This window comes from Streptomyces sp. A012304 (assembly GCF_026008495.1).
Lineage (GTDB): Bacteria > Actinomycetota > Actinomycetes > Streptomycetales > Streptomycetaceae > Streptomyces.
Genome location: NZ_BQUN01000003.1, coordinates 1 through 115,343, shown reverse-complemented (window position 1 = coordinate 115,343; position 115,343 = coordinate 1). Strand labels below are relative to the sequence as shown.

90 protein-coding genes, 2 tRNA genes, 3 pseudogenes and 1 riboswitch (1 of these 96 running past the window's edge) are annotated in these 115,343 nt (G+C 71.4%); of the genes and pseudogenes, 40 read left to right on the top strand and 55 right to left on the bottom strand.

Translation table 11 applies throughout. From position 1 onward, the window contains the following. The 4 genes from ALMP_RS01505 to ALMP_RS01490 all read left to right on the top strand — a co-directional run. Window positions 1–162: the 3' portion of a TIGR03089 family protein gene (locus tag ALMP_RS01505; protein WP_264924059.1), read on the top strand. 597 nt of this gene lie to the left of the window's left edge; 162 of the gene's 759 nt are visible here — the last part of the coding sequence; its start codon lies beyond the left edge, outside the window; it ends in the stop codon at window positions 160–162. 542 nt (window positions 163–704) lie between these two features. Next, entirely contained in the window at window positions 705–1,907 is a 1,203-nt protein-coding gene (locus ALMP_RS01500; protein ID WP_264924057.1) for an LCP family protein, read from the top strand. Window positions 1,908–2,194: 287 nt separating this feature from the next. Next, entirely contained in the window at window positions 2,195–3,946 is a 1,752-nt protein-coding gene (locus ALMP_RS01495; RefSeq protein WP_264924056.1) for an LCP family protein, read from the top strand. Between the two features lie 95 nt (window positions 3,947–4,041). Continuing rightward, window positions 4,042–5,958: an LCP family protein gene (locus ALMP_RS01490; protein ID WP_375803409.1), complete on the top strand. Its 1,917-nt coding sequence runs from the start codon at window positions 4,042–4,044 to the stop codon at window positions 5,956–5,958. Between the two features lie 53 nt (window positions 5,959–6,011). Here ALMP_RS01490 and ALMP_RS01485 read toward each other — a convergent pair whose 3' ends face one another. Further along, window positions 6,012–7,046, bottom strand: coding sequence for a glycosyltransferase family 2 protein (locus ALMP_RS01485; protein ID WP_264924055.1), 1,035 nt, complete (start codon window positions 7,044–7,046; stop codon window positions 6,012–6,014). 132 nt (window positions 7,047–7,178) lie between these two features. Here ALMP_RS01485 and ALMP_RS01480 point away from each other — a divergent pair, with 132 nt between their 5' ends. After that, a complete protein-coding gene (locus ALMP_RS01480; RefSeq protein WP_264924054.1) occupies window positions 7,179–8,642 on the top strand; it encodes an LCP family protein in 1,464 nt (487 codons plus the stop codon). A 72-nt stretch (window positions 8,643–8,714) separates the two neighbouring features. On the opposite strand, the gene ALMP_RS01475 is transcribed toward ALMP_RS01480, so the two are convergent. Beyond that, window positions 8,715–9,272: an acyl-CoA thioesterase gene (locus ALMP_RS01475; protein ID WP_264924053.1), complete on the bottom strand. Its 558-nt coding sequence runs from the start codon at window positions 9,270–9,272 to the stop codon at window positions 8,715–8,717. Between the two features lie 120 nt (window positions 9,273–9,392). On the opposite strand from ALMP_RS01475, the gene ALMP_RS01470 reads away from it, so the two are divergent. Together ALMP_RS01470 and ALMP_RS01465 are read left to right on the top strand one after the other, a co-directional pair. Further along, a complete protein-coding gene (locus ALMP_RS01470; protein WP_264924052.1) occupies window positions 9,393–10,661 on the top strand; it encodes an LCP family protein in 1,269 nt (422 codons plus the stop codon). After that, the gene (locus tag ALMP_RS01465; protein ID WP_264924051.1) at window positions 10,654–11,283 is read left to right on the top strand and encodes an HAD family phosphatase; all 630 of its coding nucleotides are present in this window, start codon (window positions 10,654–10,656) and stop codon (window positions 11,281–11,283) included. Before ALMP_RS01470 ends, ALMP_RS01465 begins: the two co-directional genes overlap by 8 nt. 65 nt (window positions 11,284–11,348) lie before the next feature. On the opposite strand, the gene ALMP_RS01460 is transcribed toward ALMP_RS01465, so the two are convergent. After that, window positions 11,349–12,506, bottom strand: a complete 1,158-nt coding sequence (locus ALMP_RS01460) for an acyl-CoA dehydrogenase (protein WP_264924050.1) — start codon at window positions 12,504–12,506, stop codon at window positions 11,349–11,351. 213 nt (window positions 12,507–12,719) lie between these two features. On the opposite strand from ALMP_RS01460, the gene ALMP_RS01455 reads away from it, so the two are divergent. Together ALMP_RS01455 and ALMP_RS01450 are read left to right on the top strand one after the other, a co-directional pair. Next, on the top strand, window positions 12,720–14,063 hold the full coding sequence (locus ALMP_RS01455) for a UDP-glucose/GDP-mannose dehydrogenase family protein (RefSeq protein ID WP_264924049.1): 1,344 nt from the start codon (window positions 12,720–12,722) through the stop codon (window positions 14,061–14,063). Between the two features lie 163 nt (window positions 14,064–14,226). Next, the gene (locus ALMP_RS01450; RefSeq protein WP_264924048.1) at window positions 14,227–14,616 is read left to right on the top strand and encodes a VOC family protein; all 390 of its coding nucleotides are present in this window, start codon (window positions 14,227–14,229) and stop codon (window positions 14,614–14,616) included. Between the two features lie 6 nt (window positions 14,617–14,622). Here ALMP_RS01450 and ALMP_RS01445 read toward each other — a convergent pair whose 3' ends face one another. From ALMP_RS01445 to ALMP_RS01430, 4 genes are read right to left on the bottom strand one after another with little or no spacing between them, the layout of a single operon-like run. Beyond that, window positions 14,623–14,886, bottom strand: a complete 264-nt coding sequence (locus ALMP_RS01445) for a membrane dipeptidase (protein WP_375803408.1) — start codon at window positions 14,884–14,886, stop codon at window positions 14,623–14,625. A gap of 27 nt (window positions 14,887–14,913) precedes the next feature. Then, window positions 14,914–16,092 carry a dipeptidase gene (locus tag ALMP_RS01440; RefSeq protein WP_264924046.1) on the bottom strand — a complete coding sequence of 393 codons (1,179 nt, stop codon included), beginning with the start codon at window positions 16,090–16,092 and terminating at the stop codon, window positions 14,914–14,916. A 5-nt stretch (window positions 16,093–16,097) separates the two neighbouring features. Then, window positions 16,098–16,622: a 5-(carboxyamino)imidazole ribonucleotide mutase gene (gene purE, locus ALMP_RS01435; RefSeq protein ID WP_264924044.1), complete on the bottom strand. Its 525-nt coding sequence runs from the start codon at window positions 16,620–16,622 to the stop codon at window positions 16,098–16,100. Continuing rightward, entirely contained in the window at window positions 16,619–17,761 is a 1,143-nt protein-coding gene (locus ALMP_RS01430) for a 5-(carboxyamino)imidazole ribonucleotide synthase (RefSeq protein ID WP_264924043.1), read from the bottom strand. Before ALMP_RS01430 ends, purE begins: the two co-directional genes overlap by 4 nt. Window positions 17,762–17,972: 211 nt before the next feature. Between ALMP_RS01430 and ALMP_RS01425 the strand changes: the two genes are divergently transcribed. Further along, complete coding sequence (locus ALMP_RS01425) at window positions 17,973–18,485, top strand: GtrA family protein (protein ID WP_264924042.1); 513 nt, start codon at window positions 17,973–17,975, stop codon at window positions 18,483–18,485. A 42-nt stretch (window positions 18,486–18,527) separates the two neighbouring features. On the opposite strand, the gene ALMP_RS01420 is transcribed toward ALMP_RS01425, so the two are convergent. Both ALMP_RS01420 and ALMP_RS01415 read right to left on the bottom strand, forming a co-directional pair. After that, window positions 18,528–19,802: an ATP-binding protein gene (locus ALMP_RS01420; protein ID WP_264924040.1), complete on the bottom strand. Its 1,275-nt coding sequence runs from the start codon at window positions 19,800–19,802 to the stop codon at window positions 18,528–18,530. A gap of 130 nt (window positions 19,803–19,932) precedes the next feature. Next, window positions 19,933–20,610 (bottom strand): response regulator transcription factor, encoded by a 678-nt coding sequence (locus tag ALMP_RS01415; RefSeq protein ID WP_264924039.1) that lies wholly within the window; start codon window positions 20,608–20,610, stop codon window positions 19,933–19,935. A 348-nt stretch (window positions 20,611–20,958) separates the two neighbouring features. Between ALMP_RS01415 and ALMP_RS01410 the strand changes: the two genes are divergently transcribed. Then, window positions 20,959–22,455, top strand: a complete 1,497-nt coding sequence (locus tag ALMP_RS01410; protein ID WP_264924038.1) for an oligopeptide:H+ symporter — start codon at window positions 20,959–20,961, stop codon at window positions 22,453–22,455. 127 nt (window positions 22,456–22,582) lie between these two features. Here ALMP_RS01410 and ALMP_RS01405 read toward each other — a convergent pair whose 3' ends face one another. The 6 genes from ALMP_RS01405 to ALMP_RS01380 all read right to left on the bottom strand — a co-directional run bounded on the left by ALMP_RS01405 (window position 22,583) and on the right by ALMP_RS01380 (window position 29,141). Then, the gene (locus tag ALMP_RS01405) at window positions 22,583–23,866 is read right to left on the bottom strand and encodes a hypothetical protein (RefSeq protein ID WP_264924114.1); all 1,284 of its coding nucleotides are present in this window, start codon (window positions 23,864–23,866) and stop codon (window positions 22,583–22,585) included. 71 nt (window positions 23,867–23,937) lie between these two features. Continuing rightward, a complete protein-coding gene (locus ALMP_RS01400) occupies window positions 23,938–25,041 on the bottom strand; it encodes a hypothetical protein (protein WP_264924113.1) in 1,104 nt (367 codons plus the stop codon). 75 nt (window positions 25,042–25,116) lie between these two features. Next, window positions 25,117–25,800, bottom strand: coding sequence for an LPXTG cell wall anchor domain-containing protein (locus ALMP_RS01395; protein WP_264924036.1), 684 nt, complete (start codon window positions 25,798–25,800; stop codon window positions 25,117–25,119). Between the two features lie 149 nt (window positions 25,801–25,949). Next, entirely contained in the window at window positions 25,950–27,383 is a 1,434-nt protein-coding gene (gene serS, locus ALMP_RS01390) for a serine--tRNA ligase (protein ID WP_264924035.1), read from the bottom strand. A gap of 453 nt (window positions 27,384–27,836) precedes the next feature. Continuing rightward, the gene (locus ALMP_RS01385; RefSeq protein ID WP_264924034.1) at window positions 27,837–28,319 is read right to left on the bottom strand and encodes an ATP-binding protein; all 483 of its coding nucleotides are present in this window, start codon (window positions 28,317–28,319) and stop codon (window positions 27,837–27,839) included. A gap of 432 nt (window positions 28,320–28,751) precedes the next feature. After that, entirely contained in the window at window positions 28,752–29,141 is a 390-nt protein-coding gene (locus tag ALMP_RS01380) for an STAS domain-containing protein (protein ID WP_264924033.1), read from the bottom strand. A 239-nt stretch (window positions 29,142–29,380) separates the two neighbouring features. Between ALMP_RS01380 and ALMP_RS01375 the strand changes: the two genes are divergently transcribed. Together ALMP_RS01375 and ALMP_RS01370 are read left to right on the top strand one after the other, a co-directional pair. Then, on the top strand, window positions 29,381–30,322 hold the full coding sequence (locus tag ALMP_RS01375; RefSeq protein WP_264924032.1) for an RNA polymerase sigma factor SigF: 942 nt from the start codon (window positions 29,381–29,383) through the stop codon (window positions 30,320–30,322). A gap of 212 nt (window positions 30,323–30,534) precedes the next feature. Next, window positions 30,535–31,428: pseudogene (locus ALMP_RS01370) on the top strand (DMT family transporter); the annotation flags it as partial. Between the two features lie 149 nt (window positions 31,429–31,577). Here ALMP_RS01370 and hutI read toward each other — a convergent pair. The 4 genes from hutI to hutU all read right to left on the bottom strand — a co-directional run bounded on the left by hutI (window position 31,578) and on the right by hutU (window position 37,070). After that, complete coding sequence (gene hutI / locus ALMP_RS01365; protein ID WP_264924030.1) at window positions 31,578–32,750, bottom strand: imidazolonepropionase; 1,173 nt, start codon at window positions 32,748–32,750, stop codon at window positions 31,578–31,580. Window positions 32,751–32,821: 71 nt separating this feature from the next. After that, a complete protein-coding gene (locus ALMP_RS01360; protein ID WP_264924028.1) occupies window positions 32,822–34,195 on the bottom strand; it encodes a formimidoylglutamate deiminase in 1,374 nt (457 codons plus the stop codon). Further along, window positions 34,192–35,409 (bottom strand): allantoate amidohydrolase, encoded by a 1,218-nt coding sequence (locus ALMP_RS01355; protein ID WP_264924027.1) that lies wholly within the window; start codon window positions 35,407–35,409, stop codon window positions 34,192–34,194. Before ALMP_RS01355 ends, ALMP_RS01360 begins: the two co-directional genes overlap by 4 nt. Further along, complete coding sequence (gene hutU, locus ALMP_RS01350; protein ID WP_264924026.1) at window positions 35,406–37,070, bottom strand: urocanate hydratase; 1,665 nt, start codon at window positions 37,068–37,070, stop codon at window positions 35,406–35,408. The genes ALMP_RS01355 and hutU overlap by 4 nt, the downstream gene beginning before the upstream one ends. A gap of 445 nt (window positions 37,071–37,515) precedes the next feature. On the opposite strand from hutU, the gene ALMP_RS01345 reads away from it, so the two are divergent. From ALMP_RS01345 to ALMP_RS01330, 4 genes are read left to right on the top strand one after another with little or no spacing between them, the layout of a single operon-like run. Continuing rightward, a complete protein-coding gene (locus tag ALMP_RS01345) occupies window positions 37,516–37,920 on the top strand; it encodes a hypothetical protein (protein WP_264924024.1) in 405 nt (134 codons plus the stop codon). Beyond that, on the top strand, window positions 37,917–38,741 hold the full coding sequence (locus ALMP_RS01340; RefSeq protein WP_264924023.1) for a transcriptional regulator: 825 nt from the start codon (window positions 37,917–37,919) through the stop codon (window positions 38,739–38,741). Before ALMP_RS01345 ends, ALMP_RS01340 begins: the two co-directional genes overlap by 4 nt. A gap of 34 nt (window positions 38,742–38,775) precedes the next feature. Next, a complete protein-coding gene (locus ALMP_RS01335) occupies window positions 38,776–39,267 on the top strand; it encodes a roadblock/LC7 domain-containing protein (protein ID WP_264924022.1) in 492 nt (163 codons plus the stop codon). Window positions 39,268–39,282: 15 nt separating this feature from the next. After that, a complete protein-coding gene (locus tag ALMP_RS01330) occupies window positions 39,283–39,657 on the top strand; it encodes a hypothetical protein (protein ID WP_264924021.1) in 375 nt (124 codons plus the stop codon). Window positions 39,658–39,779: 122 nt separating this feature from the next. Here the strand turns inward: ALMP_RS01330 and ALMP_RS01325 are convergent, their stop codons facing one another. After that, the gene (locus ALMP_RS01325; protein ID WP_264924020.1) at window positions 39,780–40,364 is read right to left on the bottom strand and encodes a hypothetical protein; all 585 of its coding nucleotides are present in this window, start codon (window positions 40,362–40,364) and stop codon (window positions 39,780–39,782) included. A gap of 180 nt (window positions 40,365–40,544) precedes the next feature. Next, window positions 40,545–41,411 carry a MurR/RpiR family transcriptional regulator gene (locus ALMP_RS01320; RefSeq protein ID WP_264924019.1) on the bottom strand — a complete coding sequence of 289 codons (867 nt, stop codon included), beginning with the start codon at window positions 41,409–41,411 and terminating at the stop codon, window positions 40,545–40,547. A gap of 188 nt (window positions 41,412–41,599) precedes the next feature. Here ALMP_RS01320 and ALMP_RS01315 point away from each other — a divergent pair, with 188 nt between their 5' ends. Further along, window positions 41,600–42,037: a hypothetical protein gene (locus ALMP_RS01315; RefSeq protein ID WP_264924018.1), complete on the top strand. Its 438-nt coding sequence runs from the start codon at window positions 41,600–41,602 to the stop codon at window positions 42,035–42,037. Window positions 42,038–42,107: 70 nt separating this feature from the next. Here ALMP_RS01315 and ALMP_RS01310 read toward each other — a convergent pair whose 3' ends face one another. Together ALMP_RS01310 and ALMP_RS01305 are read right to left on the bottom strand one after the other, a co-directional pair. Further along, on the bottom strand, window positions 42,108–42,512 hold the full coding sequence (locus ALMP_RS01310) for a DUF6924 domain-containing protein (protein ID WP_264924016.1): 405 nt from the start codon (window positions 42,510–42,512) through the stop codon (window positions 42,108–42,110). A 381-nt stretch (window positions 42,513–42,893) separates the two neighbouring features. Further along, on the bottom strand, window positions 42,894–44,282 hold the full coding sequence (locus ALMP_RS01305) for a cystathionine beta-synthase (RefSeq protein ID WP_264924014.1): 1,389 nt from the start codon (window positions 44,280–44,282) through the stop codon (window positions 42,894–42,896). A 148-nt stretch (window positions 44,283–44,430) separates the two neighbouring features. On the opposite strand from ALMP_RS01305, the gene ALMP_RS01300 reads away from it, so the two are divergent. From ALMP_RS01300 to ALMP_RS01290, 3 genes are all read left to right on the top strand, one after another. Then, entirely contained in the window at window positions 44,431–45,462 is a 1,032-nt protein-coding gene (locus ALMP_RS01300) for an SGNH/GDSL hydrolase family protein (protein WP_264924013.1), read from the top strand. 225 nt (window positions 45,463–45,687) lie between these two features. Continuing rightward, window positions 45,688–46,905 (top strand): acetyl-CoA C-acetyltransferase, encoded by a 1,218-nt coding sequence (locus tag ALMP_RS01295; RefSeq protein WP_264924012.1) that lies wholly within the window; start codon window positions 45,688–45,690, stop codon window positions 46,903–46,905. A 278-nt stretch (window positions 46,906–47,183) separates the two neighbouring features. Next, window positions 47,184–47,975 carry a hypothetical protein gene (locus tag ALMP_RS01290; RefSeq protein WP_264924011.1) on the top strand — a complete coding sequence of 264 codons (792 nt, stop codon included), beginning with the start codon at window positions 47,184–47,186 and terminating at the stop codon, window positions 47,973–47,975. 37 nt (window positions 47,976–48,012) lie between these two features. On the opposite strand, the gene ALMP_RS01285 is transcribed toward ALMP_RS01290, so the two are convergent. After that, window positions 48,013–48,324 (bottom strand): hypothetical protein, encoded by a 312-nt coding sequence (locus ALMP_RS01285; protein WP_264924010.1) that lies wholly within the window; start codon window positions 48,322–48,324, stop codon window positions 48,013–48,015. 103 nt (window positions 48,325–48,427) lie between these two features. Here ALMP_RS01285 and ALMP_RS01280 point away from each other — a divergent pair, with 103 nt between their 5' ends. Then, entirely contained in the window at window positions 48,428–48,655 is a 228-nt protein-coding gene (locus ALMP_RS01280; RefSeq protein WP_264924009.1) for a DUF4287 domain-containing protein, read from the top strand. Between the two features lie 100 nt (window positions 48,656–48,755). Here the strand turns inward: ALMP_RS01280 and ALMP_RS01275 are convergent, their stop codons facing one another. The 3 genes from ALMP_RS01275 to ALMP_RS01265 all read right to left on the bottom strand — a co-directional run bounded on the left by ALMP_RS01275 (window position 48,756) and on the right by ALMP_RS01265 (window position 51,320). Further along, window positions 48,756–49,637, bottom strand: a complete 882-nt coding sequence (locus tag ALMP_RS01275) for a Bax inhibitor-1/YccA family protein (protein ID WP_264924007.1) — start codon at window positions 49,635–49,637, stop codon at window positions 48,756–48,758. A gap of 214 nt (window positions 49,638–49,851) precedes the next feature. Continuing rightward, window positions 49,852–51,036: a 4-hydroxybenzoate 3-monooxygenase gene (locus ALMP_RS01270; protein WP_264924006.1), complete on the bottom strand. Its 1,185-nt coding sequence runs from the start codon at window positions 51,034–51,036 to the stop codon at window positions 49,852–49,854. Between the two features lie 201 nt (window positions 51,037–51,237). Beyond that, a tRNA-Leu gene (locus ALMP_RS01265) sits at window positions 51,238–51,320 on the bottom strand. 395 nt (window positions 51,321–51,715) lie between these two features. Between ALMP_RS01265 and ALMP_RS01260 the strand changes: the two genes are divergently transcribed. After that, entirely contained in the window at window positions 51,716–52,486 is a 771-nt protein-coding gene (locus ALMP_RS01260; RefSeq protein WP_264924005.1) for an ABC transporter ATP-binding protein, read from the top strand. A gap of 45 nt (window positions 52,487–52,531) precedes the next feature. Continuing rightward, window positions 52,532–55,060 (top strand): ABC transporter permease, encoded by a 2,529-nt coding sequence (locus ALMP_RS01255; protein ID WP_264924004.1) that lies wholly within the window; start codon window positions 52,532–52,534, stop codon window positions 55,058–55,060. Between the two features lie 71 nt (window positions 55,061–55,131). Here the strand turns inward: ALMP_RS01255 and ALMP_RS01250 are convergent, their stop codons facing one another. From ALMP_RS01250 to ALMP_RS01190, 13 genes are all read right to left on the bottom strand, one after another. Next, window positions 55,132–56,421, bottom strand: a complete 1,290-nt coding sequence (locus ALMP_RS01250) for a class I SAM-dependent methyltransferase (RefSeq protein ID WP_264924003.1) — start codon at window positions 56,419–56,421, stop codon at window positions 55,132–55,134. A gap of 284 nt (window positions 56,422–56,705) precedes the next feature. Next, a complete protein-coding gene (locus ALMP_RS01245) occupies window positions 56,706–58,091 on the bottom strand; it encodes an NAD(P)/FAD-dependent oxidoreductase (protein ID WP_264924002.1) in 1,386 nt (461 codons plus the stop codon). 443 nt (window positions 58,092–58,534) lie between these two features. Beyond that, window positions 58,535–59,476 (bottom strand): Ppx/GppA phosphatase family protein, encoded by a 942-nt coding sequence (locus tag ALMP_RS01240; protein ID WP_264924001.1) that lies wholly within the window; start codon window positions 59,474–59,476, stop codon window positions 58,535–58,537. A 120-nt stretch (window positions 59,477–59,596) separates the two neighbouring features. Continuing rightward, window positions 59,597–60,121 carry a DUF501 domain-containing protein gene (locus ALMP_RS01235; protein ID WP_264924000.1) on the bottom strand — a complete coding sequence of 175 codons (525 nt, stop codon included), beginning with the start codon at window positions 60,119–60,121 and terminating at the stop codon, window positions 59,597–59,599. A 26-nt stretch (window positions 60,122–60,147) separates the two neighbouring features. Further along, complete coding sequence (locus ALMP_RS01230) at window positions 60,148–60,624, bottom strand: septum formation initiator family protein (protein WP_264923999.1); 477 nt, start codon at window positions 60,622–60,624, stop codon at window positions 60,148–60,150. A 116-nt stretch (window positions 60,625–60,740) separates the two neighbouring features. Continuing rightward, the gene (gene eno / locus ALMP_RS01225) at window positions 60,741–62,021 is read right to left on the bottom strand and encodes a phosphopyruvate hydratase (RefSeq protein ID WP_189782754.1); all 1,281 of its coding nucleotides are present in this window, start codon (window positions 62,019–62,021) and stop codon (window positions 60,741–60,743) included. A 395-nt stretch (window positions 62,022–62,416) separates the two neighbouring features. After that, window positions 62,417–63,097: a LysM peptidoglycan-binding domain-containing protein gene (locus ALMP_RS01220; RefSeq protein ID WP_264923996.1), complete on the bottom strand. Its 681-nt coding sequence runs from the start codon at window positions 63,095–63,097 to the stop codon at window positions 62,417–62,419. Window positions 63,098–63,101: 4 nt separating this feature from the next. Further along, window positions 63,102–63,272: riboswitch (cyclic di-AMP (ydaO/yuaA leader) on the bottom strand. A 216-nt stretch (window positions 63,273–63,488) separates the two neighbouring features. After that, window positions 63,489–64,565 (bottom strand): LysM peptidoglycan-binding domain-containing protein, encoded by a 1,077-nt coding sequence (locus tag ALMP_RS01215; RefSeq protein ID WP_264923995.1) that lies wholly within the window; start codon window positions 64,563–64,565, stop codon window positions 63,489–63,491. Between the two features lie 145 nt (window positions 64,566–64,710). After that, entirely contained in the window at window positions 64,711–66,018 is a 1,308-nt protein-coding gene (locus tag ALMP_RS01210; RefSeq protein ID WP_264923994.1) for a cytochrome P450, read from the bottom strand. 87 nt (window positions 66,019–66,105) lie between these two features. Then, on the bottom strand, window positions 66,106–67,083 hold the full coding sequence (locus ALMP_RS01205) for a nucleoside triphosphate pyrophosphohydrolase (RefSeq protein ID WP_264923993.1): 978 nt from the start codon (window positions 67,081–67,083) through the stop codon (window positions 66,106–66,108). A gap of 135 nt (window positions 67,084–67,218) precedes the next feature. Beyond that, window positions 67,219–67,863, bottom strand: coding sequence for a SurA N-terminal domain-containing protein (locus ALMP_RS01200; RefSeq protein ID WP_264923992.1), 645 nt, complete (start codon window positions 67,861–67,863; stop codon window positions 67,219–67,221). Window positions 67,864–67,997: 134 nt separating this feature from the next. Further along, complete coding sequence (locus ALMP_RS01195; protein WP_264923991.1) at window positions 67,998–68,594, bottom strand: hypothetical protein; 597 nt, start codon at window positions 68,592–68,594, stop codon at window positions 67,998–68,000. A 63-nt stretch (window positions 68,595–68,657) separates the two neighbouring features. Beyond that, window positions 68,658–69,485 (bottom strand): glycoside hydrolase domain-containing protein, encoded by an 828-nt coding sequence (locus ALMP_RS01190; RefSeq protein ID WP_264923990.1) that lies wholly within the window; start codon window positions 69,483–69,485, stop codon window positions 68,658–68,660. A gap of 201 nt (window positions 69,486–69,686) precedes the next feature. Here ALMP_RS01190 and ALMP_RS01185 point away from each other — a divergent pair, with 201 nt between their 5' ends. Next, the gene (locus tag ALMP_RS01185) at window positions 69,687–70,070 is read left to right on the top strand and encodes a hypothetical protein (RefSeq protein WP_264923989.1); all 384 of its coding nucleotides are present in this window, start codon (window positions 69,687–69,689) and stop codon (window positions 70,068–70,070) included. Between the two features lie 6 nt (window positions 70,071–70,076). Here the strand turns inward: ALMP_RS01185 and ALMP_RS01180 are convergent, their stop codons facing one another. From ALMP_RS01180 to tnpA, 6 genes and pseudogenes are all read right to left on the bottom strand, one after another. Continuing rightward, a complete protein-coding gene (locus ALMP_RS01180; protein WP_264923988.1) occupies window positions 70,077–70,556 on the bottom strand; it encodes a hypothetical protein in 480 nt (159 codons plus the stop codon). 36 nt (window positions 70,557–70,592) lie between these two features. Next, on the bottom strand, window positions 70,593–81,635 hold the full coding sequence (locus ALMP_RS01175; RefSeq protein ID WP_264923987.1) for a LamG-like jellyroll fold domain-containing protein: 11,043 nt from the start codon (window positions 81,633–81,635) through the stop codon (window positions 70,593–70,595). 328 nt (window positions 81,636–81,963) lie between these two features. Beyond that, window positions 81,964–82,707 (bottom strand): N-acetyltransferase, encoded by a 744-nt coding sequence (locus ALMP_RS01170; protein WP_264923985.1) that lies wholly within the window; start codon window positions 82,705–82,707, stop codon window positions 81,964–81,966. Between the two features lie 117 nt (window positions 82,708–82,824). Next, window positions 82,825–83,802 (bottom strand): ArsR family transcriptional regulator, encoded by a 978-nt coding sequence (locus ALMP_RS01165; protein ID WP_264923984.1) that lies wholly within the window; start codon window positions 83,800–83,802, stop codon window positions 82,825–82,827. Window positions 83,803–83,919: 117 nt separating this feature from the next. Continuing rightward, window positions 83,920–85,128, bottom strand: a complete 1,209-nt coding sequence (locus ALMP_RS01160) for a transposase (RefSeq protein WP_264923983.1) — start codon at window positions 85,126–85,128, stop codon at window positions 83,920–83,922. After that, a pseudogene (gene tnpA, locus ALMP_RS01155) lies at window positions 85,125–85,546 on the bottom strand (IS200/IS605 family transposase). Before tnpA ends, ALMP_RS01160 begins: the two are co-directional and overlap by 4 nt. A gap of 351 nt (window positions 85,547–85,897) precedes the next feature. Here tnpA and ALMP_RS01150 point away from each other — a divergent pair. Next, window positions 85,898–87,136: an MFS transporter gene (locus ALMP_RS01150; RefSeq protein ID WP_264923982.1), complete on the top strand. Its 1,239-nt coding sequence runs from the start codon at window positions 85,898–85,900 to the stop codon at window positions 87,134–87,136. A gap of 10 nt (window positions 87,137–87,146) precedes the next feature. On the opposite strand, the gene ALMP_RS01145 is transcribed toward ALMP_RS01150, so the two are convergent. Next, window positions 87,147–87,857: an HNH endonuclease family protein gene (locus tag ALMP_RS01145; protein ID WP_264923981.1), complete on the bottom strand. Its 711-nt coding sequence runs from the start codon at window positions 87,855–87,857 to the stop codon at window positions 87,147–87,149. Window positions 87,858–88,154: 297 nt separating this feature from the next. Here ALMP_RS01145 and ALMP_RS01140 point away from each other — a divergent pair, with 297 nt between their 5' ends. Next, window positions 88,155–88,340, top strand: coding sequence for an antitoxin (locus ALMP_RS01140; RefSeq protein ID WP_264923980.1), 186 nt, complete (start codon window positions 88,155–88,157; stop codon window positions 88,338–88,340). 128 nt (window positions 88,341–88,468) lie between these two features. On the opposite strand, the gene ALMP_RS01135 is transcribed toward ALMP_RS01140, so the two are convergent. Further along, on the bottom strand, window positions 88,469–89,329 hold the full coding sequence (locus tag ALMP_RS01135; protein ID WP_264924112.1) for a hypothetical protein: 861 nt from the start codon (window positions 89,327–89,329) through the stop codon (window positions 88,469–88,471). A gap of 212 nt (window positions 89,330–89,541) precedes the next feature. Here ALMP_RS01135 and ALMP_RS01130 point away from each other — a divergent pair, with 212 nt between their 5' ends. Beyond that, the gene (locus ALMP_RS01130; RefSeq protein ID WP_264923979.1) at window positions 89,542–90,105 is read left to right on the top strand and encodes a TetR/AcrR family transcriptional regulator; all 564 of its coding nucleotides are present in this window, start codon (window positions 89,542–89,544) and stop codon (window positions 90,103–90,105) included. Window positions 90,106–90,345: 240 nt separating this feature from the next. Here the strand turns inward: ALMP_RS01130 and mfd are convergent, their stop codons facing one another. The 3 genes from mfd to ALMP_RS01115 form a co-directional block, all read right to left on the bottom strand. Further along, on the bottom strand, window positions 90,346–93,879 hold the full coding sequence (mfd, locus tag ALMP_RS01125) for a transcription-repair coupling factor (RefSeq protein ID WP_264923978.1): 3,534 nt from the start codon (window positions 93,877–93,879) through the stop codon (window positions 90,346–90,348). Window positions 93,880–94,421: 542 nt separating this feature from the next. Continuing rightward, on the bottom strand, window positions 94,422–97,001 hold the full coding sequence (locus ALMP_RS01120) for an ABC transporter permease (protein ID WP_264923977.1): 2,580 nt from the start codon (window positions 96,999–97,001) through the stop codon (window positions 94,422–94,424). Continuing rightward, window positions 96,998–97,786, bottom strand: coding sequence for an ABC transporter ATP-binding protein (locus tag ALMP_RS01115; RefSeq protein WP_264923976.1), 789 nt, complete (start codon window positions 97,784–97,786; stop codon window positions 96,998–97,000). Before ALMP_RS01115 ends, ALMP_RS01120 begins: the two co-directional genes overlap by 4 nt. A 424-nt stretch (window positions 97,787–98,210) precedes the next feature. On the opposite strand from ALMP_RS01115, the gene ALMP_RS01110 reads away from it, so the two are divergent. The 3 genes from ALMP_RS01110 to ALMP_RS01100 all read left to right on the top strand — a co-directional run bounded on the left by ALMP_RS01110 (window position 98,211) and on the right by ALMP_RS01100 (window position 102,059). Then, window positions 98,211–99,704, top strand: coding sequence for an MFS transporter (locus tag ALMP_RS01110; RefSeq protein ID WP_264923975.1), 1,494 nt, complete (start codon window positions 98,211–98,213; stop codon window positions 99,702–99,704). Between the two features lie 274 nt (window positions 99,705–99,978). Then, the gene (locus tag ALMP_RS01105) at window positions 99,979–100,413 is read left to right on the top strand and encodes a DUF485 domain-containing protein (RefSeq protein WP_264923973.1); all 435 of its coding nucleotides are present in this window, start codon (window positions 99,979–99,981) and stop codon (window positions 100,411–100,413) included. Continuing rightward, on the top strand, window positions 100,410–102,059 hold the full coding sequence (locus tag ALMP_RS01100; RefSeq protein WP_264923971.1) for a cation acetate symporter: 1,650 nt from the start codon (window positions 100,410–100,412) through the stop codon (window positions 102,057–102,059). Before ALMP_RS01105 ends, ALMP_RS01100 begins: the two co-directional genes overlap by 4 nt. Window positions 102,060–102,092: 33 nt before the next feature. Here ALMP_RS01100 and ALMP_RS01095 read toward each other — a convergent pair whose 3' ends face one another. The 3 genes from ALMP_RS01095 to ALMP_RS01085 form a co-directional block, all read right to left on the bottom strand. Further along, window positions 102,093–102,980 carry a cellulose-binding protein gene (locus tag ALMP_RS01095; RefSeq protein ID WP_264923970.1) on the bottom strand — a complete coding sequence of 296 codons (888 nt, stop codon included), beginning with the start codon at window positions 102,978–102,980 and terminating at the stop codon, window positions 102,093–102,095. Between the two features lie 229 nt (window positions 102,981–103,209). Then, on the bottom strand, window positions 103,210–105,996 hold the full coding sequence (locus ALMP_RS01090; RefSeq protein ID WP_264923969.1) for an SUKH-4 family immunity protein: 2,787 nt from the start codon (window positions 105,994–105,996) through the stop codon (window positions 103,210–103,212). Window positions 105,997–106,003: 7 nt separating this feature from the next. Next, entirely contained in the window at window positions 106,004–107,011 is a 1,008-nt protein-coding gene (locus ALMP_RS01085; RefSeq protein ID WP_264923967.1) for an SMI1/KNR4 family protein, read from the bottom strand. A gap of 307 nt (window positions 107,012–107,318) precedes the next feature. On the opposite strand from ALMP_RS01085, the gene ALMP_RS01080 reads away from it, so the two are divergent. Then, window positions 107,319–107,834, top strand: coding sequence for a YwqJ-related putative deaminase (locus ALMP_RS01080; protein WP_264923965.1), 516 nt, complete (start codon window positions 107,319–107,321; stop codon window positions 107,832–107,834). A 78-nt stretch (window positions 107,835–107,912) separates the two neighbouring features. After that, a complete protein-coding gene (locus ALMP_RS01075) occupies window positions 107,913–108,407 on the top strand; it encodes an SUKH-3 domain-containing protein (RefSeq protein WP_264923964.1) in 495 nt (164 codons plus the stop codon). A gap of 59 nt (window positions 108,408–108,466) precedes the next feature. Here ALMP_RS01075 and ALMP_RS01070 read toward each other — a convergent pair whose 3' ends face one another. Then, window positions 108,467–109,744, bottom strand: a complete 1,278-nt coding sequence (locus ALMP_RS01070; RefSeq protein WP_264923963.1) for a sensor histidine kinase — start codon at window positions 109,742–109,744, stop codon at window positions 108,467–108,469. A 155-nt stretch (window positions 109,745–109,899) separates the two neighbouring features. Here ALMP_RS01070 and ALMP_RS01065 point away from each other — a divergent pair, with 155 nt between their 5' ends. The 7 genes and pseudogenes from ALMP_RS01065 to ALMP_RS01035 form a co-directional block, all read left to right on the top strand. Continuing rightward, a complete protein-coding gene (locus ALMP_RS01065) occupies window positions 109,900–110,760 on the top strand; it encodes a helix-turn-helix domain-containing protein (protein ID WP_264923962.1) in 861 nt (286 codons plus the stop codon). 23 nt (window positions 110,761–110,783) lie between these two features. Beyond that, window positions 110,784–110,854: transfer RNA gene (locus ALMP_RS01060), tRNA-Gln, on the top strand. Window positions 110,855–110,981: 127 nt separating this feature from the next. Further along, window positions 110,982–112,430 carry a bifunctional UDP-N-acetylglucosamine diphosphorylase/glucosamine-1-phosphate N-acetyltransferase GlmU gene (glmU, locus tag ALMP_RS01055; protein WP_264923961.1) on the top strand — a complete coding sequence of 483 codons (1,449 nt, stop codon included), beginning with the start codon at window positions 110,982–110,984 and terminating at the stop codon, window positions 112,428–112,430. Between the two features lie 136 nt (window positions 112,431–112,566). Continuing rightward, a complete protein-coding gene (locus ALMP_RS01050; RefSeq protein ID WP_264923959.1) occupies window positions 112,567–113,541 on the top strand; it encodes a ribose-phosphate diphosphokinase in 975 nt (324 codons plus the stop codon). A 187-nt stretch (window positions 113,542–113,728) separates the two neighbouring features. Next, window positions 113,729–114,325 (top strand): 50S ribosomal protein L25/general stress protein Ctc, encoded by a 597-nt coding sequence (locus ALMP_RS01045; protein ID WP_264923958.1) that lies wholly within the window; start codon window positions 113,729–113,731, stop codon window positions 114,323–114,325. Window positions 114,326–114,412: 87 nt separating this feature from the next. Next, entirely contained in the window at window positions 114,413–115,009 is a 597-nt protein-coding gene (gene pth, locus ALMP_RS01040; protein ID WP_264923956.1) for an aminoacyl-tRNA hydrolase, read from the top strand. A gap of 31 nt (window positions 115,010–115,040) precedes the next feature. Next, window positions 115,041–115,343: pseudogene (locus tag ALMP_RS01035) on the top strand (hypothetical protein); the annotation flags it as partial.

Below are 115,343 nucleotides of genomic sequence, written 5' to 3'. Positions count from 1 at the left end.
TCGGGCCTGCCGTACGACACCTGGGAAGGGCTGAGCGCCGGCCTGTACGCGCCGCTGGCCAGCGGCGGCTCCGTGGTCCTGTGCCGGAACCTGGACCAGGCGTCCGAGGAGACCCTCGACAAGCGCATCGAAAGCGAGCGCGTGACGGCCACGGCCCGCTAGGCCCTGTCGTTCGGATCATCCCGGCGCCGCAGGGCCTAGGCCGGACGACCGGGGCCGGGGTGCCTTTTCGGGTGCCGGCCCCGCGCACGGCTGTCGCGACCCGGGCTTCAAGGCCCGGGCCGCCGGTCCGGGTCCTGGGGCGTCGACCACGCCGCCGGGGTGAGCTGCGGCAGCCCTGCTGACGCTGGAGCCCCGGCACCCACCCCCTCGCCGCGCTGAGATCCACCGCCGCCGCCACCCCCTCACCGCGCTGAGATCCACCGCCGCCACCCCCTCACCACGCCAAGCCCCACCGCCCACACCCCCTCAGCGCGCCAAGGCCCACCGCCGCCACCCCCTCGCCACGCCAAGCCCCACCGCCCACACCCCCTCATCGCGCCGAGGCCCACCGCCGCCACCCCCGCACCGCCGGGGTCCGCCGTCGTCCCGTCACCCGTTCGGCCTACCTCCACCCCCACCCCGCCCCCCACTCGGGCCATCGTCGTAGGAGCGGCAGGTGAGTGGTGCCGTGGCTCCTACGGTGGGCAGGAGGGGTGGTGGGCGTGGGCGGTAGCGCGGGCACGGCCAAGGGGCCCCTCGGGCCGGAGGTGGGGGCCTCGGCGTTCGGGGTGGGGCTCATACGCCGGCGTCGGCGCCGGTGGCTGCGGTGCGCGGCGGGCGCGGTCGCCGTTCTCGTCGTCGGCACCGGGGTGGCCGCGTGGGCGGTGTACGCGAAGCTCGACGGGAACATCACGCCCGACGAGGCCGCCGCGGCGGAGCTGGAGCGGTACGCGAAGGAGCGGCCGACCTCGCTGGTGAAGGACGCGCGGAACATCCTGCTGATCGGGTCGGACACGCGCGCGGGCGCCGGCAACCGACAGTACGGGCGGGACTCGGGGACCGAGCGGTCGGACACGACGATCCTGCTGCACCTGTCCGCCGGGCGGCGCAGCGCCACCGCCGTCTCCCTGCCCCGTGACCTGATGGTGGACGTGCCGAGCTGCCGGCGGCCGGACGGGACCCGGACCGAACCGATGTTCGCGATGTTCAACTACGCCTTTCAGACCGGCGGCTCGGCCTGCACGATCCGCACGGTCGAGAAGCTGACCGGCATCCGCGTCGACCACCACGTCGTCGTCGACTTCCGCGGCTTCAAGAAGATGGTCGACGCCGTCGAAGGGGTGGAGGTGTGCTTGAAGGAGCCGATCCGCGACAAGGACGCCAAGCTGCGGCTGCCCGCGGGGCGGGTGACGCTCGACGGCGAGCAGGCCCTCGGTTACGTCCGCGCCCGCAAGTCCCTCGGCAACGGCAGCGACACCGACCGGATGGACCGCCAGCAGCGGTTCCTCGCGGCGCTCGTCAACAAGGTGCGGAGCAATGACGTCCTGCTGAATCCGGTGAAGCTGTATCCGGTGCTGGACGCCGCCACGTCCTCTCTCACCACCGACCCGGATCTGGCGAGTCTGCGCGGGCTCTACGACCTTGTGCGCGGATTGCGCGACATTCCCACCGAACAGGTGCGATTCCTGACCGTTCCGCGGGAGTCGTACGTCTACAACGCCAATCGCGACCAACTCGTGGAGCCCGAGGCGGAGAAACTCTTCGAACTGTTGCGCACCGATGCACCCGTTCCGATCGAACCGAAGAAGAGGACCGCGAAGGGCGCCGAGCGTCCTGCCTCCGCGCGGTCGCGCGGTCACACCGGGTACGAATCCCCGCCGCCCGCGTTCCGCGGCACCACGGCCGCCGAGGACACGTGCGGGTAAAGCGCTTGCCAAGCCTGGCCCGCCCGAGCCCCTTCCAAACGTCTTCCGACGCACACGAACGAACTTAAGTTCAAGGAAATGGGACGGATTGCCCGGTTGTAGGGAAGTGGAATTTGTCACCGTCGTCGCTCCACGCTGAACTGGGCGGATAGTGTGAGCGATCCGGTGCACCCGGCCGCGAGGTCCGTCCTGGGGTCGTGCACTGAGCGACTGAGTGACCGAGACGACCCGAGCGCCTTCTGAGGGGGAAAGGCGCCGCGTGGCCCCGACGGAGGATTCGGACAACCGTGGACGCGCAAGGCCGTGGGCGGGCGGACAACATCGACCCCGCAGACCAGTGGGTGCTCAATCCGGACACCGGCGAATACGAACTGCGACTGACCCCTTCCGCACCGCAACCGGCGGTCCCGGCGCCCCGCAGGGGCGCCTCCCGCGCGGGACGCGCCCGGACGGCGGGACAGGAGAGCCGTACGGCGGCCCCCGGCCGGGAGACCGCGGAGGTGCCGGGGCAGCGGCGCCGCCGGGCCGCGCCGGAGGAACCGCTTCCGGGCCGGCGCGGGCGTCGGCAGCCGGTGAAGAAGAAGTCGAAGGCGAAGAAGGTCCTGCTGTGGACCGGCGGCGTCATGGCCTTCGTCCTGGTGGGCACGGCCGGTGCGGCCTACCTCTACCTGGAGCACCTCAACGACAACATCAACTCGCTCTCCGACGACGGCGCGAGCACGGGCGGCTTCAGCAAGGACAAGGCGATCAACCTGCTGCTGATCGGCACCGACAAGCGCACCGGCTCGGGCAACGAGGGCTACGGCGACTCCGGCAGCGTGGGCCACGCCGACACCACGATCCTGCTGCACGTCTCCAAGGACCGTACGAACGCGACCGCGCTGAGCATCCCGCGCGACCTGCTGGTGGACATCCCGGACTGCGAGACCACGCAGGAGGACGGCTCCAAGAAGGTCATCCCGGGCTCGGACAACGTCCGCTTCAACACGAGCCTCGGCCAGGACGGCCGTACGCCCAGCTGCACCATGCGCACGGTCACCGAGCTGACCGGGATCACCCCGGACAACTTCATGGTGGCCGACTTCAACGCGGTGAAGACGCTGACGACGGCGGTCGGCGGGGTCGAGGTGTGCCTGGCCAAGGACATCGACGACCCGGACTCGCACCTGAAGCTGTCGAAGGGCACACACACCATCGAGGGCGAGCAGGCGCTGGCGTTCGTACGGACCCGGCACTCGGTGGGCTTCGGCGGCGACCTGAGCCGGATCGGGATCCAGCAGCAGTTCCTCAGCTCGCTGATGCGCAAGCTGAAGTCGAACGACACCCTCACCAGCCCCAGCAAGATGATCAAGCTGGCGGAGGCGGGCACCAAGGCGCTGACCGTCGACTCCCAGCTGGACAGCATCGGCAAGCTGAAGGACCTGGGTCTGGAGCTGGGCAAGCTCAACACCAAGAACCTGACCTTCACGACCGTGCCGGTGGTCGACAACCCGGCGGAGAAGGTGAAGGCGACGGTCGTCCTCAACCAGTCGACCGCGCCGACCGTCTTCCAGATGATCCGGGACGACGTGTCCTTCACCGAGGTGAAGGAGAAGGCGCAGGCGTCGAAGAGCGCGGCGGCCGCGGCCGCGGCGGCCCGCCTCAAGGGCACCCAGTCCGCCGCCTCCGAGGTGCGGGTGCGGGTGATGAACGGCGGCGCCCCCGCCGGCAGCGCCCAGGAGACCCTCAGCTGGCTGCAGAACGAGGAGGGCGTGACGAAGTCCGAGAACGCGGGCAACGCGCCGCGGGAACTGAGCAATACGACGCTCGAGTACGCGCCGGAGCAGGCCGCCCAGGCGCGCAAGCTCGCCGCCGTCATGGGACTGCCGGGGACCGCGCTCAAGCCGGGCGAGAGCGTCGAGAACGCCCAGGGGCTGCCGACGATGACGCTGACGCTGGGCAAGGATTTCAAGGGTGCGGGCGTCTCGCTCACCGCTCCGACGAAGGTGCCGGCCACCGTCGACAAGTCCACGGCGGACAAGGTCGAGTGCGCCAAGTAATCACCAAGTAGGTAACCCTGCGGGCCCGTCGTGCGTCTGACGTGACGCGGGACGGGCCCGTGTCAGGCAGGCGCAGGGCGGGGAGGGCAGGGGAAGTGGCGCGGAGCAGTGTGCGGGGGGAGGCTCCCGGGACCGAGGACACGACATCCACGGCGGTCCGGGACCAGGAACAGGACCAGGGCCAGGGCCAGGGCCGGAGCACGGACCACGGGCAGGACCGGAGCACGACGGACGACACGCGGCACCGGGACACGGCCGACGACGGGCGGAGATCCCCCGCCGACGACGCCGACGCCACCGCCGACGACGCCGCGGACGCCACCGCTGAGGACCCCGCCGACGCGAAGGACGCCGGGACCACGGACGACGCCTCCGACGCCGGTGAAGCCACCGACGCCGAGGACTCCGGCGGTACGGGCGACTCCGGTGGTGCGGGCGACGGGCACAGACCCGGCCGCAGACGGCGCAGACGGCGCGTGCTGCGCTGGTCGGCGACGGTGCTGGCGCTGGTCATACTCGGCGGGGCGGGCGCCGGCTACCTCTACTACGAGCGGCTCAACGCCAACATCAAGAGCGACGACCTGAACCTGGGTGACGCCAAGGACCGGGCGGCCGACACCAAGGCCAACGCGGCCGGCCAGAAGGCGCTGAACATCCTGCTGATCGGTTCCGACGCCCGGGACAGCGAGGAGAACCAGAAGCTCGGCGGCGCCCGGGACACCTTCAACGGTCCCCCGCTCGCCGATGTGCAGATGCTGCTGCACGTCTCGGCGGACCGCAGCAACATGTCGGTGGTGAGCATGCCCCGCGACACCCTGCTGTCCATCCCCAAGTGCACGGACCCCGACGACGGGCACGTGTACAAGGCGCTGGAGCGGGCGATGACCAACAGCTCGCTCAGCCGCGGCGGTCCGGGCTGCACGGTGGCCACGTGGGAGAAGCTCACCGACATCCACATCGACCACTTCATGATGATCGACTTCGCGGGTGTGGTGTCGATGGCGGACGCGATCGGCGGCGTACCGGTGTGCGTGGACGCCAACGTGTACTCGCACACCCGCGACGGCAAGGGCTCCGGTCTGAAGCTGGCCAAGGGCACCCACGACATCAAGGGCAAGCAGGCCCTGCAGTGGCTGCGCACCCGCTACGGCTTCGAGGACGACACCGACCTGGCCCGGGCCAAGGCGCAGCACATGTACATGAACTCGATGGTCCGTCAGCTGCGCTCCGAGGCCAGGCTGTCCAACCCGAACGCGCTGCGCAGGCTCGCCGAGGCGGCCACCGAGGCGATCACCGTCGACGACGGCCTGGACAGCATCAAGAAGATGTACGACCTGGCGACCGAGCTGCAGAAGGTGCCCACCGAGCGCATCACCATGACGACGATGCCCAACCGCTATGTCGGCAGCCGGGTGGAGCCCACCGAGGACGCGCAGCAGTTGTTCCGGCTGGTGCGCGAGGACATCGCCCTGGACGGCAAGGACGCCAAGGGCACCGAGGACGCCGCTCAGCCCACGGCCGGCGCCACCCCGGCCGCGGGTGCCACCCCGACCGCCGGCGCCACCCCGACCGCCTCGCCCTCCCCCGGCGACCAGGCCGCCGCCGACGGTGAGATCGCGGTGCAGGTCCGCAACAGCACCTACACCGACGAGCTGGGCTCGGCCCGCGGGCGGGCGAACACGGTGGCGAGGCTGCTGGTCGACCAGGGCTTCACCGAGGCCGTGGCGGACAACACGCCGGCCACCGCGGAGAAGACGACGGTGGTCCGCTACCCGAGCGCCGACCTCCAGGGCGACGCCGAGCGGGTGGCGAAGGCGCTGGGCATCCCGGCGAGCGCGGTGAAGAAGTCCACCGACGTCTCCGGCGTCACGCTGTTCGTGGGCGCCGACTGGCGGACGGGGACGACGTACGAGGCGCCCGCGCAGGACGACACGACCCCGGAGTCGGCGCGGGCGATGAACGCCTCCGACACCAGCCAGTGCATGCACGTGGACCCGGACTACACCTGGTAGTCCGGGTCCGGTGACAGCCTTCTGCGTGCTGCGTCCTGCGTCTCCCGGGGCTCTCAGCGCGTCTCGGCGCTGAGGACCGCGGGACGGCGGGAGGCGATGACCTTCCTGGCCAGCGACTTCGGGCTGGTCAGGAAGCCCCAGCCCCACGACATGTGCATGGTGGCGAGGGCCACGGGGATCCGCAGGCGCGCCTTCAGCGGCAGGCCCTTGCCGGCCGGAACCGACCCGGCGACGATCGCCGCGAGGTAGCCGCCGGGCACGACGAAACCGAGCGGGGTGACGGCCGCGCCCACGACCAGGCCCGCCGCTATCGCGCACACGGCGGTCGGCGGGGCGAGGTAGCGCAGGTTGATGGAGCCCTCGTGGTAGCGGGCGACGACGTGCCGCCAGCGGCCGTAGTCCTTGTACTGCTTGGCGAGCGCCTTGACGCTGGGCCGCGGCCGGTACGACACCTTCAGCTCGGGCGAGAACCAGATCAGCCCGCCCGCCTCGCGGATGCGGAAGTTCAGCTCCCAGTCCTGGGCGCGGATGAACTCCTCGTTGTAGCCGCCCTGCTGTTCCAGCGCCTCACGCCGGAAGACACCGAGGTACACCGTCTCGGCCGGGCCCGCCTGACCGCCCGTGTGGAAGGCGGCGTTGCCGACGCCGATCTTCGAGGTCATGGCGGCGGCGACGGCGTGCTCCCAGTCGTTCTCGCCCTCGGCGTGCATGATGCCGCCGACGTTCTGCGCGCCGGTCTCCTCCAGGAGCCGTACGGCGGTGGCGATGTAGTTCGGCGAGAGCATGCCGTGCCCGTCGACGCGGACGACGACCGGGTGGCGCGAGGCCTTGATCGCGGCGTTCAGCGCGGCGGGCGTACGGCCCGTCGGGTTGGGGACCGTGTGCACGCGCGGGTCTTCGGCGACGAGCTCGGCGGCGATCTCGTCCGTGCGGTCCGTGGACGGACCGAGGGCGATCACGACCTCCATCTCGCCGGCGTACTCCTGCGCGAGGATCGCTTGGACGGCTCCGCGCAGATGCCGCTCCTCGTTGAGGACGGGCATGATGACGGACACGGCGGGGAGCTGCACGTCGGACTTGGCGTTCATAGGGGGCTCACGTTACCGCGAACGGGGGACACCGGTGCGCCCCGCCGGGTCCGCTGCGCCGGGCGACAGATCGTATCGGCCTACTGTGCTCACGGCTCCCCCTCGTACGGCCGTCGCCCGGAGGTGACCCGCATGCCCCCCACCCCGCCCCGGTCCTCCGCCGCCTCCCGGCCCCCACGCCGCCCGCCGCTGCGGCCGCCCGTCCGCAGGAGACGTCCCCGCTGGGCCATGCGGGCGACGATGACGCTGTCGGTGGTGATCATGGCCTCCGCGGGCATCGGCCACTCGGTGGTCAGCAGCCTGGACTCGAACATCGCCCGGGTCGACGCCTTCAAGGACATGAAGAACCGTCCGCGGGCCGGGCACGGGATGAACGTGCTGCTCGTCGGCACCGACGGCCGCGAGCGGATCACGCCGGAGGAGCGGCGGCGCTACCGGCTGGGCGGCGCGCCCTGCCACTGCACGGACACGCTGATGATCGTGCACATCTCGGAGGACCGGGAGCGGGCCAGCGTGGTGAGCCTGCCGCGCGACTCGTACGCGCAGACGCCCCCGCACACCGACGGCACCACCGGGGAGACGCACGCCGGGCACCCCATCAAGATCAACGCGGCGTACGCGGAGGGCGGGCCGCAGCTGACCGTGCGGACGGTGGAGCACATGACCCATGTGAAGATCGACCACTATCTGGAGGTCGACTTCACCAGCTTCATGAAGACCGTCGACGTCCTCGGCGGCGTGAAGGTCTGCACCGCCGAGCCGCTGAAGGACACCTACACGGGCCTCGACCTGCCACCCGGCACGCACACGCTGAAGGGCGGCGCGGCGTTGCAGTACGTGCGCTCCCGGCACGCCGACGCCTCCTCGGACCTCGGGCGGATGAAGCGTCAGCAGCGGTTCATGGCCGCGCTGATCGACCGGGCGACCTCGTCCGGGATCCTGCTGAACCCGCTGCGGTTCCGGGACGTGACGCGGGCGGTGCTCGGCTCGGTCCGCGCCGACCGTGGCTTCGGCACGGACGAGTTGCTCGACCTCGGCCGGGCGATGCGCACCTTCTCCCCGTCCTCCTCGGAGTTCACGACCGTCCCCATCATGCGGATGGAATACGCCGTGAAGGGCATCGGCTCGACCGTGAAGTGGGACCCGGTCAAGTCGGAGCGGCTCTTCAAGTCCCTGCGCGAGGACAAGCCGCTGGCCGTGGAGCGGTCCCGGGTGCGCGACGTCACACCGCGGGTGGAGGTGGAACCGCGGCGGATCCGGGTGCACGTCGAGAACGGCACCCGCACGCCCGGCCTCGCCAAGCGGATGGACGCGGCGCTCGCCGCCGTCGGTTTCTCCACCACCGGCCGGCCGAGCACCGCCGCGGACCGCACGGCGCGGCGCACGGTCATCAGCTACGACCCCCGCTGGGACCGCTCCGCCAAGTCCCTGGCCGCAGCCCTCCCCGGCAGCGAACTGCGTCCCGTGAAGTCCCTGGGCCCGACCCTGAAGGTGACCGTGGGAACGGCCTCGAGCCCGGTGCGCAAGGTGAAACCCCATAACCCGGTCCTCGAGGCACAGGGCGTGGTGCGGGGGGACGAGGTGGGGTGCCGTTAGGCCCTGTCGTCTGGATCGTCCCGGCATCGCGGGGCCCGGGCCGAGCCGCCGGGCGGCGCGCGACGGCGGGGGTCAGCCGTCGAGGCCCTCGGCCGCTCGCTGTTCGCGCAGGGCCATGATGGCCTGGCGGCGGGCCAGGCGGTGGGTGCGGCGGATCTGGGCTTCCTGGTGGCGGCGGCGGTCGCGGTCGGTCTCCGGGAGGACCGGGGGGACGCGGCGGGGCTTGCCGTCGGCGTCGACCGCGGCGAAGACGAGGTAGGCGGAGCCGACGTGGGTGGGCGGCGCGGACTCGTTCCAGCGCTCCGCGAGGACCCGTACGCCGACCTCCATGGAGGTGCGGCCGGTCCAGTTGACCTGGGCCTTCACATGGACGAGGTCACCGACGCGGACCGGCTCCAGGAACGCCATCTCGTCCATGGACGCGGTGACGGCGGGCCCGCCGGAGTGCCGGCCGGCGACGGCGCCCGCCGCGTCGTCGACGAGCTTCATGATCACCCCGCCGTGCACCGTGCCCAGGAGGTTGGTGTCGCTGTGGGTCATGATGTGGCTCAGGGTGGTACGGGACGCGGACGTGGGCTTGCCCGGTATGTCCGAGGTGCCCGACTCCGCTGCGGTGACCTGGTCTGTCATGTCCTCCACCTTATGCCGAGGGGGACAAGGCGGGATTTTGTGTCAGCTTGGCAACAGCGGCGCTCTTATTTTCCGACGACCCTTGTAAGGCATACAGCCTGGACCGGCACACTAAGGCGCATGAACGATTGGCCCGAGCGATGGTCCGACGACAACCGCGGCAGCCGGTACGGCGGCGGCAGCGCGAGCGCACAGCCGGAGAGCGCGCGCGTGATGCGCCAGGTCCGTCGCGGGCCGGCCGCCCCGCCGCACGGCGGCGTCCCGCAGCAGCCGTCGTACGTCGACGGCCAGGGACACGGTGACTTCACGAACGCCCGGAACACCGGGTACGACAGCGGCTACAACACGGGCCAGGTCTACGGTGGGCCCGGCGGCGGAGGCGGGGCGGGTGGCGGGGGTCCGCGTCCCGCGCCGAACTGGCGGCGCCGCATCAAGTGGACGGCGATCACCGTCACGACCGTGCTGGTGGTGACGACCGTCTCGACGTACTTCTGGGCCGACTCCAAGCTCAAGCGGGAGGTCGACCTGTCGAAGGTCATCGACCGGCCCGAGGAGGGCAAGGGCACCAACTACCTGATCGTCGGCTCCGACAGCCGTGAGGGCATGTCCGCCGAGGAGAAGAAGGAACTGCACACCGGGTCCGCCGACGGCAAGCGCACGGACTCGATGATGATCCTGCACGTCGGCGACAACGGCGACACGCTGATCTCCCTGCCCCGCGACTCCGACGTGGAGATCCCGAGCTTCGTCGGCTCGGAGTCCGGCAAGCGGTACGAGGGCACGGGCCGGCACACCAAGCTGAACTCCGCCTACGCCGAGGACGGGCCCGAACTGCTCGTGCGGACCGTCGAGTTCAACACCGGTCTGCGCATCGACCACTACGTCGAGATCGGCTTCGCCGGCTTCGCGAACATCGTGGACGCGGTCGGCGGCGTCGAGATGGACATCCCGCAGGACATCAAGGACACCAAGTCCGGCGCGGACCTCAAGAAGGGCAAGCAGACCCTGAACGGCGAGCAGGCCCTCGCCTTCGTCCGCACCCGGTACGCGCTCGCGGGCTCCGACCTGGACCGCACGAAGAACCAGCAGAAGTTCCTCTCCGCCCTCGCCAACCAGGTGGCCACCCCGGGCACGATCCTGAACCCGTTCAAGCTCTACCCGACCATGGGCGCGGGCCTGGACTCGCTGATCGTCGACAAGGACATGGGCCTGTACGACCTGGCGTCGATGTTCTGGGCGATGAAGGGCGTCAGCGGCGGCGACGGCAAGTCGATGAACATGCCGATCTCCGGTTCCTCCGGCGGCAACCTGGTCTGGGACAAGGCGAAGGTGAAGCAGTTGGTCACAGAGCTGAGGAACGACGAGAAGGTCACGGTGTCGAGTGAGTGACCAGCCCGGCGGCAGACCGCCGTTCGGCGCCGTCCTGTGCGACGTCGACAACGTCATACGGCACTTCGACTCCACGCATCTGGAGGCGCTGGAACGCGCCGCCGGGCTGACCGAGGGCACCACCAAGAAGGTGGCGTTCTCCCCGGAGGTCGACGGTCCGCTGCTGCTCGGCCGGATCACCGAGCAGGAGTGGGTGGCGGCCATCGCCGCCGGACTGGCCGGCCTGGTGGACGAGGAGACGGGCTGGGCGCTGGGCACGGCCCTGCTGGAGTCGCCCTTCCACGCCGACGAGGCCGTGGTGACCCTGTTGCGCCGGGCGCAGATCCGGGTGCCGCTGGTCCTGCTCTCCAACGCCACGCTCGGCCTGGAACGGGACCTGGACGCGCTCGGCCTGACCGAACTCGCCGACCATGTCGTCAACAGCGCCCGGGTCGGCCTCGCCAAGCCCGACCCGCGCATCTTCGAACTCGCCGCGGCCCGGGCGGGCGTACGGCCCGAGCGCTGCCTGTTCGTGGACGACACCCTGGAGAACGTCGAGGCGGCGGCCGCGCTGGGGATGACGGCCGTGCACTTCCGCGAGGCGGCCGATCTGGAGCAGGCGCTCGCGCCGCTGTTCGTCTGAGCGTACGGACGCCCCCGCCCGGCAGCGGGCGGGGGCGTCCCCGTCGTCGACCGCGACAGGGGCGGTTACGGCAGGTTGCGCGCCATGACGATGCGCTGGACCTGGTTCGTGCCCTCATAAATCTGGGTGATCTTGGCGTCGCGCATCATGCGCTCGACCGGGTAGTCGCGGGTGTAGCCGTAGCCGCCGAGGAGCTGGACGGCGTCCGTGGTGACCTCCATGGCCACGTCGGAGGCGAAGCACTTGGCGGCGGCGCCCTGGAAGGTCAGGTCGCTGTCGCCGCGCTCGGACTTGGCCGCGGCGGCGTAGGTCAGCTGGCGGGCGGCCTCGATCTTCATCGCCATGTCGGCCAGCATGAACTGGATGCCCTGGAAGTCCGCGATCGGCTTGCCGAACTGCTTGCGCTCCTGGACATAGCCCTTGGCGTAGTCGAAGGCGCCCTGGGCGACGCCGAGCGCCTGGGCGGCGATGGTGATGCGGGTGTGGTCGAGGGTCTTCATCGCCGTCGCGAAGCCGGTGCCCTCCTCGCCGATCATGCGGTCGGCGGGGATGCGGACGTTGTCGAAGTAGACCTCGCGGGTCGGGGAGCCCTTGATGCCGAGCTTCTTCTCCGGGGCGCCGAAGGAGACACCCGGGTCGGACTTCTCCACGACGAAGGCGGAGATGCCCCGGGAGCGCTTCTCGGGGTCCGTCACGGCCATCACCGTGTAGTACTCGGAGACGCCCGCGTTGGTGATCCAGCGCTTCACGCCGTTGAGGATCCAGTGGTCGCCGTCGCGGACCGCCTTGGTCTTCATGCCGGCCGCGTCCGAGCCCGCCTCCGGCTCGGAGAGGCAGTACGAGAACATCGCGTCACCCTTGGCCAGCGGGGCCAGGTACTTCTTCTTCAGGTCCTGCGAGCCGGAGAGGATCACGGGCAGCGAGCCGAGCTTGTTCACCGCGGGGATCAAGGAGGAGGACACGCAGGCGCGGGACACCTCCTCGATCACGATGACCGTGGCGAGCGCGTCGGCGCCCGCGCCGCCGTACTCCTCGGGTACGTGCACGGCGTGCAGGTCGTTGGCGACCAGCGCGTCGAGGGCCTCCTGCGGGAAGCGGGCCTCCTCGTCCACCGCGGCGGCGTACGGCGCGATCTTCGCCTCGGCCAGCGCGCGGACGGCGTCCCGGAGCATGTCGTGCTCCTCGGACGGGCGGTACAGGTCGAAGTCAGCCGATCCGGCCAAGGTTTCTCACGCTCCAAAACACTGGGGTGATCTCGCGGGACGATCTCGCTAATTACCGTTAAGTAACTCAAATTTTAGGGCCCTGCCCACGGGAGTGATACGTGAGCTTGGCGACAGGACGAATCGCAAGGGAGAACTGCCCGGTGAGGGGCGGGCGTACGCCCCGACTATGCTCATGCGCGTCCGGCCTCCGTCCAGCCCAGGAGCAGCTTCATGGCCCTCAAGATCACCGTGATCGGTACCGGTTATCTCGGTGCCACGCACGCCGCGGCCATGGCCGAGCTGGGCTTCGAGGTGCTCGCCCTCGACATCGTGCGCGAGAAGATCGAGAAGCTGGAGCGGGGCGAGACCCCGATGTACGAGCCGGGTCTCGAGGAGCTGCTGCGCCGGCATGTGCCGGGGTTCGAGGGATCCACCGGGCGGCTGCGCTTCACCCAGGACTGGGCGGAGCTGGGCGCCTTCGGCGACGTCCACTTCGTCTGTGTGAACACCCCGCAGAAGCACGGCGAGTACGCCTGCGACATGTCGTACGTCGAGTCGGCGATCGCCTCGCTGGCGCCGCATCTGCACGGGCCCGCCCTGGTCGTCGGCAAGTCGACCGTGCCGGTGGGCTCCGCGGACCGGCTGGCCCGGACGATCGCCTCGCTGGCGCCGGCCGGTGAGGACGCCGAGCTGGCGTGGAACCCGGAGTTCCTGCGGGAGGGGTTCGCCGTCGAGGACACGCTGCACCCCGACCGGATCGTCGTCGGCGTGCGCGGCGAGCGGGCCGAGAAGCTGCTGCGCGAGGTGTACGCGACGCCGATCGCGGAGGGTTCGCCGTTCGTCGTCACCGACTTCCCGACCGCCGAGCTGGTGAAGACCGCCGCGAACTCCTTCCTCGCCACGAAGATCTCCTTCATCAACGCGATGGCGGAGGTGTGCGAGGCGGCCGGCGGTGACGTCGCCAAGCTGGCGGAGGCCATCGGGTACGACGACCGGATCGGCAGGAAGTTCCTGCGGGCGGGGATCGGCTTCGGCGGCGGGTGCCTGCCGAAGGACATCCGGGCGTTCATGGCCCGGGCCGGTGAGCTGGGCGCCGACCAGGCGCTGACCTTCCTGCGCGAGATCGACTCCATCAACATGCGCCAGCGCGGGCAGATGGTGGAGCTGGCGCGGCAGGCGCTCGGGGGCGGGCCCTTCCTGGGCAAGCGGGTCGCGGTGCTGGGCGCCACTTTCAAGCCGGACTCCGACGACGTCCGCGACTCCCCGGCGCTGAACGTCGCCGGGCAGATCCACCTCCAGGGCGGCCAGGTGACCGTCTACGACCCGAAGGGCATGGACAACGCCCGCCGTGTCTTCCCGACGCTGGGCTACGCCGACTCGGCGCTGGAGGCCGTACGCGGGGCCGACGTCGTCCTGCACCTCACCGAGTGGCGGGAGTTCCGCGACCTGGACCCGGCCGCCCTCGGGGAGGTCGCCGCGGCCCGCGTCCTGCTGGACGGCCGCAACGCCCTCGACCCCGAACTCTGGCGCAAGGCCGGCTGGACGTACCGGGCGATGGGCCGGCCGACGGCCTGAGAGCGACGGATTCCGCGTCCCGGGCGACACCGGTTCGGCCGAGGCTCAGTCGGCCGAACCGGTGTCTGGATGCATTCTGCCGTACGGGCGCGGGCGGTGGGCGGGGTTACCGCGGGGGCGCGGCCGGGCACTCGTTCTGGCCCCGAGGACGAGGAGGTCGGGCATGGCACCCGTCATCCCTGTGCGTTCCGTGGTGATCGACTGCCCCGATCCCCACGCCCTGGCCGAGTTCTACGCGGCCGTCGCGGGCGGCACTCCCGAGGCCGACAACGAGTGGGTCGTCCTGCGTGTCCCCGACGGGCCGCAGCTCGCCTTCCAGCGGGCGGAGGGCTTCACCCCGCCCGAGTGGCCGCGGGCCGACCGGAACTCCCAGCAGTTCCACCTGGACTTCGACGCGGGCGCCACCTGGGAGGAGGTCGACGCGGCCCATCGGCGCGTGCTGGCGCTGGGCGCGCGTCCGCTGGACCTGGAGGACCGGGAGAAGAAGGACTTCCTGGTGTACGCCGATCCGGCCGGGCATCCGTTCTGTCTGTGCCGGATCGAACGCCCGTGAGCCGCGTCAGCCGTCGAGTTCCGCGATCATCGCCGTCGACGGCTGCCGGCGTTCCCCGGCCGCCCCTGCGACGAACTCCGCGCTGCGCAGGACGCGTTGTATGTTGCCCCAGGTCAGCAGGGTGATGTCGGCGTCCGGCCAACCCCGGCGCGGGAGTTCGGCGATGAGGTGCGGGTAGCCGGAGACGTCGGTGAGGTCCTGCGGGTGGCGCGCCGCTGAACCCCTGCGGGACCGGTACCTGATGGATGTGGGCGGGGCGACCGGATGCACCGACCACCCCGCCCTGGGTGAGGACGATCAGCCGTCCAGTGCCTCGATCGTCGCGTTCGACGGCGGCCGGGTCTGCTGAAGGCCGCGCGCCACGTCCTCGGCGGCGCCCAGTACCCGTACCGCGTTCTGCCAGGTCAGCTTGGCGAGGTCGGTCTTCGACCAGCCCCGGTCGAGGAGTTCGGCGATGAGGTTGGGGTAGCCGGAGACGTCGTCGAGGCCCTGCGGGGTGAAGGCCGTGCCGTCGTAGTCGCCGCCGATGCCGAGGTGGTCGATGCCGGCCACCTCACGCATGTGGTCCAGGTGGTCGGCGACGCTCGCGACGGTGGCCACGGGGCGGGGGTGGGCCTCCTGGAAGGCCTGGTGGACCCGCATCGCCTCGGGGGTGGTGTCGAGGTGGTGGAAGCCGTGGGCGCGCATGTTCCTCTCGGCGGCGGCCGTCCAGTCCACGGCCGCCTGGAGCACGAACTTCGGCACGAACGTCACCATCGCCAGCCCGCCGTTGCCGGGCAGCCGTTCCAGTACGTCGTCCGGGATGTTGCGCGGGTGGTCGCAGACGGCCCGCGCGGAGGAGTGGGAGAAGATCACCGGCGCGGTGGAGGTGTCCAGCGCGTCGCGCATGGTGGTGGCCGCCACATGGGAGAGGTCCACCAGCATGCCGAGCCGGTTCATCTCCCGGACCACCTCACGGCCGAACGCCGACAGGCCGCCGGTCCTCGGCACGTCGGTCGCGGAGTCCGCCCAGTCCACGTTGTCGTTGTGGGTGAGCGTCAGGTAGCGCACGCCGAGCGCGTACAGCCCGCGCAGGGTGCCCAGGGAGTTGGCGATGGAGTGCCCGCCCTCGGCGCCCATCAGCGAGGCGATACGGCCCTCGGCGCGCGCCGCCTCCAGGTCGGCGGCGGTCAGCGCGGCGCGCAGCTCACCGGGGTGGCGGTCGATGAGCCGCCGTACGCAGTCGATCTGCTCCAGTGTGGCCGGGACCGCGTCGGGCAGGTCCGCGCGTACGTACACCGACCAGTACTGCGCGCCGACCCCGCCCGCGCGCAGGCGGGGCAGGTCGGTGTGCAGGTGGGCCGTCTGGTCGGTGGTGAGGTCACGGGCGTCGAGGTCGTAGCGGACCTGCTCGCGCAGCGCCCAGGGCAGGTCGTTGTGCCCGTCGACGACCGGGAACTCCCGCAGCAGTTCCCGGGCCTCCTCCAGCCGGGTCATCGGCGTCACTTCCCGAAGCCGAAGCCGTTCGCGGACCCCTCGACCTTGGCGCGCAGCCGCTTGCCCTTCTCGCTGGCCTGGTCGTTGAGGTCCTGCTGGAAGTCCCGCATGCGGGAGAGCAGGTCCTCGTCGTGGGTGGCGAGGATACGGGCGGCGAGCAGACCGGCGTTGCGGGCGCCGCCGACGGAGACGGTCGCGACGGGCACACCGGCCGGCATCTGCACGATCGACAGCAGGGAGTCCATGCCGTCGAGGTACTTCAGCGGCACGGGCACGCCGATGACCGGCAGCGGGGTGACGGAGGCGAGCATGCCCGGCAGGTGGGCCGCTCCCCCGGCGCCGGCGATGATCACCTTCAGGCCGCGGTCGGCGGCCTGCTCGCCGTAGGCGACCATCTCGCGCGGCATGCGGTGCGCGGAGACGACGTCGACCTCGTAGTCGATCTCGAACTCGTCGAGGGCCTTGGCGGCGGCCTCCATGACGGGCCAGTCGGAGTCCGACCCCATGACGATGCCTACAACCGGGCTCATTCGGTGATCGTGCCTCTCAGGTAGCCGGCAGCGTGACGGGCGCGCTCCAGCACGTCGTCCAGGTCGTCGCCGTAGGTGTTGACGTGGCCGACCTTGCGGCCGGGCTTCACGTCCTTGCCGTACATGTGGATCTTCAGCTGGGGGTCGCGGGCCATGCAGTGCAGGTACGCGGGGTACATGTCCGGGTAGTCGCCGCCCAGCACGTTCACCATGACCGTCCACTTCGCGCGCGGACGCGGGTCGCCCAGCGGCAGGTCGAGGACCGCGCGGACGTGGTTGGCGAACTGGCTGGTGATCGCGCCGTCCATGGACCAGTGGCCGGAGTTGTGCGGGCGCATCGCCAGCTCGTTGACGAGGATGCGGCCGTCGCGGGTCTGGAACAGCTCGACGGCGAGGTGGCCGACGACGTCCAGCTCCTTGGCGATGGTCAGGGCCATCTCCTCGGCCTTCAGCGCCAGGGCGGCCTCCAGGTCGGGCGCCGGGGCGATCACGGTGTCGCAGACGCCGTCGACCTGCCGGGACTCGACCACCGGGTAGGCGACCGCCTGGCCGTGCGGCGACCGTACGACGTTGGCGGCCAGCTCACGGACGTAGTCGACCTTCTCCTCGGCGAGGACGGGGACACCCGCGCGGAAGGGCTCCGCGGCCTCCTCGACGGAGTCGACGACCCATACGCCCTTGCCGTCGTAGCCGCCGCGGACGGTCTTGAGGACGACGGGGAAGCCTCCCCCGCCCTCCGCCGCGAAGGCGGCCACGTCCTGCGGGTCGGTCACGATGCGGTGCCGCGGGCACGGCACACCGATCTCGGTGAGCCTGGCCCGCATCACGCCCTTGTCCTGGGCGTGCACGAGCGCGTCCGGGCCCGGGCGGACGGGGATGCCGTCCGCCTCCAGCGCCCTGAGGTGCTCGGTGGGCACGTGCTCGTGATCGAAGGTGATCACGTCACAGCCGCGCGCGAACTCGCGCAGCGTGTCGAGGTCGCGGTAGTCGCCGACGACGACATCACCGACGACCTGCGCCGCGGAATCCTGAGGAGTGTCACTGAGGAGCTTGAACCTGATGCCCAGCGGGATGCCCGCCTCGTGTGTCATACGAGCGAGCTGGCCACCGCCGACCATGCCGACTACCGGGAACGTCACGCCCCTAGGGTATCGGCCACGCCGGACCGGCCGGATTCCGCGGCTCTCACCCGCCTCTTTCCAGCCTCATACCTGGCCTTTTCCGCCATCTTCCCGGCGTTCTTCACCTTCCGGTCGCGACCCGTGAATCCCACCACAGGAAACCTGGAAGAGGGGTGGTTAGCATGGCTGAGTTGACGAAACCGACACCCGGACGGGGGCCTGTACGACCATGGGACATGGTTCCTCGGGGGACGGAAGGCTGCGGAGACTCGCCCGCGAGGTCGCCAAGTTCGGCGCGGTCGGCGGCGTGGGGCTCCTGGTCAACCTGGGTGTGTTCAACCTCGTGCGGCACGTCACCGACCTCCAGGTGGTGCGGGCCAGCGTCATCGCGACGGTCGTCGCCATCGCCTTCAACTACGTCGGCTTCCGGTACTTCGCCTACCGCGACCGGGACAAGACCCGGCGCACCCGTGAGATGACCCTGTTCCTGCTGTTCAGCGCGGTGGGGCTGGTCATCGAGAACGGGCTGCTGTTCCTCGCGACGTACGGCTTCGGCTGGGACAGCCCCTTGCAGAGCAACGTCTTCAAGTTCCTCGGGATCGGGATCGCGACGCTGTTCCGGTTCTGGTCGTACCGCACCTGGGTGTTCCGGGCGCTGCCCCTTCGGGAGGCCGTGGCGGGGGCCGAGTCGATGCTCGCGGCGGAGTCGCGCAGGCAGAAGCCCAGGCAGCGGGTCAGCTGAGCCGGCTCGTCCGGCCGGGGGTTTATCGGTGGAGGACCCGGCTCATCTGACCGTGGGCTCATCGCCCTGCGCGGCCTTCTTCTCCGGTGGGGTCCTGGACAGGAACAGGCCGAACACCGGCGGCTGGGCCTGGAGCATCTCCAGCCGGCCGCCGTCGGCCTCCGCCAGGTCCCGGGCGACCGCGAGCCCGATGCCCGTGGAGTTGCGGCCGCTGATCGCGCGCTCGAAGATACGGGCGCCCAGGTCGGCGGGGACGCCGGGGCCCTCGTCGGTGACCTCGATGACCGCCTGGTTGCCGGTGACCCGGGTGCGCAGCGCGACCGTGCCACCGCCGTGCATGAGGGAGTTCTCGATCAGGGCCGCCAGCACCTGCGCGACCGCGCCCGGGGTGCCGACCGCCTGGAGGTGCCGCTTGCCGGAGCTGACGATCGCGCGGCCCACACCGCGGTAGGCCGGGCGCCACTCGGCGAGCTGCTGCTGGATCACCTCGTCGAGGTCGAAGGTGACGGCGGAGCCGGTGCGGGGGTCGCGGGAGTTCGTCAGCAGCCGCTCCACGACGTCCGTGAGGCGTTCCACCTGCGTCAGCGCGATCGTCGCCTCCTCCTTCACCGTCTCAGGGTCGTCGGTGACGGTGATCTCCTCCAGCCGCATCGACAGCGCGGTCAGCGGGGTGCGCAGCTGGTGGGAGGCGTCGGCGGCCAGGCGGCGCTCGGCGGTGAGCATGCGGGCGATGCGTTCGGCGGAGGAGTCCAGCACGTCCGCGACCCGGTCCAGCTCGGGGACGCCGTAACGCTTGTGCCGGGGGCGGGGGTCGCCCGAGCCGAGGCGTTCGGCGGTCTCGGCGAGGTCGGTGAGCGGGGAGGCGAGCCGGTTGGCCTGGCGGATGGCCAGCAGGACCGCGGCGACCACCGCGAGCAGCGCCACCAGCGCGATGATCAGCAGGGTCCGGCCGACCTCCCGGGTCACCGAGGAACGCGGCTCCTCGATGACGACGGTCTCGCCCTCCTCGCCCCGCGCCTCGCCCCGGATGACGTCGCCCGCGGGCTTGGTGCCGACCTCGATGGCCCGCTGACCGGGGATACGGATCACGGCGTAACGGTCCTGCGTGACCTGGTCGCGCAGGACCTCCGCGTCGACGGCGCCCGCGCCCAGCAGCCGGCTGTCCACGATGCTCGCCAGCCGCGCCGCCTCCAGGTCCACCCGCTCCTGCGCGCTGTTGCTGATCGTCCGCGTCTCGACGATGACGAGCGACACCCCGAACACGGCGATCACGACGAGCACGACGGCGAGGGTGGACTGGATGAGACGGCGACGCACGGTGCCCTCCGGGCGGTGACTTCTGGGACGGGCGGGGGGACGACCCCTCGAGGGAGACCCCCTTAGGGAGACCCCCCTGGGCGACCCGCCCACGGAGACCTCCTAGGGCGACCCGCCCAGGGGGTGGCGCTCAGCTCTTCTCGAACCGGAACCCGACTCCCCGCACGGTGGCGATGTAACGAGGGTTCGCCGCGTCGTCACCCAACTTCTTCCGCAGCCAGGAGATGTGCATGTCGAGCGTCTTGGTCGAGGACCACCATGTGGTGTCCCACACCTCACGCATCAGCTGGTCCCGTGTGACGACCCGTCCCGCGTCCCGCACGAGCACCCGCAGCAGGTCGAACTCCTTGGCCGTGAGCTGGAGCTCCTCGTCGCCCATCCAGGCCCGGTGCGACTCGACGTCGATGCGCACGCCGTGGGTGGCCGGCGGCTGGGCCGGCTCCGCGGAGCCGCGCCGAAGCAGGGCCCGGACCCGGGCGAGCAGTTCGGCGAGGCGGAAGGGCTTGGTGACGTAGTCGTCGGCGCCCGCGTCCAGACCGACGACGGTGTCCACCTCGTCGGCGCGCGCGGTCAGGATCAGGATGGGCACGGCGTGGCCCTCGGCGCGCAGTCGACGGGCGACCTCCAGGCCGTCCATGCCGGGCAGGCCGAGGTCCAGCACGACCAGGTCGACGCCGCCCTGGATTCCGGCGTCGAGCGCGGACGGTCCGTCCTCACGTACCTCGACCTCGTACCCTTCCCGGCGCAGTGCGCGGGCCAGCGGCTCCGAGATGGACGCGTCGTCCTCGGCGAGCAGTACACGGGTCATGAGCCGATGGTAGTCCGGTCGGGGCGCGCCCAGAGGTGTGACGACGACCGCTGTTTCTTACCTGTGGACATGCCGGACAAGCCGATCGCCGACGTCCGGCCGTACTGGTACGGACCTGGGGTCCGGAGATGTCATCCTGGTATGGACCTTGGAAACCGCGCCCCTGGCTCCATGATCACCTGTGATACCTGTCTCATGTCCTTCCATTTCCGGCGCTGTCCTGCCGTATGGTGAAAGACGCATGTAGCACACAACGACCTTCGGCCGTTCGACGCTGGAGGTCTTCTTTGTGTGCGGGCCGACATCCGCCGGTTCCGCACCGTGCGTCCCGACCAGCAAGGAACGACCATGGCGTCCAGCCTGACGAAGGACTCGGCCCGTCCGGGCACCCCCGGCTCCGGGAAGACCTTCTTCGGCCACCCCCGCGGACTGGCCACTCTCTTCATGACCGAGATGTGGGAGCGGTTCTCCTACTACGGCATGAAGGCTCTGCTCCCGCTGTACCTGGTGGCACCGGGCGGCCTGCACCTGAGCGCGGCCACCGCGACCGCGATCTACTCGGTGTACCTGTCCCTCGTGTACCTGCTCGCCCTCCCGGGCGGCTGGTTCGCGGACCGTGTCCTGGGCCCCCGCAAGACGGTCGCCGTCGCGGGCGCGGTCATCATGCTGGGCCACCTCACCCTCGCCCTGCCGGCCACCGGCACCTTCTACGCCGGCCTCGGCCTGGTCGCGATCGGTTCCGGTCTGCTGAAGGCCAACATCTCCACGATGGTCGGCCACCTCTACGACGGCCCGGACGACCCGCGCCGCGACGGCGGCTTCACCGTCTTCTACATCGGCATCAACCTCGGCGCCTTCGCCGCCCCGCTGGTCATCGGCACCATCGGCGAGAACGTCAACTGGCACCTGGGCTTCGCGCTCGCCGCGCTCGGCATGGCGCTGGGCCTCGCCCAGTTCCTGATCGGCGGCCGCCACCTCAGCTCCCGCTCGGACGTCGTCCCCACGCCGATGACCGCCGCGGAGAAGACGGCCACGCTGCGCAAGGCGGCGCTGTGGGCGGCCGTCGCGGCCGTCTTCTACGCGATCGTCGGCTTCTCCGGCCACTACACGCTGAACTGGCTGCTGGTCCCGATCACCGTCGCCGGTCTCGTCATCCCGGTCATGGTCATCACCCGCATCAAGCGGGACAAGGAGCTGGACCGCGCCGAGCAGTCGAAGATGTCCGCGTACATCTGGTTCTTCGTCGCCGCGGCCGTGTTCTGGATGATCTACGACCAGGGTGGCTCGACCGTCTCCCTGTTCGCCGAGGCCTCGGCCGACAACAGCGTCTTCGGCTGGGAGTTCCCGGTCTCCTGGTACCAGTCGGTCAACCCGGTCATGATCATGGCGCTGGCTCCGGTCTTCGCCTGGGCGTGGCTGGCGCTGGCGCGGCGCGGCAAGGAACCGAGCACCGCGGTGAAGTTCGCGATGGGCCTGGTCCTGATCGGCGCGTCCTTCTTCCTGTTCCTCGCCCCGCTGTCGATCGCCGAGGGCGGTCACAAGGCGGCGGCGATGTGGCTGGTCGGCATCTACTTCGTGCAGACCGTCGGTGAGCTGACGCTCTCCCCGGTCGGCCTGTCGGTCACCACGAAGATGGCGCCCGCGAAGTACGCCTCGCAGATGATGGGCGTGTGGTTCCTGGCGGTCACCGCCGGTGACGCCACGACCGGTCTGCTCTCCATCGCCGGCGTCGACCTGAACCGGACGGGCGTCGTGGCCCTGGAGGCCGTGCTCGCCGTGATCGCCGGTACGGCGGTGTGGATGTACCGCAAGCGCGTCAAGGAGCTCATGGGCGACGTCAACTGACGTCGGCCCGCCGGCAGGGCCGCCGTGACTTCGGTCGCGGCGGCCCTGCCGTGTTTTCCGCGGTTCCGTGTGACTGCGGTTTCTGTGTGGCTGCGGTTCTGCGGGCTTGCGGTTCTGCCCGGGTCGTTCAGCGGGCGTCGCGTCGGCCCGGCATGAAGGTGAACACCGCCCCGCCGAGCAGGATCGCCGTCCCGGCGACCAGGCCGAGGGCCTTCAGGGTGCCGTGGTCGCCGCCGCCGGTCTCCGCGAGGCCGCCGCTGGTGGACGTACCGCCCGCGGCGGAGGAGGAACCGCCCGCGCCGCCGTTGCCGCCGCCGGAGGCGCCGCTGGCCTGTTCGGTGGTGTCGAGGGTGAGGGAGACGGCCGTCCGGTCGGGGGTGCAGGTGGTGGTCGTACCGAGCGCCTCCACGGTCAGGACGCCGGGCGAGAGCGTCGACTCACCCGTCGCACCGGGCTTGTACGTGCCGGTCAGGTCGGGGATCTCGATCGGGGCTCCCGACTTGATCGCGGCGGCGTTGGTCGGGCCCTCCACCCGCACCGAGCCCCGGTCCGAGCCGCCCAGCACGATCTGCATCGACGGCTTGACGGCGTTCGCGGGGATGTCGATCGGGCTGTCCATCACCGATTTCTTGAACTGCACGGTGAGGTCGTAGCTCCCGCCGTTCCTACGGGCGTTGATCTGCACGGGCGAGGTCGCCTTCTTCTCGCCGATCGGCGAGGCGCAGGTGTAGGGGATGTCGACGACCTTGCCCGTGAAGTCGGTCTGACCGCCGCCGCTGCCGGAAGGGGACGGGGAGGGGGCCGGGGACTGGCTCGGCGAGGCCGACGGGGACGGCGACTGCGACGGTGACGGGGACTGGCTCGGGGACGGCGACGGGGAGGGGGACGGGGAGCCGCTCGACGGGCCGCCCCCCGCCGTCACGGTGATGGTCGCCGCCGGCTGCACCGGCTCCGTCGGCGCGCACCTGGTGTCCGTCGACAGGGCGTTGACGACGTACGCGTCCGGTGTCAGCGTCACCTGTCCGGCCGCCGTCAGCTTCAGGGTGCCCTTCATCTCGGAGAGGGTCATGGCGCCGCCCTTGGGGATCGGCGGGTTCTCGCGCGGGCCCCGCATCGCGACGGCGGCGGTCTGCGCGCCGGCCGCCTTGAGCGTGCCGGAGGGCTGCACCGAATCGGCGGGCAGATCGATGATGTCGGGGTTCTTGGAGGCGGCCTGGGTGAACTTCCAGACGATCTCCACGGTGTCGCCGACCTTCGCCGTGGCCGGGGCGGTGATCTCCACCTTGGTGGTGCCGTTGACCTCGGGCAGGCCGATGCCGGCGGGCGGGACGCAGCGGGTGGCGTAGGACACCTCGGCGGCCTGGGCCTGCGGGACGGCCACGCCCAGCAGGAGGGCGGCCCCGCAGGCCAGGACGGTGACGGCCGCGGTGGCGGCCGGCCGCCGTCCTCGGGATACGGATGTCTCGGCTCTCGCGCGCTTGCTCACGGGGCTGCCTTCCTGCCGGGTGTCGTGGGAGTGGTCGGAGGGGCGTCGTGCGGTGCGGAGAGCCGGCCCGCGGTGCCCGGACCGGAGTCGGGGGCGAACCACGGCAAGGTCGAGGCCCGAGCCGGCGCGGGGGCCCGGCCGGGGGCGGGGGCCCGTTCCGGGGCAGCGGTCCGGCGCCACGGGAGGACGCCGGCCCGGCTCCGGGACGCGCGGGTGGCGGACGGGGCCGGACGCACCCGGTCCACCACCGCCATCCCGACGCGGAACACGGCCGCCGGGACCACCAGGCACAGCAGGACCCAGAACAGGGTCACGCCCCACGGCCGGGCGACGCCCCACGGCTGCTCGGCGAGGACCTTCCCGCCGTACCTCAGGGAGACGGTGTAGTCGCCGTGGGCGCCGGCGGCGAGTTCGACGGGCAGTTCGACGCGGGCCTTCTCACCGGGGGCGATGCTGCCGCGCCACTGCCGTTCGTCCCATTGCGGGGCGAACACCCCGTGGGCGGTTCCCACCTGGAAGACGGGGTCGCGCACGGCCCCGGTGCCGAGGTTGCCGACGGTGAGGACCAGGGTGCGGGCGGGCGGGGCCCCGAACCAGGTGAGGAATCCGTCGGAGCCCTCCAGGCGGGGGCTGGTGAGCACCGACAGGCGTCCCCCGGCCCGCTCGGCGGGCAGCGGCCGGACGGGGTGCCCGGCCACCTGGAACACCGCGTCGGCCTGTGCCTTCGGCCCGGTCGCGGTGGCCACGTGCACCACGCAGGGACACGGCACCGGCGGGTCGGCCACCGGCAGGGCGCGGCTGAAACGGCCGTCGGCGTCGGTGGTGACGGCCCGGCCGTCCGCGTTGGCACAGGAGTTGGTGCCGCCGACGATCCCCCTGGCCGACTCGGCCTGCCCGCAGATCAGCAGCATCAGCAGCGCCCTCGGCCGCCAGCCGCTGCCGCTGACGGTGATCGAACCGCCCGTCCCCGCCTGGGCCGTGGACAGGCGGACGGTCGGGGTGTCCGCCGCGGTGGCCGGCCCCGCCGCCCAGGGCAGCAGGACCAGCGCCAGCGCGACCGCCGTCGCCCGGAGGACGGCGGCGTACGACGTCGGCGGCATCGGTGACCTCTGCGATCTCTGCGACATCGGCGGCTCCAGCGGCTCGGCTCCAGGCCTTCAGGGCGGAGCGGGTGGTCAGCGCGTCCGGGGGCGGCGGGTCAGCCAGAGGGTGCCCGCGGCGCCGACGAGCAGGACCGTTCCGCCGAAGGTGGCGAGGGCGATCGCGGAGTCCTCGGGGCCGGTCTGCGGAAGCGTGCCGCCGTCGCCGTCACCGCCGTTGCCGTCCTTGCCCCCGCTTCCGCCTCCCGTGGCGGCCGTCACGTCGAGGGTCAGCGAGGGTCCGGCACTGCCGGTGGGCGTGCAGGTGGTGGTCGTACCGAGCGCCTTGATGGTGAGCACACCGGCCGTGAAGGTGACCTTGCCGGTCTTCCTCGGGGTGTAGGTGCCGCTCAGGTCGCTGATCTTGATGGGCGTGTCGGCCGGGATGGCGGTCTGGTTGGCGGGGCCCGTCACGGTGAGGGTGCCGCTGTCCGCACCGCCCAGCTCGATCGTGGCGCTCGGTTTCATGGAGCCCTTGCCGAGCTCCACCGGGCTGGAGGAGACGCCCTTCTGCCAGGACATGGTGATCCTGTAGCCGTCGCCGCTCCTCACGCCCTTGATGTCGATGGGCGAGACGGCGCTCTTGTCACCGATGGGCGTCTTGCAGGAGTAGCTGACGTCGACGACCTGGGCCACGGCCGCGGGGGCGGCCGTCCATACCGCCGCGCCGGCCAGGGCCGCGGCAGTCGCGAGCGCGGCGGTTCGCTTCCGGTAGGACACGGTCCCCTCATTCCTGACTGTGCTGACATCCCGACTGTTACTGACGTTTCATCAGATCGAGCCGTCAAGGTACGCCCGGGGCCGTGAGGAAGGAAGAGACGTGGTGCGCCGGAGTTGTGACGATCCGGCGCACCGGACGGGCGGGGCCGTCAGGGGGCGGTGAGGACGTCGGGGAGGCCCCAGCGCCGCAGCACCTCCGGCACGGCCACCGTCCCGTCGGCCCGCTGGTGCTGCTCCAGCAGTGCGGGCAGCAGCCGGCTGGTCGCCAGGCCCGAGGCGTTGAGGGTGTGCAGGTACCGCGCCCGGCCGCCCTCCGCCGGCCGGTAGCGCATACCGCCGCGCCGGGCCTGGTAGGCACGGGCGTTCGACACCGAGCTGACCTCCGCGTACGCCCCGAGGCTGGGCAGCCACACCTCGACGTCGTACGTCTTCGCCTGCGCCGGGCTCGTGTCCCCCGCGGCGAGCTTGGTGACGCGGTGGTGCAGGCCGAGCCCCGTGACCAGCTCCTCGGCGCGGGCGAGGAGTTCCCGCTGGGCCTGCTCCGAGTCCTCGGGCCGTACGAACTGCACGAGTTCCACCTTGTTGAACTGGTGCCCGCGCAGCGTGCCGCGCTCCGCCGTCCGGTGGGCGCCCGCCTCCCTGCGGTAGCACGGTGTGTACGACACGTACTTGAGCGGCAGGTCGCGGTCGTCGAGGGTCTCGCCGCGGTGCAGGTTGACCAGCGCGGTCTCCGCGGTGGGCAGGAGGAAGCGGGCGGGCCGGCCGTCCTCGCCCCGCTCGGTGACGAAGACCTCGTCGGCGAACTTGGGGAACTGGCCGGCCGTGTACCCGGCCTCGTAGGTCAGCAGATGCGGCGGCAGCACGAACTCGTATCCGGCCAGGCGGTGCGTGTCGAGGAAGTGGTTGAGCAGCGCCCACTCCAGGGCGGCGCCCTGCCCCCGGTAGACCCAGTGCCCGCGGCCGGCGAGCGCCGCGCCGCGCCGGTGGTCGACCAGGCCGAGGTCCTCCGCGAGGCGGACGTGGTCCTTGGCCGCGAAGCCGAACTCCGGCCGCCGCCCGCCGACCCGCACCACCTGATTGGCCTCCTTCCCGCCCGCGGGCACGTCGTCGTCGGGGAGGTTGGGCAGAGCGTCGAGAAACGCCTGATGGCGGGCGGCCAACCGGGCGAGTTCCGCTTCGGCGTCGGCCAGGCGCACACCGAGAGCGGCGGCCGCGCGGCGGAGGGCCTGGGGGTCGGCCGTGGTTCGGTGTGCGGGGCCGTGCTCGGCTGTGTGCTCTTCTGTTGGGTCGGTTCGGTGCTCGGCTGTGTGCTCTCCTGTGCGATCCGTTCCGTGCTCGGCTGTGTGCTCGGCCGCGGGTGCGGTCGCGGTGTCGGGGTCGATGGCGATGGCGGCGCGGTGGTGGGCCGCGATGCGGGCCGTGAGGCGGTTGCGTTCGGCGCGCAGGTGCTCCACCGCCGTGCGGGCCTCGCGGTACGCGGTGTCCAGGGCCAGGAAGGCCGGGACGTCGAGATCCACGGCGCGTTTGCGCAGGGCCTCGCGGACCTGGTCGGGCCGGGTGCGGATGAGGGTGACGTCGAGCATGGCAGGCGCTCCGTCCGATCGGCCGGGACGGACGCGGGCCGCCCCGGGGTGGTCCCTCGGGGCGTGGGCGAGAGGGTGCTCGCGGTGCCACCACGCCTTCACCGCCGTATCCGCGTGCCCACTCTGCTGCACGGCCGTACGGCGGTCTCGTTCGGGCCCGGTGACGGGGGCCGGCCGGCGGGGCATTGCCTCCCCGCACTCGGGAGGGGATTCACCTCGGGGCGCGAGGCCGCCTTCTCAGCTTCCGGCGGCTCTCTGCACTCGCGGGACCCGGGCTACTTGTCTCCGTCAGCGCGTTGCAGGTGAGGGTAGGCGGCCGGGGCGGACGGGGAGAAACGAATTTCCGGAGGTTCATCGGCGTGACCGGCATCCGGCCCGATGCGACGGCTTCACGTGGGGGTGGGCTCACACGGGGGCGGCTTCACGCGGGGGCGGGCTCACGCGGGGGCGGCCTCACGCGGGGGCGCCCAGTTCCGCCCAGACCGTCTTGCCCGCGACGCCCGGGTTGCGTACGACCCCCCAGTCCAGGCAGAGCCGCTGCACGATGAACATGCCGTGGCCGCCGGGACGGCCCGCGCGGTGCGGGGTGCGCGGGGCCGGCTGGCCCGTGCCGCGGTCGGAGACCTCGACGCGGATGACCTTGTTGTCGCAGCCGAGGACGAGCTGGTCCGGGCCCTCGGCGTGCAGGCAGGCGTTGGTGACCAGTTCGGAGACGACGAGCAGTACGTCCTCGGCGGCGGCCCGCTGCTCGGCGCCGGCGGCGGGCAGCCAGCCCCACGCGTACAGCGCCTGACGGGCGAAGTCGCGGGCGAGTGGAACGACCCCGCTGGCGCCGTCGAAGCTCAGCCTGCGGACCTGACGACCCGCGGACGCTCCGGAAGCGCCGCTGGGCTCCGGGCCGCGCTCGCCCGGCGAGTAAGGCCGGGTGGTGCTCATCAGCGCTTCACCTCACCGATTCACCAGTTCACGATGGAGACGGTGGACGGGATGTCCACAGAAGTCAGTACACACGGTCCGCGGCCGTCGCACGGTCGGTCTGCGCATCCCGCCCTCTCTCGGTACTCGTGGTACTCGTGCCACCGACATGTTCAGGATGTTCTCCTGCCCGACGGGCCCGGCGGAACACCCCCCGTTCGCCCGGATGTGACCCGCCCTGTCCGGACCCGGGAACCGTGGCCCGCGGAAGACCCGGGATTCCCTAATCACATGGTGAACACGGCGGGCACGGTGAACACGGCAGAGACGGGAGGGACGCGGAGCGGCTGCCGAGGCCGACGGGACGGCGGCGTGGGCACGACAGGCCGAGGCGGGGGCAGGACAGGTCGACCGGGGCAGGGCAGGTTCGCGGGACGCCGGGCGTGGCACCGGTCAGCCGTCCCCGTCCCCGCCGCTGTCCGCGAGGGCCGAGGCGAGCGTGTCGTGCACGGAGAAGACGGCGTCCGCCCCGGTGATCTCGAAGACCCGCGCCACCACCGGCTGCATCCCGGCCAGATACACCCCGCCACCGGCCGCCTCCGCCTTCAGGCGGGCGCCGAGCAGCACGTTCAGGCCCGTGGAGTCGCAGAACTCCAGCCGGGTGCAGTCGATGACCAGTCGGCTCAGCCCCTTGGAGAGGCACTCCTCGAGAGGCTCGCGCAACAGATCGGCCGTATGGTGATCCAACTCACCGGCGGGGGTCACGACGGCACTGGAGCCCTCTTCCCGCACCTCCACCAGAAGCCGGCCAGACTGTGCGCTGCCGACCGTCCCGCGGTCCATGCCGTCTCTTCTCCCGAGGCTCGTGACTGCTACCTGACGCCCCCGAACACTACGCCTTCGGTGCGTGCTTCAACAGCCGAACAACCACCCACAAACGGACATAACCGAACAAAATGCACTTGCGATCGGTCGAGTAAAGCAGGTAGGGCTAGATGGAACACGTAACCGACACGGCCGGCTTTGGAGGCGCCGCACACCGTAGTGCACGCACTGGCTTCGGCAGCCATATGCCGAGAACGATGGAGGACATCATGTCATCCCGGCTCGACGCCCCGCATACCCACACAGCGACGTCGACACCCCCTCCGGACCCCCTGGATCCCCTCGGGACCCCCGCCGAGCGGGGCAGTGATCCCGCCGACGACGCCACGGACGTACTCGCCGGGCTCCCGGAGATCCCCCCGTACGACGAGGTCGGTCCCGTCGACGCGCGGGCCCTGTCCAAGACCCTCTTCGAGCGGCTGGAGTCGCTGGAGGAAGGCACGTACGAGTACTCGTACGTTCGCAACACGCTCGTCGAACTGAACCTCGCCCTGGTCAAGTTCGCCGCCTCCCGCTTCCGCTCCCGCAGCGAGCCCATGGAGGACATCATCCAGGTCGGCACGATCGGTCTGATCAAGGCGATCGACCGCTTCGAGCTCAGCCGGGGTGTGGAGTTCCCCACCTTCGCGATGCCAACCATCATCGGCGAGATCAAGCGGTTCTTCCGTGACACCTCCTGGTCGGTGCGCGTTCCGCGCCGGCTCCAGGAGCTCCGGCTCGACCTCGCCAAGGCCGGTGACGAACTGGCCCAGAAGCTCGACCGCGCGCCCACCGTCGCGGAGCTGGCCGAGCGCCTCGGCATCTCCAACGAGGAGGTCGTCGAGGGCATGGCCGCGTCGAACGCCTACACCGCCTCCTCGCTGGACGCGCAGCCCGAGGACGACGACGCCGAGGGCGCCCTCGCCGACCGCATCGGCTACGAGGACCACGGGCTCGAAGGCATCGAGTACGTCGAGTCGTTGAAGCCGCTGATCGCCGAACTGCCTTCCCGGGACCGGCAGATCCTCTCCCTCCGTTTCGTCGCCGGCATGACCCAGTCGGAGATCGGCGAGGAACTCGGCATCTCGCAGATGCACGTCTCGCGCCTGCTGTCGCGGACCCTGGTGCGGCTGCGCAAGGGGCTGACGCTGGAGGAGTGAGGCAGCGGCCCCTCAGCGGGCCTCCCCCGAAGACCAGTGCGGACCGCCCGCCCCTGCCGTCGGGGCGGGCGTCCTCGTGCGGTGTCCGTGATGTGACGTCCTCGTCGTGAGAAAAGGTGCTGACCTCAGGCCGTGCCGGCGTTTACGCTGTGCCGGCCCTCTGACCAGCAGAGCCGCTGGGCCAGCCCCGCCCTCTGCTCGTGAGGAGCCCGATGTCCGTCACCCCCGCGCGTCTCGGTCGGCTCGCCGACCTGCCCGTCCTGCTGGTCGCCGTCGTCTGGGGGTCCAGCTACCTCGCCGCGAAGGGTGTCACCACCGCGGACACGGTCCTGGCGGTGCTGGTGCTGCGTTTCGCCGTCGTCCTGCCCGTGCTGGTGGTGGCGGGGTGGCGGCGGCTGCGCGCGCTCGACGGACGGCAGCTGCGCGGGGCGGGGCTGCTCGGCGTGCTCCTCGCCGGGATCTTCCTGCTGGAGACGTACGGAGTCGTGCACACCTCGGCGACGAACGCCGGGCTGATCATCAGCCTGACCATGGTGTTCACGCCGCTCGCGGAGAGCCGGGCGCGTGGGGTGCGGCTGCCGGGGCCGTTCCTGGCGGCGGCCGGTCTGTCGGTGCTGGGCGTGGCGCTGCTGACGCAGGGCGCCGGTTTCACGGCTCCCTCGGGGGGCGATCTGCTGATGCTGGGAGCCGCGGTGGCCCGTACGGCGCACGTGCTGGCCATGGCCCGGATGGAGTCGGTGCGGGGCGCGGACGCGCTGTCCCTGACGACCGTGCAACTCGGCGCGGCCGTACTGGTCTTCGCGGCGCTGGTGGCGGCACCGGGAACGGGCGCCTCCCCGTGGGCCGCCGCGGGCGCCTTCGACACCGGGGACTGGCTGGGCCTGGTGTACCTGTCGGTGTTCTGCACGCTGTTCGCGTTCTTCGTGCAGATGTGGGCCGTCCGCCGCACCTCCCCGTCCCGGGTCAGCCTGCTCCTGGGCACGGAACCGGTGTGGGCGGCGGCCGTGGGCATCGCCCTGGCCGGCGACCGCCCGGGGCTGCTCGGCCTCGCGGGCGCGGTGCTCGTCCTCGTCGGGACGGGGTGGGGCCGCGCGGCGGCGGACCGGAAGCGGGAGCCCGCACCGGTGCCGGAACCCGCCGACGCGCCCGGGCGGACGGGTGATGGGAAGCAGGGAGCGGTGCCCGGGCGGACGGGTGACGGGGAGGACGGAGCGGTGCCCGGGCGACCGGTGCCGGGTCGGGGGTCGGCCGGTGGTCAGACGACTCGGACGCCCCGGCGCCACACCGCCGAGACGAGGGGGACGCCGGGCCGATAGGCCAGGTGGACGTGGCTGGGCGCGTCCAGGAGGGTGAGGTCGGCCCGGGCGCCGGGGGTGAGGCGGCCGATGTCCGTGCGGCGCAGGGCGGCCGCGCCGCCGGCCGTGGCCGCCCAGACGGCCTCGTCGGGGGTCATGCGCATGTCCCGCACGGCGAGCGCGACGCAGAACGGGACGGAGGACGTGAAGGACGAGCCCGGGTTGCAGTCGGTGGACAGCGCGACGGTGACGCCCGCGTCGAGGAGGCGGCGGGCGTCCGGCCACGTCGCGCGGGTGGAGAACTCGGCGCCGGGCAGCAGCGTGGCGACCGTGTCGCCGTTCGCGAGGGCGTCGACGTCGGCGTCGGTGAGGTGGGTGCAGTGGTCGGCGCTGGCGGCGTCGAGTTCGACGGCGAGCTGCACGCCGGGCCCGTAGGAGAGCTGGTTGGCGTGGACGCGGGGGTGCAGGCCCTTGGCCTTGCCCGCCGTGAGGATCGCGCGGGCCTGGTCGCCGTCGAAGGCGCCCTGCTCGCAGAAGACGTCGATCCAGCGGGCGTGCGGGGCGCAGGCGTCGAGCATCTCGCCGGTGACGAGGGCGACGTAGGCGGCGGGGTCGTCGGCGAAGTCGGGGGAGACGATGTGGGCACCGAGGTAGGTGACCTCGTCGGTGTGGCGGGCGGCGAGGCGCAGGGCGCGCTCCTCGTCGGCGACCGTCAGGCCGTAGCCGGACTTGGTCTCGAAGGTGGTGGTGCCCTGGCGGAGGGCCTCGGTGAGGTAACGGGTGAGGTTGGCCTCGAGTTCCTCGTCGGTGGCGGCGCGGGTCGCGGCGACGGTGGTGCGGATGCCGCCGGCGGTGTAACCGCGCCCGGACATGCGGGCGTTGAACTCCTCCGTCCGGTCGCCCGCGAACACCAGGTGGGAGTGGGAGTCGACGAAGCCCGGCAGGACGGCCCGGCCGCCGGCGTCGACCCGATTGTCAGTGGCGGGTGCTTTGCTTGATTCACCGGTCCACGCGACGCGGTCGCCGTCGATGACGACGGCCGCGTCCCGGATCAGTCCGAGAGGGGAGTTGTCACCGAGGGAGGGGTCGTTGGTGACCAGCGTGGCGATGTTGGTGATGACGGTGCTGCTCATGACGTCCTTGTCGGTGGCGGGGACGGCCGGGCCGGCCAGGGCGGCCGGGTCGGCCAGGACGGGGGCGGTGGTCAGGCGCGCAGGGCTGCCACGGCCCGCGCGAGGGCCTGCGGCACATCCGGTACGAGCGTGTGCGCCCCGTCCCGTACGACGTGCCGGCCGGCGACGACCGTGTGCCGTACGTCCGCCGCGGTCGCCGCGAAGACGGCCGTCTCGGCGCCGAGCCGCGGCGGCGGGCCCGCTGTCCTGACCGAGTCGAGGGCGATCGTCGTGAAGTCGGCGGCCGCGCCGGTCTCCAGGGTGCCCGCGTCCGGGCGGCCGAGGGCCGCGTGACCGTCGGCGGAGGCGGCCCGCAGCAGGGCGGCGGCCGTCCAGTGGCCGCGGGTGCGGCTGCGCAGCCGCTCGTTGAGCTCCATCGCGCGGGACTCTTCGAGCAGGTCGATCACGGCGTGGCTGTCGGAGCCGAGGGAGAGCGGTGAGCCGGCCTGTTGCAGGGCGACGGCGGGGCCGATGCCGTCGGCGAGGTCCCGTTCGGTCGTCGGGCACATGCAGGTGCCGGTGCCGGAGTCCCCGATGAGGGCGATGTCCTCGTCGGTGAGGTGGGTGTTGTGGACGCCGGTGGTGCGCGCTCCGAGGACGCCGTGCTCGGCGAGGAGCCGGGTCGGGGTGCACCCGTGGGCGGCACGGCAGGCGTCGTTCTCTGCGGTCTGCTCGGACAGGTGCACGTGCAGCGGCGCCCCGCGTTCCTCGGCCCACCGCGCCACGGTCGCCAGCTGCTCGGCGGGCACGGCCCGTACGGAGTGGACGGCCGCCCCGATCCGCGCGTGATCCCGTTCCTTGAGAAGTGAACAGCGTTCGGCCCAGGCGTCCGCGGTGCCGTCGGAGAAGCGGAGCTGGTGGGTGGTGGGCGGCTGTCCGAAGCCGGAGGACAGGTAGGCGGTGTCGAGGAGGGTGATGCGGATGCCGGCGTCGGCGGCGGCCTCGATCAGGGCCTCGCCCATCGCGTTGGGGTCGGCGTACGGGGTGCCGCCGGGGGCGTGGTGCACATAGTGGAACTCGCCGACGGCGGTGATGCCGGCGAGGGCCATCTCGGCGTACACCGCGCGCGCGAGGGCGTGGTAGGTGTCGGGTGTGAGCCGGTCGGCGACCGCGTACATGACCTCGCGCCAGGTCCAGAAGGTGCCGGAGCCGACCTGGACGGTGCCGCGCAGGGCGCGGTGGAAGGCGTGGCTGTGGGCGTTGGCCAGGCCGGGCAGGGTCAGCCCGCGCAGCACCTCCGCACCGGGCGGCGGGGCGGGCGTGTCGGTGCGGACGGCGGTGATCCGGCCGTCGGTCCCCGCGGCGGATCCGCTCGTCGTCACCTCCACGGCGACGCCCGGCTCGACGTGGGTGCCGAGCCAGGCGTGCTCCAGCCAGTACGTCCGTGTCCGCTGCGTGGGGGTCACGTGCAGGCCAGCCCTTCCAGTACGTCGGCGAGTGCGCGCACCCCGGCCACGCAGTCGTCCTCGGCGGCGAACTCGGCCGGGGAGTGCGAGACACCAGTGGGGTTGCGCACGAACAGCATGGCGGTCGGGATGCTCCCGGAGAGGATTCCGGCGTCGTGTCCGGCCCCGGTGCCCAGGACCGGGACCTTCAGGTCGGTGTCCTTGCCGAGGACGCGGGCGAGTTCGTCGCGCAGGGCGTGGTCGAACTCGACGACGGGGGTGAACGACTCACGGACGACGTCCAGGTCGACGCCGTGCGCGGCGGCGTGCTGGCGGGCGGCCTTCTCCACGCCGCCGACCACGGTGTCGAGGGTGGCCTGGTCGGCGGCGCGGGAGTCGAGCCAGCCGCGCACCAGGGAGGGGATGGCGTTGACGCCGTTCGGCTCGACGGAGATCTTGCCGAAGGTGGCGACGGCACCGGCGAGCCGTGCCTCGGCGCGGGCGGCGAGGACGGTCTCGGCGTACGGCAGCATGGGGTCGTGGCGGTCGGCCAGCCGGGTGGTGCCGGCGTGGTTGGCCTCGCCGCGGAAGTCGAACCGCCAGCGGCCGTGCGGCCAGATGGCGCTGGCGATGCCCACCTGGTCGCCGCTGAGGTCGAGGGCGCGGCCCTGTTCGACGTGGAGTTCGACGAAGGCGCCGATGCGGGCGAGCCGTTCCGGGTCGGGTCCGATGGCGTCGGGGTCGTGTCCGGCGGCCGCCATGGCCCTGGGGAGGGTGATGCCGTCGCCGTCGGTGAGCTTGTGGGCCTGCTCGGCGGTGAGGTGTCCGGCGGTGAGCCGTGAGCCCACGCAGGCGAGTCCGAAGCGGGCGCCTTCCTCGTCACCGAAGTTGACGACGGCGAGGGGCTTGGTGAACGTCACCCGGCGGGCGCGCAGTTCATCGAGCGCGGCGAAGGCGGACACGACGCCGAGGGGCCCGTCGAAGGCGCCGCCGTCGGGCACGGAGTCCAGATGCGAGCCGGTGACGACGGCGTCCCCGGCCGACGGGTCCCCGAGCCACGCCCACTGGTTGCCGTTGCGGTCCACCTCGTAGGCCAGCCCCCGGGTCCGGGCCTGCGCCTCGAACCAGGCCCGGCAGTCGGTGTCGGCGGCGGTCCAGGCGTAGCGGCGGTAGCCGCCGGAGGCGGAGCTGCGGCCGATCGGCAGCAGCTCGGCCCACATGCTGTGGAACGTCACGCGTCGTCACCTTCACGCATGGGCACCCGCACGCCGCGTTCGTCGGCGACCGACTCCGCGATGTCGTATCCGGCGTCGACGTGGCGGATGACGCCCATGCCGGGGTCGTTCGTCAGGACGCGGCGGATCTTCTCGCCGCCCAGCTTGGTGCCGTCGGCCACGGTCACCTGTCCGGCGTGCAGGGACCGCCCCATGCCCACGCCGCCGCCGTGGTGGAGGGAGACCCAGGAGGCGCCGGAGGCGACGTTCACCATGGCGTTCAGCAGCGGCCAGTCGGCGATCGCGTCGGAGCCGTCCAGCATGGCCTCGGTCTCCCGGTACGGCGAGGCGACCGATCCGCAGTCGAGGTGGTCGCGGCCGATGGCCAGCGGGGCGGCCAGCTCGCCCGCGGCGACCATGTCGTTGAACCGCTCGCCAGCCTTGTCGCGTTCGCCGTAGCCGAGCCAGCAGATACGGGCGGGCAGGCCCTGGAAGTGGACGCGTTCGCCGGCCAGCTTGATCCAGCGGGCGAGGGACTCGTTCTCGGGGAAGAGTTCCAGGATGGCCTTGTCGGTCTTGGCGATGTCGGCGGGGTCGCCCGACAGGGCCGCCCAGCGGAAGGGTCCCTTGCCCTCGCAGAAGAGGGGACGGATGTAGGCGGGGACGAAGCCGGGGAAGGCGAACGCCCGGTCGTATCCGGCGAGTCGGGCCTCACCGCGGATGGAGTTGCCGTAGTCGAAGACCTCGGCGCCGGCGTCCTGGAAGCCGACCATGGCCTCGACGTGCCGGGCCATCGACTCGCGCGCGCGGGTGGTGAAGCCGGCCGGGTCCTTGGCGGCGTAGGACGCCATGTCCTCGAAGGCGACACCGGTCGGCAGGTAGGACAGCGGGTCGTGGGCCGAGGTCTGGTCGGTGACGATGTCGATGGGGGCGCCCATGGCGAGGAGCTGCGGGACGAGGTCGGCGGCGTTGCCGAGGACGCCGATGGAGAGCGGCCTGCGCTGGTCGCGGGCCTCGACGGCCAGCTGGAGGGCGTGTTCCAGGGAGTCGGCCCGCACGTCCAGGTACCGGTGCTCGATGCGGCGCTCGATGGCGCGGGGGTCGCAGTCGACACAGAGGGCGACGCCGTCGTTCATGGTGACGGCGAGCGGCTGGGCGCCGCCCATGCCGCCGAGTCCGGCGGTGAGGGTGATGGTGCCGGCGAGGGAGCCGCCGAACTTCTTCGCGGCGACGGCGGCGAAGGTCTCGTAGGTGCCCTGGAGGATGCCCTGGGTGCCGATGTAGATCCAGGAGCCGGCGGTCATCTGGCCGTACATGGTCAGGCCGAGGGCCTCCAGGCGGCGGAACTCCTCCCAGGTGGCCCAGTCGCCGACGAGGTTGGAGTTGGCGATGAGGACGCGCGGGGCCCATTCGTGGGTCTGCATGACGCCGACCGGGCGGCCGGACTGCACGAGCATGGTCTCGTCCTGCTTCAGCGTCCGCAGGGTGCGCACCATCGCGTCGAAGGAGCGCCAGTCGCGGGCCGCCTTCCCGGTGCCGCCGTAGACGACGAGCTTGTCGGGGTGTTCGGCGACCTCGGGGTCGAGGTTGTTCTGGAGCATCCGCAGGGCGGCCTCCTGCTGCCATCCCAGGGCGCTCAGTTCCGTACCGCGTGGCGCTCGTACGGGGCGGGGTCCTGACATGGTCTGCCTCCTTGCGGATGGGATGTCCCGGCGGACTGTTGCTGCTCTTATTCACATCCTGAACCTCTGAATAGAGCTAGTCAATACGCCGAGGGCATGACGAGGCACCGGCAGCGGGGGCGACACCGGCGCGGACAGGGGTTGAGGCGGGCAAGGTCGCGAGGATCCGCGGCCACGGCGATCGCACAGAAGGAGGCGGGGGAGACCCGGGGGGCGGACACGACGCTCAGGTCGGAGCGGGCGGGAGGTGGGCGCGGCGATCAGGTCGAGGCGGGCGAGGGGCCGGCTCGACGGGCGCGCCGAAGGAGGCGGGGGGGCAGCCGACCCACCTTAGTCACACCGGCGCATGTTCCGCCGGAAAATGCCAGAAGCCTCACGCTTCGCGCACACGGTGCGTAGCTTCTTCCTCACTCAGCCGAACCGCAGGCGGGAGGGGAGCCCAACGGTGCCCGGAATCGACGAGTGTCTCCTGGAGGCCATGCGGCTGCCCGGGGCCCGGGGAGCCGCGCTGGTCGACTGGACCAGCGGACTGGCCCTGGGCGCGGTCGGGGAGTTCCCGGGCGGCGACCACGAGGCCGCCGCGGCCGAGGCCGCGGAAGTCGCGCGGCTGACGGCCGAGCAGCGGGCGTTCACCCCCGAGAACCACGGCGGCGAGGCGGCGGAGGCCACCGATCCCCCGGTCGAGGACCTGATCATCAGCAACCGGGACAGCTACCACGTGCTGCGGTTCGTGCCCACGTCCTTCGACAGCAGCGTGTTCCTGCACGTGTGGCTGGGCCGGTCGGACGGCAATCTCGCGCTGGCCCGCATCCGGCTGGGCGAGATGGCCGGACGGCTGGTGCTGGGATGACCGTCGTGGGGACCACCCCACCGCCCCGGCTGCCGGTGCGGGACAGGACGGCGGCCCGGGAGAACGCGGGCGGCGGGCTCTCGCCGATGCTCAGGCGGCTCGCCGCCGAGGGCGCCACCGGCGTACTGGAGCGCGAGCGCGGCGCGCTGCACCTCGTCGAGGGCCGTGTGGTGCACGCGGAGAGCCCGCTCTCCCCCGGCCTGGAGGTGCTGCTGTGCGCACACGGCACGCTCGACGCCGCGACCTGGCGGGAGGCGGTGGAGCGGGCCGACGAGAAGGCGGGCGCGGCCCGGCTGCTGCTGGAGTCCGGCCGGATCGGGCGGGGCGCCCTGGAGCTGTGCCACCTGGGGGCGCTGTACGACGCCGCGTACTTCGCCCTCGCCCCCAGCAGCACGCCCGGCCACTTCCGGTACGGCACCGGGCACTGGTTCGGCGTGCTGCGGCCGGTCCCGGTCGATGTGCTGGAGCGCGAGACGCTGCGCCGCCGCGCGCTGCTGGACCGCCTGTGGCCGGACCCCCTGCCGGACAGCGCGCCGCTGCTGCCGACCGAGCCCGTCGCCGCACCGCCGCTCACCGCCCGGCAGCGGGGCGTGCTGGCGCTGGTGGACGGTGTGCGCACCGCGTCCGGCATCGCCCGGGAGCTGGGCCGGCGGGCCTTCCCCACGCTGGTCGAGGTCCGTCGGCTGGCGGCCGCCGGGCTGGTGACGGCGCGGTTCCCGCCGCCCGTCCCGCCGCCCCCGCCCGACCTGGCCCTGCCCCGGGTCGACGACCCCGACATCACCTTGCTGAAGAGGCTCAGGGATGCGCTGGAGGCCCTTTGAACGGCAGCGACCACGCGCCGAGAGGAGCGAGCTGATGACGGCCGCACCCGAGATCGCCGACGAGCTGCGACGGCTGCGGACCCGTGTCCCGCAGGTGACCGGCGTGCTCGCGGCGGGCGTGGACGGCCTGGTCCTCGCCCACGACACGCCCGGCGTCGAACCGGAGGGCATGGCCGCGCTCACCGCGACGGCCCTCGCGGTCGCCCTGCGGATGGCGGACACCACCGGCCGCGGCGACTTCCGTGAGCTGCTCGTGCGCGGCGAGAACGGCTACGTCGCGACGTACGCGGCCGGCCGGACCGCCGTGCTGACAGTGCTCGCGCAGGACCGGGTCAACGTCGGACGCCTGCACCTGGAGGGCCGGCGGACGGGGGCCCGGATCGGGGCGATCGTCGACGCGGCGGAGCAGCGGGCCGCCCCGGTCCGGGAGCCGGCGCCCGCACGGTCGCCGTCCAGGTTGCCCTCACGACCAAGAACGGCGCGCACCACAGCCACCACCAACGCGCGCACCACCACGGAAAGTTGAGAGGAATCCACACTCATGGCCAACACGGAAACCGCGCTGAAGGAAGCGCTGGCCTCCATCGAGGGCGCCACCGGCGTCGCGCTCGTCGACTACACCAGCGGCATGGCGCTGGGCACGATGGGCGGCAGCAAGAGCTTCGACCTCAACGTCGCCGCCGCCGGCAACACCGACGTGGTGCGCGCCAAGATGCGCACCATGGAGCACCTCGGGCTGAAGGCGCAGATCGAGGACATCCTGATCACGCTGTCCGACCAGTACCACCTGATCCGTCTGATCAGCGGGCGCGGCGGCAACGGGCTCTTCCTGTACCTGGTGCTGGACGCCAAGCGGGCCAATCTGGCGATGGCCCGCCACCAGTTGCGGAGGATCGAGGGGGATCTGGAGGTCTGAGACCGGTCGGACGCCCGACGTCCGGCTGAGACGCCCGACGTCCGGCATCCGGTGACCCCCTGAATCCACTGGACCCGCTGGACCCGCTGGATCCACTGAACCCGCTGGACCCGCTGGACCCGCTAGACGAGTGCCGCGGTGCGGCGGCGTGCTCCTCCGGGGGCCGCGTCGCCGGCCGCGATGCCCGTGCTGCGGTAGGACTTGACCGCCTTGCCGGCCGGACGGCCGCCGTTGCCCGCGAGCCAGTCGACGCGCACCCACAGCAGGGCGCCCTCGACCCGCTCGCGCCGCCCCAGCCAGGCGGCCTTCAGCCAGAGCCCCGCACCGCACCCGGCGAGCAGCATGCCGCCCGCGGCCGGCACGGCGAACGCGCAGCCCAGCGCGGCGGCGCAGGCGAGCAGCAGCCACCAGCGGTGACCGCGGCGCCAGTCGCGGACGGTCTCCCCGCGGTCCTGGAGCACATCGTGCTTGCCCGCGCGGACCGCCGCCCGGGCGAGGACGGTGTACCGCTTGCGGCGCGCCAGCGCCACCACCGCCGTCGCGACGATGAACAGCGCCGCCCCGGCCATCACGCCGATGCGCCGCCCGGTGACACCCGGCACCAGGACGCCGACGCCCGCCGCGAGCACCCCGAGCCACCACAGGGGCGCCGCACCGGCCCGTACGACGACGGCCACCCGAGCCAGTCCCTGACCTCCACGTGCCACGATCCGCCTCCTCGTCGTCTCGACACGACTCGACACACTTCCGACAGACACCACAGGGGTGTGGTCGAGCAGATTATCGAGCGAACGTGAGACGAGTCTGAGAGCGACGAGCGGGACATCGGGGCCGCCGGGCCGCCGAGAGTGCCGCGGATGTCGCCGGTGTCGCGGGCGCCGGGGGTGTCATTCGACGAACAGCCCGCGCGCCGCCGCCTTCGCGTCGAACTCCTCCAGCCGGGCCTGCGCCTCCGGCAGGTCGTCGCACATCGCCTCCAGCAGCACCCGCCCGAGCAGCATCGGCGCGCACGCGGTGTCGAAGGCGAGCCCGGTGCCGACGGCCGCCGGCAGCAGCAGGTCGGACACCTTGGCGACCGGCGCGAACGCGGAGTCCGCGACCGTCACCACCGTCAGCCCGGCCTCCTTGGCGTAGGAGAGGGCGTCGACGACCTCACGGGGGTGGCGGGGCAGCGCGAAGCAGAGCAGGGCGGAGGCACCGGCGCGTACTGCGGCGTCGACGCGGTCGTGCAGCATCGAGCCGCCCTCGTGCAGCAGCCGGACGTCCGGGTGGACCTTGGCGGCGAAGTACGCGAAGCCGTACGCCTGGGCGGCGGCGGCCCGCAGGCCGAGGACGGGCAGCGGACGCGACGCCGCGAGCAGCCGCCCCGCCCGCCGCACCGGCCGGGGGTCGGCGAGCACCTCGGCGAGGTGGCGCAGGTTCTCGATCTCGGCCTCGACGGCCTGCTGGTATTCGTTGTACGCGCGCGCGTCCGCCGTCTGCTCGGCGGGCGCGACCTCGCGCAGGTGCCTGCGCAGCGCCGGGTAGCCGTCGAAGCCGAGGGCGACGGCGAACCGGGTGACGGAGGGCTGGCTGACGCCGGCCAGTTCGGCGAGTTCGACGCTGGAGAGGAACGGCACGTCGGCGGCGCGCCGCACCATGCTGTGCGCGATACGGCGCTGGGTGGGCGTCAGCCGGTGCCCCTCGAAGAGCGCCTGGAGGCGTGCGGCGGGGCTGTCCGTCACGCCCACCCCGGTGTCCCTGTCCCCGCTCATGCCCCGCTCCCCCTCCATCGACGACCTATTCACTCACCAAGAACTCTGCATGACACTATGCAGCCAGGCAAGGCGTCCGGACTGCGGACCCTCATCCCCACCCTGGTGATCAGGGGCGGCTCCCACCCGTACGAAGAGGGGGGCTAACCCCAGTGCCCCCGGCCCGGCCGCTCCCTACCGTGAACGGCATGACCGGAATGGAAGCACGGGACACCGAGCTGAAGAGGGAACTCGACGCCAGCCTCCAGGCCCGCAGGGAGTTGGGCGAGGAGTACGAGTCCGCGCTGGTGGACTCCTTCCTGGAGAAGGTCGACCAGCGCGTCGACGCCGCGGTGGAGCGCCGGGTGCGCCGCCAGTTCGCGGAATCGCAGATGGCGGCGGCCCGCGACAGCCGCTCCCCGGGGGCGACGGACTCCTGGGGCGAGCGCTTCGGCTTCGGCATCGTGTCGCTGGTGCTCGCGGTGCCGCTCTCCGCGATCGGCGCCGGCACCGCCCATCTGCCGGGCCTGCTGGTCACCTGGGTGGGCATCGTCGGCGTCAACGTCGTGCAGGCCGCGCGCACCAGCCCCGGCCTGTTCGGCCTGCGCCGCCGCGGCTCCGACCGGGACGACGACTGGAAGGACTGACGGTCTCCGGCCGACGGCCCGACGGCCCGCCGACCGGCTTCCCACCGGCTGACGGCCCGACGGCCCACCGTCACCGGAAGCCGCGGAACGTGCCCGTCTCGTCGACGCTGTCGGCGTAGTCCTCGAAGTCGAGGTTGGCCAGGCACAGGTTCGCGGAGACGTCCGGGAACCGGTCCGGCGGCACTCGGAAGGTCCGTCCCGGCTCGTCGTAGAGGTCGACGGCCAGCAGGTGGTGCCGCGGGTCGGCCAGGGCGGCGGCGTCCGCGAGGAACAGGTGGACGAGCTTCTCGTCCTCGGCGGCGGCGTTGTCCTCGTGCATCAGCGCGGCAATGCCCACGTCCGCGAAGCGGGGGTCGCTGACGAAGGTGGCGTGGTCCTCGTCGAACGCGGCGCGCAGCGCCTCCCAGGCCGCGTCGTCGGCGAAGTCGGTGCGCAGCACGAGCGAGGTGAGGTCACGGGGGCGGGGCAGGGGCATCCCGGGATGCTCTCATGCCGGGCGGAAGTCGTGCGCGGGGACCGCCGCACCCCCGTCACCGGGGGGCGGGACGACGGCGGTCCCCGCGAGGGACGCGGGCCGGGTCAGGCCGGGCCTTCGCGTCCATGGCGCCTGTGGAGGTCCGGGAGCCGCTCCGGAGGTCCGTGACGCCGTTTCGGTGCCGGCCGGGGCGGGGAGCCGCTCCCGCCCTGCCGACACCCCCAAATGTGCCGGACCCGTGTTAAGCGTGTGCTGCGCGGACGTGACGCGCTCGTACCACTTCCGCGAAGTCCGACACCGCGTCGGGCCGACGGAAGTTCACCGCTCGACGGGCCGGTTCACCGCAGGTTTGCCGGAGGTTTCCCTTCCGGGCCCCGAAAGCTACTTCCCGCCCTTGGCGAGGAAGGCCAGCAGGTCCTGGCGGCTGACGACGCCGGTGGGCTTGCCCTCGACGAGGACGATCGCCGCGTCCGCGGTGCCCAGGACGGACATCAGGTCTCCGACCGGCTCGCCGGAGCCGACCTGCGGGAGCGGGGCGGACATGTGCTTCTCCAGCGGGTCGGCCAGCGAGGCCTTCTTGCTGAACAGGGCGTCCAGCAGCTCGCGTTCCACGACCGAGCCGACGACCTCCGCCGCCATGACGTCGGGGTGCCCCGCGCCCGGCTTGACGACCGGCATCTGCGAGACGCCGTACTCGCGCAGCACTTCGATGGCCTGGCCGACGGTCTCCTCGGGGTGCATGTGGACGAGGGACGGGATGGCGCCGGCCACCTTGTCGTTGAGGACGTCGGCGACGCGCGCGCTGGGGCCCTCGTCCTCCAGGAAGCCGTAGTCGGCCATCCACTCGTCGTTGAAGATCTTGCTGAGGTAGCCGCGGCCGCTGTCGGGCAGCAGCACGACCACGACGTCGTCCTCACCGAGCCGCTCGGCCACCCGCAGCGCCGCCACGACGGCCATGCCGCAGGAGCCGCCGACCAGCAGCCCCTCCTCCTTGGCCAGGCGGCGCGTCATCTGGAAGGAGTCCTTGTCGGAGACCGGCACGATCTCGTCCGCGACGGTCCGGTCGTAGGCGGTCGGCCAGAAGTCCTCACCGACGCCCTCGACGAGATACGGCCGCCCCGAGCCGCCGGAGTACACCGAGCCCTCGGGGTCGGCGCCGATGACCTTCACCCGGCCGTCGCTGACGTCCTTCAGGTAGCGCCCGGTGCCGGAGATGGTGCCGCCGGTGCCGACACCCGTCACGAAGTGGGTGATCCTTCCGTCCGTCTGCTCCCACAGCTCCGGGCCGGTGGAGTGGTAGTGGGAGAGCGGGTTGTTGGGGTTGGAGTACTGGTCGGGCTTCCACGCGCCCGGCGTCTCGCGCACCAGCCGGTCGGACACGTTGTAGTAGGAGTCCGGGTGCTCCGGGTCCACGGCCGTCGGGCAGACGACGACCTCGGCGCCGTACGCCCGCAGCACGTTGATCTTGTCAGTGCTCACCTTGTCGGGGCACACGAAGATGCACTTGTACCCCTTCTGCTGCGCGACGATGGCGAGCCCCACACCGGTGTTGCCGCTGGTCGGCTCGACGATGGTGCCGCCCGGCTTGAGCTCCCCGCTCTGCTCGGCCGCCTCGATCATGCGCAGGGCGATGCGGTCCTTCACGGAACCGCCCGGGTTGAAGTACTCCACCTTGGCCAGCACGGTCGCCTTGATGCCCTGGGTGACATGGTTGAGCTTCACCAGCGGGGTGTTGCCGACGAGGCTGATCATCGAGTCGTGGAATTGCACCGTTGTCTCCGGTTGCTTGCAAAACAGTGGTCTTAGTGGTCCCGCCAGCCTACGGCCCGGCCGTGACGTTCACTCGCTGCTGAGATTGGCCGACGGTCCTTACGGGGCAAGGAGTGGGTGTACGGACACAAGGAGGTGGCGGCGAGGCATGACGAGCATGTCCAGGGCACGAGTGGCCCGGCGGATCGCGGCCGGCGCGGCCTACGGCGGCGGCGGGATCGGCCTGGCCGGGGCGGCGGTCGTCGGGCTGTTGGTGGCGGAGGCGCAACTGGCCCGGCGCCATGTCAACGGCAACGGCGAGAATCCCCGCGTCCCGCAGGCCGACGGTCTGTACGGCCGGGCCTACACCACCCCCGGCGTCGAGGCCCTGCGGCTGACCCTGCTCGGCGACTCCACGGCCGCCGGACAGGGCGTGCGCCGGGCCGGCCAGACCCCGGGCGCGCTGCTGGCCTCCGGCCTCGCGGCGGTGGCGGAACGCCCGGTGAAGCTGCGGAACGTGGCGCTGCCCGGCGCCCAGTCCGACGACCTGGACCGGCAGGTCGCGCTGGTCCTCGGCGACGCCGACCGGGTGCCCGACATCTGTGTGATCATGATCGGCGCGAACGACGTCACCAACCGCATGCCCCCGACCCGCTCGGTCCGCCACCTCTCGGCAGCGGTACGGCGGCTGCGCACCGCCGGTGCCGAGGTGGTCGTCGGCACCTGCCCCGACCTGGGCACCATCGAGCCGGTCGGCCAGCCCCTGCGCTGGCTGGCCAGACGTGCCTCCCGCCAGCTGGCGGCCGCCCAGACGATCGGCGTGGTCGAGCAGGGCGGCCGCACGGTGTCGCTGGGGGACCTGCTCGGTCCCGAGTTCGAGGCGAACCCCCGGGAACTCTTCGGACCCGACCACTACCACCCCTCGGCGGAGGGCTACGCGACGGCCGCGATGGCCGTGCTGCCGACGATGTGCGCGGCGCTCGGCCTGTGGCCGGCCGAGGAGGAGCGACCGGACGTCGCACGCCGCGAGGGCTTCCTGCCGGTGGCCCGGGCGGCGGCGGAGGCGGCCTCCGAGGCCGGTACGGAGGTCACGGCGGCGATGCCGACGGGCCCCCGGGGACCGTGGGCCCTGCTCAAGCGCCGACGGCGGCGCCGGGTCCCCGAACCGGAGACGACCCCCACCAGCCCGTCCGGGGTATGAGGACGAGGTCCGCCCGGGTCCAACCGGGGGCCCGTCCAGGTGCGCCGGGAAGGCCCCGCCCGGGTCCGCCCGGGCGCCCGTCCAGGGTCGGCCGGATCTCGGGAAAGCAAGCGCTTAGTAAAGTGCGGTCAGGGTCACACCGCCACCCCCGTGACCCTGACCATACGTACGGGTAACTTCCCAGACAGCCGTGCCTCAAAGAACCCGTACGCCAATGGAGCCGTGATGCCCGAAGCCGTCATCGTCTCGACCGCCCGCTCCCCCATCGGCCGCGCCGGCAAGGGCTCCCTCAAGGACCTGCGCCCGGACGACCTGACCGCCACGATCATCCAGGCGGCCCTCGCCAAGGTCCCCGAGCTGGACCCGAAGGACATCGACGACCTGATGCTCGGCTGCGGTCTGCCCGGCGGCGAGCAGGGCCACAACCTCGGCAGGATCGTCGCCGTGCAGATGGGCATGGACCACCTGCCCGGCTGCACGATCACCCGCTACTGCTCCTCGTCGCTCCAGACGAGCCGCATGGCCCTGCACGCCATCAAGGCCGGCGAGGGCGACGTCTTCATCTCCGCCGGTGTCGAGATGGTCTCCCGGTACGCCAACGGCACCTCCGACATGCCGAGCGGGCGCAACCCGCTCTTCGCCGAGGCCGAGGCCCGCACCGCCGAGGTCGCCCAGCAGGAGGGCACCACCTGGCACGACCCGCGCGAGGACGGCCTGCTGCCCGACCCGTACATCGCCATGGGCCAGACCGCGGAGAACCTGGCCCGCGCAAAGGGCATCACCCGCCAGGAGATGGACGAGTTCGGCGTCCGCTCGCAGAACCTCGCCGAGGAGGCCATCAAGAACGGCTTCTGGGAGCGCGAGATCACGCCGGTGACCCTCCCCGACGGCACCGTCGTCAGCAAGGACGACGGCCCGCGCGCCGGCGTCACCATGGAGGGCGTGGCGGGCCTCAAGCCGGTCTTCCGCCCCGACGGCCTGGTCACGGCGGGCAACTGCTGCCCGCTGAACGACGGTGCCGCCGCGGTCGTCATCATGAGCGACACCAAGGCCCGCGAGCTGGGCCTCACCCCGCTCGCCCGGATCGTGTCGACCGGCGTCTCCGGCCTCTCCCCCGAGATCATGGGCCTCGGCCCGGTCGAGGCGTCCCAGCAGGCCCTGCGTCGGGCCGGCCTGACCATCGACGACATCGACCTGGTCGAGATCAACGAGGCGTTCGCCGCCCAGGTGATCCCCTCCTACCGTGAGCTGGGCATCGACCTGGACAAGCTGAACGTCAACGGCGGCGCCATCGCCGTCGGCCACCCCTTCGGCATGACCGGCGCCCGCATCACCGGCACGCTCATCAACTCCCTCCAGTGGCACGACAAGCAGTTCGGCCTGGAGACGATGTGCGTGGGCGGCGGCCAGGGCATGGCGATGGTCATCGAGCGCCTCAGCTAGAAGGCGTCACCGCTGGGTAGCCGGCACGGCACCCATCGTGAGCCGACGGCCCGGAGTCCGGGAAGCCCCTGGACTCCGGGCCGTTCTGTGATCGAATGTCCCCCAGGATGTGACCTATCTCCCTCACCACAGGGAAAGCGCAGCTCAGACCCGTCCGACCCCCCACGGCGGACCCAAGACCCTGTCCGTTTCGTGACGTTACGCACTGACAGCTGGATAGTCCACCCTTCAAGCTGATGTAGGAAGTCGGGGGTCGACTTTGAACCGGGAGTACGTCAGTGAGCGCCATGCCGATCGCCATGCTGGTCACCACGGCCGCCACCGGCGCCGTGGGCGTCGCCGTCCTGCGCACCCTCCTGCAGCTGCGTCGGCAGGTGGCCGACCTGCACACCCAGCTCACCGAGCAGCACACCGCCCAGCCGCACGGCTCGGTGCCCGCCGCCCGCCCCCCCGCCGACACCGACGAGATACGCGCCGCGGTGGCCGAGGCGCTCGCGGAGGAGCGGGAGCGGGAGCTGGCCGAGGCGCGCGCCTTCTGGGCCGCCCAGGAGGCCCGTGACGCCTCCGACGCCCCCTCCCTGCTGGGCCTGCCGGACAGCGAGCTGTTCCTGCCCCGTCAGACCGACTTCGTGGGCCTGGAGCCGCTGGAGCCGGTGACCGAGCCGACCGCGGACATCGACGAGTTCGCCGGGGAGTCCCCCGAGCTGGCCGCGGCCCGCCGGCGCCACCCCTCGCACCCGGACTTCGTGCCCGTGCAGTCGCCGGTCGCGGGCGACCACGAGCGCACGGTCACCGCGCTGGAGGACCTGGCCGCCGCCCGCACCGAGCTGACCGACGTCCGTCCGGGCCCGCTGGGCACCCTCGACGTCTACGTCTTCGCCGACGGCACCACCCTGTGCATGACCCCGGGGCACCGCGAGACCGCGGAGCGCCTCGCGACCGCCCTGACGGCGGGCGAGACCCCTTACCTGCTGGGCGGCTCGGGCATCTCCGGCGCGTACACGCTGACGTTCGCGTGCGGCGAGGAGAACGTCTACATCCTGGCGGACCGGGTCATCGCGAGCCTCTGACCGACCCGGAGCGCCTCCGCCTCTCCCCGGCCCGCCCTCACACTCCGGCGCGCTTCTGCGCCTCCTCCACGAGCCGCACCGCTTCCTGCACCTCGCCCTCGTCCCGCAGGACGACGGCGAGGTCGTGCACGGCGACGGTGATCTGGTCGGCGGCGGCGAACATACCGGCGTCCGGCATCACCCGCTGCTCCCCCGAGGGGTCCTCGATCCGCTGGGCCCACAGCGCCAACTCCCTGGCCAGGGCCAGCGCCTCCGCGGCCGCACCTCGCTGGAGCCGGCTCTGGGGGGCCGCCCGAAGGCGGTCGGCGAAGTGATCCACCGCACGGGTAAGAGGCGTCGTATCAACCACGCGGTGAGCGTACGCGTCGTACCGGGACTGTTGCCAACGGGCGAACCCTCAGGCACCGTGACCTGAAGGACCGGCTTACAGCCCATTGCGTTCGGAGGCGCCGATGTCCCAAGTCTTCTCCGAGGAGACCCATCGCAACCTGCTAGCCCGCATCCCCCAATGCACCGGTCGTGACATCACCGACTGGTTGCGCACCGTCGACGAAGGCCCCGCTCTCCGCTTCGAGGAAAAGGTCAGCTGGCTGCGCCACGAGCACAACCTCGCGTACGGCCACGCCAAGGCGATCATCCACGAGTACGACCTGAGGAGGGCCGCGCGCAAGCTGCTGTAGCGCGCCAGCACGAGACCGCACCGGACACCGACACGACGAAGGGCCCCGGCGAACCGGGGCCCTTCGTGTGTGCCGGACCGGCGCGGCCGGTCCGGCGGCGTCAGTCGTCGCTGTTGAGGATCGCGAGGAGTCGCAGGAACTCCATGTAGATCCACACCAGCGTCAGCGTGAGGCCGAAGGCCGCGAGCCAGGCCTCCTCGCGCGGGGCGCCGTAGGCGATGCCGTCCTCGACCTGCTTGAAGTCCAGGGCGAGGAAGCAGGCACCGAGGATGATGCCGATGACACCGAACACGATGCCGAGCGCACCGCTGCGGAAGCCGAGGCCGTCGCCGCCGCCGAAGACGGTGAACAGGAGGTTCACGGCCATCAGCAGGACGAAGCCGAGCGCGGCGGCCATGACGAAGCCGTAGAAGCGGCGGTTGACGCGGATCCAGCCCGCCTTGTAGGCCACGAGCACACCGGCGAATACCGCCATGGTGCCGAGCACGGCCTGGGCGACCACACCGTCCGAGATGTACGTCGACACCGCGCTGGAGATCACGCCGAGGAACACGCCCTCCAGGGCGGCGTACGACAGGATCAGCGCGGGCGCGGGACGGCGCTTGAAGGACTGCACGAGCGCCAGCACCATCGCGACCAGACCGGCGCCGACCGCGATGCCGTACGACTTGCCGAGGTTGGCCTCGTCGACGGGCAGCAGCAGCCAGGACAGGACCGCGGTGAGCACCACGGTGCCGAGCGTGGTCGCGGTGCGCGCGACGACGTCGTCCATGGTCATGGCGCCCGGGGTGACCGGGGCCTGCGGCGGGGCGCCCACGCCCTGTTGGGCGTAAGGGTTCTGCGCGTACGGGTTGCCCGCCTGCTGGGCGTACGGGTTGGCCTGCGTACCGACAGCGGGTCCCCCGGCCTGCGCGTTGAAGCCCGCGTAGCCGTTGTCGCGGCTGAACCCCCGTCGCGAGAAGACCGGGTTTCTGCTCTCCATTTCACTCCTCCATGGCCACGCTGCGTGGCCTTGGCCTCAAGGGTAATGGGTAGGCAAAGGATTGACCCTACTGCTTGGGAAGGATCTTTCCCTCATCGTGCTGCGCAACACGCTACGTGGATCCCTGATTCCCGGCACCGGAGGACCTCATTCATGACCAACCCGGTACCTGCCCGGAACCGGCCGGAGATCAGTCGCTCACACCGCCTTGACGTCACCCGAACGGGAACCCCGTGTACCCCTCGGCCAGGTCGGTCTCGGCCGCCCGGGAGGTGGCGATCCGCTCCAGGCGGGCGAGCTGGATACGGTCGTCGAAGGGGGTGGCGTCGGGGGCGCGGTGCAGCAGGGTGGTCATGTCGTAGCTGAACCGTTCGGCCTGCCAGACCCGGCGCAGGCAGGTCTGCGAGTAGGCGTCGAGCAGCTCCGCCGATCCGGTCTCCTTCTGGTGCGTGAGGGCGCGCGCGAAGGTGACGACGTCGCCGACGGCCAGGTTGAGGCCCTTGGCGCCGGTCGGCGGCACGATGTGCGCGGCGTCCCCGGCGAGGAAGAGCCGGCCGTGCCGCATGGGCTCGTGGACGTAGGACCGCATCGGTGTCACCGACTTCTGGGTGATCGGCCCCCGCTCCAGCCGCCAGTCGTCGGCCGTCTCGAAGCGGCGCTCCAGCTCGTCCCAGATCTCCTCGTCGGTCCAGCTCTCGGCGTCCGTGCCCTCGGGCACCTGGAGGTAGAGGCGGGAGACGGACGGGGAGCGCATGGACAGCAGGGCGAAGCCGCGGTCGTGGCGGGCGTAGACCAGCTCGTCGTGGGAGGGCGGCACGTCGGCGAGGATGCCGAGCCAGCCGAAGGGGTAGGCGCGCTCGAAGACGCGGGTGAGCTCCGCGGGGACCGCCTTGCGGGCCACGCCCCAGAAGCCGTCGCAGCCGACGACGTAGTCGCACTCCAGGACGTCCTCGGTGCCCTCGCGCCGGAAGCGGACGCGGGGGCGGCCGGCGGCGTCGTCCGCGACGTTCTCGACGGCGAGCGCCTCCGCCTCGAAGAGCAGCGGGCCGCCCTCCTTCAGCTGGAGGGCGATGAGGTCCTTGCAGACCTCGGTCTGGGCGTAGACCATCACCGACCGGCCGCCGGTGAGGGCGGGGAAGTCGACGCGGTGGCGCCGCGCGGCGTACCGCAGCTCGATACCGTCGTGGCGCAGTCCCTCACGGTCCATGCGCTCCCCGGCGCCGGCCGCGCGCAGCACGTCGACCGTGCCCTGCTCCAGGATCCCGGCCCGCTGCCGGTGCTCGACGTAGGCCCGGTCACGGCTCTCCAGGACGACCGAGTCGATGCCGGCGTTGTGGAGGAGGCGGGCGAGGAGGAGGCCGGCGGGGCCGGCGCCGATGATGCCGACGGTGGTGCGCATCGGGCGTCCCTTCGGGAGGATGTCCAGACTGCTTGTTCGTGTGGTGAAATTTTCTTCACTCTTGTCGGATGTGAGTCTGCGCCCGTCTTCATCGGGTGTCAACGGCCGGCCGCGCCGCGCACGGGGCAGCCGAGGGGCCGGGAAGCCGAGGGGTCGAGGGAGCCGAGGAGAAGGATGCGCCCCGACCGCGTGGGTCGGAGGTGCCCGGAACCGGACTTGAACCGGTACGCCCGCGAGGGGCAGCGAGGTTTAAGCTCGCCGTGTCTGCATTCCACCATCCGGGCAGGCCATGGGCTCCGCGTCGAGGTCCGAGCCTATCGGGACGCGTCCCTCGAACAGCCGAAGAGCGGACCGATGTTGTCTTATTTTATTGAGGTCTGAGGGAGCATCAGCCCCGGGAACTGGCCATCCGCACTTGCCAATAGCCTCGCGTGCGCCGGTCTGCCGCGCATGCGGAATGACGGAATTTCACCGCCCGAACGAGGGTGCTCCACCGGTTCTTGACGAACCGTCTCTCCAGGGTGGCCGTCATCCTTTGGGATGACACGGCCGCCCGCTGTCCGACCGAAGTCTGCCCTCGGAACGGGAACTGCGACTGACTACACGGCGGCAAGCGGCCGGGACGATGGTTCACGTCCCCCTTCCGGGAAGAAACCACCGTCCGACAGGAGTCGTACCCGTGACCACCAGCCCTCTCGTCGACCGGACCACCGCCGTGGCCGCACGCGCCACGGACCTGTCCAAGATCTACGGACAGGGCGAGACCCAGGTGGTCGCCCTGGACCGCGTCTCCGTCGACTTCCGCCAGGCCGAGTTCACCGCGATCATGGGCCCCTCCGGCTCCGGCAAGTCCACGCTGATGCACTGCGTGGCCGGTCTGGACACCTTCTCCTCCGGTTCCGTACGCATCGGCGACACCGAGCTGGGCTCCCTGAAGGACAAGCAGCTCACCAAGTTGCGCCGGGACAAGATCGGGTTCATCTTCCAGGCGTTCAACCTGCTGCCGACGCTGACCGCTCTGGAGAACATCACCCTTCCGATGGACATCGCGGGCCGCAAGCCGGACAAGGAGTGGCTCGACAAGGTGATCCAGATGGTGGGGCTGTCCGGCCGGCTCGGCCACCGGCCCTCCCAGCTCTCCGGCGGCCAGCAGCAGCGCGTCGCCGTGGCCCGCGCCCTGGCCTCCCGACCGGAGATCATCTTCGGTGACGAGCCGACCGGAAACCTCGACTCGCGCTCGGGCGCCGAGGTCCTGGGCTTCCTGCGCAACTCCGTTCGGGAGCTGGGGCAGACGGTGGTGATGGTGACCCACGACCCAGTGGCCGCGGCGTACGCGGACCGGGTGGTCTTCCTCGCGGACGGACGGATCGTCGACGAGGTGTACGGGCCCACCGCCGACTCGGTGCTGGACCGGATGAAGCAGTTCGACGCCAAGGGCCGCACCAGCTGACGTCCGGCTGACATCCGGTCAATCACCTTCGGAGTAGAAACCCACATGTTCCGCACCGCCTTGCGCAACGTCCTCGCGCACAAGGCCCGGCTCCTGATGACCGTCCTCGCCGTGATGCTCGGCGTGGCCTTCGTGTCGGGGACCCTGGTCTTCACCAACACCATCTCCGACGCCTACCAGAAGAGCTCCGCCAAGGGCTTCGACCAGGTCGACGTCGCCGTCACGCCCGAGTACCAGGAGAGCGAGGGGGACCGGGTCGGCAGGACCCCCGAGCTGACGCAGGCCCTGCTCGACCGGAGCGCGAAGGTGCCCGGCGCCGCCTCCGCCATCGGCGTGGTCACGGACTTCACCGCGATCGCCGACAAGAACGGCAAGCTCGTCGGCGGCGGCTTCCAGTCGCGGGGCGGCAACTACTGGGGGGACAAGGACCCCCGCTACCCGCTGAAGGAAGGTTCCGCCCCGCACGGTGCCGGTCAGGTCGTCCTCGACTCCGAGACCGCGCGACGGGCCGGCTACCAGGTCGGCGACACCGTCCGCATCTCCGTCGACGGCCCGGTCCTCACGCCGAAGATCACCGGCATCTTCACCACCGACGACGGCAACGTCGCCGCCGGCGGCAGCCTCGCCCTGTTCGACACCGCCACCGCGCAGCAGCTGTTCGGCAAGGCCGGCACCTACGACGAGATCGACGTCAAGGCCGCCGCCGGCACCTCCCAGACCGCGCTGAAGACCGCCCTCGACAAGGCCCTGCCGAAGGACCTCGTCGAGACCACCACCGGCGAGCAACTCGCCGACGACCTGGCGGAGCTGATCGCCTCCCAGATGAGCGGTCTGAAGCAGGGCCTGCTGGTGTTCGCCGGCATCGCGCTGTTCGTCGGCACCTTCATCATCGCCAACACCTTCACCATGCTGGTCGCCCAGCGCACCAAGGAGCTGGCGCTGCTGCGGGCGGTCGGCGCCTCCCGCCGGCAGGTCACCCGGTCGGTGCTGATCGAGGCGTTCGTGGTCGGCACGGTCGCCGGCGTCGCCGGGCTCGTCGCGGGCGTCGGCATCGGCGCCGGCCTCAGGTCGCTCATGGGCACGCTCGACGCGACCGTCCCGGACGGCCCGCTGGTCGTCTCGCCCGGCACGGTCGCCGCCGCCCTCGTCGTGGGTGTCGTCGTCACCATGGTGGCCGCGTGGCTGCCCGGCCGCCGGGCGGCGAAGATCCCGCCGGTCGCCGCGATGAGCAGCCTGCACGCCAAGGCGACCACCAAGTCGCTGGTGCTGCGCAACACCATCGGCGCCCTCTTCTCCGCCGCCGGTGTCGCGGTGGTCCTCGCCGCGACCACCATGAGCGGCTCCGACGGCCAGGCCCCGATGGGGATCGGCGCGGTACTGCTGATCATCGGCGTCTTCGTGCTGACGCCGCTGCTGTCCCGGCCGCTGATCGCCGCCGCCTCGCCGGTGCTGCGCGTCTTCGGGGTCTCCGGCAAGCTGGCCCGGCAGAACTCGGTGCGCAACCCGCGCCGTACGGCCGCCACGGCCTCCGCGCTGATGATCGGCCTGACCCTCATCACCGGAATGACGGTCATGGCGGGCAGCCTCCAGAAGTCCATCGACAAGATGGCCTCCGCCGCCGTCAAGGCCGACTACGTCGTGTCGATGGCGAACGGCAACACCCTCTCCCCCGACGTCGACCGGAAGCTGAAGGCCACCGCCGGGGTGAGCCTCACCAGCCCGATGCGCAACGCGCCCGCGCGGGTCGACGGGGACACCGAGTACCTCACCGGCGTCACCGGCTCAGCGATCGGCGAGCTGACCGACCTCAAGATCGACAACGGTAGCTTCACGGTCGGCGGCGGCCGGGTCGTCGTCGACGCCGACACCGCCAAGTTGCACGGCTGGAAGGCCGGGTCGACCTTCACGGCGGCGTTCGAGGACGGCAAGAAGGAGCAGCTGACGGTCGCCGGGGTCTACGAGGGCAACGATCTGATCCAGGGCGTGCTGCTGGACAACGGCGTGCTGACCCCGCACATGGACGACCCCTCCGACATGCGGGTCATGGTCAAGACGTCCGGCGGCAGCTCCGACGCGACCAAGGACAAGCTGGAGAAGGCCCTCGGCTCCAACCCGGCCATCAAGGTCCAGAGCAAGAAGGACCTCTCCAACGAGATCGCGCAGATGTTCACGCTGATGCTGAACATGCTCTACGGGCTGCTCGCGATGGCCGTGATCGTCGCGGTGCTCGGGGTCATCAACACCCTGGCGATGTCGGTGTTCGAACGCTCCCAGGAGATCGGCATGCTGCGCGCCATCGGCCTGGACCGCAAGGCGGTCAAGCGGATGGTCCGCCTGGAGTCCCTGGTGATCTCCCTGTTCGGCGGGGTGCTCGGCATCGGGCTCGGCGTGTTCTTCGGCTGGGCGGCCGGTGAGCTGCTCGGCACCAAGATGGCCACCTACGAGCTGGTCCTGCCGTGGGGCCGGATGGCGGTGTTCCTGGCGCTGGCCGGCGCCGTGGGCGTCCTGGCGGCGCTGTGGCCGGCGCGGCGGGCGGCACGGCTGAACATGCTGGCGGCGATCAAGTCGGAGTAGCGCGCGGCGCGTGACCGCGACGCGGTGGGGCCCCGACGCCAGTACGGCGCGGGGCCCCTTTCGTCGTGCCGTCAGCTCCAGGTGCGTGCCCGCAGGGGCAGACCGGACGTGCCGTCGTCCGGGGTGCGCACGGCCAGGACCTGGTTGACGCCGATGTGGTTGCGTTCGAACGCGAGCGCGGAGGCGGCCATGTACAGCCGCCAGACGCGGGCGCGGCCCGGGCTGGTCAGCTGGACGGCCCGGTGCCAGTCGGCCTCCAGGCGGGCCACCCACCGGCGCAGGGTGAGGGCGTAGTGCTCACGGATCGACTCCAGGTCGCGGACCTCGAAGCCGGCCCGTTCCAGCTGCGTGACCGTGGTGCCGACGGGGGCCAGCTCGCCGTCCGGGAAGACGTAGGCGTCGATGAACGGGTCCACGTGGTAGGTGGATTCGTCGCGCTGGGGGCGTCGGGCGATCTGGTGGTTGAGCAGCCGCCCGCCGGGCCTGAGGAGGGCGTACAGGGCGGTCGCGTACTCCAGGTACCGCTCGGCGCCGACGTGCTCGGCCATGCCGATGGAGGAGATCGCGTCGTACGGCCCGTCGGTGACGTCGCGGTAGTCCTGGACGCGGATCTCGACCCGGTCGGTGAGGCCGGCGTCCGCGACGCGTTTACGGGCGAACGCCGCCTGCTCCTGGGAGAGGGTGATGCCGACGACGCTCACGCCGTGCTCGCGGGCCGCCTGGATCGCCATCGAGCCCCAGCCGCAGCCGACGTCCAACAGGCGCCGGCCGGGGCTCAGGGCGAGCTTGCGGCAGACGAGTTCGAGCTTGTCGTGCTGGGCGTCCTCCAGCGTGCCGTCCGGGGACTCCCAGTAGGCGCAGGAGTACACCATGGACGGGCCGAGGACCAGCTCGTAGAAGTCGTTGCCGACGTCGTAGTGGTGGCTGATGGCGCGTCTGTCGGTGCGGCGGGTGTGCAGGTGACCGGTGCGGCGGGCCTCCTCGCGGGGCGGGGCGGGCGGCAGCGGGGGCCCGGCGAGCTTCAGCAGCCCTACGACCGCCGCGCGGAACCGGGGGTCACGCAGGGCCTCGGCGAGGGTACGGGCGTCCTCGCCGCGCTCCCAGACGATCCCGGAGAGCAGGTCGAGGCCGGTGTAGAGGTCGCCGTCGATCTCCAGGTCACCGGCGACCCAGGCGCGGGCCAGACCCAGCTCCCCGGGTTTGAACAGCAGCCGGCGCAGCGCCCTGCGGTTGCGGACGACCAGGGCCGGCGCGGCGGGGGGTCCCGCCTCGGAACCGTCCCAGGCGCGGAGCCGCATCGGGAACGGGGCTCCCAGCAACTGTTCGACGAGGGCGTGGAGCCGCGACGCGGCGTCAGCCATGGTGCACACCTCCGTGACGGAGATCCCGGAATGTCCTGACACCACGTAAACACCTGGAGGGCCGGGTCGCAGTCCCCCACGCACGTCATGTCTGCGCAAAACACTCCGGGTGGCGGGGGTTCTTGTCCCTGCCCACCCACCCCACTCGGTGGGCCGAGAAGCCCCCCTCGGGGCTCCGCCCCGCACCCGGCGGGGCTTCGCCCCCGCGCGGTCTCCCCCGCACACACCAAGGGGCCGCCCGCACCACGGATGGCGGGCGGCCCCTTGGAGGGGTAAAGGGGAGGTCAGGAGGCCTTGGCCTTTTCCTCCGTCTTGGTGGGCTGGGCGGCGACCGGGGCCGGCTTGGCGGCCTCGTAGAACTCCTCGCGCGGGGACTCCAGGGCGCCGAGGGCGACGACCTCACGCTTGAGGAACATGCCGAGGGTCCAGTCGGCGAAGACGCGGATCTTGCGGTTCCAGGTCGGCATGGCCATGCCGTGGTAGCCACGGTGCATGTACCAGGCCAGGCGGCCGCGCAGCTTGATCTTCATCTTGCCCATGACGATCATCGCGACGCCCTTGTGGAGGCCGAGGCCCGCCACGGCACCCTTGTTGGAGTGCGAGTACTCCTGCTGCGGGAAGCCCCGCATGCCGGAGATCACGTTGTCGCCGAGGACCTTGGCCTGGCGCAGCGCGTGCTGGGCGTTCGGCGGGCACCAGGCGTTCTCGTTGCCCGCCTTGCGGCCGGCGAGGTCCGGAACCTGGGCGTTGTCGCCGGCGGCCCAGATGTAGTCGGTGCCCTGCACCTGGAGGGTGGCGGCCGTGTCGACGTGACCGCGCGGGCCCAGCGGGAGGCCGTAGCGGGCGAGGACCGGGTTCGGCTTGACGCCGGCCGTCCAGACGATGGTGTTGGAGTCGACCTCGAGGCCGTTCTTCAGCACCACGTGGCCGTCGACGCAGGAGTCCATCGAGGTGGAGAGGTAGATCTCCACGCCGCGGCTCTCCAGGTGCTCCTTGCCGTACTGGCCCAGCTTGGGGCCGACCTCGGGAAGGATCTTGTCGGCGGCGTCGACGAGGATGAAACGCATGTCCTCGCGCGAGACGTTCTTGTAGTACTTCGCGGCGTCGCGCGCCATGTCCTCGACCTCGCCGATGGTCTCCGCTCCCGCGAAGCCACCGCCGATGAAGACGAAGGTGAGCGCCTTGCGGCGGATCTCCTCGTCGGTCGTGGAGTCGGCCTTGTCGAGCTGCTCGAGGACGTGGTTGCGCAGGCCGATGGCCTCCTCGATGCCCTTCATGCCGATGCCCTGCTCGGCGAGGCCGGGAATCGGGAAGGTGCGCGAGACCGCGCCGAGCGCGATCACCAGGTAGTCGAAAGGCAGCTCGTACGCCTCGCCGACCAGCGGGGCGATCGTGGCGACCTTGCGGTCCTGGTCGATGGTGGTGACCCGGCCGGTGAGCACCTCCGCCTTGGGCAGCACGCGTCGCAGCGGGACGACGACGTGGCGCGGGGAGATGTTGCCGGCGGCGGTTTCGGGAAGGAAGGGCTGGTAGGTCATGTACGACCGGGGGTCGACGACCGTGACGGTCGCCTCGCCGTAGCGCATCTTCTTCAGGATGCGCCGAGCTGCGTACAGGCCTACGTACCCACCGCCTACTACGAGGATCCTGGGACGCTCCGTGGTGCTCATGCCATCGAGTATCCACCCGGTTGGAGGGGGTCGCTCGTGCGCCCCTTCACAAGCTTCTTCAGGGGGTGTGCTATCCTCCGCGACCCGCGTGATCCAGGTCATGGCGGAAAACGGGAACCTGTGCACCCATGCCGCCGTTGTCAATGGCGCGTGAGCTGCCTCTCCGGGTGTGACGCGGTGGCGTGAGGCGACGGAAACAGGGCCGCGCGGGACCCTCGCGAACGTCCGCGCCTTCCTCTTTTGAACACGTTCACCAGGGTCTCGGAGCCCCGGAACGGTCAACGGAGGCGCCCCCGTCCTCCTCCAGGGCCGAATTCCTTGTGAAGAACTTCACGAAGTTTTCCGACGGGGTGTCGCCGAGGCGTCCAAAAAGGCCCCTCGGCGACGCTCATACGTTATCCGTACTGCTCAGCAGAGTGCTACCTGCGAGTAACAAACGTGGGCTACGCCACGGACCAGGCGATGCCGTCCAGGATGTCGTGCTCGCTCACCACGACCTCCTCCGCGCCGATCCGCTCCATGATCGCGAGCAGTACGAGCGCGCCGGCGGCGATGACGTCCACCCGGCCCGGGTGCATCGACGGGACCGCCGCGCGTTCGGCGTGGGTGGAGTGCAGCAGCCACTCGGTGATCTCGCGGACGCGGTCGTGGGAGACGCGGGAGTGGTGGATCGCCGCGGAGTCGTACTCCGGCAGTTCCTGCGCGATCGCGGAGATCGTCGTCACCGAGCCCGCTAGGCCCACCAGGGTGTGCGCCTCGCGCAGCGGGACGGTCCGCTCGGCGAGGTCCAGGGCGGCCTCGATGTCGGCGCGCATGGCCGTGATCTGCTCGGCGGTCGGCGGGTCGCTGACCGCGCCGTCGACGACCAGGTGCCGCTCGGTCATCCGCACACAGCCGACGTCGACCGAGCGCGCCGCGCGCACCCGGTCGTCACCGACGACGAACTCGGTGGAGCCGCCGCCGATGTCCACCACCAGGAACGGACGGCGCAGATCCGCGCGTCCGGTCAGCTCCTTCGTCGCGCCGGTGAAGGAGAACTCGGCCTCCTGGTCGCCGGAGATGACCTCCGGTTCGACGCCCAGGACGTCCAGCACGCCACGCACGAACTCGTCCCGGTTCTCCGCGTCCCGGGAGGCGGAGGTGGCGACGAAACGCAGGCGCTGCGCGCCGTGCTCCTTGATCACCTCCGCGTACTCCCGGCACGCCGCGAACGTCCGCTCCAGCGCCTCGGGCGCGAGCCGGCCGGTCCGGTCGACGCCCTGGCCGAGGCGGACGATCGTCATACGGCGGTCCAGTTCGACCAGTTCGCCGGTGTCCGGGTCGGCGTCCGCGACGAGCAGACGGATGGAGTTCGTGCCGCAGTCGACGGCGGCGACGCGGGTCATGAGCGGTTCCTTCAGGTCGGGGGACGGATCGGGGGGGCGGACGAGGTCAGCCGGGCGGCAGCCCCGGGCGGGGCTGTCCCCACGCCTCCTCGGCAGCGGGGAGCGGTGCGGGGCCCGCCGTCACTCCTCGGCGGGGAGCGTCACGCACGTGCCCTTGCTCCACCACTCCGGCAGCATCTCCAGGGCCTCGTCGCCCAGGGGGTTGACGCCGGGGCCGGCGGCCAGGGAGTGGGCGACCAGGACGTGCAGGCACTTCACCCGGTCGGGCATGCCGCCCGCGCTGGGGAAGTTCTTCAGCTCCTCGATCTCGTCCCGGCGCCGGATGTAGTCCTCGTGCGCGGCCCGGTAGGCGGCGGCCAGCTCCGGGTCCCGCTGGAGGCGCTCCGTCATCTCCTTCATCACGCCGTTGGCCTCCAGCGTGCCGATGGCGGAGTTCGCCTTGGGACACGTCAGGTAGTACAGCGTGGGGAAGGGCGTGCCGTCGGGGAGGCGGGGCGCCGTCTCGACGACGTCCGGCCGGCCGCACGGGCAGCGGTGGGCGATGGCGCGCAGACCGCGCGGCGGGCGCCCGAGCTGCTGCTTGAAGGCCTCGACGTCCGCGTCGGTGGGCTCGGTGCGCGGAGTGGTCGGCGGAGGGGTTTCCATGCTTCGCGGGGTGTCTCTCTGTCGGTTCACTGGTCGGAGGCGTCGGACTTGTCGACGCCGTCCCAGACGTTCGAGTACCAGGGGCGGTCGGCGGCCCTCAGGTCGGCGCGGGACTGCCGCGCCGCGTCGGGGTCGATGACGATGAAGCCGGTCTCCCCCGGCATCACATAGTGCAGCCGCTGCCGGATCTGCTGCTCGGCGTACGCGTCGTCCTGCCAGCGTGCCTTGAGGTCGCGCAGTTGCTCCACCCGCTCCCGGGCCTGCTCGCGCTCGCGTTGCAGGTCGGCGATCTCGGCGCGCTGCGAGACGTACTGGCGCATCGGGTAGGCCAGGGCCACCACCATCGAGCACAGCACGAGCGCGAGGAGGGCGGCGCGGCCGGTGAGGCGGGAGCGGCGGGCCTGCCGTTTGGTCTGGGAGCGGTAGACGCGGGCCGCCGTCTGCTCGCCGAGCAGCCTGATCCTGGTCGCGGTGGAGAAACGGTCCCGGTCCTTCCCGGCCATGTGTCCCCGCCTCCCGTCTCACATGTGCGTACGTCCCCGGACACGGTACGGGACCGAGTACGGGGACGTACGTACGACTGGCTGAGCGGTGACCCGGTGGGTCACCTCACCAGGTGTCAGCCCTTGAAGCGCGGGAAGGCGCTGCGGCCGGCGTACACCGCCGCGTCGTCGAGGATCTCCTCGATGCGCAGCAGCTGGTTGTACTTGGCGACGCGGTCCGAGCGGGCCGGGGCGCCGGTCTTGATCTGGCCGCAGTTCACCGCGACGGCGAGGTCGGCGATGGTGACGTCCTCGGTCTCGCCGGAGCGGTGGGACATCATGCACTTGAAGCCGTTGCGCTGGGCCAGCTCGACGGCGTCCAGGGTCTCGGTCAGCGAACCGATCTGGTTGACCTTGACGAGCAGCGCGTTGGCCGCGCCCTCCTCGATGCCGCGGGCGAGGCGCTCGGGGTTGGTGACGAACAGGTCGTCACCGACGAGCTGGACCTTGTCGCCGAGGCGCTCGGTGATGGTCTTCCAGCCGTCCCAGTCGTCCTCGAACAGCGGGTCCTCGATGGAGACCAGCGGGTAGGCGTCGACCAGCTCGGCGTAGTAGTCCGTCATCTCGGCGGCGGAGCGCTCCTTGCCCTCGAAGACGTACACGCCGTCCTTGTAGAACTCGGAGGCGGCGACGTCGAGCGCCAGGGCGATCTGCTCGCCGGGGGTGTAGCCGGCCTCCTTGACGGCCTCGAGGATGAGGTCGAGGGCGGCGCGGTTGGAGTCCAGGTTCGGGGCGAAGCCGCCCTCGTCGCCGAGGCCGGTGTTCAGGCCCTTGCGCTTCAGCACCTTCTTGAGGGTGTGGTAGACCTCGGCGCCCCAGCGCAGGGCCTCGGAGAAGGACTCCGCGCCGATCGGGGCGATCATGAACTCCTGGATGTCCACGTTGGTGTCGGCGTGCGAGCCGCCGTTCAGGATGTTCATCATCGGCACCGGCAGCAGGTGCGCGTTGGGGCCGCCCAGGTAGCGGAAGAGCGGGAGGTCGCTGGCCTCGGAGGCGGCGTGGGCGACGGCGAGGGAGACGCCGAGGATGGCGTTGGCGCCGAGGGAGCCCTTGTTGTCGGTGGCGTCCAGGTCGAACATGGCCTGGTCGATCAGGCGCTGCTCGGTGGCGTCGTAGCCGACCAGCTCCGGGCCGATCTGCTCGATGACGGCGAGGACGGCCTTCTCGACGCCCTTGCCGAGGTAGCGGTTCGGGTCGCCGTCGCGGAGCTCGATGGCCTCGAAGGCGCCGGTGGAGGCGCCGGACGGGACGGCGGCACGACCCGTGCTGCCGTCGTCGAGGCCGACCTCGACCTCGACCGTGGGGTTGCCTCGGGAGTCCAGGATTTCCCGGGCTACGACGACGTCGATGGACGGCACGAGCATCTCCTTCTTGGGATGTGACGCTGGTAGTGCGGGGCTGGAGGGCCGTGACGGACCCTCGCGGAGCCTTGCGACTAGAGCCTAACCGCCCCCGGGCCATCGGCAGCCGACCGACCGTCCCGCGGACAGACAGACGGTACACATTGTTTCCGGCCGGAACAAAGGGTTCGGGGGAACTCCGGGACAACAACGGGAGAAGAAAGGCGGGGCGGCAGGGGGGAAGAAGGCGGGGCGGCGGCGGGAGAGCCGGACGGGAAAAGACCCCGCCCCGGTGCGTACGGGGGAAGACGCACCGGGGCGGGGAGCCCGTGGGGACGGGGGGCACCCTCACGAGGCCTTCAGCGTGCGGGCCTGGACGGTGAGGGGGCTGTGGCCCTGCTCGGGGCCCGCTGTCACTTCAGGTGCAGCTGCTGGCCCGGGTAGATGAGGTCGGCGTCCTCGACGATGTCCTTGTTCAGCTCGAAGAGCTTCGCCCAGCCGCCCTTGACGTTCTGCTTCTCGGCGATGGAGCTGAGGGTGTCGCCCTTGACGACCTTGTACTCGCCGTCGCCCTTCTTGACCTTCTTGCCGGTCGGCGTGGTGACGGTCTTCTGGGACTTCGCGGCCGGACGCTCGGCCGAGCGGGAGGCGCTCTGCTGCTCGGTGGAGCGGGTGGTGCTCTCGGAGGAGCCGCCGGAGTCCGAGGAGCCGCCGTTGTACGTGGCGTTGGACAGGCCGACGCCGCAGACCGGCCAGGCGCCCTTGCCCTGGCCCGCGAGGACCTTCTCGGCGATCTCGATCTGCTGGGCCTTGGTGGCCTGGTCGGCGGTGGCGGCGTACTGCGTGCCGCCGTACGCGGCCCAGGTGGAGGCGGAGAACTGCAGGCCGCCGTAGTAGCCGTTGCCGGTGTTGATGGACCAGTTGCCGCCGGACTCGCACTGGGCGACCGCGTCCCACTCGGAGGCGGTGGCGGCGGAGGCGTTCCCGGCCACCATCAGCGGGGCGGCGACGGCGGCGGTGGTGACACCGGCCAGCGCGATGGCGCGGGTGGCCTTGGACGGACGACGGTGCTTGCCCTTGCCGGAAAACAGCATGGATCGATCCCCTCACCGACGCCTGCGAGGTGAGCTGTCGGGTTCGGGCCGGTTGAGTTGCCCGGTCACCCCTCCCGTGGGAGGTGTGACTTCACCCCAAGCCGGAGCCGGCATCAACTGCCGGGACCGGCACTTACCTTGGGTCCCCCGCTCCTGCCTACGGCGCTTGACGCGACGACTGTTCCCGGGCGGCCGCTGGCAGGATTCGGCGTTGCGACAGCCGGGGCTCGGGTTGCCGAGCGGTCATGACCGTAGACACGCGATCGGCGGAATTTCAAAGACGATCAGGGCTTCTGAGACTCATCCCACACTTTCGCCAAAACAGACATTCAGCAGGAAGTGTGACGCGAACTCCCGCTGTTCCGTACGGGTCTTCGGCCCGTTTTCCGCCCTATTCGATGCCGGTGTCCAGGGTCTGACCGGGGACGATGGCACTCGGGTCGGCACCGATGAGGTCCCGGTTCTCGGCGTACAGCGCGCGCCATCCGCCGTCGAGGTCAAGGGAGTCGGCGATGGACACCAGGGAGTCGCCGGACCGGACGGTGTAGGCGCCGGCCGTGCCGCCGAGGGTGTTCGCGGCATGCCGGCCGGTGGAGGCGGCGGAGGCGCCGTCCGTGCCCTCCTCGGCGCTGGCACCGCGGTGACGGCCGGAGCCGAGGGAGTCGGTGTCGAGGGAGCCGGTGTCGACGAGGCTCCAAGAACCCGCACTCTGCCCCGACTTGTCCGAGTCGTCCGCACCGGGGGTCGCCGCGGGCGAGCCCTCGGCCTCCCGTGAGCCGCTCGAGCCGGAGCCGTCGGACGGGTTCGACGCGGCGGAGTCGTCGGCGTCGGAGGAGGGGAAAGTAGACGAAGGGGTCGAAGGGGTCGAAGAGGCCGAAGGGGATGAAGGAGACGATGACGGCGTATTCGCGGAATTGCCGTCACCGGTGGAGGAATCCGTGGAGGATTCGGCGGACGGGTCGGTGGACGCGCCCGTGGAGCCCCCGGAATTCGAGGAGCCGGACGAACCCTTGGACAGGTCGGACAATCCGGATGAGACAGGCGAGTCGGACGAGTCGTCCGGCACACCGGTGTCCACGGTGCCCCCGCCGGACTCCTTGCTGAGCCCGGACGTCAGCCCACAGGTGCCCCACGCGCCGACGCCCTGGTCCGCGAGGAGCTTCTGGGCGACGGCGATCTGCTGGTTGCGGCTGGCCAGGTCGGGGCGCGAGGCGTAGTCGAGGCCGCCGTAGGCCTCCCAGTCCTCCTGGCTCAGGGCCAGACCGCCGTACTCACCGCCAGCCTCCTTGGCGCTCCAGGAACCGCCGGTCTCGCACTCCGCCACCTTGTCCCACACGGTGCCGTCCGCGGCGCTCGCGCCGGAGGCGCCGAGCAGCGGGATGGCGATGGCGGAGCCGGTCACGCCGGCCGCGACGAGGAGGGCCGGGGCCTGACGGGGGCGACGGTGACGACCGTTCCCGGAGAGCATGCGGGGGCCTTTCTCGAGACAGCACTGACCCACGCGGCGGGTGATACTTCCCCGTCGCGTTGACGAGTGAACGTATAGGCAGACGATCACTTGTCACAAGTTAATGCCGCGCAGATCACGTGAAGATCACAGACTTGAGAGCGTGTCACGTTTGTACGGGGAAAGTGCTTTCGGTACCGGTGCGCGGGGCCGGGGTGAACTCCACGGGCAGGGTGCGCAGCCCGCGCATGATGAGCCCCCCGCGCCACCTCAAGTCGACCGGATCCACGGCGAGTCGGAGGTCGGGCAGACGGGTGAGAAGGGTGGCCAGAGCGGTCTGGCCCTCCAGCCGGGCGAGCGGTGCGCCCAGGCAGTAGTGGATGCCGTGGCCGTAGCCGAGATGCTGGTTGTCGCGGCGGGAGAGGTCGAGGACGTCGGGGTCGGCGAAGCGCTCCGGATCGCGGTCGGCGGCGGCGAGCACGACGAGCACGGGGTCGCCGGGCGCGATGTCCTGGCCGCCGATGGTCAGCGGGCGGGTGGCGAACCGCCAGGTGGCCAGTTCCACCGGGCCGTCGTAGCGCAGGAGTTCCTCCACTCCGGTCTCCAGGAGGGTGCGGTCGCCGGCGCGCAACGCGTCCTGGAGGCGGTGGCGTTGCCCGGGGTGGGTGAGCAGCGCGTAGGTGCCGTTGCCGATGAGGTTGACGGTCGTCTCGAAGCCGGCGAACAGCAGGATGAAGGCCATGGCGGCGGCCTCGTTCTCGGTGAGGTGCTCGCCGTGGTCGGAGGCGCGGATGAGGCCGGAGATGAGGTCCTCGCCGGGGGCGGGTTCGGCGGGCAGGGCCTCGCGCTTGCGGTGGATGAGCTCCGAGAGGTAGCCGCGCATCTTCTTCACCGACCGCGCGACACCGCCGCGCGGGCCGCCGCCGTGCCGGATCATCATCCCCGCCCAGTCGCGGAAGTCGTCCTGGTCCTCGCGCGGGACGCCGAGCAGGTCGCAGATGGCGTAGATGGGGAGCGGGAAGGCGAAGTCGTGGATGAGGTCGGCGCTGCCCCGCTCGGCGAACCGGTCGATGAGCTGGTCCGTCAGCTCCTGCACCCGGGGGGTGAACTCGGCGACGCGACGCGGGGTGAAGGCCTTGCTGACCAGGCGTCGCAGCCGGGTGTGGTCCGGCGGGTCGATGTTCAGCAGATGCGTCATCAGCTCGGCCTTGCGCTCACCGGGGATCCCGGTCTTGCCCTTGGCGTGCGCGGGCTCGTCGTGGTGCGCGGGGTTCTTGCTGAGCCGCTGGTCGGCCAGGGCCTGGCGGGCGTCGGCGTATCGGGTGACCAGCCAGGCCTCCACACCGCTGGGCAGCCGGGTGCGGTGCACGGGGGCGTGCTCGCGCAGCCACGCGTAGGCGGGGTAGGGGTCGGTGGCGAACTCCCAGGTGAAGAGCTCGGGCGCGGTGCTGTCGGGGGTGGGCTGGTCGGTCACCCCCTGACGGTATCCGGACCGCCCCTCCCCGCCCTCGACGCCCTGCGCGCCCTGCGCGCCCTCCGTGCCTTCGACGCCCTGTGCGCCCTACACGCCCTCGACGGCACGGATCGCGTCGCGGTAGGCGCGGGCCGCCGCTCGCAGCGCGGCCTCCGGGTCGACGCCCTCGGCCTCCGCGCGGGCGGCCAGCGCCAGCAGCTCGTAGCCGATGCCCTCGGCGGCCGGCAGGGGCACCTCCAGGCCCGCCGTGCGCGCCCGGGACGCGAGCTTCGCCGCGAGGGCCAGGCCCGGCTGGTGCAGGGGCACGCCGTCCGTGACCGACTCCCGTCGCTTCTCGACCGCCTTGGTGCGCAGCCAGTGCTCCTTCACCTCCTCGGGCGTGGTGGCCGTGGCGTCGCCGAAGACATGGGGGTGGCGGTGGATGAGCTTGGCGACGATCGTGCCCGCCACGTCGTCGATGGAGAACGGGGTCTCCTGGTGCTCCTCGGCGATCCGCGCGTGGAAGACGACCTGGAGCAGGACGTCGCCCAGTTCCTCGCGCAGCTCGTCGTGGTCGCCGTCCTCGATCGCCTCGACCAGTTCGTACGACTCCTCCACCGCGTACTTCGCCAGGCCCTTGTGGGTCTGCTGGGAGGACCAGGGGCATTCGGCGCGGATGCGGTCCATGACCTGGACGAGGTCGAGGAGGCGGGCGCCGGGGAGGTCGTAGGAGGCGGGCAGCAGTTCCAGGTCGGGCAGGGAGACCCGGCCGGAGCCGGCGAGGCGGGCCAGGCCGTCGGTGAGCGCCGGTTCGCCCTCGCCGGTCGCCACGACCACCACCGTGCGGCCGCCGGCGCAGGCGTCGACCAGGTCCCGCGCCGTCGGCGACGACTCCTGCACCGCGATCCCCGCCTCGCGCAGGTAGGGCAGCTGGGGGTGCGCGCCGTCCGCGCACAGGACGCGGTCGGCCGTGCGCAGGGCCTGCCAGGCGGGCCAGGACAGCAGGCCGGGGGCGACGCGGTGGCTGGTCGTGAGCAGGACGACTCGGCCCGGGGCGGAGCCGGTGGGTGCGGTCACATCGTTCACGCTTCGAACGTAACCCACGCCACCGACAGGACGATCAGCGAATCTGCCGATCAGCCGTCCACAGGCGGGCGCGCCTCGGGGGCGGCTCCCTGTGGTGCCCACGCGTGCGTGGGGCGCCGGCGGTCCCCCGGCGGATCAGGCCGGCTGTCGGGTCCCCGTCGTCGTGACGTCCCGTACCCACGGTGCCTGGACGTCGACGCGGCTGACCTTCTTCACGTCCCAGTCGCCGTAGCGCGGGTTGAGGTCGACGCCGAGGTCCGTGGACGCCTTGGACAGGGCCGCCCAGAAGGCCGGCTGGCTGGTGTCGGTGCCGAGCTTCGTGGCGAGCTTCTGGGCCTCCAGCTGGAGGCGGAGGTTCTCGTCGAGGCGCTGCGGCGGGATGCCGTACTGCTGGAGCCAGGCCGTCTCCAGGCCCTTGGCGCCGCCCGCCTGCTGCTCCAGGCCGCCCCGCATCTCCTGGACCTCGCGGCGGGTGACGGTGATCCCCGCGTCCTCGGCGGCGCGGTGCAGCACCCGGTCGAGGACCATGCCGTGCAGGGTGTCGCGGGTGAGGGTGCCGGTCTGGGCGATGGCCTGCGCGTACTGGGTGTCGTCGGTGACGGCGGCGCGCTGGGCCGCGCGCACCTCCTTCACCCGGTTCTCCAGCTGGGAGACGGTGATCCGCTGGCCGCCGACGACGGCCGCCGCGCCCGGATGCGCATCGTTTCCGCAGGCAGTGAGGAGGGGAGCCGCCATGATCGCGGCGGACAGCAGGAGCGCGGTGCGACGGCGGCGGTGCAAGGAAGCCTCCCGAGGAGATTGTGCGACGGTGCACAAAGTCTTGCGGTGATCGATGGTAGGCAGTGGTACGGCTGTGGCCAACCCATTCGACCAACGATTCACCGGGAGTTGCGGCACCGCCGCGCCCGGCCCGCTCAGCGCCCCTCGTCGACCGCGCGTTCGACGGCGGTGGCGACGCCGGCGCGCAGACCGTCGTCCGCTGCGACCGCGCTCAGGTTCGCCCCCGTGTGTTCCCCGCCGACGACGACGAAGTCGACCTTCCGGTACCGCGGGGCCGTCTCCTCGGCCGCCGTGGCCTCGGGCGCGCCGACGGCCAGGACGACGTCGCAGGAGCGCTGGAGGAGGCCGTTGAGGAAGGGGCGCGCGTTGCCGGGGCTCTGTTCGCCGGTGACCTGCGCGTAGCTCACGCGCGCGTGGGTCTTCAGGGAGGCGTCCCGCATGCCCTGCCAGACGGTGGCCGCGGTGGTGCCGGCCGTGATGCCCTTGTCGCCGGTGAGGAGGCAGGCGTCGATGTCGGCGTAGACACGCGCGCGTGGGTCGGGGATCGGCGGGCGGTCGTCGTGGGAGAGCAGCAGCACGGCGGTCACGGCCACCGCCGCGGCGGCCACGAGGGCGCCGGCGCCGGCGGCGAGGGTGCGGCCGCGCACGGCGCGCAGCCGCGCGAGGGCGGCCCGCCGCAGGGTCGTGAGCCGCCCGCCGCGGGCGGTCGCCGCGGGGGGCGTCCGGCTCATCTGTCGTACTTTCCTCGCCACCGTTGTTCTCCCGTCCCTCGTCCCGCCGGATCCGCTCGGGCGTCAGCCGACGATGGCGACCGGCGCGTCCCAGGCGTCGCGGTCCACGGTGATCGTGTAACCGCCGCGGGACTCCTTGCTGTTGACCAGGTACTGGTGGCCGCGGCTGTGGTCGGTGTACTGGGTGGCGCCCCACGGCCAGTCGGCGGTGGTGGTGTCCTGCTTGTCCCACAGCGCGTACCAGAGGTTGCCGGGGAGGTCCGTCCTGTCCGTCGCGGTGGCGACGGCCTTGGCGCTGGAGCTGGTGAAGCCGTAGTAGCCCGCCCGGTAGACCTTGGCGCGCAGCGTCTTGGTGAAGGAGCGGACGTACGTCAGCACGGCGTCGTTGCACGCCTTGTTCGTGATGTCGTACGGCTCCATGTCGAGGTAGACGGGGCTGCCGGCCTTCATGCCGAGCGCGGAGGCCTTGGCGACGGCGTCGGTGGCGTCGGTCGCGCCGAGGGAGGCGGCCGTGGTGGCGGTGAGCTTCTCGGGGTTGGAGCCGGTCTGGCAGGGCGGCTGGGCGCCGACGTAGATCGGGATGAGCTTCCAGCCGACGGACGTGACCGACTTGACCCAGGAGGCGGTCAGGTTGGGCTGGGCGCAGCCGCGGTTCCTGCCGCCGACGTAGACGGCGGCGGCGCCGTAGTAGCCGGTGTGCCAGGCCTTCATGGCGGCCAGGGAGGGCGCGGCGCAGGTGTCGAAGGCGCGGCCGGTGTAGGTCTTCTGGGCGGGCCAGGTGGTGGCCGCGAGGGACTGCTGGGCGGCGATGCCTCCTCCGGCGACGACGGCCGCGCCGGCCACCGCCCATGTGAGGTATCTGCGTTTCCTGGACTGCCGGTGCTGAGCCATCTCCACCCCGCCTGTTCGTTGGTCCGTGCGTTCGTCGCTCGAAGCGGATCGCACGCTATCCCGGGGCGGTTCCGGGATCGGGAAAAGCAGGCCTCGCATAGCCACAAGATTCGCTCATGTCCCAGTAAAGAAAGAGGGATCCGGCATGGGCGGGACGTGCCCTGCTCTTGCCCTCTGCGCGACTGGGGGCGGGACATGAGCATGGGGACGACGGGTATGGCGACGGGGCCGCACAGACGGCTGGAGGCGGGCTGGTTCCAGCGTGCGGCCTGGGCGGCCCTGGGGTGGTGTTCGCTGGGTCTGCTGGTGTGGGTGCCGTTCCTGTACGTGGCGATCCGGCGCGGGCACTCCTCGGACTGGGCTGCCTTCGCGGCGTTCGCCCTGTACGAGGTGCTGACCCTGCCGTGGGCGCTGATCACGGCCGACGGGGAGGGGGATCCGTTCCTCGGTGTCGCCGTGCTGGTGTCGCTCGCGGTGGCGACGTGGATGCTGCTGTTCGCGGTGTTCGACAGGAAGGCGCCGGCGGCGTACGGGGCCGCCGGGCAGCCGTATCCGTATCAGCAGGGGTATCCGTACGGGCGCTGACGCCGGTCACGCGAAGCGTGTGATCACCTCCCACTGGAAGTCGACGAAACGGGCGCAGTTCTCGCTGTCCCGTTCGGAGTCGAGGACCTCCTGCGGGAGGCCTTCGGTGTGGAGGACGGCCTCGTAGCAGGCGGAGAGGATCTCCAGGACGGAGTCCGTGTCGAACTCGGTGGCCGCGCAGTCGTGGAACAGCGACAGCGCGGCCACCAGTGACGGGGTCCCGATGGCCGGGTCGGTCTCCGCCAGGGCGTACAGGCGGCCCGAGATCTCGTCCGCCTCGGCGCGGTCCAGGCCCTCCGGGCGGGCCGCGGCGAGCACCGAGCGCACGGATCGGACGGTCTCCTCGGCGAACACCTCGTCGAACGAGGGCCGGAAGAACCCGAGGGAGCCTCTCAGCACCTCCAGACAGACCTCGCCGCGCGCCCGCGGGCCGATCTCTTCGAGGACCTCGTCCCAGTCGCCCGCCCGCACGTCCCACAGAGTCATGTCACCCGTCCCGCCTCGCCGGAGCCGTTCGTGTCGTCATCGGTCCCACGGGGCCACGCGGGACTGCTCGAAGAGTTGCACACCGGGGAAGTCGTCGGCTCTCGCCGCGCAGTTCTGCCGGTCGGGTCCGCAGGCCGGCCGGGAGGCGACGACGGTGCCCTCGCCCTCCAGCGTTCCGTCCTCGATCGCGTTGAAGAGGATCTGCTCGGCGTCGGTCTGCAGGCCCTGTCCCTGTGGTCCCCGGGTGATGTAGTCGACGCCGGAGATCCGCCGGTATCCCATCGCCTTGGCCAGGGCCTTCAGGGCCACGGAGGCGCGGTTGTTGTTGGTGGAGTACACCAGCTCGCCGCCGAGTTCGCCGGTGGCCACCGTGGTGCCCTGGTCGGCCAGCTTGTTGCCGTTGGTGGGCGGGTTCTGGAGCTTGGAGATGTTGGCGTCGTGCAGCGCCTGCGCGTCGTCGCCGAGTTGCTGCGGGGTCTTGCTGCCGCCGGTCGGGCAGGCCGCCGCCGACACCAGGCTGACGTCGGTGTTGTGGACCAGGACCGGCGTGCCGCCGGCTTCCACGTAGTAGGTGTGGAGGGTGCCGATGGTGAGGTCGTAGGTGGTGGTGTGCGCCTGGTAGAGGCGGACGCCGGTGACCTCGGCCGTGCCGGACGGCGTCTGGAGGACGTCGCCGGGCCGCAGGTCCTTGGCGTCGACGAAGGCCGACCGGGTCTCGTCGTAGAAGGGGTGGTGGAACGTCGTCGTCAGGTGGGCGGCCGGGTCCGTGGGGTGGGCGGCCGCCGTGTCGGTCGGGTGGGTGGCCGGGGACGTCGGGTGGGGGGCCGGGGCGGTCGTCGCCGCCGTCACCGCCGCCGCCGGGACGGTCCGGGTGCCGTCGTCGGTGCCCGGGTGGCCGCCCGCCGCCAGGGCGCCCAGGACCGCGGCCGAGGCCGCCAGCCCGAACGCCGCCTTGCGGACGGCCTGGCGGGCCACCGACGCGGCCGTCCTCTTGATGGCGAGGTCGACGAAGTCGTGGTCGGTCCGGGTCACGATCACCGCGGTGACCTGGTGTGCCTCCACCTTCCGGGTGCCCGGCACCGAGTCGGCGACCGTGTCGCCGACCTTGACGCGGTCGATGGGCTTGGCGGTGCCGTCGGCCAGCAGCACCCGGGTCGCCCCGGTGAAGCTGTGCGGCGTCGGGCAGCCCGGGTCGCCGCCCGCGTCGTCCGAGTGGGACTGGGATCTCGACCCCGCGCCCTCCGACTCCGCCCGCGCGGCGGCCGCCTCCGTCGCGTCCGTGGCCGCCGTCTCCTCGGCCTCCGCCGCGCCCTTGCCGAACAGCCCGCCGACGACCTTCATCGCCTTGGGCGCCGCCTTGGCGAGCAGCTTGCCGCCGATCTTGCCGAGGGCGCCGCCGGCCGCTCCGGCGAGGGCGCCGGTCACCGCGGCGCCCGCGAAGGCGGACACGTCGCAGTCGTCGCCGCCGTTCTTGGCGCAGGCGAAGCCCTGCTCGACGAGCGAGCCGACCGCGCCCGCGGCGGCCGCGCAGCCGATGGAGCCGACGCCCGCGGTCAGGGCCTCGCAGCCCGCGAAGACCGCGGTGGAGACCACGAAGGAGGTGATCGCGGCGGCGTGGTGCTTGACGAACGTCGCCGTCGCCTTCGCCGCCTTGACCGTGGCGTGGTAGGCCGTCCTCGTCGCGTGGGCGACGGCGTGCGCGGCCTTCCTCACGGCGTGCGTGACCTTCTTCGCCGCCTTCTTCACGGTGTGCACCACGCGGTGCACGGCGTGGGACACCTTGTGGTACGCGGAGTGCACCGCGTGGACCACTCTGTGGTACGCGCGTCTCACATGGCGTGCCGTGTAGTGGTAGACGCGGCGCACCACCCGCACGGTGGCGTGGTAGACGTCCCGCACGTGGTGCACGACGCGGTGCGCCGCGTGCTTCACGGCGTGGACGACCCTGCGGACCACGTGCTTGACCGCGTGGTAGACCTTGTGCGCCGCGTGCCGGACGGCGTGGCTGACCTTGTGGACGGCCTTCTTCGCGCCGCACACCACGTCGTACCAGGAACAGTTGCCCGATTCGTCGGTGCCGGCCAGCGGGTTGTCGTCGACGTAGGCGAAGGGGTTCGCCGACACCGAGTTCGGGACCGGGCTGAGCGACAGGCTGTCCTTGTTGAGGAAGACGCCGGTGTCGGGGTTGTACCAGCGGGAGGCGGTGCCGACGTCGCCGGTGCCGGGCTCGGTCCAGCCGGACTGGAAGCCGAGGTGGCCGGTGACGGTGTCCGTCGGGGAGACGACCTTGCCCAGCGGGTCGTAGGAGGCCGAGCCGGCCAGCGTGGTGGCGCCGGAGGTGAAGGAGCCCACCACGTCGGCGTGCTGGTCGGTCAGGGCCAGCACCCCGGTGCCGCCGCTGTCCTTGACGCCGACGAGACCGCCGGCGGGGTCGTAGGTGTAGGTGTCGTCGCCGTCGGAGGCGATGGTGTTGCCGGCGCCGGAGTAGGCGAAGGTCCGGGTGGCGCCGCCGGCCTGGCGGTCGGTGATGTTCCGGCCGGTGGCGTCCAGGGTGTAGGACTGCTCGCCCGCGACGATCTGCCCGCCGAACGCGTCCGTCCGGTAGGCCACCGTGCCGCCGGCCGTCGACGACTCCTGTGTCATCGTGCCGCGCGCGGAGTAGGAGTAGGTGTGCGTGCCGTCGGAGGTGAGTTCGTCGCGCGCGTCGTAGGTGTAGACGTCGGCGCCGTTGCGGACCCGGTTGCCGGAGGCGTCGTAGGCGTACGTCGTGGTCTTCGTGCCGTCGTTCCACGAGGTCAGACGGTCGGCCCAGTCGTAGCTGTACGTGTTGGCCGAGGCGCCGGACACGCCCGTGGTGGTCTTCGACGTCAGGTTGCCGTTCGCGTCGTAGCCGTAGGCGAAGCTCGCGACCGTGGAGGCGCCCTGCACGAGCACGTCGTTGGTCAGCTCGTGCTCGCTGTTGTAGGTGAAGGTGCGGGTCTGGCCGGTCGAGCCGTACTTGACCGACTTGAGGTCGTTCAGCTGGTCGTAGGTGTAGGTCAGTCGGGTGCCGGTGGCCGGGTCCTGGAGGGAGGCGAGGCGGCCGGCGGTGTCGTAGCCGTAGGTGGTGGTGCCGGCGGCGTCGGTGCGGGAGGTGACGGCGCCGTCGTCGTCGTAGGCGAAGCTGGACGTGCCCGCCGAGCCGGACGTCGTGAGCAGGTCGCCGCGGTCGTCGTAGGTGAACGCGTCGTGTGTGGCGTCCTGGTGGTCGACGGCGCCGGTGACGCCCGCCTCGTCGGTGTCCGCCGACAGCACGCGGCCGTCGGCGTCATAGGTGAAGCCGCGGCGGGCGGTGGCCGCCTCGGCGCCCGTGCCGGACATGGACGTCAGCCGGCCGAGCGCGTCGTACGTCATCGTCGTGGTGACCCCGCCGGGCAGGGTCGCCGTCGTCATCTGCCCGTCGGCGTCGTAGGAGAAGGTCGTCGTGGAGTCGGCGGCCGAGGTGTGCTGGTCGGTCGTCGGCTCGATGATCTTCTCCTGCTGGCCCCACGGGGTGTAGGCGTAGCGCCAGGAGTTGCCGCGGCCGTCGGTGAAGCGGGTGCGGTTGCCGGCCGCGTCGTAACCGAAGCTCGTGGTGATCGAGGTCGACGCGTCGACCGGCTGGATCTCCTGGGTGATGGTGCCGGCGGCGTCGTAGGTGAAGCGGCTGGTGTGGCCGCGCGCGTCGGTGGCGGCGACCAGGTTGCCGACGCCGTCGTAGCTCTGGGACGTCGACCACAGCTGGGTGTTGTTCGCGTCGTATCCGCGGGTGGCGACCGGGTCGCCGTCGGCGTCGTAGTCGGTCTGGGTCCAGGTGTTGTCGGCGAGGATCGTCTTCTGCTGGTTGCCCTGGAAGTCGTAGGTGTAGCGGGTGGTGTTGCCGGCGCCGTCGGTGACGGAGGTCAGCTCGCCGGCCCGGTCGTACCCGTACGACGTGGTCACCCCGCCGGGGGTGGTGACGGAGGAGGCGTGCGCCCCGTAGGGGTTGCCGGTGGTGACCGCGTAGGAGGTACGGGTCGTCAGGGTCTTGGTGGAGGGGTAGCGCTCCAGGGTGGTCGCGGTGACCTGGCGGCCGAGGTAGTCGTAGGTGGCCTGGGCCTGGGCGCCGGTGGCGTCGGTCGCGGAGGTCTGCTCGCCGTCGGGGTCGTAGACGGCGTGTGTCTTCGAGCCGTCGGGCGCGGTGATCTGCGCGATGTTCCCCATCTGGTCGTACAGGTACGACGTGGTCCTCCCGCCGGGGGTGGTGACGGAGGTCTGGTTGCCCTCGCTGTCGTACGTCCACACGGTGGTGCCCGCGTCGGGGGTGGAGGCGCCCGCCGGGGTGTAGGAGGGGAGCGTCTCGGAGACCTTGTCGCCCTCGGCGTCGTAGACGGTGGTGGTGACCAGGCCGTCGGGGTCTTCCTCCTCCACGGCCTCGCCGAAGGTGTTGAAGCCGCTGGTGGTGACCGGGCGGACGGTGGCGGCGGTGGTGCCGTCGGGTTCGGCCTGGACGGCGGGCGCGGTGGTGACCGCGAGGTTGCCGGCCTCGTCGTAGGCGTAGTCGGTGGTGTGGTGCTCGGCGTCCGTCATGGACGTCGGCAGGCCGCGCTGGTCGTAGGTGTAGGTGGTGGTCCGCGCGTCGGAGGAGCCGACCGTGCCGCCGGTGCGGCCCTTGCCGTAGAGGGAGTTCACCTCGGTGGCGGACAGCGCCCGCTGGTAGACCTGCACGTCGCCGACCGAGCCCGCGACCACGTCGGAGGTGGTGCCGCCGGCCGTCCGGGTGCCGCCGATGGACAGCGGTCCGGTGCCGGTCCACGGGGAGGTGTTGGTGGCGGAGCCCGCCTGGGCGCCGTTGACGTACAGCTTCATCGAGCCGTTGCTCGCGTCGAACACGCCGACCAGGTGGGTCCAGGTGCCCAGCGGTGCGGCCGTGGAGGCGGTGGCGTCGGAGAACGCGGACGGGGAGGTGGTGTCGGAGCTCGCGGCGTGGAAGCGGAAGGCGTTGTCGGTCTTGGAGTACTGGAGGTAGAAGGAGGCCCGGTTGGTGCCGCCCTGGGCGACGAAGGTGCGGAAGGTGGAGGCGTCGGTGAGGTTCACCCACGCGGAGACCGTGTAGGAGGCGGTGGTGTCCAGGACGGGCCCGTTGGTGGCGATGACGTCACCGGTGCCGGTGGTGGAGCCCGCGAACTTCGCCGCGTCGTCCGCCCAGGTCACGCCGGCGCCCGCGGTGGCGGTGTTGCCCGTGCCGGACGAGTCGGTGACCGAGCGGCCGGAGGTCTGGTTGAGCTTCCACCAGCCCGCCGGGTGCCCGGAGGCGTCCCCGTACAGCGTCTCGCCGATCAGGTTGCCCATGTCGTCGTAGCTGTTGGTGGTGGTGCGGTCGTAGCCGGAGGCGTCGTGGTCGTTCTCGGAGGCGACCTGGTCGTCCGGGGTGTACGACACGGTCGTCACGCGGTCCACGCCGGTCGGGTCCAGCTCGGTGGAGGTGGTGCGGGAGGCCGCGTCGACCGTGTACTTGGTGACCGTCTCGCCGTTGTCGGTGGTCGACTGGACGAGGTTGCCGGCCGCGTCGTAGACGTCCGACTCCAGGACGTAGGTGCTGGTGCCGTCGGAGCTGGTCCGCTTCACCGTCGCGGTCAGGCCGTCGTCGGTGTAGGTGTACGCCGTGGTGTTGCCCATGGCGTCGGTGACGGACGCGAGCCGTCCGGCCGGGTCGTAGGCCCGGGAGGACTCGGTGAGCAGGGTCGCGGTCTGCGGGTTCACCGGGTCGCCGGTGTACATCAGACCCTGGGTGAGCAGGTTGCCGTTGTCGTCGTAGGTGTAGCGGGTCTCGGTGCCCGCGCTGGTCACCTCCTTGGTCTTGTTGCCGGAGGTGTCGTAGGTGTACGTCGTGGTGTTGCCGTTGCTCGCGCCCTCGGCCGCGTTGGCGTCGGACTCGGTCAGGACGCGGTCGTAGGCGTCGTAGGTCCAGTTCTGGGTGCGGGCGTGGTCGCCGCCGCTCGCGTCGGCCACGGTCTGCGAGGTGACGTCGCCGTCGTCGTCGTAGACCGAGGTGGTGACGGCGGCGTGGGTGGCGCCGGTGACGCGGTCGGTGAGTTGCGGGTCGTGCTCCTCGGTGACCTGGCCGGCGGCGTCGTACGTGTAGCTGGTGGTCAGCCCCGCGGGGTAGGTGTCGGAGACGACCTTCTGGGTGCGGACCTGGCCGAGACCGTCGTAGGTGTAGGAGGTGACCAGGCCGATGGCGTCGGTGGTGGAGGCGACGTCGCCGTTCTTGAAGTAGGAGACCTGGTTGACGGCGCCGCCCGGGCTGATCGTCCGGACCGGCAGGCCCTTGGGCACCACCCCTCCGTCGGCGGAGGGATAGGCGCTCGTTCCGTCGCTGTAGACGGTGGTGGTCGTGCGCCCGTTCGGGAAGCCGGGCACCGCCGGGCCGGTGATGGCGGTCTGGTTGCCCGCCGTGTCGTACGTGTACGAGGTCAGGTAGGTGGTGTCGGTCGCGGAGGCGGACCTGCCGTCGCGTTCGGTCAGCAGCTGGTCGTTGCGCGGGTCGGCGGTGGTCAGCCGGTCCGTGGTGTCGTCGGGGTAGTACGTGTAGTACTCGGTGTCGCACTTGTTCGCGGCCTGGTCCTGGCAGGATGTGGAGGAGACCACGTTGCCGCGCACGTCGTGACCGGTGATCGTCATCGCCCCGTTGGGGTCGGTCACGGTGTGCTCGAAGCCGGCCGTGTCGTAGCCGAAGCTGGTCCGGTTGCCGAGGCCGTCGGTCTCGGTCAGGGCGCGGTTTCCGTTGGTGACGTCGTAGGTGTACGTCAGCGTCGAGGTGGTCGGGGAGGTCACCTTCACCGTCTCCACGGGCAGCAGGCCGGTGGAGTTCTTCGCGGCCTCGTCCTGCTCGGCCACGTCCCCGGCGGACAGCTGCGAGCGGAACAGGGCGACCTCGGCGATGGAGCCCTTGAACCAGGTGGCGTAGCCGGTGTTGCTGGTGGAGCTGGTGTGGCCCTCGTCCGGCCAGTTGCCGCCGTTGAAGCCGGCGCCGACGTAGGTGTAGGTCTGCCCGGTCATCGCGGCGGTGCCCGTCTGGGTGCCGACGAGGGTTCCGTCGAGGTAGAGGGACTGGCTGGTGGCGCTGGTGGCGAGGACGACGTGGTGCCACGCGCCGTCGGTGACGGCGGCGGCGGAGACGAGCGGCTTGGTGGAGCCGCCGGAGAAGTAGAACTCGCCGTGCAGCTTGCCGCTGCTGCCGACATAGAGGACGGGTGTGTAGCCGCTGGCCGTCGTGCCGGCGCTCAGCGGGTCCTTGGACGCGCCGAGCAGGACGCCGTTCGCGGTGGTCGTCTTGAACCACAGGCTCGCCGACTGCGCGCCGGAGCCCGGGATCGAGCCGCTCGGCAGGGCCAGGGAGGAGGTGGAGCCGTCGAAGCCGGCGGCCTTGTGGTCGCTGAACGGGCCGGTCGCGCCGAGGGTGACGGCGCTGTAGGTGCCGTTGCCGCCGCGCACCTCGTCCAGGGCCGCGGAGGCGCCGGCGGCCTCGCCGAGCCGGAAGTACTCGCTGGGCGCCCCGCCGAGGACCGCGCCCCGGTAGGTGTCGCTGGAGCCGGCGACGGTCGGCGCGCCGAGCGTCCAGGTACCGCCGTTCTCGTCGGTGAGCTGGGTGAGCGCGGTGGTGTCGGTGTCGTACGTCATCGCCGCGTACGTCTTGCCGGACGGCCGCTTGACCGAGTTCAGCAGGCTGCTGCCGTGCGTTCCGTACGTGTAGAGGGCGTTGACGTCGGCTGCGACCAGCGGCCGGGCGTACCAGGCGACGTCCGCGATCGAGCCGTTGAACCAGGTGGCGTAGCCGGTGCCGTCGGTGGTGGAGGGGTGCGGCTGGTCGGGCCAGGCGCCGCCGAGGAAGCCGGTGCCGAGGTAGTTGAACGACTGGTTCTTGCCGAAGGCGGTGGCGCTCTTGATGGAGACCGTGCCGGTGCGGGAGCCGACCTTGGTGTTGTCCAGGTAGAGGGTCTGGGAGTTGCCGGCGGCGGAGAGCACGACGTGGTGCCACCTGCCGTCGGCGACGGAGGCGGCGGAGACGATCGGGTTGACGCCGCCGCTGTACCAGAACTCGGCGTTCAGCTTGCCGTCGGTGCCGACGTAGACGGACGGCGTGTAGAAGCCGGCGGCCTGGCCGGAGCCGATGGGCTGGGAGGCGTAGGAGTAGAGGACGCCGGGTCCGGCCGACGTCTTGAACCACAGGGAGATCGCCCCGGAGTCGGTGTCGTTGCCGAGGTTCTTCGGCAGGGCGATGTCGGAGGAGGTGCCGTTGAAGCCGGCGGCCTTCGCGGCCGAGCCGGTCAGCGGGCCGGTCTGGCCGAGGGTGACGTTCTCGTACGTCGCGTTCGTGGTGCCCTCGTTGGCGAGGACGGCGTCCTTGGCGGTGGTGCCGGTGGTCTCCGACAGCGGCCAGAAGGTGTGCGGGTCGAGGTCGAGGGCGGCGTTGCGGTAGCCGGACCCCGAGGTGTAGCCGTACGTCGTGCACTTGGTGGTCGACAGCGGCGAGCACACCTTGGTGAGCTGGTCGCCGGTGTAGCCGTACGTCCAGGTCTGGGCGGTCGTCGTGTCGCCGGGTGTGACGGGGTCGGTGACGACGGTCGCCACGTGCGCGGCGAGCGCGCCGGTGGGGGTGGACCAGGTGAGGGTGAGGGAACGGCCGGAGACCGCGGAGGTCATTTTGGTGATGTGGCCGCTGGTCCAGGTGAGGGTGAGGGCGCGGCCGTCGGCGTCGGTCACCGAGGTCAGTCCGTAGCCGCCGGACCCCAGGGACTGGGTGAAGGCGTAGAGGGTGTCGTCCTTGTCGGTGAGGGTGTAGCCGCCGGTGACCGCCTTGAAGGTGGCGAAGCGTCCGCTGCCGGGGGTGAAGGTGCCGTCGCTGTTCCTGCCGTAGCCGGCCTGCGAGCCGTCGGGGTAGGTGACCTGCACGTCGGCGACCGCGCCGGACGCCGTGTACTGCTCGGTCGCCCTGGCGTCGAAGATGCTGGACCAGCCGGCGCCGAACGCGCCCGTCCAGCGCGGGTCACGGGAGTTGTAGTCGCGGTCGACGTCCAGGGACGGGCCGACGGTGGAGACGGAGGCGTCGGTGTCGGAGGTGGTGTAGTTGCCGATCGACGCGTCGAAGCCGTGGTCGCTGCTGTTCTGGGAGAGGCCGGAGGTGATGACGGCTTCGGGGACCTGCACGGACAGCTCGTACGGGTCGGCGGGCGAGTAGAGGTTGGTGGCGGAGTCGTACGCCTGGACGGTCCAGGAGTAGTTCTTGCCCCAGGCGAGGTCGCCGGCCGGGACGGTCCAGTCACCGGTGGAGACCAGGCCGGAGTCGGCGACCTTGGTGCCGGCGGCGTCGTAGACGCGGAACAGGTACTGGTTGGCGCTGCCGCTGGTGGAGTTGGCGCCGCCCGCCCAGGCGGTGAACTCGGGGGTCGTGGTGTTCACGACCGCGTTGTCGGCGGGGAACTGCTCGTAGAGCTGCGGGGCGGTGTTGCCGGTGTAGGTGACCTCGATCCAGGGGCCCTTGCCGGGATCGTTGAAGGAGCCGAACTGCTTCCAGTGCAGGGCGTCGGTGGTCGCCGCGTACACCGCGAGGCCGTGGTCGGCGGTGGTGCCGTCGAACCAGCCCTGGATGGCGGAGGTGGACAGGGGGACGCTCACCCAGTCGCCGACGCTGCGGTCGCCGCCGGTGTTGGCGCAGGCGTTCGGCACGCTCGGGGTGGCGTTGCCGATGGATGAGCCCTTGGAGGGGCCGGGGTAGGCGGTGACGCCCTCGGGGGTCCAGGCGCTGGTCACCAGCGCGACGTCGAAACGTTCCGGCGCCTGGCAGGTGGAGGCCCAGGTGTCGAACAGGTGGAGGGTGGCGGCGGTGACGGTGGCGCCCGAGCCGTCCCAGGCGGTGTCCCAGTGGTTGACGAAGCTGTTCGCGGAGTGGGTGCCGGAGTCGTAGGAGCCGACCTTGATGGTCTGCTCGTAGGAGTGGTCACCGGGGGCGCCGGACTCGGCGTAGGTGGTGGTCCAGCCGTCGGAGACGGTCGGGTCGACGGTGACGGGGAAGACGCGGTGGCTGTCGTGCAGCCAGGCGCTGTCGAGGGTGAGCCTCAGCGCGTAGCCGTCGCCGTCCCTGACGAGTTCGGTGGTGACGGCGTGGGTGGTGGCCGGGTCGCCGGAGCGCGGGTCCACCCGGGAGTCGTAGGCGTAGGCCGGGGGGATGCGCTCGACGGACTTTCCGGAGGCGTCGATGAGGTCGATCCAGCCGGTGCCGGGGTCCTGGACGGGGGTGAGGCCCTGGAGGGTGAGGGGGAAGGTCCAGCTGGTTCCCGCGTCGGCGGAGTCGAGGACGACGGACTCCTTGACGCCGGTCGCGGTCGGCCGGAGCTTCAGGTCGGTGGCGGGCAGGACCTGCCCGTAGGTGACGGTGGAGCCGTCGGCGGTGCCCGTGACGGGGGCGGCGCCCTTCAGGGCGTAGGCGACGCGGTGCTTCGTGTCGGTCGCCAGGGAGGCGAGCGCGGGGTCGGTGGCCCGGGCGGCGAAGTCGACGGTGAGGTTGTTGGCCTCCTCGTGCCAGCGGCCGTCCGGCCCGGCTCTCACGTCCACGTCGATCGGCGCCCATCTGCCCTTGCCGACCTGGTAGTTGACGGGCGTCTGGGAGATCCGGCGGGTGACGGAGCCGTCGGCGTTGTCGTAGACGGTCTCGGTGCGCGTGGACTTCGTCGCGCTGCGCTTGCTGGTCTTGGCGTTGTAGCCGGCCGCGCCGGCGCTGCGGCCCTGCGGGGTGGCCGGCTTGTGCGCCTGGTAGGCGGGCAGTTCGCCCTTGCCCTTTCCGGGGGCGCGGCCGACGCCGCGGTGGGCGTCGGTCGCGGCGGCGGGCACCTGGTGGCGGTGGCCTGCCGCGGTGCCGGACCGCTGGTGCGGCAGCTTGCCCCACTGCGGGTCCGTGAACCAGGACGCCAGGGAGGCGAGGCTGAGGGACGGCAGCTCGACGCTGCCGAGTTCCAGGCCCTCCGCCATGGCCTGATCCGTCGTCAGCATCAGGGCGAGGGTGGTCAGCACGAGCGCGGCCACCGCGCGCAGCGCACGACGGTGACGACGTGCGCCGCCTGGGCGACGGCGACGGCTGAGCGGCCGGATACGCAGCACGGCGAGGACTCCAACGATCGGTGAGCGACACGAAAGCGCGCCGATCCTGCCCTCCGTGGACGACCTGTGGACAGCCTTGGGGAGCGTTCTTGCACCTGACTTGACCAGCTCTTGCTGAACCTGACCGTTTTACCGGGGTGCTCCCGTTTGCGTCCGCCGCACTCCTTTGCTGAGTCATCGATCCGGCCACACCGAGTCTTCATGCTCGGGGTGATGCCATGGACGAATCATGCAGTTCGTTGCCTGGCGCGGCCTACAGGGAGTGCCGCATCCACACGTTGGGTTCGACGTAGACGGCGTGGTCGCGCTCCGGCTCGCAGCGCACCGGCACCAGTGCGCCGGGCACCTCGACGTCGCCGCGCGTGTCGAAGGGCAGGCCCGTCCAGCGGCGCCACTCCTCCAGTGAGGCGGCCACCGTCATCGACGCCGGCGCCACCCTCTCGATGCTCGCCCCCGCCCGCGCGTGCACGCGCAGCCACGGGTCGTACGGCAGTCCGTCGTCCCGCACCCGGTGCGCGTACTCCTCGATCGGGGTGTGCGGTTCCAGGTGCTTGGCGTTCGGGCGGACCGGGGCGACGACCTCGCCGAAGCCCTGCGCGCGGGCGTTGTCCCGCATCGCCGCGAGCATGGTCCCGGACAGGCCGAGGCCCTGGGCGTGCGGGGCGACCACGATCGAGATCGCGCTGACCGTGTCGGGCCGCACGCCGCGCCGCAGGTCGGCGAAGGCCCACACCAGCACCTGGTCCCAGCCCCGGGCCGGCAGCTCGCCCCGGCCCTCGGCGTGCAGGGCGAAGGGCACGCTGTAGGCGTGCGCGAGGACCTCGCCCTGGTCGTTCTCCGCGAACAGCACGTGCTCCGGCAACTCCACGGGGATCCGCCCGTAGTGCGCGTTGCCCACCGGGTCCTGGGTGGTGAACTCCGGCCAGCTGTCCGGCATGTCGAGCACCGGGCCGAGCATCTCGGGGCGTTCGGCGAGGGAGGAGACGTGGAGTTTCATGGGGTCACGGTAGGTGTGGGGGTGTGGGGGTGGGCAACGGGTTTTGGGAACGGGTTCGGGGAGCCGGGTGGTGCCGCGGCGGGGGCTGAGCCCGTGCCGCTGTGGCAGCCGTCCCGCTCACGCCCCGGAGGTGAGCCGGTCGCCGAGCGGGCTGCGGCGGTACAGGACCTGTCGTCCGTCGCGGGCCCGGGCGACCAGGCCGGTGGCGTGCAGCACGCGCAGGTGCTGGGAGACGGCGCTGGGGGTGACCCGGAGGCGGCGGGCGAGCTCCACCGTGGGCAGCGGCTCTTCGAGCAGTGCGAGCAGTCTCGCTCGTGACGCGCCGAGCAGCGACACCAGGGCGGTGTTGTCGGGCGGTGGAGCCGTGTCCCACAGGGTGGCCACTCCCCGGCAGGGATAGACGAGGCTGGGCGGCTCGTCGGGGCTGACGGGGGGCGCGGGCTTGTGCGCGAACACGGACGGCAGGAGCAGCAGCCCTCGGCCGGACGCCCGCACGCGGTGACCGCTGATCATCTTGTCGATGCGCAGCTCGCCGCCCTGCCAGCGCAGGTTGGGGTGCATGTCGGCGAAGAGCAGTCGGGCGCCTCCCAGGGCGAGCCGGCGGGCGCGGTAGGTCATGTCGGCTTCCAGGACCAGCCGCATCCGCGGCCACATCGGCTCGACGGCCACCTCCCAGTACTGCCTCAGGACGTCACAGATGGCGTCGCGCAGTCCGGTGACACGCCGGTCGTCGGCCAGGGCGTCGCGCAGGGCGGTGGGCAGCGGGTCGGGGTCGTGCGCGAGCAGCAGGTCGTGACGGACCTGAGCGGGGCGGGTCCGGCGGACGGCGGCGAGTTCCTCCTCGAAGGCCGGGGCGAAGCTCGTCGGATTCGGGGTGAGGAAGTCGGGGAGGGTGCGCCGCTGGGCGACCAGGGACATCAGCAGAGCGGTGTCGAGCGCGCCGAGTTCGCCGAGCACGGACCTGCGCCAGGGCAGGTGCAGCGCGGAAAGGCCCGGATCCCTCAGCACCCGCAGGCTGAACAGCGTTTCGTGCAAGGGGGAGAGCGCGAAGCGTGTGTCCGCGAGGTCCTCGACACCGAGCACAAAGCTGATCATTAAGCCATACGCTACATCGGTTGGCGGCGGCCCGCCGCTGCCGTGGACTTCCCTCCATGACACGGACAACTCGTGACTCCACCCACGCGTAAACGCGCGGGCTTCCTGCGTCGGTGGCTAGGCCACGTCGCAGAGGGCCAGCCCGGCCCTGTTGAGGACGTTCACCGCGCCGACGTGGTCCGCGTTCGCCGCGAACCCGCATCTGACGCACTGGAACTTCGCTTGGGTGGCGCGGTTCTCCTTCGCGACATGCCCGCATTCGGGGCACGTGCGGGAGGTGTTGCGCGCGTCCACCGGGACCACGAGGCGACCGGCACTCTCAGCCTTGTTCGCCAGGATCCCGAGGAACTGCGCCCAACCCGCGTCGAGGATGCTGCGGTTGAGCCCGGCCTTCGCGGCAGCACCGTTCGGCAGGAAGCCGCCGGGCTGCTCGGGGCCGGCCTTGAGGGCGGGGCTCTTGGTCATGCCCGCTGTGTTCAGCCGCTCGTGCGCGATCACGTCGTGGTCGGTGATCAGCGCGCGGGCGCTCTTGTGGTGGAAGTCGGCGCGCTGCCGCCGGATCCTGGCGTGCAGCTTGGCGACCTTCCGGGCGGCGGCACGATGTGCCTTGGTACGCCGCTTGGTGCGCTTGGGGAACGTCTCGAGGTGCCGCTGTGCTTCGGCCAGGTCGCCGGCCGCCGCTTGGAGGAAGCGGGGGTTGGCGATGTGTTCGCCGCCGGAGGTGGTCAGGAAGTGGGTGACGCCCATGTCGATACCGACGATCGCCCCGGTGGGCGGCAGTTCCTCGGCGGGCACCTCGCCGCAGGCGAGTACGACGTACCAGCGGTTGCCCTCGCGCTTCACGCTGATCGTCTTGACGCGGCCTTGTACGGGCCGGTGCCGGTGCACTCGGATGTGCCCGACGCCTTGGAGGCGGACGCGGGTCTGCGGGTCGTGGGGCGTGCTGTCCCAGCGGCAGCCGTCGCCGTCCTTCGGGAAGGTGACGGTGTCGAAGTGGCCGACGCCCTTGAAGCGGGGGTAGCCCGGTGTCTGCCCGGCCTTGACGCGGCGGAAGAACGCGGCGAACGCCTTGTCGAGGCGGCGCAGGGTGGCCTGCTGGGAGGAGAACGACCAGCGGCCCTGACGCTCGGGGTCGAACGCCCGGATCTCCTTGAGCTGCGCGGACTGGTCGCCGTAGCGGACGGTGGCCTTCGAGGTGTGCCGGTAGGCGTCCCGGCGTTCCTGCAACGCCCCGTTGTAGAGGGAGCAGTGGTCCCGCAGCATCTCGCCCAGCGCGACCGTCTGAGGGGCCGTGGGGCGCAGGAGGAACTTGTACGCGCGGATCACGAGCCGTCCCCCTTCTTCCACGGGCGTTCCCACTGGGTGTTGATGTACTTCTCGACCGTGGCCGCCGACACGGCGCCGACCGATGCCGCGAAGTATGACGACGACCACAGCGTGGCATCCGCGACTTCAGGTGCGGGAATTCCTCCCGCAGCACGCGGGAGGTGAAGCCCTTGAACTGGTTCGCCACGTACGAGGCCGATGACTTCGGGTCGTGCTTGACGAAGAGGTGGACGTGGTCGGGCATCACCTCAAGGGCGATGATCTCCCACCCGCGTTCGTCTGCCTTCTGCCGGATCAGCTCCTCCAGTCGTTCCGCGACCCGCCCGCCGAGGACCGGACGGCGGTACTTCGGGCACCACACCACGTGGAGCCCGAGGTCGTACACGCCGCCGGAGAATCGGCGAACCTTCCTGGTCACGGTCACGCGATCCCTATACACGCGCCGCAGGTCTAGTGCGGCAGAAAGGTGGGCTCAGGTGAACAGTGCAGATCCGTGCGCACAGTTAAGGCCAGAGCAGGGCTCAGAAGCCATTCCCCACCCCCCGCTGAAGCGGGGCGTCCCCTGGCTAGGTCTTGATGGGCAGCGCACCACGATCGCCACCTACGCGGCACGCGACACCTGCGCGGCACGCGGCGCCGGCGCGGTGGTGGTGGAGCGTCCGGCGGTCGACGGCCGACGGTCTGGCGATCGGTGTGAGCTGGTGAGTCCCGAGGCGGGGTCCGTCGCCGGACGGGTCGTCCATGTCGCAGACGGGCCGGTGGACTGAGCATGGGCCGCCGGACGACCTTGCTGCTGGCCATGACCTGCGCGGTGGCCGTGGGCAACATCTACTTCCCGCAGGCGGTCGTTCCCCTGGTCGCCGCCGGGCTGCACACGTCTTCCGACGCGGCCTCCCTGGCGGTGACCGCCACCCAGGCCGGTTACACCGCAGGGATGTTCCTGCTGGTTCCGCTCGGTGACCGGCTCGCGCACCGCTCGTTCCTCGTCGTCCTGCTCTGCCTGACCGGTGTGGGTCTGCTCGCCGCGGGCTGCGCTCCCACCCTGCCGCTGCTGGTGGCGGCCAGTGCCTGCGTCGGCCTCACCACGGTGGCCGCGCAGGTGGTCGGCCCGCTGGCGGCCGGGCTGGTGGCCGCCGACCGCCGCGGCGCGGTGCTCGGCACTCTGCTGAGCGGGTCGATCGGCGGCATGCTGCTGGCCCGCACCTTCGGCGGGGCCCTCGGCGAACGGCTGGGCTGGCGGGCCCCCTACCTGGTGGCCGCCGTCCTGGTGCTGTGCCTCGCGGGCGTCCTGGCCCGCGCGGTGCCCGCCACCACCCCGTCCTCGCGTCAGCCGTACCCGGCGCTGCTCGCCGCGGCGCCGCGCCTGCTGCGCACCGAGCCGGACCTGCGACGCTCCTGCCTCTACCAGGCGATGGTCTTCGCCGGATTCTCGGCCGTGTGGACGAGTCTGGCGCTGCTTCTCACCGGCCCCTCCTACGGCCTGGGCGCCCACGCCCTGGGACTGCTCGCCCTGGTCGGCGGCGGGACCATGCTCTGCACGCCGCTCGCCGGACGGCTGGTGGACCGCCACGGGCCGGACGCGGTCAGCCTCGTCTGCATGCTGGGTGTCCTCTTGTCGGCTGCGGTCCTGACCGCGGGGACCTTGGGCGGCGCGCCGGGGCTGGCCGCTCTGGTGGCCGGCACGCTGCTGCTCGACATCGCCATGCAGTCGGGCATGGTCGCCAACCAGGCCCGGATCTACGCCCTGCGTCCCGACGCCCGCAGCAGGCTCAACACCGCCTACATGACCTGCGCCTACCTGGGCGGCAGCGCGGGCTCCTGGCTCGGGGTGCGCGCGTACGGCCGGGTCGGGTGGTGGGGCGTGTGCGCGCTGGTGACGCTGCTCACCGGCTTCGCCCTCGCCCGCCACCTGGTGGCGCTGCGCGGCCGCGGGCCCCGAGCGACGGGCAGCCGGCCACCGGCCGCCGTCCGGGATCAGCCGGTCGGCCCTCGCGCGGACCGCCCGTAACGCTCGTCGGTCAGCCGCCGCACTGACGCAGCATCATCTGCTTGTCCGGTGCGGTCACCGGCATCTCGTACTTCAGGGCGACCTGCGCGAACCGGACGGCGTAGGCGCACCTGATCCGTTTGTCGGGCGGCAGCCAGGAGGCGAGCCCGGAATCACCTTTGGCCGAGTTGGCCCGCCCCTCGACCGGCATCAGGTTGAGCACGTCGTTGGCGAGCTGCTCACGCTTGCTCTCCGGCCAGCGCGACGCACCCATCTGCCAGCTGTACGACAGCGGCACCACATGGTCTATCTGCACCTCGGAGGCCTGCTGCTTGCGCCACTCGATGGTCGTCCCGGTGTACGGATCGTGCAGCGTCATCGCGATGACCACGCAGTCCGAGCCGGCCCGGAAACGAAGGTCGCGACCGTCACGGCGAAGGAGATCGTTGCGGGTGTCGCACCCGTTCCTCGCGAGCGGCACCCCGTCGGCCGTGTCCATCCAGGCGTAGCCGAACTCGTCCCGCTCGTAGCCCGTCTTCGGTCCCCGCTTCTTCGTGTCCACCTCCTCGATGAGCTTGCGGGCCGCGGTCTGGTCCGCATCCGTCGTCACGGGCGCGAGCCCCGGCTTCGTACCGTCCGGATTCTTCAGTGGGCTGACGGCCTGCCCGTCCGAGGCGGTGGGCCCGGATCCCGCCGAGGAGTCCGCTTCGCCGAGACCCTCGCATCCCGAGACCAGGAGCACGGCGGCTGCCGCCCCTGCCGCCGCACGGAGGAACCGTGTGCCGCTCCCAGCGCCCGCCGGCCCGACGCCGACGGCCGCCCCACCCCTCAGACGCCTCACGCGCCCCTCCCCTGCCTGGCCGTTGCCGGACCGCCGTCATCCCGCACAGGGCGCTTTCCCCTGGCGGACTCGCCTACACGGTAAGTGAGGGGGTGGCCGGTGACGCCGGGGAGGTTCAGACCACCATCGGCCACAGTGGGCATGCTTCACAAGCCGGGCATATCGTCGGTGGAGAGTCACCTCCGGAAGGAGCTCTCGATGGGCATCTTCGACAAGCTCAAAGGCCACGGGCGGGACAAGGCGAAGCGCATGTCCGACACCGCGGAACAGAAGGCGAACGAGAGGACGGGCAACAAGCGCGAGTCCCAGGTCGACTCCGCCCAGCAGCACATGCAGCGACGGCTCGGCATGGAGGACGAGCAGCGGCCGCCGGAGCAGCCGTAGCGGCGGCGCGGCGCGCGGGACTCCCGGAGACGCGGACCCCCGGAGACGCGGACTCACGGAAACGCGGACTCCCGGAGCGCGGACTCCCGTGGGCCGACCGCCGACCCGGGCGTCGCAACGCCCTGGCGTCAGACCTTGCCGATCCCCAGCGTCGACTCCGAGGGCAGCAGGCCTGAGCCGATGACCGCGACCCAGTAGTCGCCGAGCAGCGCCGCAAGGCGTTCGCAGGCCTCCGGGCCGAGGGCGAGCCAGGGTCCGAGGGCGAGCCGGTCGGTGGCCTCCTCGACACGGCGGCGCAGGTCACGGCCCGCCTCCGTGGCCGTGCCGTCCGCGTCGAGCAGGCCGCGCGCGGCCAGGCGGTCGCTTGCCGCCGTCCACTCCTCGGGCGTCCAGCCGCGGCTCGCGAAGCGCTCGACGGACGCGGCGCCTATCGCGGCGAAGGACACCAGCGCCTCAGCGGGGTCGAGGCCGGCGGTCAGCAGGGCGGCGAGGTGGCCGTCGCCGCGGTGCTCCCGCAGGATCGTCGCCGCCTGCCACAGCTGGAGGTGGGGCTCCACCGGCCAGTCCAGGGCGGCGTTGGCCGCGGCGAGGGGGCGTCCGGCGAGGTCGGCCGCCTCGGCGGCGCGGCGGGCGAGAGCGGCGGCCTCCGCCAGCTCGGGGCTGTCCACCCCGTCGCCGAACAGTCGGCGGTAGGTGCGGTCGACGCCCCGCAGCCGCGCCGCCAGCACGGCCTGCGGCTCGGCGATCCGCCACGCCCCGTCCATGTGCCGGGCGACCATGCCGGGCTGGAAGCTGTAGAAGGCGGACGCCACCGCCGTACCGCCCACCGGGCCCAGGGGCGCGGCTCGCAGCGGGAAGTAGCTGGGCCAGCGGTCCTCGGTGGGGTATCCGAGGGCGGCGGCCTCCTCGGAGACCTCGGGCGCGTAGTAGAACACCGCGTGCAGCGGTTCCAGCAGGTGCCACAGGCGGCGCGCCCGAGCCGGCGGCATCGCGCTCTCGGGACCGGCCTTCCCGGTCCCGTCCACGCCCTCGACCTGGTCGTTCGCCTGGATCCGGGTGCTTGTCTGTTCGGTCATGACGTTCCCCCTCGCCATATGCGGCACCGCACCGCGCGGCGCACGCTCCGCACAACTTGACAACGACAAGATTGCCTCACCCCCGTCAACTTGTCAATGGCTAGATACGGCGTAGGATGCTGTCCATGAGCGACCGTCCCTACCACCATGGCGACCTGCGCCGCGCCATCCTCGGCGCCGCCCTCGACGTCATCGCCGCCGACGGGCCCTCCGCGCTGAGCCTGCGCGATCTCGCCCGCCGCGCCGGCGTCTCGCACGCGGCTCCGGCCCACCACTTCCGGGACCGCACCGGCCTGCTGACGGCGATCGCCGCGGAGGGGTTCGGGCTGCTCGCCGCCGCGACGGCGGAGGCGTCCGACCTCAAGGACGCGGGCGTGCGTTACGTCCGCTTCGCCCGCGAGCACCCCGCCCACTTCCAGGTGATGTTCGCGCCGGACCTGCTGCGCGCCGACGACCTGGAACTGACCACGGCCCGCACCCTGGCCGGCGACGCCCTGCGCGCGGCCGTCGCCCCCGTGCGCCCCGAGGACCACGGCACCGACGCCCGCCTCGCCGGGGTCGCCGCCTGGTCCCTGGCCCATGGATTCGCCACCCTGCTCCTGAGCCACAACCTCGACGACGCGGTGGGCGGCCGTGACCCCGAGGAGATCTTCCGGACCCTGGCGGGCCTGCTCTTCCGCTCCAGCTGACGGTTCCGGCCGACCGTGCTCGGCCTTGACGTCGGCGTCGGGGTTCGAGGATCGGCCCCATGAGCGGCCTCACCCGCACAACGACCAGCCCCCGTGTCGTCGTGGTCACCGGCGCCGGCACCGGTGTCGGCCGCGCCACGGCCCCGGTCCCGGCGAGGGGCGCGGCGCGGCGCGGCGGCCCACCGGCTCCGACACCCCTGACAGCGCCCCCGACACCCCCGGCAGCGCCCGCGAACCCCGCTACGACCCCAGCACCGAAGCCAGGAACTCCCCCACCCACCCGAGCAGTTCCCGTCCGACCAGCGGCTTGCCGCCGACCTTCGCGGTCTTCGGGCGGGGAACGAGGACCTGATGGACCGTCGGCTTGATCACCGAGCCGGGGTACAGCCGCTTGAGCCGCAGCTCCTGCGACTCGCGCAACTCGACGGGCGCGAAACGGATGTTGGTGCCCTGGAGGACGATCTCGGCTACGCCGCAAGCGCGCGCGAGCATCCGCAGGCCGGCCACCAGCAGCAGGTTCTCCACCGGCTCGGGCAGCTTGCCGTACCGGTCGACGAGTTCCTCGCGTACCGCCTTGATGTCCTCCTCGGAGTTGGCGGAGGCGATGGCGCGGTAGGCCTGGAGGCGCAGCCGCTCGCCGGGCGCGTAGTCGTGCGGGACGTGCGCGTCGACGGGCAGCTCGATCTTGACCTCGAGCGGCGGCTCCTCCTCGATCTCGCCGGTCTCCAGCTGGCGCCGGTAGTCGGCGACGGCCTCGCCGACCATACGGACGTACAGGTCGAAGCCGACGCCCGCGATGTGCCCGGACTGTTCCCCGCCGAGCAGATTGCCCGCGCCACGGATCTCGAGGTCCTTCATCGCCACGTACATGCCCGCGCCCATCTCGGTGTGCTGGGCGATGGTGGCCAGGCGCTCGTGGGCGGTCTCCGTGAGCGGCTTCTCCGGCGGGTACAGGAAGTAGGCGTAACCGCGCTCGCGGCCACGCCCGACGCGGCCGCGCAGCTGGTGCAGCTGGGACAGGCCGAAGGTGTCGCCGCGCTCCACGATCAGCGTGTTGGCGTTGGAGATGTCGATGCCGGACTCGACGATCGTCGTCGAGACGAGCACGTCGAACCGCTTCTCCCAGAAGTCGACGACGACCTGCTCCAGCGCCGCCTCCGACATCTGGCCGTGGGCGGTGGCGATGCGGGCCTCCGGGACGATCTCGCGCAGCCGGGCGGCCGCGCGGTCGATCGACTCGACCCGGTTGTGGATGTAGAAGACCTGGCCCTCGCGCAGCAGTTCGCGGCGGATGGCGGCGCCGATCTGCTTCTCCTCGTACGGGCCGACGAAGGTCAGCACCGGGTGCCGTTCCTCCGGCGGGGTGGTGATCGTCGACATCTCGCGGATGCCCGTCACCGCCATCTCCAGGGTGCGCGGGATCGGGGTGGCGGACATCGTCAGCACGTCGACGTTGGCGCGCAGCTTCTTCAGCTGCTCCTTGTGCTCGACGCCGAAGCGCTGCTCCTCGTCGACGATGACCAGGCCGAGGTCCTTGAACTTCGTCTCGGACGAGAACAGGCGGTGGGTGCCGATGACGATGTCCACGGCGCCCTCGCGCAGGCCCTCCAGGACCGCCTTGGCCTCCGTGTCGGTCTGGAAGCGGGAGAGCGCCTTGACGCTCACCGGGAACTGCGCGTACCGCTCGCTGAACGTGCCGAAGTGCTGCTGCACCAGCAGCGTCGTGGGGACGAGGACGGCGACCTGCTTGCCGTCCTGGACGGCCTTGAACGCGGCGCGCACCGCGATCTCCGTCTTGCCGTAGCCGACGTCGCCGCAGATCAGGCGGTCCATCGGGACCGACTTCTCCATGTCGTCCTTGACCTCGGCGATGGTGGTGAGCTGGTCGGGGGTCTCCGCGTAGGGGAACGCGTCCTCCAGCTCCCGCTGCCAGGGCGTGTCCGCGCCGAAGGCGTGCCCCGGTGCCGCCATCCGCGCGCTGTACAGCTTGATCAGGTCGGCCGCGATCTCCTTGACGGCCTTCTTCGCGCGTGCCTTCGTCTTGGTCCAGTCCGCGCCGCCCAGCCGGTGCAGGGTGGGGGCCTCGCCGCCGACGTACTTGGTGATCTGTTCCAGCTGGTCGGTGGGGATGTAGAGGCGGTCGCCGGGCTGGCCGCGCTTGGCGGGGGCGTACTCGACGACGAGGTACTCGCGGGTGGCGCCCTGCACGGTGCGCTGGACCATCTCGATGTAGCGGCCCACGCCGTGCTGTTCGTGGACGATGTAGTCGCCCGCCTCCAGGGTGAGCGGATCGATGGTCTTCCTGCGGCGCGCGGGCATGCGGGCGCCGTCCTTGCCGGCCGCTTTCTGCCCGGACAGGTCGGTCTCCGTCAGGACGGCGAGTTTGAGCGCCGGGTCGACGAAGCCGTAGTCGATGGAGCCGCAGGAGACGTGGACCAGCGACGGGGACAGTTCGGTGAGGTCGGTGTCCAGGCGGGCGGCGACGCCCTCCCCGCCGAGCACCTCGACGGTACGGACGGCCGTGCCGTGTCCCTCGGTGACGAAGACGACGCGCCAGCCGTCGGCCAGCCAGCCCTTGGTGTCGGCGAGCGCCTTCGCGGTGTCGCCGCGGTAGGTCTCGGGGGCGTGCATGCCGAGCTGGAGGGTGTCGGCCTCCGGTTCCAGGTCGGCGGCGAACGGCGACACCGACCACCACATCATGTCGAGTTCGCGCGCGCGGTCGCGGACGTCCGCGATGGACCACAGGGAGGCCGCGCCGACGTCGATGGGCGCCTCCCCGCCGCCCGCGGTGGCCGCCCAGGACGCCTGGAGGAACTCCTGGCTCGTGGCGACGAGGTCGGCGGCGCGCGTGCGGACCCGCTCGGGGTCGCAGACGACGGCCATGGCGCCCTTGGGCAGCACGTCCAGCAGCAGTTCCATGTCGTCGACCAGGACGGGCGCGAGGGACTCCATGCCCTCCACGGCGATCCCCTCGGCGATCTTGCCGAGCAGCTCGCCCAGCTCGGGGTGCTGTTCGGCGAGGGCACGCGCGCGGGCGCGGACGTCGTCGGTGAGGAGCAGTTCGCGGCAGGGCGGTGCCCACAGCCCGTGTTCGGCGACCTCCAGCGACCGCTGGTCGGCGACCTTGAAGTAGCGGATCTCCTCGACGTCGTCGCCCCAGAACTCGATGCGCAGGGGGTGTTCCTCGGTCGGCGGGAACACGTCGAGGATGCCGCCGCGTACGGCGAACTCGCCGCGCTTCTCCACCAGTTCCACGCGCGCGTAGGCGGCCGCGGCGAGGGCTTCGACGATCTCGTTCAGGTCGGCGGTGCCACCGGACCTGAGGGCGACCGGCTCCAGGTCTCCGAGGCCCTTGACCTGCGGCTGGAGCACGGAACGCACGGGGGCCACGACGACGGAGACGGGGCCGGTCTCGGGGTCGTCGGGGCTGGGGTGGGCCAGGCGGCGCAGGACGGCGAGGCGGCGGCCGACGGTGTCGCTGCGGGGGCTGAGGCGCTCGTGCGGGAGGGTCTCCCAGGAGGGGTACTCCACGACGCCGTCGGGGGGCAGCAGGGAGCGCAGGGCGGCGGCCAGGTCCTCGGCCTCGCGGCCGGTCGCCGTCACGGCGAGGACCGGGCGGCCGGTCTCGCGGGCGAGGGCGGCGATCGCGAAGGGGCGGGCCGCCGGGGGGCCGACCAGGTCGACGTGCGTGCGGTTGCCGTCGGCTGCCGCCGGGATCGCTTCCGCGAGGGCGGTGTCCTTGACTACGGCGTCGAGCAGACCGTGCAGGCTCATTCGGGGGCGGCTTTCGTCCAAGGGGCGGGCATCATCGGGCAAGTCACGGGTCAGGGGCGGAGAACAAGCGGGTGGCACTCGTCGTCGGACATCACGAACCGCCCGACGCGCGTCGCGGGCCGGGGGTCCATCCAGCCTACGACGCCCGGCGGGCGGGCGCCGGGCCTGTGGATAACCCTCCGGGAACCCCGGGGTGTCATCCACAGGCCCGCCCGCAACGGAACCCGGCCCCGACGGAAAACCGGGCCCGCCCGCGACGGAACACCGGCTGGCCCCACGGCGGAACACCGGCCCCCTACGGAACACCGACCGGCCCGCGACCGAACACCGGCCCTACGACGGAAAACCAGCCCCGCGACCGAAAACAGCCCCCCAACGGCAAACGGGCACTCCGACGGAAACGGCCCCCAACGGCAAACCGGCCCGCGACGGCAAACCAGCCCCAACGGCAAACCGGCCCGCGACGGAAAAGCGCCCGGCGCCGAAGAGCCCCCCGTGGCTCTTCGGCGCCGGGCCGCCCCCCGTGGGCGACGGCGTGGTGGTCAGTCCGTCGCGATCGCGTTCAGGACGTTCATCCGCCCGGCCCGGAACGCCGGCACCAGGGCCGCGAACAGGCCCACGAAGGCCGAGGCGATGAACACGCCGATGATCGTCGGCCAGGGGATGTCGAGGACGTTCAGGCCCTCCAGGGCCAGCAGCTGCTGGGCGGTCGCGCCCCAGCCCATGCCCAGGCCGAGGCCGAGCAGCGCGCCGAAGAGGGCGATGACGACCGACTCCATGCGGATCATGCGGCGCAGCTGGCGGCGGGAGAGACCGATCGCGCGCATCAGGCCGATCTCGCGGGTGCGTTCCACCACCGACAGGGCCAGGGTGTTGACGACACCGAGGACGGCGACGACGATCGCGAGCGCCAGCAGGCCGTAGATCAGGTTCAGCATCTGGCCGATCTGCTCCTTCAGGGCCTCCTTGTAGTCGGTCTGGTCGCGGACCTTGTACTGCGGGTAGTCGTGCAGCGAGGACTTCAGGGCCTTGTAGGCGGCGTCCTGCTGACCCTCCTTCGCGGCGGCCAGGACCATGGCGTCCAGCGGCATCTTCTCGGCCGGCACGTGCTGGGCGACGGTCGCGATCGACGCGTACATCGCGCCCTTGTCGATGACCACCTCGTCGCTGGTGATCGCGCGGACGGTGAGGGAGGCGGTGCGGCCGTCCTCGAAGGCGACGTCGACCTTGGAGCCGATCTTCAGGTCGTGCTCGGTGGCGAAGCCCTCGAAGACGGACATCGAGCCGGGCCGGTAGGCGTCGGCGAGGTCGCCCGCCACGGTCTCGGTGCGCAGGTCCTCGACGTACGACGGGTCGGTCGCGTTGATCGTCTCGTTCTTGGACGTCTTGCCGTCGGGGGTGATCAGGTCGGCGTCGAGCAGCTTGTACTCGGTGACGCGTTCCAGGCCGGGCGTCTTCTTCACGGCCTGGACGGCCTGCGGGGTCAGCGGCTGGCCCTGGTCGTTCTGGATGATGAAGTCCGTGCCGACGGACTTGTCGAGCTGTTCCGTGGCCGAGGCGACCATGGAGGAGCCGACGACGGACAGGCAGGCGACCAGGGCGAGGCCGATCATGAGGGCCGCGCCGGTGGCGCCGGTGCGGCGCGGGTTGCGCAGGGCGTTGCGTTCGGCCATGCGGCCGACGGGTCCGAAGGCCCGCAGCAGGACCGCGCCGAGGACGCGGACCACACCGCCGGCCAGCAGCGGGCCGATGACGACGAACCCGATCAGGCTGAGCACGACGCCCAGGCCCAGCCAGAGCGAGCCCTCGCTCGCCTTGTCGGCGGCGGTGGCCAGGTAGAGGGCGGCGCCGCCGGCGCCGGTGAGCAGCACGCCGAGCACGGCCCGTACGACGCCGGCCTTGGCGTCGGCCGGTGCGCCGATGTCCCGCAGAGCGGCCATCGGGGAGACCTTGCCGGCGCGGCGGGCGGGCAGGTAGGCGGCGAGGACGGTGACGACGATGCCGAGGACCATGCCGATCACGGGCGTCGTCCAGGCGACCGTCAGGTCGTCGGTGGACAGGTTCATGCCGGTCATGCTCATGAGTTTCATGAGGCCGACGGCGATGCCGACGCCCGCGCCGACGCCGAGGATCGAGCCGACGACGCCGAGCAGCAGCGCCTCGGCGAGGACGGAGCGGTTGACCTGCTTGCGGCTGGAGCCGATGGCCCGCATCAGGCCGATCTCGCGGGTGCGCTGGGCGACCAGCATGGAGAAGGTGTTGATGATCAGGAAGATGCCGACGAGGAAGGCGATCCCGGCGAAGCCGAGCATCGCGTACTTCATGACGTTCAGGAACTCCCCGACGTCCTTGCGGTTGGCGTCGGCGGTCTCCTTGGCGGTTTGCACCTTGTAGTCGGCGCCGATCGCGGCCACGACGTTCTTCTTCAACTGCGCATCGCTCACCCCGGACGCGGCCGTGACGTTGACGTTGGTGTAGACGTCCGGCTCGCCGACCAGGGTGCGCTGGGCGGTCCTGGTGTCGAGGTAGAAGATCGCGGCGCCGGGGTTGGTGACCTGGAAGGCGGCGATGCCGGAGATCTTCGCGGTGTGCGTGCCGACCGCGTTGATCACGCCGATCTCGTCGCCGAGCTTCAGGTCGTGCTTGTCGGCGGTGTCCGCGTCGACCATGACCTGGCCGGAGTTCGTGGGCGCGGCACCCTCGGTGATCTTCATGGTGCGGGCGTCCTGGCCGTTCCAGCTGCCGACGATGGTCGGGGCGCCGCTGGAGGGCGACAGGTTGTCCTTGTCGGCGTCGACGACCGTCACCGACGTGGAGAAGACGGTGCCCTCCGCCGACTTCACGCCCTGCGCCTTGCGGACCTCGTCGACCACGGCGGCCGGCAGGACCGGCGGCTTGCCGTTGCCGGCGGTGGTCTCACCGGTGTTCGAGGCGCTCTTCGCGCTCACCGTCACATCGGAGGAGGTGGCCGCGAACAGCTTGTCGAAGGTGGTGTTCATGGTGTCGGTGAAGACGAGCGTCCCGCAGACGAACGCCACCGACAGCAGGACCGCCACGGCCGACAGGGCCATGCGTCCCTTGTGCGCGAAGAAGTTGCGCAGGGAGGTCTTCATGACGGTCATGACGTACGCCCCCGGGCGTCGAAGTCCTTCATGCGGTCCAGGACCTGATCGGCCGTCGGCTGGTGCATCTCGTCGACGATGCGGCCGTCCGCCAGGTAGAGCACACGGTCGGCGTAGGAGGCCGCCACCGGGTCGTGGGTGACCATGACGATCGTCTGGCCCAGTTCGTCGACGGAACGGCGAAGGAAGCCCAGGACCTCGGCGCCCGCGCGCGAGTCGAGGTTTCCGGTCGGCTCGTCCCCGAAGATGATCTCGGGGCGGGCGGCGAGGGCGCGCGCCACGGCGACGCGCTGCTGCTGGCCGCCGGAGAGCTGGGTGGGCCGGTGCTTCAGCCGCCCGGCGAGACCGACGGTCTCCACGACCCGGTCCAGCCATCCCTTGTCGGGCTTGCGGCCGGCGATGTCCATGGGCAGCGTGATGTTCTCGATCGCGTTGAGCGTCGGCAGCAGGTTGAACGCCTGGAAGATGAACCCGATCCGGTCCCGGCGCAGCTGCGTCAGCTTCTTGTCCTTCAGGCCCGTGATCTCGGTCTCGTCCAGGTAGATCTGCCCGGACGAGACGGTGTCGAGACCGGCGAGGCAGTGCATCAGCGTGGACTTGCCGGACCCCGAGGGGCCCATGATCGCGGTGAACCGGCCGCGGGCGATGTCCACGTCGACGTGGTCGAGGGCGACGACCCGGGTCTCCCCGGACCCGTACGCCTTGACGACCTGCCGCGCTCGCGCGGCAACGGCCGTACGCCCTCCAGTGCCCCCGTGCCTGGGAATGGTCACAGCCGAAGTCACGGTAAATCTCCTATGTCGGAAGTAAAGGAAGCTGCCGGAGGTGCACTGAGGCAGCGAGTGGCTCTACGTCGATGAGTCTGTCGGCGCGGGAGGGTCCCGCGCGCTGGTGCTCGGGCCCGTCTTCACGGGGGGATAACCCCACCTCTCGGAGTCGGGGTCGGCCCTCCCCCACCCCCCGTCGACGGCGTAAAGCCAGGCTAAGTACGGGACCCGGCCCTTCTCCTCCTCCGACGGTACGAACCCTCCCCCAGCCGTAGTACGGAGGTACCCCTAGGGGCAGTCCACCGGCGGGTGGAGCGCCTCTCAGGGGCGTCTCCACCCTCCGGCCCGTCCAGCTTCCACCCTGCCGCCGCGTCAGGCTCAAGTGGGAAGCTGTCGGCAGCGCATAGCTGCAAGGGACACGCACCCCATGGGGAGGGCGCAGGTGGGGGACATCAGACCCGCGACGCGGGAAGCCGCCGGGCATCCGGCCACCGGCAGGCGGGCGGCGGTCGTCGCCGCGCTCATGCTCGCCATGGCCCTGGCCGCGCTGGACTCCACGGTGGTCTCCACGGCCGTCCCGCAGATCGTCGCCGACCTCGGCGGGTTCTCGGTGTTCTCCTGGCTGTTCTCCGGCTATCTCCTCGCCGTGACGGTCACCCTGCCCGTCTACGGCAAGCTCTCCGACACCTTCGGCCGCAAACCGGTGCTGGTGGCCGGCGCGGCGCTGTTCCTGCTGGGGTCGCTGCTGTGCGCGCTCGCCTGGAACATGGGCTCGCTGATCGCGTTCCGGGTCCTGCAAGGGCTGGGCGGCGGGGCGTTGCAGGGCACCGTGCAGACGCTCGCCGCCGACCTCTATCCGCTGGAGGAACGCCCGAAGATCCAGTCGAAGCTGTCCACGGTGTGGGCGGTGTCCGCGGTCGCCGGCCCCGGCGTGGGCGGGCTGCTGGCCGAGTACGCCGACTGGCGGTGGATCTTCCTCGTCAACCTGCCCGTCGGAGCGGTGGCGTTGTGGCTGATCGTGCGTCATCTGCACGAGCCGCAGCGGGAGTCGCGGCCACGCGCGCGCGTGGACTGGGCGGGGGCGACGGCGGTGTTCGCGTGCGGCGGGGTGCTGCTGACCGCGCTGGTGCAGGGCGGGGTGGCCTGGCCGTGGCTGTCGCCGCCGTCGCTCACCCTGTTCGCCGCGGGGCTGGCGCTGGTGGCGGTGGTGGTGCTGGTGGAGCGCCGGGCGGCCGAGCCGATCATCCCCGGCTGGGTCTGGCGCCGCCGTACGATCGCCGCGGTCAATCTCGCGCTGGGCGCGCTGGGGCTGGTGATGGTGGCGCCGACGGTGTTCCTGCCGACGTACGCGCAGTCGGTGCTCGAACTCGACCCGGTCACCGCCGGGTTCGTGCTGTCGGTGTGGACGCTGAGCTGGCCGCTGTCGGCCGCGCTGAGCCAGCACGTCTACCGACGCATCGGCTTCCGGGACACCGCCCTGCTCGGCATCGGCGCGGCGACCCTGGTGCTGCTGGCCTTCCCGTTCCTGCCGTATCCGGGCGCGGCCTGGCAGCCGGCGGTGCTGATGCTGCTGCTGGGCGCGGCCCTCGGCCTGTTCCAGCTTCCGCTGATCGTCGGGGTGCAGTCGACGGTCGGCTGGTCGGAGCGCGGTACGACGACCGCGTCCGTCCTCTTCTGCCGCCAGACCGGACAGACGGTGGGCGCGGCGGTGTTCGGCGCGGTCGCCAACGGGGTGCTGGCCGCGCGGCTGGGCGGGGCGGGGGACCTGGACTCCGTCACGCGCGCGTGGAACGCGGGAACCGTCCCCGAGCCGACCCGGCGGGCCGTCGCGGACGCGGTGCACGCGGTGTACCTCGGTGCGTCGTGCGCGGCGGCGGTCGCCTTCCTGGTGCTGCTGTGCGTGGCGCCTCGGCGGTTCCCGGTGCTGAAGGGGTGACGGACGGCGGGACGGCTCGCGACCGGGCGGGTTGACGGACGTCGGGACGGCTCCCGACCGAGCGGGTTGACGGACGACGGGACGGCTCGCGACCGGGCGGGTTAACGGCGGTAACACCCCAGCTCAGGGCCCTCTTGACGAAGAAAGCGCATACCGACCGATCAGTTTGTCCAAACCCTCGCGCAGCGCCGTACTCCCCGGTAACGTGCGTGGCTCGCACCCCCCACCTCCCTGCGGTCCGCCGCCACGGACCCGAGCCACGCAAGGAGTCGGGATGTCCCACGACTCGTTCCCGCCCCACGATCCGCCCCACCTCACCTACCCCTGGCAGCCGCCGCCCCCGCCCGAACCCGCACCCGCAGCCCGGCGCCCGGCCGACCGCGCGCCGCTCGGGCACCACAGCGACCTGCGGCTGCTGCGCGGCGCCTACCGCCGTCAACGCCGGGTCGCCACGCTCACCGCGCTCGGCTACTTCGTCCTCTTCCTCGTCCTGTCCGCCTACGCCCCGTCCCTGATGACCCACCGCGTCGGCCCCGGCCTGCCCGCCGGGCTGCTGCTCGCCCTGCTCCAACTCCCCGTCGCCTTGCTGGCGATCGCCCTCTACGAGCACACCGCCCGCCGTCACGTCGATCCGCTCGCCGAACGCATCCGCAAGCAGGTCGCGCTCGACGCCCGGCGCGCCACCCGCCACGGGGAGGCCTCCCGATGACCGCACCCGGCACGATCCCGCACGCGGCCGACGGACTCACCGAACTCAGCGGCGACGCACAGACGATGTCCCTCGTCGCGTTCACCGCCGTCGTCACCGTCACCCTCCTGCTGTGCGTGATGACCGGCCCCGACCGCGACGACCTCGACGAGTTCTACACCGGCTACCGCTCCCTGTCCCCGCTGCGCAACGGCCTGGCCGTCGCCGGCGACTACATCTCGGCGGCCACCGTCCTCGGCACCGGCGGCGTGATCGCCCTGTACGGCCACGACGGCATCGTCCTCGCCCTGAGCACGGCCCTGTCGCTGATGCTGCTGATGTTCCTGCTGGCCGAACCGCTGCGCAACGCGGGCCGGTTCACCATGGGCGACGCCCTGGCCCGCCGTATGCCGGGGCGCGCGGTGCGCGTCACGGCGTGCGCGGTGACGATCGCCGCCCTGTTGCCGATGATGCTGGTACAGCTCGCGGGCACGGGCCAGCTCCTGGCGTTCCTGCTGGGGTTCTCCGGCGACGCGGTCAAGACGGGCTGCATGGTCTGCATGGGCGTCCTGATGATCAGCTACGCGGCGATCGGCGGCATGAAGGGCACCGCCCTGATCCAGATCCTGAAGATCGTGATGCTGCTCGGCTCCGGCGCCGTCGTCGCCGTCCTGGTCCTGCACCGCTTCGACTGGAACCCGGGCGCCCTGTTCGACGCGGCGGCCCGGGGCAGCGGCCTCGGCGACGCCTTCCTCGACTCCGGCCTCCAGTTCTCCACCGGCCCCCACCCCGGCCTGGACATGATCAGCTCCCAGCTCGCGGTGGTGCTCGGCGGCGCCTGCCTGCCGCACATCACCATGCGCATGTACACCGCCTCCAGCGCCCGCCAGGTACGCCGCTCGATGTCCTGGGCGGTGTCGGCCGTGGCGCTGTTCGTGCTGGTCATCACGGTCGTCGCGGTCGGCGCGACGGCTCTGGTCGGCCGCGCGGCGATCGCCGGCGCCGACCCGCAGGGCAACACCGCCTATCTGCTGGGCTCACGGGCCGCGTTCGGGCGGGAGGTGTCCACGGCCGAGACGCTGCTGTTCACCACCGTGACGACGGCGATCTTCCTCACCGTCCTGGCCTCCGTCGCCGGCATGATCCTCGCCTGCGCCAACTCCCTCGCCCACGACGTCTTCGCCGCACGCGCGCGTGAGACCTCACCGCGCCGCGAGATGCTGCTGGCCCGGCTGTCCGCGCTGGCCGTCGGCGTGCCGACGATCCTGCTGGCCGCCCAGGTCCAGCACCGCAGCCTCCAGCCCTTGGTCACCCTCTCCTTCTGCCTCGGCGCCTCGGCCCTGGCCCCCGCCCTCGTCTACAGCCTCTTCTGGCGCCGCTACACCCGCACCGGCCTGCTCAGCACCCTCATCGGCGGCACCCTCTCCGTGCTGCTGCTGATGCCGGGCACCAACCTCGTCTCCGGCTCCCCCGCCGCCGCTTTCCCCGACGCCGACTTCAACTGGTTCCCCTTCACCACCACCGGCCTGGTCACCATCCCCCTCGGCTTCGCCCTCGGCTGGCTCGGCACGATCGCCTCCGGCCGCCGCAAGGCGCAGGAGCAGCGGCACCAGTACGAGGCGGTGGAGGGCTGGATCCTGGCGGGGGCGGCACGACGGGACAGCTGACGAAGGACGAGCGGGGAAGGGACAGGCGGGGAACTACTCGACCACCCGTCCCGTGAGCGCGCTCAGGTTGTTGCGCACGGAGTCCATGTGCGCCTGCACCTGGTCCCACCGCTCGCCGTGCTCGCGCAGCACCCGCTCGGTCTCGCGCGCGATGCGCTCCTTGCGCTGACGGGCCTCGGCGAGGATCTCGGCGGCACGCGCGCGTGCCTCCTCCTCGCGCCGCTGGGACGCCTCATGCGCCTCGGCGAGCTCCCGCTGCGCGTCGGCCAGCGCCTCCTCGGCGCGGGCCACCGCACCGGCGTGCTGAGCCTCGAAGGCGGCGACCCGTTCGGCGGCCTCGCGCTCCTCCGCCGCCATCTTCTCGGCGTACTCCTTCTTCGGTTCGACGAGCATGGCGGCGGTGCGCTGCCGCACATCGCGCAGCGCCGTGAGCGCCTCGCCCCGGAACTCCTTCACCTTGCGCCGGGCGCTGACCCGGATCCCGTGCGCCTCGGCACGCGCGGCGACCAGCCGCAGCCGGGCCTGCTCCTTGGCCTCGGAGCGGAGCGCGTCCGCGTGCTCCTGCGCCGACCGGCGCACGGTGTCCGCGTGCTCCTCGGCCTGCGCCAGCTCCTCGTCGGCCGCGCGCCGCGCCCGGTCGACGACGTCCGCCGCCTCTTCCTCCACGAGCTGGAAGAGCTGCCGCGCGCGCTCCCCGAGGCTGTCGTACGACTGCGGCCCGAGCCCTTTCACGGCCTCCCGCAGCCGCTCGGCCTCCACCATCATGTCCTTGACCAGCACCGTGAGCCGGGCGACCCGCTCCCAGGCGGCGTCGCGTTCGGCGGAGAGCGTGCTGGTGTACACGTCGACTTCCTTGGGCCGGTAGCCGCGCCCGCGAACGGTCGCGAATTGCTGCTGCGGTGACACCCTTGCGCTGCTCATCCTGTAGCCCCTCTCCACCAGACTGCCGCGAAAAAATGATTTCGCGCATATCTTGATGTATCGGACTTACATGCCTAACGCGACACTCCGGACATAAGGGTCCGGCAATACGTGCCATAACAGCCCACATGGACGAACAAGCCCCCCACCGAAGGCATACGAAAGGGCCGGGCCCGGTCACACGACCCGGCCCGGCCCTCGCCACACACCCGTCAGCGGGGCGTACGCCTCACAGCAGCCCGTCCCACATCTGCTCCAGCAGCACCGACCACCAGCTCTCCGGCGACCCCAGCGCGGCCGGGTCCAACGCCGCCAACTGCGCCTGGAAGTCGACCGTCCACCGGCCCGCCTGCTCCTGGTTCAGCCCGAACCGCAGCCGCCACATCCGCCCGAGCAGCGCCAGGCAGCGCGCGAACTCCGGCAGCCCCGTGTTCACGAACTGCGGCGGCACCGGCGCCCCGCCCGGCCCCGCCTCCACTGGCACCGCGACGATGTTCGCCGTCCCGTACTGCACACAGATCGCCCTGCCGAAGTCACTGCCCATCACCAGGTACGAGCCCGCGTCCGGCGCCGGCTGCACACCCCGCTCGGCCGCCAGCTCGGCCAGCGTCGGCACCGGCCGCCCCGGCTGGGCCTGCGCCCAGAAGAACGGACCCATGTCCATCGGCAGACCCGCCGCCACCAGCGTGTGCGCCACCACCGGCGGCACACCCTGCCGGGACACCGCCGCCTGCTCGAACCGGAACACACCCGGCCCGAACGCCGCACCCAGCTCCTGAGCGATCGCCTCCGGCGGTACCGGCGGAACCGGCTGCACCGGCGGCAACGGCGCCCGCACCGGCCCCGGCCGCGCGGGACCGTCGGCCACCTGGTGCAACTCGCCCTGGTGCGCCAGCAACTGCTGCATCCCCTGCTGCCGGCTCGCGTGATCCGTGCCGTACGGCGCGATGCTCGTGATCCGCGCCTGCGGCCACTGCTCCCGGATCATCCGCGCGCAGTACGCGCCCGGCAGCTCACACGACTCCAGCTCGGTGTGCAGCTCCAGCACCTGGTCCGGCGGCACGTTCATCGCCCGCAGCTCGTGGAAGATCTGCCACTCCGGGTGCGGCGTCCCCGGCGCCGAACGCCGGATCAGCTGCTGCTCCGACCCGTCCTGCGCCCGGTAGCGCAGCACCGCCTGGTAGCCCGGACCGACCGTCGGCTGCCCCTGCTGCGGATACCCGTACGCCGGCGGCTGCCCCGGCACCGGCCCACCCGGCGGCATACCACCAGGCGGCATACCACCGGGCGGCATGGCGCCGGGTGGCATCCCACCGGGCGGCATCGGCTGCGGGGCGCCCGGAGGCATCCCCGGGGCGCCGGGGGCGTGCGGCGGCGGGGGCACACCGGGACCGCCCGACGGGGGCCCGGCCAGCATCGTCGCCGCGTGGTGCACGGCACCCTGCGGCCCCCCGGCCGAACCCTGCGCGCCAGGCGCACCGGGCATACCGGGAGCGCCACCGGGCACACCGGGAGCGCCCGGCGCGTGAGGCATCCCCGGGGCGCCCGGCGGCTGCGGAGCGCCCGGCGCGTGAGGCATTCCAGGGGCGCCCGGCGGCTGCGGAGCGCCCGGCGCGTGAGGCATTCCAGGGGCGCCAGGGGCACCCGGAGCACCAGGGGCACCCGGCGGCTGCGGAGCGCCCCCACCCGTGCCCATCTGGCTGGGATCGGCCAGCATCGTCGCCGCGTGGTGCACCCCACCCGGGGGCGTACCACCGGGCGCGGGAGGCGGCGGGGGCGTGTTCGGGCCGCCCGGCCCCTGAGGCGCACCCGGCCCACCCGGCCCCTCAGGGCCGAGCGCCGACACCATCTGCGTGGGCACATAACCACCGGCCGGAGCCCCGGGCGCACCCGGACCGGACGGAGGCGGCGGCGTACTGCCCGGCCGCGCGCCCGGCGTCCCCGGCGCGCCCGGCGGAGGCGGCGGCGTCGCCCCACCCCCGCGCGCACGCCGCGGCGGCGGCGCCGCCTTGCTGGTCGCGGCATCGGAGATGTCACCGGCGTCCGGCGCGATCGGCCGCGCCGGAGTACCCGGACCACCCGGAGGCGGCGTCCCGGGCCCCTGCGGAGAGTACGACGGCGCACCCGACCCCGAATGCGGCTGCGGCTGCGGCTGCGGCTGCGGCTGCGGCTGCGGAGGAGGCGTACTCCCCGGCGGAACCGCGGCCGGGATCCCCGCACCCTGCGAACCGCCCTGCGACCCACCCGGCACACCACCGGACGCACCCTGCTCACCGAGCGCCGGCGCGACCGTCGTCCGGGGAAGCTGACTGCCACCCGACATCAACGCCGTCTTGGCATCCGGCAGGGACGACGACGACGGCGGCGGCGTCTCGTCGTCCGAACCGCTCAACGGCGGCGCGAACACCGTCGCCGGCAACGGCACCGAACGGTCGTCACCCGAATCGGCGTTGGTGTCCGTCCCCGTCCAGGGCGTCGCCCCCACCGGCGCCGAAGGCGCCCCCGCCTGCGTCTGCGGCAACGACGGATCACCCGTCACAGGCACGGACGGCGAGGAGGACGCAGACGGCGCGGAGGACACGGACGCCGAGGACGCCGAGGACGAAGAAGCCGCCCCCGAATCCACCCCCCGCCCCTCAGAAACCCCCAACCTGTCCGCCGCCTCCTGCAACCACTCCGGCGGCGACAACAAGAACGACGTCTGATTCAGATCCACCCGCGCCGCAGCCGCCGGCGCCGGCTCCGCCACGGCCTCCCTACGCCCGTACTCCTCCTCGTACCGCCGAATCACCTCACCCACCGGCAACGACGGCCACAACGTCGCCTCCCCGCTGTCCCGGGCGACCACCAACCGCTGCGCACCCCCGTCCGAACGCGGCCCCTCCGCACGGTCCTCACCCCACACCACGAACCCGAGATCGAACTCCCGCACCCGCACCTCACGATGCTGATACGCCGGAACGTCCCCGTTGATCCACTCTTCCCCGCGCTCCTGCGCCTGCGCGAACGTCACCATCGCCCGATCACTCCCCCACGGAAGAAACAGAAGAACCGGACGACACGGGAACAGCCCGCGCGAAACCGCCGTCCACCATCAGATTCGCCACCGTCTCCAACTCCGGCGGCTGACCCGCGAGCCGCGACAGGAACTCATCGAAGTCCGCACCGCACGGCAGCAACAACCGCTCCATCCGCTCCGCCGGCGACCACGACGCATCCACATCCCGCGCGTCGTCGTACGCGCAGAACCACACCGAACCGACCCGCTCCCCCTTCACCTTCACCGCCAGCAGACCACCCTGCACGAAACCGACGCCCAGAAAGTCCTTCGTCAGATGGTCACGCAGACACTTGTTCACATACACCAGGTCGTTGACCGCCGCCTCGTCCCGCACCGTGAAGAACGGCTGGTCCACCAGCAGCCCCAACTCCGCGTCCAACGCCGCACCCACCGGCGCACACCCACCGGCCGCCTTCAAGAACGACCGATACGCACCCGGCAACCGGTACCCGAGATCCTCCTCGACCCCCTGCACCTGCGACTCCGTCACCGCCACACCCGACTTCGGCAACCCGAAATGCGCCGGACGCGTCTCCTGCAACGGCCGCGTCCCCCGCTTGCCCTGATCCACCGCCGCCGTCGCCACACCACCGTGATGCCGCAACAACGCCTTCACCTCGACCGGCACCAACTCCAACCGCCGCGAACCCGCCACGTGATGCCACGTCCAGCCATGCGGCGTCGCCACCTGCGCCACCGTGTCCCACAACTCATGACCCGACGCCGCCAACGCCGCGTTCGCCGACACATAGTCCGTCAACCGCAACTCGTCGACCCCGAAACCCTCCGGCGGCTCCGCGATCTCCGCCGCCGCCCGCGCATAAGGCGAGAAGTCCGGGAAACCACGCTCATCCACCCGCACCCCCCTCGGATGACGCGCGGCCCGGACCGGATCCGGAAAATGCACGACCTGCCCGGCATAGGCCGCGTTCGGCGGCGCGGCTTCCTGCCCGAGCCGACCTGTCGTCATGGCGGTTGCCCCCTGCGGCACTCTGGACGGACCCCAGCAGCCGGACCCACACCGGTCCCGACCACCACGCCCCGTATCCGACTCTCTCCAACGGTCTCCAACGCGCGTCGACCGCGCGCCGACGGTGCCGACAGCCTATGCGGTACGACGACACCGGTCACCGGCCCTCCACTTCCGTGACCAGCCGTCACCCCGCCGTGACAGCCCGCCCCCACACGGGCGTGTCGCACCGCCCCAGCTTCCCCACCCGCCACGCGATTTGGCACCCTGTGTCCTCCGGGGGGATGCACGGGAGGGGACGACGATCATGAACGCCACGCAAACGGGACCGCACACCAGCCACACAGGCGACCCCCGCATCGGCTGGTCCACCGACGAAACCCCGCACGCCCCCACCCTCCGCCACCGCCGCGACGGCATACTCCCCACCGTCGCCGCCGCCCTCTCCGTCCGCGGCGCCACCCTCACCGGCACCGCCGCCCGCGGCGACCAACCCCCCACCCTCCACCCCCTCGTCCAGGACTTCCTCGACACCCTCACCAGCGGCCAACGCGACCGCTTCACCGGCCGCTGTGCCGAAGCACTCCTCATCTCCCGCCACATCACCGCCGTCGACGCCACCCGCAGCAAACGCGCCGCCCGCAGACCCATGACCAACGGCGAAGCCCGCAAAGCCCTCAAACACGCCAAACTCACCACCCGCCGCATCCGCGAAGACGGCGACCCCCTCCACGGCAGCTTCGCCAACCCCTGCCGCGCCTGCACCGCCCTCACCGCCCACTTCGGCGTCCGCATCGTCGACCCCACCCCCACCGACAGCTGAGTCGACACCAAGCCACCGACAGCTCAGTCGCCCCCCACCGACAGCTGACCAACGCACCGAGCCGACGAACGAAGACACATGCACCCCGACCGCACCTCCACCACCCGCTTCCCCGTCCCCGTCGACGCAGCCCTCCGCGCCGCCGGCTGGCAACCCGGACGCTGGGACATCAAACAAGCCGAGATCTGGGCCGACACCCTCCGCGAACACACCTCACCCGCCGGCCACCGCCACGCCGTCTTCCCCGCCGCCGTCGAAGCCTGGGCCGAATTCGGCGGACTCCGCATCACCCCCACCGGACCCGGCCGCCAAGTCGCCCCCACCACCCTCCACCTCGACCCCCTCCACGGCCTCCACATGGCCCGCACCCTCGGCGACCTCGGCCGCGCCCTCGACACCGACGTCAGCCCCCTCGGCACCGAAACCGACAACGAAACCCTCCTCGCCATCGACGCCCAAGGCCGCGTCTACGCCCTCGACCACACCGGCGACTGGTACCTCGGCCCCGACATCGACCACGCCCTCGGCGCCCTCGTCTCCGGCACCGAACCCCACCGCCTCACCGCCGGCTGACCCACCCCGCCGGCCCCCAGAACCCCCAGCCCTTCGCCGCCGCCGGAATCACCAGCCCTTCAGGCCGCCGGAATCACCGCCGACACCCGAAAACCCCCCGCCTCCGTCGGCCCCGACACAAACACCCCACCCAAAGCCACCACCCGCTCCTTCATCCCCACCAGCCCGTTCCCCCCCGACGGCAACCGCGCCGACGACGCCGAACCAACCTCAGGCGGCGGCTCGTTCTCGACCTGCATCGCGATCTCCGCCACCCGATGCGCCAACCGCACATGCGTCTTCGCCCCCGCCGCATGCTTGTGCACGTTCGTCAACGCCTCCTGCACCACCCGATACGCCGTCTGCTCGATCTCCGCACCGTACGAACGCACCTCACCCTCCACCGACAGATCCACCACCATCCCCGCAGCCGCCGACTGCCCGATCAACTCCTCCAACTCCGACAGACACGGCCCCTCCCCCTCCTCCACACCCACAGAAACCGCCGCCACCGGCACCGACACCCGCCCCACACCACCATCACCACTGCGCAACACCCCCAACATCTCGCGCAACTCCGTCAACGCCTGCCGCCCCATGTCCCCCACCAACGCGGCATTCCGCACCGCCTTCTCCGGATCCTTCCGCGCCACCGCCTGCAACGCCGCCGCATGCACCACCATCAGACTCACCCGATGCGCGACCACGTCATGCATCTCCCGCGCGATCCGCGTCCGCTCCTCACCCCGCGCCCACTCGGCCCGCTCCTCAGCCCGCTCCGCGAGCAGCTGCAACTCCCGCTCCAGACTGTCCGCCCGCTCCCGCAGACTCTCCATGAGCCGCCGCCGGGCCCCCACATACAGACCCAGCAACAGCGGCGGCGCCGTCAGCCCCAACGAAGTCGCGATCGACGCGAACGGCAGAAACCAGTCCCCGAGATCCAGATCCCCCCGCCCCATGCTCTGCCGCACCCGCACGAACGTCACGATCAACGTCCCCACCAACTGCATCCCCGCCAGCGACCCGATGATCCGCCTCGGCAGCTCCGACGCCGCGAGCGTGTACAGGCCCACGATGCCCATCAGGTAACCCATCTGGGCCGGCGTGATCGCGATCGACACCAGCACCACGGCGATCGGCCACCGCCGCCGCACCAACAGCACCGAACCCGCCAACAGCCCGAAAACGACCCCCGCCGCCGCCGGGATCCCCGCGTCCCACGCGAACGGAACCCCCTCCGCCGCGCACTCCGCCGCCGACACCGCCGCCAGACACCAGTCGAACACCGCACTGCGGCGCCTCGCCCACCACCACGGCCCTCCCCGAGCCGTCGTGTCCTCTTCCCCCGTCGTGGTCATGCCTCCAGCCTACGGGCGCCCGCCCCGGCTTTTCCGGCGAGTTTCCACGACACACTCCGTAACCGGACACGCACGAAACCCACCGATATCCCTCGAACGGTTGAACCATGCCCGTTCGAACCCGGAACCCCGCATTCCGCCCGGACGGTAGGCACATGGCACATTCCATGGGCAAGTACGCGGACTTCGAAGGCCTACGGCAACGGGCGGTCGCACTGCGCCGGGCCGGCCACAGCCTCCGACAGATCCGCGACGAACTCGAGGTCCACAACAAGGAGACCCTCCAACGCCTCGTCGAGGGCGAGCCGCCACCGGAATGGACGAAACGACCGCGGGCCAAGGACGACCTGCGAGCCAGGGCACGGGAGCTGCGGCAGCAGGGCTGGACGTACAGCCGGATCCAGGCGGAACTGGGCTGCTCGAAGAGCTCCGTCTCGCTCTGGGTGCGGGATCTGCCGAGGCCGGAGGGGACACGGACGAAGGAGGAGGCCTCGGCGCTCGCCAGGCGCGGCTGGGAGGCGCAGCTGCGGATCCGCGACGAGGAGCGGCAACGCACCAAGGAAACGGCCAAGCAAGCGGTCGGCGACCTCTCACCACGGGAATTGTTCCTGGTGGGCGTGGGCCTCTACTGGGCCGAGGGCAGCAAGGACAAGCCGTACGACCGCCGGGAGAAGATCACGTTCGTCAACAGCGACCCCGGGATGATCCAGGTCTTCCTCGCATGGCTCGATCTGCTCGGCATCGCACGCGAGCGCCTCCGGTACGCCGTGATGATCCACGAGACGGCCGATGTGACCGGAGCCGAGGACTACTGGTGCGACCTCGTCGGCGCCGACCGCTCCCAGTTCACCAAGACGACCATCAAGAAGCACAACCCCAGAACCGTCCGGAAGAACGTCGGCGAGTCCTATCGTGGCTGCCTGGCCATCAATGTCCTGCAGAGCGCGGACTTGTACCGTCGCATCGAGGGCTCCTGGTACGGCATAGTGGAGTCCGCGCGCGCAGCCGATCAATAGAGTCGGGCATAGTGCGCAAGCAATCCCGGATCGTCTAAGGGCAGGACAAACGGTTTTGGTCCGTTGAATGAGGGTTCGAATCCTTCTCCGGGAGCTCACAGCGCGCACATCGCGAGTTCGGGCCCTGACCCAGCAAGGTCAGGGCCCACTCTCATGTCCCCCAGGAAGCACCCCGGTATCCTTCGGATGTCTCCACCCCTACACAGCCGAAGGGCAACTCCGTGAGCGCCATTCGCCCGGCAGCCGTCGTCGTTCTCGCAGCGGGTGAGGGCACCCGTATGAAGTCGGCCACACCGAAGGTTCTGCACGAGATCTGCGGCCGCAGCCTCGTGGGTCACGTCCTGGCCGCCGCCCGTGAGCTGGACCCGGAGAACCTGGTCGTCGTGGTCGGGCATGCCCGGGAGAAGGTCACCGCGCACCTCACCGACATCGACCCGCAGGTGCGCACCGCGGTCCAGGCGGAGCAGAACGGGACGGGGCACGCCGTCCGGATGGGTCTGGAGGAGCTCGGCGGCGGGGTCGACGGGACGGTGGTGGTGGTCTGTGGTGACACGCCGCTGCTGACGGGTGCGACGCTGGCCGAGCTGGCCGCGACGCATCAGGCCGACGGCAACGCGGTGACGGTGCTGACCGCCGAGGTGCCGGACGCGACGGGTTACGGCCGGATCGTGCGGGACGAGGTCTCGGGTGCCGTCACGGCGATCGTGGAGCACAAGGACGCGACCGAGGCGCAGCGGGCGATCCGTGAGATCAATTCGGGTGTGTTCGCGTTCGATGGGCAGTTGCTGGCGGACGCGTTGAAGCGGGTGCGGACGGACAACAGTCAGGGTGAGGAGTACCTGACGGATGTCTTGGGGATTCTGCGTGAGGCCGGTCATCGGGTGGGTGCGTCGGTGGCGGGTGATCATCGTGAGATCGCGGGGATCAACAATCGGGTGCAGTTGGCCGAGGCGCGGCGGATTCTGAACGAGCGGTTGTTGACGGCGGCGATGCTGGCCGGTGTGACGGTGGTGGATCCGGCGACGACGTGGGTGGATGTGTCGGTGTCGTTCGGTCAGGACGTGGTGGTGCATCCGGGGACGCAGCTGTTGGGGTCGACGCATCTGGCGGAGGGTGCGGAGGTGGGTCCGAACTGCCGGCTGAGGGATACGCAGGTGGGTGCGGGGGCGCGGGTGGACACCACGGTGGCGGATGGTGCGCAGGTGGGTGCGGAGGCGTTGGTGGGTCCGTTCGCCTATCTTCGGCCGGGTACGCGTCTTGGTGCGAAGGGCAAGATCGGGACGTATGTGGAGACGAAGAACGCGTCGATCGGTGAGGGTACGAAGGTGCCGCATCTGTCGTATGTGGGTGATGCGACGATCGGTGATTATTCGAACATCGGTGCGGCGAGCGTGTTTGTGAACTATGACGGGCAGGACAAGCATCACACGACCGTCGGGTCGCACTGTCGGACGGGTTCGGACAACATGTTTGTGGCTCCTGTCACGATCGGGGACGGCGCGTACACCGCTGCCGGGTCCGTGATCACGAAGGATGTGCCGCCCGGCTCGCTGGCCGTGGCCCGTGGTCAGCAGCGGAATATCGAGGGTTGGGTGGCTCGTAAGCGTCCGGGCAGTGCGGCGGCGAAGGCTGCCGAGGCGGCTTCCCAGCAGGGTGGCGGCGAGGACTGACCGGAAACGGGCGCGTTGGACACGGCGTACCGTGATAAGTGCACATTCGCACCCCCACCAGCTGAGACGGCTTCGTCGCGTGTGCAGTGGCGAGGTCTGGCGACAGCCGGTTGAGAACCTCTGAGGAGACAGTGCTGTGACCGGGATCAAGACGACCGGCGAGAAGAAGTTGATGTTCTTCTCCGGCCGCGCCCACCCCGAGCTTGCCGAGGAGGTCGCCCACCAGCTGGGTGTCGGGGTCGTCCCGACGAAGGCCTTCGACTTCGCCAATGGTGAGATCTATGTCCGTTATCAGGAGTCGGCTCGTGGTGCGGACTGTTTCCTGATCCAGAGCCACACGGCGCCGATCAACAAGTGGATCATGGAGCAGTTGATCATGATCGACGCGTTGAAGCGTGCGTCGGCGCGTTCGATCACGGTGATCGTGCCGTTCTACGGGTATGCGCGGCAGGACAAGAAGCACCGTGGGCGTGAGCCGATCTCGGCGCGTCTGATCGCGGACATGATGAAGACGGCGGGTGCGGACCGGATCCTGACGGTGGATCTGCACACGGATCAGATTCAGGGTTTCTTCGACGGTCCGGTGGATCATCTGTTCGCGCTGCCGTTGCTGGCCGACTATGTGGGCCAGAAGGTGGACCGGCAGAAGCTGACGGTGGTGTCTCCGGACGCCGGCCGGGTGCGGGTCGCGGACCGTTGGTGTGATCGTCTGGGTGCTCCGCTGGCGATCGTGCACAAGCGGCGTGACAAGGACGTGGCGAATCAGGTGACGGTGCACGAGGTCGTGGGTGAGGTCCGGGGCCGGGTGTGTGTGCTGGTCGACGACATGATCGACACGGGTGGCACGATCTGTGCGGCGGCGGATGCGCTGTTCGCGCATGGTGCGGAGGATGTCATCGTGACGGCGACGCACGGTGTGTTGTCGGGTCCGGCTGCGGATCGTCTGAAGAACTCGAAGGTGAGTGAGTTCGTGTTCACGAACACGCTGCCGACGCCGGGTGAGCTGGATCTGGACAAGATCACGGTGTTGTCGATCGCGCCGACGATCGCGAGTGCGGTGCGTGAGGTGTTCGAGGACGGTTCGGTGACGAGCCTGTTCGACGAGCAGTAGACGAGCCTGTTCGACTGATCGATTTTTCTGCGGCCTCCCGCGCCGAGTAGACTGCTCAGGTTGCTCGGCGAGGGAGGCCGTCCCCGTGGGTTGGGGTGCGGCGGTCCGTTATCGACGCGCTCTTCGTAGCAGGCCGTTCGTGGCCGGGTGACCACGTCCGTTCCGCTTCCTACGAGGGGTGATTGACATGTCTGAGGTAAAGCTCGCCGCTGAGACGCGCACCGAGTTCGGCAAGGGTGCCGCGCGTCGTATCCGCCGTGCCGACAAGGTTCCGGGTGTTCTGTACGGTCACGGTTCGCAGCCGCTGCACCTGACGCTGCCGGGCCACGACCTGCTGCTGGCGCTGCGTACGCCGAACGTTCTGATCTCGCTGGACATCGACGGCAAGACGAGCGAGCTGGCGATCCCGAAGGCCGTGCAGCGTGACCCGCTGAAGGGTTTCCTGGAGCACGTGGACCTGCTGCTGGTCAAGCGTGGCGAGAAGGTCAACGTCGAGATTCCGGTGCACACCGAGGGTGAGCTGGCCCCGGGTGGCAACCTGCTGGAGCACGTGCTGAACGCGCTGCCGGTGGAGGCCGAGGCCACGCACATCCCCGAGGCCGTGACGGTGTCGGTGGAGGGTCTGGCGGCCGGTGCGTCGATCCACGCGAAGGACATCTCCCTGCCGAGCGGTGTGACGCTGGCTGTCGAGGAGGACGCGGTGGTCCTTCAGGTGCTGGCCGCGCAGGCCGAGGAGGCCCCGGAGGGCGAGGCCGCCGAGGGTGGAGAGGCCGCGGAGGCCTGATCGGCTGTTCGGCGGTAGTACCAGCGGTATTCGGCTCCAGCCGCCGCTTCCTTCGGGAAGCGGCGGCTGTTGCGTAGGGAGAGTGACGTGACGAGTGAGGCCAATGCGCCGTGGCTGATCGTGGGCCTCGGCAATCCCGGTCCGGAGTATGCCGGGAATCGGCACAATGTCGGTTTCATGGTGGCCGATCTGCTGGCCGAGCGGGTCGGGGGCAGGTTCAAGCGGGCGGGCAAGGCGCAGGCGCAGGTGGTCGAGGGGCGGATCGGTCCGCCGGGGCCGGCGAATCGGCGGGTGGTTCTGGCGAAGCCGATGTCGTACATGAACCTGTCGGGCGGTCCGGTGAACGCGCTGCGGGACTTCTACAAGGTGCCGTTGGGCAATATCGTCGCTGTTCATGATGAATTGGACATCGATTATGGGGCTCTTCGACTGAAGTTGGGTGGTGGGGACAACGGGCACAACGGGTTGAAGTCGATGACGAAGGCGATGGGCGCGGACTATCACCGGGTGCGGTTCGGGATCGGGCGGCCGCCGGGGCGGATGCCGGTGGCGGATTTCGTGTTGAAGGATTTCGCGTCGGCGGAGCGCAAGGAGCTGGACTACTTCGTGGACCGGGCGGCGGACGCGGTGGAGTGTCTGGTGATCGAGGGGTTGGAGCGGGCGCAGGGGACGTACAACTCCTGAGGGAGGTTGACGGCTCGTTCGGGCATGGCCAATGATCCCGGCCATGCCTGTCACTGCTGCCCGTTCCCGTCGCGCCCCGCGTCGTCCTTCGGCCTCGGTCGCCGCGTTGCGGTGGGGCCGGTTGGCCGCGATGGGGGTGGTGGCCGTGGTCATTCTGGTCGCCGGGGTGTGGGGGTCGTGGGGGACGGCGCAGCACGTGATGCTGACGAAGGGGCGGGAGCGGGGCACGGTGGTGGTGGCCCGGTGCGGTGCGGAGACGTGTTCGGGGCCGTTCAGGCCGTTGTCGGCGGGGTCGACGGCGCGGGCGCGGGTGGTGATCGAGAAGTCGGTGGCC

Excerpts from the sequence above, each read along its gene's own strand:
- ALMP_RS01485 (WP_264924055.1), bottom strand. The coding sequence starts at position 7,046 with ATGAACGCCAAGTCCGACGTGCAGCTCCCCGCCGTGTCCGTCATCATG.
- ALMP_RS01480 (WP_264924054.1), top strand. The coding sequence starts at position 7,179 with ATGCCCCCCACCCCGCCCCGGTCCTCCGCCGCCTCCCGGCCCCCACGC.
- ALMP_RS01475 (WP_264924053.1), bottom strand. The coding sequence starts at position 9,272 with ATGACAGACCAGGTCACCGCAGCGGAGTCGGGCACCTCGGACATACCG.
- ALMP_RS01470 (WP_264924052.1), top strand. The coding sequence starts at position 9,393 with ATGAACGATTGGCCCGAGCGATGGTCCGACGACAACCGCGGCAGCCGG.
- ALMP_RS01455 (WP_264924049.1), top strand. The coding sequence starts at position 12,720 with ATGGCCCTCAAGATCACCGTGATCGGTACCGGTTATCTCGGTGCCACG.
- ALMP_RS01450 (WP_264924048.1), top strand. The coding sequence starts at position 14,227 with ATGGCACCCGTCATCCCTGTGCGTTCCGTGGTGATCGACTGCCCCGAT.
- ALMP_RS01440 (WP_264924046.1), bottom strand. The coding sequence starts at position 16,092 with ATGACCCGGCTGGAGGAGGCCCGGGAACTGCTGCGGGAGTTCCCGGTC.
- purE (WP_264924044.1), bottom strand. The coding sequence starts at position 16,622 with ATGAGCCCGGTTGTAGGCATCGTCATGGGGTCGGACTCCGACTGGCCC.
- ALMP_RS01425 (WP_264924042.1), top strand. The coding sequence starts at position 17,973 with ATGGGACATGGTTCCTCGGGGGACGGAAGGCTGCGGAGACTCGCCCGC.
- ALMP_RS01415 (WP_264924039.1), bottom strand. The coding sequence starts at position 20,610 with ATGACCCGTGTACTGCTCGCCGAGGACGACGCGTCCATCTCGGAGCCG.
- ALMP_RS01410 (WP_264924038.1), top strand. The coding sequence starts at position 20,959 with ATGGCGTCCAGCCTGACGAAGGACTCGGCCCGTCCGGGCACCCCCGGC.
- ALMP_RS01400 (WP_264924113.1), bottom strand. The coding sequence starts at position 25,041 with ATGCCGCCGACGTCGTACGCCGCCGTCCTCCGGGCGACGGCGGTCGCG.
- serS (WP_264924035.1), bottom strand. The coding sequence starts at position 27,383 with ATGCTCGACGTCACCCTCATCCGCACCCGGCCCGACCAGGTCCGCGAG.
- ALMP_RS01385 (WP_264924034.1), bottom strand. The coding sequence starts at position 28,319 with ATGAGCACCACCCGGCCTTACTCGCCGGGCGAGCGCGGCCCGGAGCCC.
- ALMP_RS01380 (WP_264924033.1), bottom strand. The coding sequence starts at position 29,141 with ATGGACCGCGGGACGGTCGGCAGCGCACAGTCTGGCCGGCTTCTGGTG.
- ALMP_RS01375 (WP_264924032.1), top strand. The coding sequence starts at position 29,381 with ATGGAGGACATCATGTCATCCCGGCTCGACGCCCCGCATACCCACACA.
- hutI (WP_264924030.1), bottom strand. The coding sequence starts at position 32,750 with ATGAGCAGCACCGTCATCACCAACATCGCCACGCTGGTCACCAACGAC.
- hutU (WP_264924026.1), bottom strand. The coding sequence starts at position 37,070 with ATGTCAGGACCCCGCCCCGTACGAGCGCCACGCGGTACGGAACTGAGC.
- ALMP_RS01340 (WP_264924023.1), top strand. The coding sequence starts at position 37,917 with ATGACCGTCGTGGGGACCACCCCACCGCCCCGGCTGCCGGTGCGGGAC.
- ALMP_RS01335 (WP_264924022.1), top strand. The coding sequence starts at position 38,776 with ATGACGGCCGCACCCGAGATCGCCGACGAGCTGCGACGGCTGCGGACC.
- ALMP_RS01330 (WP_264924021.1), top strand. The coding sequence starts at position 39,283 with ATGGCCAACACGGAAACCGCGCTGAAGGAAGCGCTGGCCTCCATCGAG.
- ALMP_RS01320 (WP_264924019.1), bottom strand. The coding sequence starts at position 41,411 with ATGAGCGGGGACAGGGACACCGGGGTGGGCGTGACGGACAGCCCCGCC.
- ALMP_RS01315 (WP_264924018.1), top strand. The coding sequence starts at position 41,600 with ATGACCGGAATGGAAGCACGGGACACCGAGCTGAAGAGGGAACTCGAC.
- ALMP_RS01310 (WP_264924016.1), bottom strand. The coding sequence starts at position 42,512 with ATGCCCCTGCCCCGCCCCCGTGACCTCACCTCGCTCGTGCTGCGCACC.
- ALMP_RS01300 (WP_264924013.1), top strand. The coding sequence starts at position 44,431 with ATGACGAGCATGTCCAGGGCACGAGTGGCCCGGCGGATCGCGGCCGGC.
- ALMP_RS01295 (WP_264924012.1), top strand. The coding sequence starts at position 45,688 with ATGCCCGAAGCCGTCATCGTCTCGACCGCCCGCTCCCCCATCGGCCGC.
- ALMP_RS01280 (WP_264924009.1), top strand. The coding sequence starts at position 48,428 with ATGTCCCAAGTCTTCTCCGAGGAGACCCATCGCAACCTGCTAGCCCGC.
- ALMP_RS01275 (WP_264924007.1), bottom strand. The coding sequence starts at position 49,637 with ATGGAGAGCAGAAACCCGGTCTTCTCGCGACGGGGGTTCAGCCGCGAC.
- ALMP_RS01270 (WP_264924006.1), bottom strand. The coding sequence starts at position 51,036 with ATGCGCACCACCGTCGGCATCATCGGCGCCGGCCCCGCCGGCCTCCTC.
- ALMP_RS01255 (WP_264924004.1), top strand. The coding sequence starts at position 52,532 with ATGTTCCGCACCGCCTTGCGCAACGTCCTCGCGCACAAGGCCCGGCTC.
- ALMP_RS01250 (WP_264924003.1), bottom strand. The coding sequence starts at position 56,421 with ATGGCTGACGCCGCGTCGCGGCTCCACGCCCTCGTCGAACAGTTGCTG.
- ALMP_RS01245 (WP_264924002.1), bottom strand. The coding sequence starts at position 58,091 with ATGAGCACCACGGAGCGTCCCAGGATCCTCGTAGTAGGCGGTGGGTAC.
- ALMP_RS01240 (WP_264924001.1), bottom strand. The coding sequence starts at position 59,476 with ATGACCCGCGTCGCCGCCGTCGACTGCGGCACGAACTCCATCCGTCTG.
- ALMP_RS01235 (WP_264924000.1), bottom strand. The coding sequence starts at position 60,121 with ATGGAAACCCCTCCGCCGACCACTCCGCGCACCGAGCCCACCGACGCG.
- ALMP_RS01230 (WP_264923999.1), bottom strand. The coding sequence starts at position 60,624 with ATGGCCGGGAAGGACCGGGACCGTTTCTCCACCGCGACCAGGATCAGG.
- ALMP_RS01220 (WP_264923996.1), bottom strand. The coding sequence starts at position 63,097 with ATGCTGTTTTCCGGCAAGGGCAAGCACCGTCGTCCGTCCAAGGCCACC.
- ALMP_RS01215 (WP_264923995.1), bottom strand. The coding sequence starts at position 64,565 with ATGCTCTCCGGGAACGGTCGTCACCGTCGCCCCCGTCAGGCCCCGGCC.
- ALMP_RS01195 (WP_264923991.1), bottom strand. The coding sequence starts at position 68,594 with ATGAGCCGGACGCCCCCCGCGGCGACCGCCCGCGGCGGGCGGCTCACG.
- ALMP_RS01190 (WP_264923990.1), bottom strand. The coding sequence starts at position 69,485 with ATGGCTCAGCACCGGCAGTCCAGGAAACGCAGATACCTCACATGGGCG.
- ALMP_RS01185 (WP_264923989.1), top strand. The coding sequence starts at position 69,687 with ATGGGGACGACGGGTATGGCGACGGGGCCGCACAGACGGCTGGAGGCG.
- ALMP_RS01180 (WP_264923988.1), bottom strand. The coding sequence starts at position 70,556 with ATGACTCTGTGGGACGTGCGGGCGGGCGACTGGGACGAGGTCCTCGAA.
- ALMP_RS01170 (WP_264923985.1), bottom strand. The coding sequence starts at position 82,707 with ATGAAACTCCACGTCTCCTCCCTCGCCGAACGCCCCGAGATGCTCGGC.
- ALMP_RS01165 (WP_264923984.1), bottom strand. The coding sequence starts at position 83,802 with ATGATCAGCTTTGTGCTCGGTGTCGAGGACCTCGCGGACACACGCTTC.
- ALMP_RS01150 (WP_264923982.1), top strand. The coding sequence starts at position 85,898 with ATGGGCCGCCGGACGACCTTGCTGCTGGCCATGACCTGCGCGGTGGCC.
- ALMP_RS01140 (WP_264923980.1), top strand. The coding sequence starts at position 88,155 with ATGGGCATCTTCGACAAGCTCAAAGGCCACGGGCGGGACAAGGCGAAG.
- ALMP_RS01135 (WP_264924112.1), bottom strand. The coding sequence starts at position 89,329 with ATGCCGCCGGCTCGGGCGCGCCGCCTGTGGCACCTGCTGGAACCGCTG.
- ALMP_RS01130 (WP_264923979.1), top strand. The coding sequence starts at position 89,542 with ATGAGCGACCGTCCCTACCACCATGGCGACCTGCGCCGCGCCATCCTC.
- mfd (WP_264923978.1), bottom strand. The coding sequence starts at position 93,879 with ATGAGCCTGCACGGTCTGCTCGACGCCGTAGTCAAGGACACCGCCCTC.
- ALMP_RS01120 (WP_264923977.1), bottom strand. The coding sequence starts at position 97,001 with ATGACCGTCATGAAGACCTCCCTGCGCAACTTCTTCGCGCACAAGGGA.
- ALMP_RS01105 (WP_264923973.1), top strand. The coding sequence starts at position 99,979 with ATGTCCCACGACTCGTTCCCGCCCCACGATCCGCCCCACCTCACCTAC.
- ALMP_RS01100 (WP_264923971.1), top strand. The coding sequence starts at position 100,410 with ATGACCGCACCCGGCACGATCCCGCACGCGGCCGACGGACTCACCGAA.
- ALMP_RS01095 (WP_264923970.1), bottom strand. The coding sequence starts at position 102,980 with ATGAGCAGCGCAAGGGTGTCACCGCAGCAGCAATTCGCGACCGTTCGC.
- ALMP_RS01090 (WP_264923969.1), bottom strand. The coding sequence starts at position 105,996 with ATGGTGACGTTCGCGCAGGCGCAGGAGCGCGGGGAAGAGTGGATCAAC.
- ALMP_RS01085 (WP_264923967.1), bottom strand. The coding sequence starts at position 107,011 with ATGACGACAGGTCGGCTCGGGCAGGAAGCCGCGCCGCCGAACGCGGCC.
- ALMP_RS01080 (WP_264923965.1), top strand. The coding sequence starts at position 107,319 with ATGAACGCCACGCAAACGGGACCGCACACCAGCCACACAGGCGACCCC.
- ALMP_RS01075 (WP_264923964.1), top strand. The coding sequence starts at position 107,913 with ATGCACCCCGACCGCACCTCCACCACCCGCTTCCCCGTCCCCGTCGAC.
- ALMP_RS01070 (WP_264923963.1), bottom strand. The coding sequence starts at position 109,744 with ATGACCACGACGGGGGAAGAGGACACGACGGCTCGGGGAGGGCCGTGG.
- ALMP_RS01065 (WP_264923962.1), top strand. The coding sequence starts at position 109,900 with ATGGCACATTCCATGGGCAAGTACGCGGACTTCGAAGGCCTACGGCAA.
- ALMP_RS01045 (WP_264923958.1), top strand. The coding sequence starts at position 113,729 with ATGTCTGAGGTAAAGCTCGCCGCTGAGACGCGCACCGAGTTCGGCAAG.